Consider the following 115,343-nt stretch of genomic DNA (forward strand, 5'->3'; position numbering starts at 1 on the left):
GCCGGTGCACCCGGCCAGCACGACCGCACCGGCCAGTACGCATCCGGCGACCGATCCCGTGCCCGGCAGTCTTCGCACCACCCGGCGTACCCACGCAACCACTGCACTCGTCACGCCGGGGTCAACGACTTCCGGGACTACGGGTTCCGTGAGTACGGCGCCTTAACCGGGAATGACACCATGAAGCCACAACGGAGAACGGAACCGCGCGCGGTACGGGACGCCGCCGCACGGTCCCGTAGAGCCGCGGGAGGCCGCCACGTGTCGAGCGCACCCGAACCAGACCAGGCCTCCGCCGCGCCCGGCGGGGCCACCGACGGCGACGGCCACCGTTCCGCGACCACCACGCTGGCCGACCCGCCACCCACCACCCGGACGGCGCAACCGGCCGCCGAGGACGCGGCGGCCGTCCAGCGGCTTCCTGACGCCCCGCCACGCCCGGTGTGGCCCGGTGCCCCGGAACCCCTCGGCGCGCGCTTCCACACCGGGCCCGACGGCGCGCAGGGCACCAACTTCGCACTGTGGGCGGGCGGCGCGGAGGCCGTGGAGCTGTGCCTGTTCGACGCCGAAGGGACCGAGACCCGGTTGCCGCTGACCGAGCTGACGCACGAGGTGTGGCACGGCTTCGTCCCAGGGGTGCGCCCCGGCCAGGCGTACGGCTACCGGGTGCACGGCCGCTGGGACCCGTGGACCGGCGCGCGCTGGAACCCGGCGAAGCTGCTGCTGGACCCGTACGCCCGGGCCGTGGACGGCGAGTTCGCGCTGCCGCCGGAGGTCTACGGGCACGTACGGGACTGGCCGGACCGCGCGGTCGCCGACACCGTGCGGGACAACCGCGACTCGGCCCCGTTCGTGCCCAAGGGCGTCGTGGTGGACGACGGCGACGACTGGGAGGACGACCGCCGCCCCAAGACGCCGTGGTCCGACACGGTCATCTACGAGCTGCACGTCCGCGGCTTCACCATGCGCCATCCAGGGATACCGCCGGAACTGCGCGGCACCTACGCCGGGTTGGCGCACCCGGCGGCCATCGAGCACCTGACGGAGCTGGGCGTGACCGCGGTCGAGCTGCTGCCGGTCCACCAGTTCGCGCACGAGGACCATCTGCTGCGGCGGAACCTGCGCAACTACTGGGGCTACAACTCCATCGGCTACTTCGCGCCGCACGCCGCATACAGTTCCTCGGGCACCCGCGGCCAGCAGGTGGGCGAGTTCAAGCGGATGGTGCGCGCGCTGCACGCCGCGGGCATCGAGGTCATCCTCGACGTGGTCTACAACCACACCGCCGAAGGCGGCGAGTTGGGGCCGACGCTGTCGTTGCGCGGCATCGACAACCGCGGCTACTACCGGCTGGGCGGCGACCCGCGCGGCTACGCGGACTACACCGGCTGCGGCAACACCCTGCACGTGGTGCAGCCGCAGGTGCTGCGGCTGATCACCGACTCGCTGCGGTACTGGGTGACGGAGATGGGGGTCGACGGCTTCCGCTTCGACCTGGCGGCGGCGCTGGCCCGCAGCATGCACGACGTCGACATGCTCTCGCCGTTCCTCGCGGTGATCGCGCAGGACCCGGTGCTGCGCCGGGTCAAGCTGATCGCCGAGCCCTGGGACATCGGCTCCGGCGGCTACCAGGTGGGCGCCTTCCCACCGCTGTGGACCGAGTGGAACGACCGCTACCGGGACGCGGTGCGCGACTTCTGGCGGGGCGCGAGCGGCGACCTGGCCGATCTCGGGTACCGGCTGTCCGGCTCCAGCGACCTGTACGCGTGGAGCGGCCGCCACCCGTACGCCTCGGTCAACTTCGTCACGGCGCACGACGGTTTCACCCTGCGCGACCTGGTCTCCTACGACCGCAAGCACAACGAGGCCAACGGCGAGGACAACCGGGACGGTTCGAACGACAACCGCTCCTGGAACTGCGGCGCGGAAGGCGAGAGCGACTCCGAGCCGGTACTGGCGCTGCGGCAGCGGCAGTTGCGCAACCTGCTGGGCACCCTGCTGCTGTCCACCGGGGTGCCGATGCTGGTCGCGGGCGACGAGATGGGCCGCACGCAGGGCGGTAACAACAACGCGTACTGCCAGGACAACGAGGTCGGCTGGGTGGACTGGTCGCTGCTCGAAGAACCGCGGTGGCGCGACCTGTTCGAGCTGGCCGCGCGGTTGGTCAGGCTGCGCCGGAACCACCCGGTGCTGCGCCGCCGGGCGTTCTTCTCCGGGCTGCCGCAGGACTCCGGCGGGCTGCGGGACCTGGCATGGTTCACTCCGCGCGGCGCGGAGATGACCGAGGCGGACTGGTTCGCCCCGGCCGCCACGCTTGGCATGTATCTGTCGGGCAGGGACATTCCCCAGCGGGACCCCACCGGTCGCCGCGTCGACGACGACAGCTTCCTCACCGTGCTGCACGCCGCGGACACCCCGATCGGCTTCACGCTGCCCGGGCCGCCGTGGGCGCGGCATTACGAGGTACTGGTCGACACCTCGCGGACGGCGGACGTCCCGGGGCCGCGACGGCACCGCGCGGGCGCCGCGATCACCGTTGCGGAGCGCTCCCTGATGCTGCTGCGGGCCGAACACCGCTGAAACCCGATGGGCGTTGTCGGTGGTCGCCTCTAGTCTCTGAACCGTGGCAGAGACGGAGGGGACGGCCATGGGGGACGAAAAGGGCGGGGCGGGGCATGCCCGCCAGAGCGCCGGGGGGCGGCGGTCCGCGGTGCGCTCGCTGCTGCGGCTGTGGCCGTACGCACGGCCGGTCGCGCCGCGGCTGTTCGGGTCCATGGCGGTGGCGGTCACCGCGTCGTGCATGGCACTGCTGATCCCGCTGGTGCTCAAGTGGACGGTGGACGGGCCGGTCGCGCACAGGGATCCGCGCGGGGTCTGGCTGGGCGGCGGCCTGGTGCTGCTGCTCGGACTGCTGGAGGCGGGCCTGTTCGGGGTGCGCCGCTGGCTGATCGCGCGGCCGATGGCGGGACTTGAGGCACGGATGCGCGCCGACCTCTACCGACATCTGCAACGGCTGCCGGTGGCCTTCCACGACCGTTGGGGATCGGGCCAGTTGCTCTCCCGCGGCACCAACGACCTGCAGGTCCTGCGGATGTTCCTGTCCTTCCCGCTGGTCTTCCTGGTCGTCAACTCCAGCACGATCGTGGTGGGGTTCGCGATCCTGTTCGCCCAGCAGTGGACACTGGGGCTGATACCGCTGGTGCCCGCGGTGCCGCTGATGGTGCTGTGCACGTACTTCATGGGCCGTTACTCGCTGGCGTCGCGCCGTGCCCAGGACCAGATCGGCGATCTGACCACGCTGGTCGAGGAGTCGGTGCTGGGCATCCGGATCATCAAGGCGTTCGGTCGGCATCGCAGCCAGGCCGAGACGTTTCGCCGCGCCGCGCACGCGCTGCGCGGCACCGAACTGCGCAAGGCCCGGCTGCTGGCCGATGTGTGGATGCTGGTGACAGCGGTGCCGGACGTGGCGCTCGGGGTGGCCCTGGTGGTCGGCGCCGTGCAGGTGTCCGACGACAAGCTGTCGGCGGGCACGCTGGTGGCCTTCCTGTCCACGGCGCTGGCGCTGCGGTGGCCCATCGAGTCACTGGGCTGGCTGCTGTCCATGAGCAACGAGTCGGCCACCGCGGCCGACCGGTACTTCGAGGTGATGGACACCGAACTGCCGCCGGACCACACGTCCGCGCCGGAGACCGGCGGCCGCGTCGCCGACGACGGGATCCGCTTCACCGGGGTGCGGTTCCGCTACCCGGACGCCCCGGACGGCACCCCGGACCTGCTGACCGGGGTCGACCTGCACATACCCACCGGCCAGACCATGGCACTGGTCGGCGCCACGGGCTCCGGCAAGACCTCGCTCACCGCGCTCATTCCCCGGCTGTACGAGGCGACCGGCGGCCGCATCACGCTGGACGGCGTGGACGCCGCGCGGCTGCCCAAGGAGCGGTTGCGCGCCATGGTCTCCACGGCCTTCGAGGAGCCGACGCTGTTCTCCGCGAGCGTCCGGGAGAACGTGCTGATGGGCGCGCCGCAGGCCGGAGAGGCCGAGTTGCGGCGGGCGTTGGAGACCGCGCAGTGCGGATTCGTGGACGAGTTGCCGCAGGGCGTGGACACCCAGGTCGGCGAACAGGGGCTGAGCCTGTCCGGCGGCCAGCGGCAGCGGTTGGCACTGGCCCGCGCCGTGGTGGGCCGCCCGCGCTTCCTGGTGCTGGACGATCCGCTGTCCGCGCTGGACGTGCACACCGAGGCGCTGGTGGAGGGCGCGCTGAGAGAGGTGCTGGCCACCACCACCGCGCTGGTGGTCGCCCACCGGCCGTCCACCGTGCTGCTCGCCGACCGGGTCGCGCTGCTGTCCGGCGGACGCATCACGGCCGTCGGCACCCATCACCAACTTCTGGCCGAATGCCTGGAGTACCGCCAGCTGATGTCCGGCGACACAGACGAGAGGAGCGCAGCCTGATGACCACCCTCGCCGACTCGTCAGTGGACCAAAGCCCCGGCCAGGAGCCGGACCGGCCCACGCCCGCGCCTCCGGAGCGCGACAGCTACGACCGCGATGTACTGCCCGCGCCCAAGGGCGCGTCCCGCGCGCTGCTAAGGGAGTTGGTGCGCCCCTACCGGGCGCGGGTCTGGCTGGCCGCCGTGGTGCTGGTCGTACAGCAGGCGGCGGTGCAGGCCGGTCCGCTGATCGTGGCGTACGCCATCGACCGGGCGATCCCCGCGCTGCGCGGCCACGACCGGGGGCCGCTCATCGCCACGGCCGTGGGATACGTCGGCTGCGCACTGCTGGGAGGAACGCTGCAGCGGGCGTTCATCCGGCTGTCGGGGGTACTCAGCCAGGACGTGCTGCTGGACCTGCGCGGCCGGATCTTCCGGCATGCCCAGGCGCTCGGCCTGGACTTCCACGAGCGCTACACCTCCGGACGGATCATCGCCCGGGCCACCTCCGACGTGGAGGCGTTCCGCGAACTGCTCACCGACGGCCTGCAGGAACTGCTCGACGTGGGCCTGGCGGTGCTCTACATCGGCCTGGTGCTGCTCTGGCTCGACTGGGGCCTCGGCCTGTTCGCGCTGGCCACCGCGCTGCCGCTGGTGTGGACGACCAGATCCTTCAACCGCCGCTCGCAGCAGGCGTACTCCCGGCGTTCGGCCGCGACCGCCAGCGTGATCGTGCGGTTCACCGAGACCATGAACGGGATCCGGCCGGTGCAGGCGTTCCGCCGGGAGCGGGCCAACGAGGCCCGGTTCGCGGAGCTGAACCGCGTCCATGAGAGGGCCAACGGCGACGCGATCCTGGAGATGGGCCGGTTCAACGTCTCGTCCTGGCTGATCGCCAACACCTCGGTGGCTCTGGTGGTGCTCTGGGGCGCCTATCGAGTGGCGTCCGGCTCACTGGAGTTGGGGGTGCTCGCCGCCTTCGTGCTGTATCTGCGGCGGCTGTACGCGCCCATCGACCCACTGGGCATGTTCCTCAACTCCTGGCAGGCCGCGGCGGCTTCACTGGAGAAGATCGCCGGACTGCTGGCGCAGCGGCCGTCGGTGGCGGAGCCCGCGCGGCCCAGGGAGCTTCCGGCGAAGCACGGCGCCCGTCCCGGCCGGGCGGTGGCGTTCGAGGGGGTGCGGTTCGCCTACCGGTCCGGAGGCGAGGTGCTGCCGCGCTTCGATCTGGCGATACCCGCGGGCCAGACGGTGGCACTGGTCGGCGCGACCGGGGCGGGCAAGTCCACGCTGGCGAAGCTGTTGTGCCGGTTCTACGACCCGACGGAGGGCCGGGTCACCCTCGACGGGGTGGCCCTCCGGGAGCTGTCCACAGCGCAGTTGCGGCGCGGGGTGGTGATGGTCACCCAGGAGTCGTTCCTGTTCTCCGGCACGGTCGCGGAGAACATCGCGCTGGGCGACCCGGACGCGACCCCGGCGCGGATCGAAGCCGCGGCCAAGGCGATCGGCGCGCATGACTTCATCGCCGCGCTGCCCGACGGCTACGACACGGATGTCCGCAAGCGTGGTGGCCGAATATCCGCCGGACAGCGCCAGTTGGTGGCGTTCGCCCGTGCGCTGCTCGCCGATCCGGCGGTGCTGATACTGGACGAGGCGACCTCGTCACTGGACGTCCCCGGTGAACGCGCGGTGCAACAGGCCATGGCGACGGTGCTGCACGGCCGCACGGCGCTGATCATCGCGCACCGCCTGTCCACGGTGGAGATCGCCGACCGCGTCCTGGTCCTGGAGGACGGCCGCGTCATCGAGGACGGCACGCCGTCCCAACTCATCGCCGCCAGCGGCAACTTCGCACACCTGCACCAGGCCTGGCGGGACAGCCTGGTGAGCTGAACCCGCCCACCCACGACAGAACCAGAAAGGGTGGGTGGGCGGGGAACAACCGCCAGGCCGCAGCCGGGCAGCGGGCTACCGCAGAACTCCCGCGGTCATCCCCTCGGCCTCCGCCGGGACGGCGATCAGCCCGAGCTCGGCGGCGGACGCCAACAGCGGATGCGCCGGGAGGACCCGCACGGTGTACCCGAAGGGCCCACTGCGGTCCAGCGCCAGCGGCCCCTCGAACAGCCAGCGGCCCTCCAGGTCGGGGCGGCCCGCCGGTTTGAGGGAGACCACCGACGCGTCGGCGATCCGGTCGGAGTCATCCACCCGGCCGGAGACCACCTGGACATCCACGTCCGTCGGGTCGAGATCGCCGAGCGCCACCCGTACCCGCAGTGCCAGCGCGGAACCCAGCTCGACGGTGCCGCCCGCGAAGCCGGCCTCCACGTGGTCGATGGCCACCCGGGCCCACTGCTCGCGCACCCGGGCCTTCCAGACGCTGAGGTCCCGCGCCGCCTGAGCGCTCACCGTACGGTGAGCGGCGGCGGCGGGCGCGTACAGCTTCTCCACGTACTCCCGCACCATGCGCCCGGCGAGCACCTTGGGGCCCAGGGTCACCAGGGTGTGCCGGACCATCTCGATCCAGCGGCGCGGCAGTCCGGCGCCGTCGGTGTCGTAGAAGCGCGGTGCGACCTGTGTCTCGATCAGGTCGTACAGTGCCGCCGCCTCGATGTCGTCCCGGCGGTCGGGATCCTCACCGGACGCGTCGTCCGCGGTCGGGATGGCCCAGCCGTTGTTGCCGTCGAACCACTCGTCCCACCAGCCGTCCAGCACCGACAGGTTGAGGCAGCCGTTGAGCGCGGCCTTCATTCCCGACGTCCCGCACGCCTCAAGTGGCCGCAGCGGGTTGTTCAGCCAGACGTCGCACCCCGGGTAGAGGCGCTGGGCCATCGCCATGCCGTAGTCGGGCAGGAAGACGATGCGGTGCCGTACCTTCGCGTCGTCGGCGAACCGGACGAGTTCCTGCACCAGGCGCTTGCCGCTGTCATCTGCCGGGTGCGCCTTGCCCGCGACCACGATCTGCACCGGCCGCTCCGGATGCAGCAGCAGTTCGGTGAGCCGCTCCTTGTCGCGCAGCATCAGGGTGAGCCGCTTGTAGGAGGGCACCCGGCGGGCGAACCCGATGGTGAGCACATCGGGGTCCAACACCTCGTCGGTCCAGCCGAGTTCGAGGTCCCCTGCGCCGCGCTGGCGCCAGGAGGCCCGCAGCCTGGCCCGTACCTCCTCGACCAACTGCTCGCGCAGGCCGCGCCGCACCTCCCAGATCGCCGCGTCGGGGATGTCGGCCACCGAGTCCCAGCTCTGCGAACCGCCGACCGCCAGGGCGTCCTCGGTACGCTGTACGCCGACCTGGTGGGCGCCGAGCCGGAAGACCTCGGGAGCGACCCAGGTGGGCGCGTGCACCCCGTTGGTGATGGACCGGATCGGCACCTCCTCGGGGTCGAATCCCGGCCACAACCCGGCGAACATCTGGCGGCTCACCGCACCGTGCAGGGTGCTCACCCCGTTGGCGCGCTGGGCGAGCCGCAGGCCCATCACGGCCATGTTGAACACGCCGGGGTCACCGCCCGGGTAGTTCTCCCGGCCCAGGTCGAGCACCCGGTCCAGGTCGACGCCGGGCAGTTCGCCGCCGTCGCCGAAGTGGCGGCCGATCAGGTCGAGGGCGAACCGGTCGATCCCGGCGGGCACCGGGGTGTGGGTGGTGAAGACGGTTCCGGCGCGCACCGCCTCCAGCGCCGCGTCGAACTCCAACGCTTCCGGCCCGTCGTGGAGTTCACGGATCCGCTCCAGGCCGAGGAATCCGGCATGTCCCTCGTTGGTGTGGAACACCTCCGGCTCCGGATGGCCGGTGAGCCGGCAGTAGGTCCGCACCGCGCGCACCCCGCCGATGCCCAGCAGCATCTCCTGGAGCAGCCGGTGTTCGCTGCCACCTCCGTAGAGCCGGTCGGTGACCTCGCGTTCGCTCTGGTTGTTCTCCTCCACGTCGGAGTCGAGCAGCAGCAGCGGCACCCGGCCGACCCGCGCCTTCCAGATGCGGGCGCGCAGTGACCGCCCGCCGGGCAGCGCCAGGGTGATCAGGGCGGGGCTGCCGTTCGCCTCGCACAGCGCGGTCAGCGGGAGTTCGTGCGGATCGAGTACCGGGTAGTGCTCCTGCTGCCATCCCTCGCGGGACAGCGACTGCCGGAAGTACCCGTGCCGGTACAGCAGCCCGACGCCGATCAGCGGCACGCCGAGGTCGCTGGCGGCCTTGAGGTGGTCACCGGCCAGGATGCCCAGTCCTCCAGAGTACTGCGGCAGTGCTGCGGTGATACCGAACTCGGGTGAGAAGTAGGCAATGGCGGATGGGAGTTCAATGCCTTGCGCGCTCTGGTACCAGCGCGGATTGGTCAGGTAGTCGGAGAGGTCCTCGGCGGCGGCGGTCAGCCGCCGCAGGAAGCGGCGGTCCTCGGCGAGCGCCTCCAGCCGCTGCGCCGGTACCGCGCCCAGCAGCCGCACCGGGTCGCCGCCCGCGGCCCGCCATCCGCCGGGGTCGACGGACTGCAGCAGCTCACGGGTCTCCTGGTGCCAGGACCAGCGGAGGTTCTGGGCCAGCTCGCCGAGCGGGCGCAGGGGTTCGGGGAGGACCGTACGGACGGTGAATCGACGGATAGCCTTCACGGTACGACGGTAGCGGCGCGGCGGCCGGTTTCACCCGAAGTCCGCTTTCCTTGGCGAGGATCCCCGGGATCCTTTGCGTTACCGGCGTGTCAGGGGTTTGGCCGATTCCCTTCCCCCAGGGTCCCTTGTACAGGACGATTTCCTACGTAAGGCTTCCCTGTGGCACCCGCGGTGCTCCCCGGGGGTGTACGGCACCACCGTTTCAGCCTAACGGCCCTGACACGTCATCTGCCCGCTCCCCCCAGGTCAACGACTCGTCACCGCTTCACCCCTTCGTACGAGCGTCCTCGGTCCGAAAGATGGTGTTCATCAGGAGCCTCCGGGAAGGCTTCCAGGACGCCCCGCACCCTGTTACCCCGTCATGTCTCGTCATTCCAACCGAGTGAACGCGCACAGGAGCGGCCATGCGCACGAGTGCACAGTCCAGGGAGCAGATAGAAAAGGCAATGGGGGCACCAAGAAAACGTAACGAGGCAAGTCCAGGTGAGTACATGATCGGCCGTATCCCCGTACTGGATCTCCGCCCGCTCGTGGACTGCGGCAGGCGTCCCGCGAAGGCCGTGGTGGGCGAGCCCTTCCAGGTCAGCGCCACGGTCTTCCGCGAAGGCCATGACGCGGTAGCCGCCAACGTGGTGCTGCGGGACGCGGCCGGGCGCTCCGGCCCCTGGACCCCGATGCGTGAACTCGCCCCGGGCACCGACCGCTGGGGCGCCGAGGTCACCCCGACGGCCGAGGGCCGCTGGACGTACACCGTGGAGGCCTGGTCCGATCCGGTGAGCACCTGGCGGCACAACGCGCGGATCAAGGTTCCGGCCGGGATCGACACCGAGCTCGTGCTCGCCGAGGGCGCCGCGCTGCACGAGCGCGCGGCGGCCGGGGTGCCGAAGAAGGACGGCCGCTCGGTGGTGCTGGAGGCGGTGGACGCGCTGCGGGACGGCAAGCACACCGCCGAGCAGCGGCTGGCCGCCGCCCTGGCCGCGGAGGTCGTGGCGGTGCTGGACCGGTTCCCGCTGCGCGAGCTGGTCAGCGCGTCGCGGCCGATGCCGCTTCAGGTGGAGCGCGCCCGGGCGCTGTTCGGCTCCTGGTACGAGTTCTTCCCGCGCTCGGAGGGAGCGGTGCTGCGCGAGGGCATGCCGCCGCGGTCGGGGACGCTGCGCTCCGCGGCCGAGCGGCTGCCGGCGATCGCCGCGATGGGGTTCGACGTGGTGTACCTGCCGCCGATCCATCCGATCGGCACCGCGTTCCGCAAGGGCCCCAACAACGCGCTGACCGCGGGGCCGTATGACGTCGGCTCGCCCTGGGCGATCGGCTCACCCGACGGCGGGCATGACGCCGTCCATCCGGATCTGGGCACCCTCGACGATTTCGACGCCTTCGTGGCCAGGGCCAGGCAACTGCGACTTGAGGTGGCTCTCGACTTCGCGTTGCAGTGCTCTCCCGATCATCCCTGGGTCGACAAGCACCCCGAATGGTTCACACACCGTATCGACGGCTCGATCGCCTATGCGGAGAACCCTCCCAAGAAGTACCAGGACATCTATCCGCTGGCATTTGACACGGATATGCGCGGTCTCACCAGGGAGACCCTGCGGGTGCTGCGGCACTGGATGGACCACGGCGTGCGGATCTTCCGGGTGGACAATCCGCACACCAAGCCGGTGGAGTTCTGGGAAAGGGTGATCACGGAGATCAACCGCACGGATCCGGACGTGATCTTCCTGGCCGAGGCGTTCACCCGCCCCGCCATGATGCACACCCTGGCCGCGATCGGCTTCCAGCAGTCGTACACATATTTCACCTGGCGCAACACCAAGGAGGAAATCACCGAGTACCTGACCGAGTTGAGCGGGGACGCAGCCGCCTACATGCGCCCCAATCTGTTCGTCAACACACCCGACATCCTCAACGCCTACCTCCAGCACGGTGGGCGCCCGGCCTTCGAGGTCCGGGCGGTGCTGGCCGCCACGCTCTCGCCGTCCTGGGGCGTCTACTCCGGCTACGAACTGTGCGAGAGCACCCCGGTACGCGAGGGCAGCGAGGAGTACCTGGACTCGGAGAAGTACCAACTGCGCCCGCGCGACTGGGCGCGCGCCGAGAGCGAGGGCCGCTCCATCGCCCCGCTGATCACCCACCTCAACCGGCTGCGGCGGCGCCACCCCGCACTGCAGTACTTGCGGAACCTTCGGTTCCATGCTTCCGACAACGACGCGATCATCGTGTACTCCAAGCGGGCGCGAACGCCGGAGGGCACACACGACACCGTTGTGGTGGTCGTCAACCTCGACCCGTACCACACCCGTGAGGCGACCGTTTCGTTGAACATGCCGGATCTCGGCCTCGACTGGCACGAGACCGTCCCGGTGCGCGATGAGCTCACCGGTGAGAACTACCAATGGGGCAGGGACAACTATGTGCGCCTGGAACCGGGCTCCCGCCCCGCGCACGTGCTGTCCCTGCGACCGTCCTCAACGATCGGAGGGTCACCCAATTGACAGTCAACGAACCCGTCCAGGACACCTTCGAGGACACGCCCGCCAAGGACCGTGACCCCGACTGGTTCAAGCGCGCGGTCTTCTACGAGGTGCTGGTCCGCTCCTTCCAGGACAGCAACGGCGACGGCATCGGCGATCTGAAGGGCCTCACGGCCAAACTGGACTACCTCCAGTGGCTCGGGGTCGACTGCCTGTGGTTGCCGCCGTTCTTCGCCTCGCCGCTGCGTGACGGGGGGTACGACGTCTCCGACTACACCGCCGTGCTGCCCGAGTTCGGTGACCTCGCCGACTTCGTGGAGTTCGTCGACGCCGCACACCAGCGCGGCATGCGCGTCATCATCGACTTCGTCATGAACCACACCAGCGACCAGCACCCGTGGTTCCAGGCCTCCCGTACCGACCCGGACGGTCCGTACGGCGACTACTACGTCTGGGCCGACGACGACAAGGAGTACCAGGACGCGCGGATCATCTTCGTCGACACCGAGACCTCCAACTGGACCTTCGACCCGGTGCGCAAGCAGTACTTCTGGCACCGCTTCTTCTCCCACCAGCCGGACCTCAACTACGAGAACCCGCGGGTGCAGGAGGAGATGATCGCGGGACTCCGGTTCTGGCTGGATCTGGGCATCGACGGCTTCCGCCTCGACGCGGTCCCGTACCTGTACGCCGAGGAGGGCACCAACTGCGAGAACCTCCCGGCCACCCACCAGTTCCTCAAGCGGGTGCGGGCCGAGATCGACGCCCAGTACCCGGACACCGTGCTGCTGGCCGAGGCCAACCAGTGGCCGGAGGACGTGGTCGACTACTTCGGCGACTTCCCCAGCGGCGGGGACGAGTGCCACATGGCGTTCCACTTCCCCGTCATGCCGCGGATCTTCATGGCGGTGCGCCGTGAGTCCCGCTACCCGGTCTCGGAAATCCTGGCCAAGACGCCGGAGATCCCGGCGAACTGCCAGTGGGGCATCTTCCTGCGCAACCACGACGAGTTGACGCTGGAGATGGTCACCGACGAGGAACGCGACTACATGTACGCGGAGTACGCCAAGGACCCGCGGATGCGCGCGAACATCGGCATCCGGCGGCGGCTGGCGACCCTGCTGGACAACGACCGCAACCAGATCGAGCTGTTCACCGCCCTGCTGCTGTCGCTGCCCGGCTCGCCGATCCTCTACTACGGCGACGAGATCGGGATGGGCGACAACATCTGGCTGGGCGACCGCGACGCGGTGCGCACCCCGATGCAGTGGACCCCGGACCGCAACGCGGGCTTCTCGTCCTGCGACCCAGGACGCCTCTACCTTCCGACGATCATGGACCCGGTCTACGGTTACCAGGTCACCAACGTCGAAGCCCAGATGAGCAGCCCGAGTTCGCTGCTGCACTGGACCCGCCGGATGATCGAGATCCGAAAGCAGAACCCCGCCTTCGGACTCGGCTCCTACACCGAACTGGCTTCGAGCAACCCGGCGGTACTGGCCTTCCTGCGCGAGGCGCCCTCCAAGGAGGGGCAGCGCGACGACATCGTGCTGTGTGTGAACAACTTCTCGCGGTTCCCGCAACCCACTGAACTGGACCTGAAGACGTGGGAAGGACGCCACCCGGTCGAGCTGATCGGCGGCGTCCGCTTCCCGGCCATCGGCGAACTCCCCTACCTGCTCACCCTTGCGGGGCACGGCTTCTACTGGTTCCGGCTACGCCGCGACGTGTAGTGCGGGTGGAGTTCGCGGTGGGTTCGATGCGGGGTCGAGTCCCCGGTCCCCCAAGGGATTCGGGGGCGCGCCCCCGAGGAAAGGACGCCATGTCGGATACCTCGCGGCTCCGCCCTCCGGTCACCACCGACACCGCCGTAAGGGCGCGGGACCCGCTCGCGCCCACCGAGCTGCTGCGGTCGCTGACGCCGCTGTTGCGCGAATGGCTGCCGCGTCAGCGGTGGTTCGCCGGCAAGGGACGGCCGATCTCCGGGTTCGCCCTGGTCAGCGCGGTGGAGTTGCTGCCGCTTGACGGGCGGCTCGGCGGCACGGGCCTGCTGCATCTGCTGCTCGACGTCCAGCAGCCCGGCGTGCCGCCGGACTGCTACCAACTGGTGCTCGGCACCCGGCGGTTGCTGCCGCCCGCGCTGGCCCCGGCCCTGGTCGGCCATGCCGGCGTCGGCCCGCTGACCGGGCTGACGGTGTACGAGGCGCTGTACGACGCCCGGCTGGCCACCCTGCTGCTGGAGCGGCTGCGTACCCCCGGCCGTACCGGACCGCTGCGGTTCTCCGCGGAGTCCGGCGTCTCGATCCCCTCCGGGCTGCCGCCGAGGCTGTCCGGCATCGAGCAGTCCAACTCCTCGGTGGTCTACGGAGATACGTTTATCCTCAAGCTATTTCGCCGGGTCTCCCCCGGCACCAACCCCGACCTGGAACTATCCCTCGCACTGGCCCGCGGCGGGTCGGCCAGGGTCGCCGCGCCGGTGGCCTGGGTGGAGGCACTGGGGCTGCACGAGGAGCCCGCCACGCTGGGGGTGCTGCAACGCTATCTGCCCGGCTGCGCCGACGGCTGGCAGTTGGCGCTGGCCGCGGTGGCCGCCGGTGAGGACTTCACCGGGCCCGCCCATGCGCTGGGCGCGGCCACCGCCGAGGTGCACACCGCGCTGGCCGGCGCGCTGCCCGGGGCGGTCCTGCGCCGCCCGCAGATCCGGTTGCTGGCCGGTGCGATGACCGACCGGCTGGACGCGACGGCGGCCGCCGTGCCCGCGCTGGCCCGCTATGCCGAGGGACTGCGCGGCGCCTTCCGCGATCTGGACCGGCTCTCCTCCTCCGGGGTGGAGTTGCCCGCCCAGCGGATCCACGGCGATCTGCACCTCGGCCAGGCGCTGTACACCGCCGAGCAGGGCTGGGTGCTGATCGACTTCGAGGGCGAGCCGGCCCGCCCGCTCGCCGAACGGCGCCGTCCGCAGCCCTTCGTCCAGGACATCGCGGGCATGCTGCGGTCCTTCGACTACGCGGCCCGGCACCGCGATCCGGCCGCGCCGGACGCCGCCGACTGGGCCGAGCGGCACCGCGCCGCCTACTGCGCCGGCTACGCGGAGCGCTCGGGGCACGATCCACGGGACGCCCAGGTGCTGCTGCGCGCGTACGAGACCGACAAGGCCGTGTACGAGGTGCTGTACGAGGCCCGGCACCGCCCCGAGTGGCTGCCCATCCCGATGGCCGCGATCCAGCGACTCAGCCAGCCCGCCGCACGCTGACCCCAACCCATCGCCGATCAGGAGGACTCGACCGTGATTCCCCGCGACCCCTCGCGCCCGTCCCCCGGGGAGACAGCATCCGTTGTACCGGCCACCTTCCTCGCGTACGCCCCGGGCAACCAACCCGAGGCCGCCGCCCGCGGCTACACCCCCGGCAACCGCCCACCCGCCTCCGGCACCGCCCCCCGCCGCAGGCCGCCCACGCCCGTACCCCCGGCCGCCCCGGCGCCCGTCCGCACCCCCGCCGCACGCCCCGCGCCTTCGGCGACGACGGACAGCCCACCTGACCCCGGTGAGGTGGACCGACTGCTCGCCGGTGCGCACCACGACCCGCACTCGCTGCTGGGCGCGCACCGCACCGAGGGCGGGATCGTGGTGCGGGTGCTGCGACCGTACGCGCGGGCGGTGGCGGTGCTGTTCCAGGAGTCGCGGATCGAGCTGCGGTCGGAGGGCCGGGGGCTGTTCAGCGCGCTGCTGCCGCTGCCGGAGATCCCGCACTACCGGCTGCTGGTGACGTACGACGACGGCGCGCACGAGGTCGAGGACGGCTACCGGCTGCTGCCGTCGCTGGGCGAGCTGGATCTGCACCTGATCGGCGAGGGACGGCACGAGGAGTTGTGGCGGGCGCTGGGCTCACGGGTGATGACCCACCAGGGCGTGACCGGAACCCGGTTCGCGGTGTGGGCGCCGAACGCGCGCGGCGTGCAGGTGGTCGGCGACTTCAACTACTGGGACGGCACCGGCCATCCGATGCGCTCGCTGGGCGCCACCGGGGTGTGGGAGCTGTTCGTGCCCGGGATCGGCGAGGGCACGCTCTACAAGTTCCGGATCGCCACCCCGGACGGCGGGCGGGTGGTCAAGGCCGACCCGATGGCCCGGCGCACCGAGGCGCCGCCCGCCACCGCGTCGGTGGTGGAGGTCTCCCGCCACACCTGGCACGACCAGGAGTGGCTGGCCCACCGTGCCGCCCGCCCGGTGCACCAAGCGCCGTTCTCGGTCTACGAGGTCCACCTGCCCTCCTGGCGGCCGGGCCTGTCCTACCGCGAACTGGCCGAGCAACTCCCGGCGTATGTGAAGGACTTGGGCTTCACGCATGTGGAGCTGATGCCGATCGCCGAGCATCCGTTCGGCGGCTCGTGGGGCTACCAGGTCACCTCGTACTACGCCCCCACCGCCCGGCTCGGTACGCCGGACGACTTCCGGTACCTGGTGGACGCGTTGCACCAGGCCGGGATCGGCGTGCTGGTGGACTGGGTGCCCGCGCACTTCCCGAAGGACGACTGGGCGCTGGCCCGGTTCGACGGCACCCCGCTGTACGAGCCTGACGACCCGCGCCGCGCCGAGCACCCGGACTGGGGCACGCTGGAGTTCGACTTCGGCCGGACCGAGGTGCGCAACTTCCTGGTGGCCAACGCGGTGTACTGGCTTGAGGAGTTCCACATCGACGGGCTGCGGGTGGACGCGGTGGCCTCGATGCTCTACCTCGACTACTCGCGCGAGGACGGGCAGTGGTCGCCCAACGCCTTCGGCGGCCGGGAGAACCTGGACGCGGTGGCGTTCCTCCAGGAGATGAACGCCACCGTCTACCGTCGCTGCCCGGGCATCGTCACCGTCGCCGAGGAGTCCACCGCCTGGGACGGGGTGACCCGGCCGACCGATGCGGGCGGACTGGGCTTCGGCCTGAAGTGGAACATGGGGTGGATGCACGACACGCTGCGCTACCTCTCCCATGAGCCGGTGCACCGCAGGTACCACCACGGCGACATGACGTTCGCCATGGTCTACGCGTACTCCGAGAACTACGTGCTGCCGATCTCGCACGACGAGGTGGTGCACGGCAAGCGCGCGCTGGTCGCCAAGTCGCCCGGTGACTGGTGGCAGCAGCGCGCCACCCACCGGGCCTACCTGGGCTTCATGTGGGCGCATCCGGGCAAGCAACTGCTCTTCATGGGGCAGGAGTTCGCGCAGGGCGCGGAGTGGTCGCACGACTCCGGCCCCGACTGGTGGCTCACGGACCCCGGGTACAGCGCGGCCGGCGACCACATCGGGGTACGGGATCTGGTGCGCGACCTGAACAGGTGCTATCGGGCCACTCCGGCGCTGTGGCAGTTGGACACCGATCCCGCGGGATTCGCCTGGATCGACGGAAACGCCGCGGACGACAACGTGCTGTCGTTCGTGCGCTACGACGCCGACGGGCGCCCGCTGGTCTGCGTCAGCAACTTCTCGCCGGTCGTACGCCATGACTACAAGATCGACTTCCCGTCCGGGCACGACGGCTGGCGCGAGGTGCTGAACACGGACGGCATGGTGTACGGAGGCAGCGGGGTCGGCAACGCCGCCGCGGTCTCCGGGGCGTTGACGCTGCCGCCACTGGCCACGGTGTGGTTGCGGCCCGTGTGAACCTCTGAGGACTGTGGTCGTTTTTCGGCCATGATTCGGCAGAACATACGGTGCGTCACGGGCGGTAGTCGGTCGTACGCTGACCGAGTGCCGCCTCCCTTCGATCCTGCCTCCGCAAGGCGTCTTCGTCAGCAACTTGGAATGTCGCACGCCCATGTCTCCCATGGAATGTGGGCGTCATACGGTCTGCGCGTGCTGCCCGACATGGTGTTGGCCTGGGAACGGGGCCAGCTTCTCCCCAGCGAACAGGAACTGACCGCGCTGGCCGCCGCGTTGTGGTGCGCGCCCGCGGACCTGCTCGGGGCGCCCACCACCTTGCGCGAGTACCGCTGGTCGCGCGGGCTGGCGTTGGAGGACGTCGCGTTCGCGGTGGGCCTGCGGCCCAAGGAGTACGCGCGACTGGAGGACCGCAACCGCTGGACCGGCGACGCCCGCCGGACGGCGGCCCTGGCCGAGGTGCTGGGTCTCAGCCAGGCCCAACTGGTGGCCGTGACCGGCCGCGCCGAGAAGCTGGCCGAATACCTGCGTTCAGCGGCCTCGGTCCGCTGGCAGCCCTATGTGAAACCGGTGAGCGCGATGGTCGCGCTACCGCGCGAACGCATAGAGCACGCGCTCAGCCAACTCCACGAGCAGTACCAGTCGTTGATGACCTCCACCCTGAGCTGGAGCGAGACCGCCTCCCCGGAGGACAAGGGTGCGCCGTTCCTGGCGCAGATCCTGGACCACTTCTGGCAACTGGTCGAGTAGCCCCTTCGGGGGGCAAGCCCCCCGAAGCCGCTACCCCCGTACCTCTTCCAGCTCCCGCTCCGCAGGGGCGTCAGCCGCCACCGCCGCCCGGCGGCGAAGCGGCAGCAGAACCGCTACGAGGACCGTGCCGACGCCCAGCACGACAGCCCCCACCAGGCTGGTGTGCGCGACCGCGTCGGAGAACGCTCCCCGCACCGCGTGCGCCATGGCCGCGGCCTGCTGCGGCCCGGCCTGGGCCGCCACCTTCTGCGCGACGGCGAGCCCGGCGCCCACCGAGTCCTGCGCCGCGGACAGCGCCGCCGACGGCAGCTTGCCGCGCACCGCGTCGGCCAGATGCGAGGAGTACGAACCGGACAGCACCGACCCCAGGATGGCGATTCCCAGCGACCCGCCGAGCTCCAGCGAGGTGTCGTTCACCGCGCCGCCCACACCCAGCTCGGACTCCGGGAACGCCCCCATGATCGCGTCGGTGCACGGCGAGAGGCTGAGCCCGATCGCCAACCCGAGCACCATCAGCGGCACCACCAGGTCCGAGTACGAGGATCCGGCGTCCACCCGGGTCAGCAGCGCCAGCGCCACCGTGCCACCGATCATGCCCGCGGTGACGGTCACCTTCATGCCGAGCCGCGGCGTCAGCACACCGGTCAGCGCCGCACCCACGAACACCGCACCGGCCAGCGGCAGCATCCGTACGCCGGTGTCCAACGGGCTGTAGCCGAGCACGAACTGCAGATGCTGGGTGAGGTAGTAGAAGGCCCCGAAGACGGCCAGGAAGAACAGCGCCACGGCGAGGTTGGAACCCGCGAAGCCGCGGTCGCGGTAGCGCCGCACGTCCAGCACCGGACGCGGGTGCCGCAACTCCCAGAGCACGAAGGCGATCAGGCCGACCGCGGCGATGACGGCGGCGGTGATCGCCGCGGCACCCCAACCGAAGTGCGGCCCCTCGATGATCATGTAGACCAGCGCGCCGAGCGAGACGACCGACAGCAGTCCGCCGACCACGTCGATCCGCCCCTGGTGCGCCGCCCGGGACGGCGGCACCAGCACCAGCGCGCCGACCATCGCGACGACCACGACCGGAACGTTGATCAGGAACGTCGAGGACCAGCTGTGGTTCTGCAGCAGCACTCCCGCGACCAGTGGACCGACCGCGATGGCCAGTCCGGCGGTCGCCGTCCACATGGTGATGGCCTTGGCCCGCTCGGCCTTGGGGAAGGTCGCGGCCAGCAGCGACAGCGTGGCGGGCATGATCATGGCCGCCCCGACGCCCATCACGGCGCGCGCCGTGATCACTCCGGAGGCGCTGTGCACCAGCGACCCGGCGACGGACGCCGCGCCGAAGACCGCGAGCCCGAGCAGCAGCGCGCCCCGGCGGCTGTACTTGTCGCCGATGGCGCCCAGCAGCAGCATCAGCGCCGCGTACGGCACGGTGTAGGCGTCGATCACCCACTGCAGGTCCGAGCTGGTCAGGCCGAGGTCCGCCGTCATGTCGGGGGCCGCGACGGTGAGCGAGGTGTTCGCCATCACGATGATCAGCAGGCTCAGGCACAGCACCAGCAGTGCCCACCACCGGCGGGCGTACGGCCGGCCCGCGGAGTCAACCGGTTCGGTCAGGACAAGGCGCACAGCACTCCCCCTTCAGGATCTTGCACAGCACTGTGCAATTACACAGCCATGTGCAAGTTACGTCATTGCACAGCGATGTGCAAAATGAACGGAGGACCGACACCCGTAGGATTCGCGGACACCGCTCGCAGGGGGCGTTCGCAGGGACGTTCGTGCGGCATCCCAGGAAGGAACCAGGCATGACCGGCCGAGCCGACGCCAACCGCCGCCGTCTGATGGACGTCGCGCTCGCCGAGCTGCTGCGCGACCCGGACGCCAGCATGGACCAGATCGCCCGCGCCGCGGGCGTGGTCCGCCGCACCGTCTACGGACACTTCCCCAGTCGCGACGCGCTGATCAGCGCGCTGACCGACGACGCCGCCGAGGCGGTGGCCGCCGCGCACGCCGCCGCACAGGAGGGTGTCGAGGACCCCGCCGAGGCGCTGACCCGCAGCATCCTCGCCGTGTGGAGGATCGCCGACCGCTACCGCCTGCTGGTCGCGCTCGCGCAGCGCAGCGTGACCATGGAAGGCATCCGGCGGCGGTTGGCACCGGTCCGCCGCTCCTGCGCGGAGGTGCTGCAACGCGGCCTGGACCAAGGGGTGTTCAGCTCACCACTGCCCGCGGAGGCGCTCGCCTACGTCCACGAGCAGGTGCTGTTCGGGCTGATGGAGGCGGTCAACGACGGCGCCCTGCCGCCGCGGCGGGCGGGCAGCGCGGCCGCCGTCACCGCCCTGACGGCCGCGGGCGTGCCCGCCGAGCGCGCCGCGCGGCTGGCGGACACCGTCACCGTTCCGTAGCCCGGCCGGATCACACCGCCACGGGCCGCTTCGCGCCCTCGGAGCCCAACGGCTCGCCGTCACCCAACACCTGCTCGTCGAAGGGCAGTCGGCCGTCGAGCACCGCCCGCGCGCGTTCCCGGTCGAACTCCTTGGTCAACGTGCCGATGACCACCGTCGCGACGGCGTTGCCCGCGAAGTTCGTCAACGCCCGTGCCTCGCTCATGAACCGGTCGATGCCGACGATCAGTCCGACGCCGTCCACCAGGTCAGGACGGTGCGACTGGAGTCCGCCGGCCAGGGTGGCCAGGCCCGCGCCGGTGACACCGGCCGCGCCCTTGGAGGCGATCACCATGAACACCAGCAGCGAGATCTGCTGCCCCAGCGCCAGCGGCTTGCCGAGCGCGTCCGCGACGAACAGCGAGGACATCGTCAGATAGATCGCGGTGCCGTCGAGGTTGAACGAGTAGCCGGTCGGGACGGTGATGCCGACCACCGGGCGGCTGACGCCCAGGTGCTCCATCTTCGCGATCAGCCTCGGCAGCGCCGACTCCGACGAGGAGGTCGACAGGATCAGCAGCAACTCCCTGGCCAGATACCGCAGCAGGGAGAACACGCTCACCCCGCAGACCAGCCGCAGCACCGTACCGAGCACGACGAGCACGAACAGCAGACACGTCGTGTAGAAGCCGACCATGATCACGGCCAGCGCCTTGAGCGCCCCGGCACCGGTGGCGCCGACCACCGCCGCCATCGCACCGAACGCCCCGACCGGCGCCGCCCACATGATCATCGACAGCACGCGGAAGACCAGCTTCTGAAGCTGCCCGACGCCGCGCAGCAGCGGCTCCCCCGCGGTGCCCATCGCCTGTAGGGCGAAGCCGACCAGCAGCGCCACCAGCAGCGTCTGGAGCACCTGCCCGGTGGTGAACGCGGACAGCAGCGTCTTGGGGATGATCCCGAGGAGGAAGTCCGTACCGCCCTCCACGGACCCCGCGGCCTGACCGTGCCCGGCGGCCTTCGCCGCGGCGGTCAGATGCAGACCGCTGCCCGGGTGCAGGAAGTTGCCGACCACCAGCCCGATGGCCAGCGCCACGCAGGACATCACCACGAAGTAGCCGAGTGCCAGGCCGCCCACCGCGCCGACCTTCGCCGCCTTACGTACCGAGCCGATGCCCAGCACGATGGTGCAGAAGATGACCGGCGAGATCATCATCGTGATCAGGCTGACGAAGCCGGTGCCGAGCGGCTTCAGTTCCCTGGCCGCGCCCGGGGCGGCCAGCCCCAGCGCGATCCCGGCCAGCACCGCCACGATGACGGCGAGGTACAGGTAGTGGGTCCGGTCCCGGCGCGGGCGCGCGGGCGTCGGCTCTGCCATCGTTTCCTCCTGAGGTACCACCGGCGTCCCGACCGGTCGGTTCCGGCGACTATGCGTGGCCGACGTGACGGCGGTCACGTTTACGTTCATAGAGTTCACGCGACCTGTGCACACTGGCCCCATGCCGATAGCCCGCCGCCCCGGAATGCCCTCCACCGGGCGAGGGTGTCCAGGGGCGAAGCCCCCGGAAAGGGGGGACCTGGGAGCGAAGCCCCCGGAGGGGAACTCCCGGACCCCGCGCGGGAGGCGCGCCCGCAGTCTGGCCGGTCAGCTCTTCGCCATGCAGGTCGTCGTGGTCGCCGTGGTCCTGGTCTGCTGCGCGGCACTCGCGTACACGTACGCGCAGCGGCAGGCCGAGGACGACGCGCGGGACAAGGTGACCGCCACCGCCCGCGCCATCGCCGACTCTCCGTCGCTGCGCACCGCCGCGCACACCGCGAACCCCACCGCCGTGCTCCAGCCGTACGCCGAGCGGGTCCGCGAGGACACCGGCGTCACCTTCATCACGATCATGAACCCGGCCGGTGTCCGCTGGACCCATCCCGACCCCCGCCGGATCGGCGGGCACTTCCTCGGCGACACCGCGCCCGCGCTGCGCGGCCACACGTTCACCGAGACACACACCGGCACCCTCGGCCGCTCGGTCCGGGTGGTGACCCCGGTCGAGGACGGCGGCCGGGTGACCGCCCTGGTCAGCGTGGGCATAACGGTCTCCACCATCAGCAGCGAGGTGCGCGGCCACCTCGCCGCGCTGATCGGCGTGGCGCTGGCCGCGCTCGCGGTGGGCGGCGCGGGCACGTACGTCGTCAACCGGCGGCTGCGACGGCACACCCACGGCCTGGGCGCCGAGGGCCTGAGCCGGATGTACGACTACCACCAGGCGACACTGCACGCGGTGCGCGAGGGGCTGGTGCTGCTGGACGCCGAGCGGCGCGTCGCCCTGTGCAACGACGCCGCCCGGGAGTTGCTGGGCCTGCCGCACGAGGTGGTCGGACGGTACGTGTCCGAGCTGGGCCTGCCCCCGTCCCTGACCGGGGCGCTGCTGGCCGCGAAGCCCCGGGTGGACGAACTGCACCTCACCGCCGACCGGGTGGTGGTGGTCAACACCCAGCCGGTGAGCGGCGGGGAGCAGCGCGGCACCGTGGTCACCCTGCGCGACCACACCGACCTTCAGGCGCTCGCCGGAGAGCTGGACAACCAGCGGGGCTTCACCGAGGCGCTGCGTTCCCAGGCCCACGAGGCGGCGAACCGCCTGCACACCGTCGTCTCGCTGATCGAACTGGGCCGGGTGGACGAAGCGGTCGAATTCGCCACCGCCGAACTGGAGTTGGCCCAGGCGCTCACCGACCGGGTGGTCGCGGCGGTCGCCGAGCCGGTGCTGGCCGCGCTGCTGCTCGGCAAGGCGGCGGAGGCCAGCGAACGGGGTGTGGAGTTCCGCGTCACCGACGACACCCACATCACGGAGGACCTTCCGCTGAGCCCCCGCGATCTGGTCACCATCCTCGGCAACCTGATCGACAACGCGTTGGACGCGGCCGTCGACGGTGCGGCGGCCCGCCGCCCCTACGTCGAGGTCGCCGCCCGGCTGGACGGCGGCGAGTTGCTGCTGCGGGTCGCGGACTCCGGCAGCGGAGTGGACCCCGGGGCGCTGCCCGCGGTGTTCCGGCGCGGATGGAGCACCAAGGGCGAGCCCGGCCACGGAATCGGCCTCGCCCTGGTCGAGCAGGCCGCCCGCCGTTGCGGCGGTACGGTCCGGGTCGACCGCGGGGTGGGCGCGGTGTTCACGGTACGGCTGCCGGTACGGGAGGCTGCCCGATCATGATCCGGGTACTGGTGGTGGAGGACGACCCGGTGGCGGCGAGCGCACACCGGATGTACGTGGAGCGGCTGCCGGGCTTCGAGGTGGCAGCCGTCGCGCACTCCGGCGCGCAGGCGATGCGGTTCCTCGACCGGGACGCCGTTGACCTGATCCTTCTCGACCTGCACCTGCCGGACGGCCACGGACTGCAACTCATACGCTCGCTGCGCGCCGCGGGACACACGGCCGACGTGATCGCGGTGACCTCGGCGCGCGACCTGGACGTCGTCCGGCAGGCGGTCTCGGTGGGCGTGGTCCAGTACCTGCTCAAGCCCTTCACGTTCCCCGCGCTGCGCGACCGGATGGAGCGCTGGTCCCGCTTCCGCGACGGGCTGTCAGGCGGTGGCAAGGCGACCGGCCAGGACGAAGTGGACCGCGCCCTGTCCGTACTGCGCGGCAGCTCGGAGGCGGCCACGCTGCCGAAGGGGCTGAGCGCCCCGACCTTGGACGCGGTGACCCGTGCACTGCGCGACGCCGGGAGCCTGTCAGCGGGCCAGGCCGCCGCGGCGGTCGGCGTCTCCCGCATCACGGCCCGCCGCTACCTGGAACATCTGGTGGGCACGGGACAGGCGGTACGCAGCCCGCAGTACGGTCAGGTCGGTCGCCCGGAACTGAGCTACCGGCTGTCGCCGTGAGATGTGCGGCCCGACGGTGCCGTCGGGCCAGCACCCGGCAGTCCGTCGCCCGGCTGAGGTCCCCGGTGCGGCGGGCATCCTCCTCGGCGGCGCGCAGCCGCTCGCACTCCGCGCAGTCACTCACCGTCCCCACGCGTTGACCTCCGCCACGCGCGCCCGCAGTTCCTCCATCGGCTCGGCCGCACGCACATCCATGTGCCGCGCGCTCCAGGGCACCCCACCCCCCGCCGGCCGCAGACTCACCCGCCCGGCATTCATCCCGAGCACCACGCCGACCCGGCCTGTCCTCAAATCCCGCACCACGGCCCCTACTTCGAGCACCTGTGATTCGCCTTCCCGCTCGTTCGTGTTCCGAGCATCGCGGCGTAGCGCTACGCTCACCAGGGGTAACCGCTTCAAGCACCCCTCGCCATCTGGAGCTTGAAATCCCCTGAAACGAAGGACGACGACGGATGGCCGCACCAAAGGAACTCGACCCAACGGTCTCCTTGGCCGCCCTGCTGGGCAAGAAGCTCCGCAAGCACCGGGAGCGGCTGGGTTGGACCCAGCGCGAGGTGGGCACCCGGCTCAACTACTCCCACAACCGCATCGCGCAAGTGGAGTTGGGGACGGATCCGCCGACCTGGGACATGTGCGTGGCGCTGGACGCTGCGCTGGGCGCGGGCGGTGAACTCACGGAACTGTGGGAACACATGGTCCGCGAGCGGGCACGGGAGAATTTCCCGGACTACGTCCAGAAGTTCATGCTTCTGGAAGCGAAGGCCACCAAGATCTTCTGGTACTCGCCGCAGATCGTTCCTGGAGTGATGCAGACCGAGGCGTACGCACGCGCGGCACTGCGCAAGGGGCTGCCCCGCGCCTCGCAGGAGGAGATCGAAGAGAAGGTGGCGGCTCGAATGAGCCGTCAGCAACTGTTGCGGAAGACACCTCCCCCATTTCTGTGGACCGTTCTCGACGAGGCCGTCATCCGGCGACAGGTCGGCGGCCCACACGCCATGTACGACCAACTGGCTCGCATCGCCGAGTTGGCGGAATCCCCCGATGCCACAGTCCAGGTCATGCCGTTCACCCACGGCGAGTACGCGATCATGGGCGGCTCACTCGCCCTACTGTCCTTCGCTGACAGCCCAGATGTGGCCTATCTGGAGGGCGTCGGCCCAGGAGTCCTCGAAGAGGAACCGGATCAAGTGACCGCGCGCTCGCTGACTTACGATCACGCTCGGATCCAAGCGTTGCCGCCGGATGCTTCGCTGACTCTGATCAAGACTGCGATGGAGGAGTGCTACGCATGCCCACGCCACGACCCGATCTGAGCGGCGCCATATGGCGCAAGTCCACCTACACCAATAACGAAGGCGGCGCGTGCGTCGAAATAGCCGAAGGCTTCCCAGGCGCCGCCTCGTGGCGCAAGTCCACATACAGCAACGGTCAAGACGGTTCCTGCGTGGAGGTTGCCGACAGCGCAACCGGTCTCGTACCCGTCCGGGATTCGAAAGACCCCCAGGGCCCTGTCCTGGTCTTCACCGCAGAGGCATGGACGGCCTTCATATCGGCCGTCAGAGAAGGGGGCTTCCCCGCTGTCTAGCCGGTGGTCGTCCGGTCTCCGCCAGTGGTGGTCGGTGCCGATGACGCAGATGCCTCACGCGGGACGTAGCCGAGTGCCTCCCTCCAGAACTCACCGCACGCGCTACGTCCGAGACGCCCAGGGCAACTGCTCCGACTCTCAACATGCGCCGGTTCTGACGGATAGCGCCGCACCGTCGCACTGCTCCCAAGGAGGTAGGACATGGACCCATCCCGCCGCAGCGTCCTCGGCGCGGGTCTGTTCTCTGTCGCCCTCACCGTGCCGGGCTGGCAGGACGTGGTCGGCCGCATGGAAGCCATCCAAACCGGCCATACGCAACGCATCGGAATGCCCGAAGTCGAGATGGTCATAGCAATGACCGAGCGGGTGTCCGAACTGGACGACCAGTTCGGTGGACGGCACGCGCGCCCCATGGCCGCCGCGTTCCTCGTGAATACCGTCGCGCCCTACCTACGGGCAGACGCTCCCGACCACGTTCGCAAAGCGATGATGTCCGCCGCCTCCGATCTGTGCTACCTCACCGGATACATGGCGGTGGACGAAGGCGTTCACGGCCTCGCGCAGCAGTATTACCTGAAGGCGCTGGAACTCGCCGGGGCGTCGGAAGACCATCTGACCTACTGCACCACGCTGCGCGGAATGAGCGTCCAAGCAGTCGACTTGGGGCACGGGCGAGAGGCGATGCGACTGGCGGACGCGGCTGCCGCCGCGTCCCCGCAGGCCGGCCCCAGGATGCGCGCCTTCCTCGCGGGTCAGCAGGCCCACTCCGCCGCACAGATCGGTGACCGCCGCAGCGCCCTCATGTACCTCCGGGAGGCGGAAGTGGCCATGGAAAAGGCTGAATCCAGGGAAAAGGCCTTCGGCTCGTACGACCCCGCTGCTCTGAACTACCACACAAGTCAAGTCCGATACGAATTGGGCGACATGCACGGCGCCGTCGAAGCGATGCGGCAATCCGACAGGTTGCGGTATGACGTCTACCGCCGCACCCGAGTGAAGGAACGCGCCCTCCTCGCCGAACGTCAATTCGCGATCGGTCATTTGGAAGCCGCTTGCGCCACATGGTATCTGGTCCTTGACGACTACCCCCTGGTCCAGTCCGGACGAGCGGACCAGCGAATCCGAGCGATGCACCAACTGATCCGCCCCCACCTGAAAAACCCCGTCGCTCGCGAACTCCACGACCGCGCCCGGCTCATCACCCCAACCTCACTGCTGGCTTGACGGACGCCGTCACCCCGTGGATCAAAGCAACGAGCGGTCCGCGCCTGATCACTCACATGAGGGCCACCACGTGTCCCAAACCCTCACATCTGTAAGCTGGTTGGTCCGCGTACACGCCCATTGACCCGCCCCCGACCGGCATTTACCGTCACGGGCAACCCGCAGCATCCCCTTCCGTCCGCGTGCCGAAGGAGGACTTGCCCATGCGCCGTGCCCGTTACGTCGCCGCGGCGGCAGCCGCAGCCCTGGCCGCCACCGCCCTTAGCTCTTGCGGCAGTTCCACCGAGCCCAAGAACACCATCAAGGTCGCCTACCAGCGTGTGCCCGATGACAACGTTCGCATCATGGACAACTATCTCGGGCTGGTGAAGGACCAGTTCGAGAAGGCGAACCCCGGCAAGCACGTCCAGCTGATCCCGATCACCGCGGCAGAGAACGACTACTACGCCAAGTTGCAGCAGATGATGCGGTCGCCCAAGACCGCTCCCGACCTGGTCTACGAGGACACGTTCCTGATCAACTCGGACATCAAGGCGGGATATCTGCGGCCACTGGACGGATATCTCTCCAGCTGGCCCGCGTGGAACCAGTTCGTGGACACCGCGAAGGCCGCCGCCAGAGCCCAGGACGGCAGGACGTACGGGGTCCCGGACGGCACCGACACCCGTGGGCTGTGGTTCAACAAGGACATCTTCACCAAGGCGGGGCTGCCCACCGACTGGCAGCCGAAGGACTGGAACGACATCCTCACCGCCGCCCGTACGGTCAAGGCCAAGGTCCCCGGGGTCATCCCGCTCAACCTCTACACCGGGAAGGCTCCGGGTGAGGCGGCCGTGATGCAGGGGTTCGAGATGCTCGCCTACGGGACGGGCGCGGATCCGCTGTACGACCCGCAGACCCAGAAGTGGGTCCGGTCGAGCAAGGGCTTCTCCGACGCGCTGGACTTCGTACGGACCGTGTACACGGAGAAGCTCGGGCCGGACATCTCCGATGCCCTTGATCCCAACATCCAGCCGGTGGTCGGTACGGAGTGGATCCCGTCCGGCAAGCTCGCCATCGACCTCGACGGTTCATGGCTGGGGAACAACTGGATCAAGACCGGCGGCAAGCCCTGGCCGCAGTGGTCGCAGGTGATGGGCACCGCCGCCATGCCGACGCAGAACGGGCAGGCGCCCGGCGAGGTCAGCATGTCCGGCGGGTGGACCTGGGCCATCCCGGCCAGGGCCCAACACCCGGACATCGCCTGGGACTTCATCAGGACGCTGCAGAGCGAGCCGAACGCGGCCGAGTACGACATCCGCAGCGCGAACATCGCGGTCCGCAAGGATGTGGCCGCCGACCACGGCTATCTGAGCTCGATGCCGGGTATCGGCTTCTTCACCAAGCTGGTGCGGTACACCCACTACCGCCCGGCCCTGCCCGCGTATCCGCAGGTGTCCACCGCCATCGGCGCGGCGATGGAGGCGGTCTCCACCGGCCAGTCCTCGACGGCCGCCGCCGCCAGGGCGTACGACCAGCAGTTGTCGTCGATCACGGCCGGGGCCGTGGAGACCGCGCGGTGAGCCGAGCCCGACGCACCGTGGTGCGGGGGCTGCCCGTGCTGCCGTCCGTGATCCTGCTGGTGCTGTTCCTGGCCGGGCCCATCGCGTACTGCGCGTACATAGCCTTCACCGACATGCGGTTGACCGGTGCGTCGGGCACGCACTTCGTCGGGCTGGCCAACTTCCGGCAGGCCTTCTCCGACGCGGGTTTCCGCAACGCGGTGCTGCTGACCCTGCTGTTCACCGTGCTGTCCTCGATCGTCGGGCAGAACACGCTGGGGCTCGGCCTGGCGGCCGTGATGCGCCGCGCCTCCCGGCCGGTGCGCACCGTCACCGGGGGCGTGGTGATCGCCGCGTGGGTGCTGCCGGAGATCGTGGCGGCGTTCCTGCTGTACGCGTTCTTCCGGCGCGAGGGCACGCTGAACGCGATCCTCGGCTGGCTCCATCTGCCCAGCCAGAACTGGCTGTTCACGCTGCCGATCCTGGCCGTCTCGCTGGCCAACGTCTGGCGCGGCACCGCGTTCTCGATGCTGGTGTACTCCGCCGCGCTGGCCGAGATCCCCCAGGACGTCACCGAGCAGGCGCAGGTGGACGGGGCGAGCGCGGCGCAGCGCATGTGGCATGTGACGCTGCCGATGATCCGCCGGTCGATCGGCACCAATCTGATGCTCAACACCCTGCAGACCCTGTCCGTCTTCGGCCTGGTGTGGGCGATGACGCGCGGCGGCCCCGGGGACCGCAGCCAGACGCTGCCGCTGTTCATGTACGAGAAGGCGTTCCAGGACAGCCTGATCGGCTACGGCACGGCGGTGGCGCTGCTGCTCCTGGTGGTGGGGGCGCTGTTCTCGGTGGTGTATCTGCGGCTGCTCAGGACGGAGGTCTGATGGAAGCTTCCCGGCATGCGCCCGTGGGGGCCGCGAGTGACCATGGAGTGGGAGAGGAGGATCGCCATGGCGGACAAGGCCCTCACCATCGAGATCAGCATCAACGAGGTCCAGCCGATCACCCAGGCCGAGGCACACCTGAGCGGTTTCGGCAGTTCGGAGCTGGTCGGCCGGGGGACGGCGCGCTGCAACCCGGGCGACGAGAACATCCCGGACATCGGCGACGAGCTGGCCACCGCTCGCGCGCTGAACGACCTGACCCACCAACTGATGCACAGCGCGACCATGGACATCGAGGCCCATACGAACCGGCGGGTGGACCACCTGAGGATCTGACCGCTGGGGTACCGGCACGGCACACCGCCCGAGCGGGGGCATCGCGATGACCGCCGGGCGGCGCGGGAGAGGGCCGCGCCGTGTCCGTCACCGGCTGGCCGCCGACGCGGCACTGGTGTTGGTGGCCGTCGCGTTCGCCGTTCCGCTGGTCTGGCTGGCGCTCGCCTCGGTGGACCCGCAGGCGGGGCTGCGGGTGCATGTGCCGTCGTCGCCGACGACCGGCAACTTCTCGGCGGTGCTCACCGACGAGATCACCTTCACCCCGATGCTGAACAGCCTGATCCTCTGCGGCGGCGCCACCGCGCTCACCGTGGCGTGCGCGATCCTGGCCGCATATCCGCTGTCCCGGTACCGGTCCCGGCTGAACCGTCCGTTCATGCTCACGGTCCTCTTCTCGACCTGCCTGCCGATCACCGCGATCATGATTCCGGTCTACGGGCTGTTCGTTCAGGTCAACCTGATCGACACCATGTACGGGACGATCCTGTTCCTGGCCACCACCCAACTGCCGTTCTGCATCTGGCTGATGAAGAACTTCATGGACGGTGTGCCGAGCGCCCTCGAGGAGGCGGCATGGACTGACGGGGCGTCATTCTCGCAGACACTGCTGCGCGTTGTGCTGCCGCTGATGGGGCCGGGGGTCACGGTGGTGACGGTCTTCAGCTTCGTCGCCATGTGGGGGAACTTCTTCGTCCCGTTCATGCTGCTGCTCTCGCCGGACAAGATGCCCGCATCGGTGACGATCTTCTCCTTCTTCGGCAGCTACGGAACGGTGGAGTACGGCCAGCTCGCCGCCTTCTCGATCCTGTACTCGCTTCCCGTGGTGCTGCTGTACGCGCTGATCTCGCGTCGGCTCGGTGGCGGCTTCGCGCTCGGCGGGGCGGTCAAGGGGTAGCCCGGCGCGGGTCAGAAGACCGACTCGGCCTCGCGGATGCGGTCGTCGGGTACCCGCTTGAGTTCGGTGATGGCGTCCTTGAGCGGCACCATCTCGATGCTGGTGCCGCGCAGCGCGGTCATGTGGCCGAACGCGCCCTCGTGCGCCGCCTGCACGGCGTGCCAGCCGAACCGGGTGGCCAGCACCCTGTCGTACGCGGTGGGCACGCCGCCGCGCTGGACGTGGCCGAGGATGACCGGCCGGGCCTCCTTGCCGAGCCGGAAGGCGAGTTCCTCGGCGAGCCGGGTGCCGATGCCCATGAAACGCTCGTGCCCGTACGCGTCGATCTCGCCGTAGCCGTAGGCCATGGTGCCCTGGATCGGATGGGCGCCCTCGGCGACGCAGATGACGGCGAACTTCTTGCCGCGTGCGAACCGCTCCTCGACCATGGCGACCAGGTCGGCGGGGTCGAACGGGCGCTCCGGAACGCAGATGCCGTGCGCACCGCCCGCCATGCCGGACTCCAGGGCGATCCAGCCCGCGTGGCGGCCCATCACCTCGACCACCATCACCCGCTGATGGGACTCGGCGGTGGTCTTGAGCCGGTCGATGGCCTCGGTGGCGACCATGACGGCGGTGTCGAAGCCGAAGGTCCGGTCGGTGGCCGAGATGTCGTTGTCGATGGTCTTGGGCACACCGACCACCGGCATCCCGGCGTCGGCGAGCATCCGGGCCGCGGTCAGGGTGCCCTCGCCGCCGATCGGGATGAGCACGTCGATGCCGTACTTGCGGCACAGCGCGTCGGCGTTGTCGGCGGCCTCGTGCAGCCGGGCCCGCTCCAGCCGGGCGGAGCCGAGGATGGTGCCGCCGCGGGCCAGGATGCCGCTGACCGCGTTGAGGTCCAGTGGGCGGTAGCGGCCCTCCAGCAGTCCATTGAAGCCGTCCTCGAAGCCGATCACCTCGTCGCCGTGCCCGGTGAGTCCGCGGTGCACGACCGACCGGATCACGGCGTTCAGCCCCGGGCAGTCACCGCCGGCGGTGAGGACTCCGATGCGCATCGCGGTCAATCTCCTGTTTCGGGGGCGGCCGTTCGGAACTGTGAGCCAGGGGTCACGGTGGGTAATCGTGATCGGATTACCACATCCTTCATACCTTATGAGAACTTTGCGATGACGGGGTCCGGTGCGCATCCCCGGCCCGGCGCGCGCCGCAAAGGGGGGCGGGTTAGCTTCGAAGGGCAGAACAGGCGCGATACAGCGATCGCGATGAAGGATGGAGAACGCGTGACGCGCAGCGTGTACGTGACCGGGATCGGACGCGGCGACGGCCGCCAGGTCGTGGAACTGGGGGTCATGGAACTGCTGACCCGCCAGGTCGACCGGGTGGGGGTCTTCCGGCCGCTGATGCACGAGGGTCCCGACCGGCTGTTCGAGCTGCTGCGCGCCCGCTACCGGCTCAGCCAGGACCCGAAGACCGTCTACGGGCTCGGCTACGACGAGGCCGCCCGGCTCGCCGCCGAGCAGGGCACCGAGGAGCTGGTCTCCCGACTGGTCGACCGCTTCCACGCGGTGGCAAGGGAGTACGAGTTCGTGCTCGTCCTTGGCTCGGACTACGCCGACACCCAGCTGCCCGCCGAGCTGAACCTCAACGCCCGGCTGGCCAACGAGTTCGGTGCCTCCGTGCTCCCGATCGTCGGCGGCCTGGACCAGAGCGCCGACTCCGTCGTCGCCGAGGTGCACAACGCCCACCGCGCCTACGCCGACGAGGGCTGCTACATCCTGGCCATGATCGCCAACCGGGTCGCCCCGGACGCCGCCAAGATCGCCGCCGACCGGCTGGCCGACCGCCTTCCGGTGCCGGTCTACGTACTGCCCGAGGAGCCGTCGCTGTCCGCGCCGACCGTGGCGCAGGTCGTGCAGAAGCTCGGGGCCGAGGTGCTGCTCGGCGATGACGCCGGGCTGGCCCGCAACGTCATGAACTTCGTCTTCGGCGGCGCCATGCTGCCGACGTTCCTGCCCGCGCTGACCCCCGGCTGCCTGGTGGTCACCCCCGGCGACCGGGCGGACCTGATCATCGGCTCGCTGGCGGCGCACTCGGCTGGCGCGCCGCCCATCGCGGGCGTGCTGCTCACCCTGGACGAGCGCCCCGGCCGGGACATCATCGCGCTGGCCGAGCGGCTGGCACCGGGCACCCCGGTGATCTCGGTGCCGGGCGGCTCGTTCCCCACCGCCGCCGAGCTGTTCGAGCTGGAGGGCAGGCTGACCGCGGCCACGCCGCGCAAGGCGGAGACCGCGCTCGGCCTGTTCGAACTCCACGTGAACACCGGCGAGTTGACCGACCGGCTGTCGGTGGCCCGAAGCGGCCGGGTGACGCCGATGATGTTCGAGCACGAGTTGCTGGAGCGGGCCCGCTCCGGTCGCCGCCACGTGGTGCTGCCCGAGGGCACCGAGGAACGCATCCTGCGCGCCGCCGAGGTGCTGCTGCGCCGCAACGTCTGCGACCTGACGCTGCTGGGCGACCCGGACGCGGTCCGCAAGCGCGCCGGTGAGCTGGGCGTCAACCTCGGCCTGGACGTCGAAAACCACGGCTCCGCCGCCATCGCCCGGGTGGTGGACCCGCAGACCTCGCCGCTGCGGGAGAACTTCGCCGAGCTGTACGCCAAGCTGCGCGCCCACAAGGGCATGACGGTGGAGCTGGCGCACGACGTGGTCGCCGACGTGTCGTACTTCGGCACCCTGATGGTGCAGGAGGGGCTGGCCGACGGCATGGTCTCCGGCGCGGTGCACTCCACGGCGGCCACCATCCGGCCCGCGTTCGAGATCATCAAGACCTCACCGGGCGCCTCGATCGTCTCGTCGGTGTTCTTCATGTGCCTGGCCGACAAGGTGCTGGTGTACGGCGACTGCGCGGTCAACCCCGACCCGAACGCCGAGCAGTTGGCGGACATCGCGATCCAGTCGGCCACCACCGCCGCCCAGTTCGGGGTGGAGCCGCGGGTGGCGATGCTGTCGTACTCCACCGGCACCTCGGGTTCCGGCGCGGACGTGGACAAGGTGCGCCGGGCCACCGAGATCGTCCGGGAGCTCCGCCCCGACCTGGCGGTCGAGGGCCCGATCCAGTACGACGCGGCGGTCGACCCGGCGGTCGCGGCGACCAAGCTGCCGGGCTCGGAGGTGGCGGGCCGGGCGACGGTGCTGATCTTCCCGGACCTGAACACCGGCAACAACACCTACAAGGCGGTGCAGCGCTCGGCGGGCGCGATCGCCGTCGGCCCGGTGCTCCAGGGTCTGCGCAAGCCCGTCAACGACCTGTCGCGCGGCGCGCTGGTCCAGGACATCGTCAACACCGTTGCCATCACGGCCATCCAGGCCCAGGGCGACGCCGACAGCCAGTGAAATCAGTGCCGTTCACCAAGGAAGAACCCGATCCCGTGACCGCGACCCGCGTCCTCGTCCTCAACTCCGGCTCCTCGTCGCTGAAGTACCAGCTGCTCGACATGGCCCGCCCGTCGCCCACCACCCTCACCGGAGCGGCTACTCCGCGCAGCGACACGGACAGCTCCCGCCTCGCCTCCGGCATCGTGGAGCGGATCGGCGAGGCGGGCGGGGTCGCCGACCACTCCGCCGCGCTCAAGCAGGTCGCCGACGAGCTGTCCTCCCAGAGCCTCGGCCTGGACTCCCCCGAACTGGCCGCCGTCGGGCACCGGGTGGTGCACGGCGGCACCCGGTTCACCGAGCCGACGCTGATCACCGACGAGGTGGTCAGCGAGATCGAGAAGCTGGTACCGCTCGCCCCGCTGCACAACCCGGCCAACGTCACCGGCATCAAGGTGGCCCGCGAACTGCGGCCCGACCTGCCGCAGGTCGCGGTGTTCGACACGGCCTTCCACTCGGGCATGCCGGAGGCGGCGGCCCGGTACGCCATCGACCGGGCCACCGCCGACCGGTACGGGGTGCGCCGGTACGGATTCCACGGCACCTCGCACGCGTACGTCTCCCGGGCCACCGCCGCGCTGCTGGGCAAGGAGCCGTCCGAGGTCAACGTGATCGTGCTGCACCTGGGCAACGGCGCCTCCGCCTCGGCGGTGCGCGGCGGGGTGTGCGTGGACACGTCCATGGGGCTCACCCCGCTGGAGGGCCTGGTGATGGGCACCCGGTCGGGCGACATCGATCCGGCGGTGGTCTTCCATCTGGCGCGGGTCGCCGGACTGGGCGTGGACGACATCGACGACCTGCTCAACAAGCGCAGCGGGCTGGTCGGGCTGTGCGGTGACAACGACATGCGCGAGATCGGCCGCCGGATCGCGGAGGACGACGCCGACGCGCAACTCGCCTTCGATGTCTACGTCCACCGGCTGCGCAAGTACGTCGGCGCCTATTCGGCGGTACTCGGACGGGTGGACGCGATCGCTTTCACGGCCGGAGTGGGCGAGAATTCGGCCGCGGTGCGCGAGGCCGCGCTCATCGGCCTCGAACCCCTCGGCATCGAGATCGACGCGGTACGCAACGCTGTGCGCGGCAGCGCGGCACGGCTGGTCTCCACCAGGACCAGCCGGGTCGCGGTCGCCGTCGTCCCCACCGACGAGGAACTGGAGATCGCACAGCAGGCCTACTCGCTGGTCCGCCCGTAAACCGGGCCGGAACGGGAGGCCTCCGCACGGGGGCCACCGGGTAAATTCCGGGCCGGAACAAAACATCGATAGGATCGTCCACATGCGCCGAGCGAAAATCGTCTGCACCCTGGGTCCCGCCGTCGACTCCTACGACCAGCTCAAGACGCTGGTCGAGGCCGGAATGAACGTGGCCCGGTTCAACTTCAGCCACGGCACCCACGCCGAGCACGAGGAGCGCTACCACCGGGTGCGCAAGGTCTCCGAGGAGACCGGCCGCGCGGTGGGCGTCCTCGCCGACCTTCAGGGCCCCAAGATCCGCCTGGAGACCTTCGCCGACGGTCCGGTGGAGCTGGTGGCCGGTGACGAGTTCGTCATCACCACCGAGGACGTTCCCGGTAACCGGCACATCTGCGGCACGACGTACAAGGGCCTGCCCGCTGACGTCAGCCAGGGCGACCCGGTGCTCATCAACGACGGCAACGTCGCGCTGCGGGTCATCGAGGTCGAGGGTCCGCGGGTGCGCTGCCTGGTGGTCGAGGGCGGCATCATCTCCGACCACAAGGGCATCAACCTGCCCGGCGCCGCCGTCAACGTCCCGGCGCTGTCCGAGAAGGACATCGACGACCTGCGGTTCGCGCTGCGCATGGGCGTGGACATGGTCGCGCTGTCCTTCGTCCGGGACGCCAAGGACGTCCGGGACGTGCACCGGGTGATGGACGAGGTCGGCCGCCGGGTCCCGGTCATCGCCAAGGTGGAGAAGCCGCAGGCGGTGGCCAACATGGAGGACGTCGTCGCCGCCTTCGACGGTGTGATGGTGGCCCGCGGCGACCTGGCGGTGGAGTACCCGCTGGAGAGGGTGCCGGTCGTCCAGAAGCGGCTGATCGAGCTGTGCCGCCGCAACGCCAAGCCGGTGATCGTCGCGACCCAGATGATGGAGTCGATGATCACCAACTCCCGGCCCACCCGCGCCGAGGCGTCCGACGTGGCCAACGCGGTGCTGGACGGCGCGGACGCGGTGATGCTGTCGGCGGAGTCCTCGGTCGGCAAGTACCCGATCGAGACCGTCAAGACGATGTCCCGGATCGTGGAGGCGGCCGAGGAGGAACTGCTCAAGCGGGGCCTGCAGCCGCTGGCGCCGGGCAAGAAGCCGCGCACCCAGGGCGGTGCGGTGGCCCGCGCCGCCGCCGAGCTGGCGGACTTCCTGGACGCCAAGACGCTGGTGGCCTTCACCAAGTCCGGTGACACCGCGCGCCGGCTCGCCCGCTACCGGGTGCCGGTACCGGTGCTGGCGTTCACCACCGACGCCGCCACCCGCAACCAGCTCACGCTGACCTGGGGCGTGCAGACGCACCTGGTCAAGCACGTCGACCACACCGACGCGATGGTCGACCTGGTCGACCAGGAGATGCTCAAGCTCAACGAGTACGACAAGGGCGACACCGTGATCATCACGGCGGGCTCCCCGCCCGGTGTCCCCGGCACCACCAACCTGGTCCGCGTCCACCACCTGGGCGGCGGCCACCAGGACTAGCCCTCCGGCCCGGGCGGGCCTGCCCCCTGACAGGGACAGGCCCGCCCGTGGCTTTTGTAGCGCGACACGCCCGACCTTAAGGTGAACCGGTCGCCCGTTCGCCGACCGGCGGACGGGTCATCGCACCGGTGATGTCCGTTCCCCCAGCCTCCGGAGAAGCCCCATGGTCGACGTAGCCCCGCCGCCCGACAGCTCCGCCACCGTGAGCGGGTCGCGGGACTCCGGGGCGGGCGGGACGGCCGCCGACTGGCGGGGACGGCTCGCCGAGCTGCTGCGCCGGGAACCGGTGACGATACGCTTCGCGCGCCGCGAGGCGCTGAACGCCGCGGGCATCTACCTGGCGGTCTCGGCGCTCGCCTTCGCCGTGCTGCTGCTGATCTGCCACCACCTCGGCTACGGCGTCGTGCAGGTGCTCAGCAAGTGGGACAGCAAGAACTACCTCAGCGTCGCCGAGCACGGCTATCCCCACCACCTCAGCTATCAGCCCGACGGCGTGCCGAAGTGGTCCACACTCGCCTTCTTCCCGCTGGTCCCCGCGCTGATAAGAGCCGTCCACCTGGTGACCGGCCTCGGCTACCCGTACGCGGGCGTGGCGGTCTCCTGGCTGGCCGCCACCGCCGCGGCGGTCGCGGTGCACACCCTCGCCCGCTCGGTGCTGGGGCGGCGCGTCGGCTACGCGTGCGTCGGACTGTGGGCGTGCTCCCCGTACGCGTTCGCGCTGTGGGTGCCGTACTCCGAGGCGTGCTTCAGCGCGGCGCTGATGTGGGCGCTGATCGCGGTCATCGCCCGCCGCTGGGTGGCGGCCGGCGTGCTCACCGCGCTCGCCGGGACCATCAGGCCGACCGCGTCGGTACTGGTCGGCGTGCTGGTGCTGAGCGCGGGCTGGGCGCTCCTACGGCGCCGGGACGGCTGGCGGCCGTGGCTGGCGCTGGCCCTGGCGCCGCTCGGGCTGGTCTTCAGCTGGCTGTACCTGGGCAGCCGGGTGGGCCGCTGGGACGGCTGGTTCGAGGCGGAGAAGGCCTGGGGGCAGTCCTTCGACTTCGGCCGCGGCTCGCTGCACTTCCTCAAGCAGGTGGCGACCTACCAGCACATCGACATCCGCTACCCGGTGGTGCTGGCGCTGATCCTGCTGGTCGCGGTGGCCGTGGTGGCGCTGGCCATGGACCGCAAGGTGCCGTGGCCGCTGGTGCTGGCGCTGGCCGGGGCGTGGGAGCTGATGTTCGGCACGCCCGGCTCCCCGCTGTCCAAGCCGCGCTTCATGCTGCCGTTCCTGCCGATACTGCTCCTGCTGGTGGCCCGCCCGGTCGCCCGGCTGCCCCGGCTGGTGCAAGGGTGCCTGTACGGCTGCGGGGCGGTGTTCGCCGGGTGGTACGCGGTCGGGTTGCTCATGTTGTTCAAGTGGTCACCGTGAGCGGATCCGGTGAAAAGTCACTGAGATCCGGTGAGAACTCCCTGAGAGCGGCCGACGTGACCCGACCGGCCATAGCGGCGTTCACTACCATGCCGGGCACGTTGTTCCACGCGGCGTCACGGACACCCCGCCGTCCCTCGTGGACAACCCGCAGCAAAAGCGTAGGTAGTATCCCTACCCGTCCGTCGACCCGTAAGTGATTGAGGTACTTGTCAGTGGAAGCGATCCTCCTGGTCGGCGGGAAGGGCTCCCGTCTCCGCCCCGTCACGGAACACACGCCGAAGCCGATGGTTCCGACCGCCGGTGTGCCGTTCCTCGCCCACCAGCTCGCCAAGGCCCGGGCCGCCGGCGTCACCCATGTGGTGCTCGCCACCTCCTACCTGGCCGAGGTCTTCGAGCCGTACTTCGGTGACGGCTCCGACCTGGGCCTGCGCATCACGTACATCCACGAGACCGAGCCGCTGGGCACCGGTGGCGCGATCCGCAACGCGGCCGACGCGCTGACCTGCGGGCCCGACGAGCCGGTACTGATCTTCAACGGCGACATCCTCACCGGCCTGGACATCGTGGGCCTGGTCGACAGCCACCGCGCGGCCGGGGCCGACGTCTCGCTGCACCTGACCCGGGTCGAGGACCCCAGCGCCTTCGGCCTGGTCCCCACCGACGGGACCGGTCGGGTACTGGCCTTCACCGAGAAGCCGCAGCGCCCCGAGGAGATCGTCACCGACCAGGTCAACGCCGGCTGCTACGTCTTCCGCCGCTCGGTGATCGACACCATCCCGGCCGGCCGGGTGGTCTCCGTCGAGCGCGAGACCTTCCCCGGGCTGCTGGAGTCCGGTGCGCACCTGCACGGCGTGGTGGACCAGACGTACTGGTTGGACCTCGGCCGCCCGGCGGCCCTGATCCAGGCCTCCGCGGACCTGGTCCGCGGTGTGGTGCGCTCTCCCGCGCTGCCCGGACCCACCGGTGAGTACCTGGTGCTGCCCGGCGCCACCGTGGAGGACGGCGCGAAGCTGGCCGGTGGAACCGTGGTGGGCGCCGGTTCGTTCATCGCGGCGGACGCGGTGGTCGAGGGCTCCATCGTGCTGGACGGCGCACGCGTCGAGTCCGGTGCGCAGGTGCGGGCCTCGCTCGTGGGCGCTGGAGCCCGCGTCGGCTCGCGTACCGTACTGGAGAACGCCGTGATCGGAGACCGGGCCGAGGTCGGCGAGGACAACGAACTGCAGGGCGGGGCGCGAGTGTGGTGCGACTCGACGCTCCCCGACGCCGCGATCCGCTTCTCTCCGAAGCCCTGAGTCCGCGGCCCGACAGAGAAGACCACTTGATGACGACGACGACCCCCCAGGCAGTACCGACGGCCGCCACGCTGCGTCGGCCGGTACAGCTCCCTCCGGAGTGGAGCGGCATCCCGCTGACCGTGGTGATGCCCACCTACAACGAGGCCGAGAACCTGCCAGGGATGGCCGAGAAGCTGATGGCGCTCGACCTGCCGGGGCTGCGGCTGCTGGTGGTGGACGACAACAGCCCCGACGGCACCGGTGAGGTCGCCGAGCGGCTGGCCGAGCGCTACAACGAGCCGGACCGCACCCGGATCTCCGTGCTGCACCGCACCGCCAAGGACGGCCTCGGCCGCGCCTACGCGGCGGGCATGGACCAGGCGGTCGCGGACGGCGCGCAGTACGTGCTCCAGATGGACGCCGACGGCAGCCACCCGGTCGAGTACGTGCCGCAGATGCTGGGCGCCGCGCTGGCCACCGGCGCCGGGTTCGTCGTCGGCAGCCGCTACGTCTCCGGCGGTCGGCTCGCCGAGGAGTGGGGCCTGCACCGCAGGCTGCTCTCCCGCTGGGCCAACGCCTATGTGAGCACGGTGCTGCGCACCGGGCTGCGGGACGTCACCGCGGGCTTTTGCATGTGGCGGGCCGACACGGTCACCGAGATGAAGCTGTCCGAGGTGCGCAGCAACGGCTACAGCTTCCAGGTCGAGCTCAAGTACCAGGCGGTGCGCGCCGGTTACACGGGCGTCGAGGTGCCGATCCACTTCGAGGAACGGCAGATCGGCGCGTCCAAGATGAACCTGGCCGTGCAGGTCGAGTCGGCCGTCCTGCCCTGGCGACTGCGACTGGACTCCGCTCGTGCCCGCCGCGGCTGAGCGGGCCACGTCGGGAACCGGCGGACCGGAGGGGCGTATAGCACGCCTGGGCCGGTCCGCCCAGACCCGTTGGCAGGCCGCCGGTCTGCTGGAGAAGGCGGTGTCCGCCGCCGCACTGCTGGTCGTCGTACTGCTCGCGCTGATGGTGGTGAAGCTGCCGTGGGCGGGCGACCTGGGAATCCACGCCGCCACCCTCGACCGGCTGCGGCACGACCTCGGCAACCCGGGCGATCCGCTGGTCAAGGCGGATGTCGACAGCCCGTACTACTCGCCGTGGATGCTCTTCCTGGCGCTGATCGGCAAGGTCACCGGGGCGACCACGTTCCAGGTGCTGCACCTCGCCGCCGCGATCAACCTGGTGCTGCTGGTCACCGGCATCCGGCAGTTCGTGCGTACGCTCACCTCCCGCCGGGCGGCGGTGCCGCTGGCGATCCTGTGCGTCACGCTGCTGTACGGCTGGGAGCTGTTCACCTGGAGCGGCTTTCCCGGGGCGACCTCGCTGGCCCTGTGCATCGCCTACCCCAGCACCTTCGCCATGGGCGTGGCGTTCCACCTGTGGGCGATGCTGCGCACCGCCCTGGCCAGGGACTGGGGCATGGCCCGGTACCTCATGCTCGGCGCGCTGCTGGCGGTGGTCGCGCTCAGCCACCAGTTCACCGGTGTGGTGACCGTCTTCGGGCTGCTGGCGATACTGCTGGGGGCGCGTCCGTGGCCGGGCAGGGCGGCCTGGCTGCGGATCGGCGCGGCGATAGCGCTGTCGCTGGCGATCCTGCTCGTCTGGCCGTACTACTCGTTCTTCTCACTGCTGAACGTCGGCGGCCTGGAGGAGATCCACCGGCCGCTCTACGACCACCTGGTCTCCCGGTTCGGTCTGCTGTCGCTGGGCATCGTGGCGCTGGCGCTGCGGTTCCGGAGGGACCGGCGCGATCCGCTGGTGCTGTTCTTCGCCTTCGGCGCGCTGGTGTACGCGCTGGGCGGACTGACCCAGCACTGGTCCTACGGGCGGGTGCTGCCCGCGGTCTTCATCTCCGCGCAGGTCGCGCTGGCGGTGGAGCTGGCGGGCGAGGCCGGACGGCGGGCGCGCCGGGTCCTGGTGCCGCTCACCGCGCTGGCGCTGCTGGTCGGTTGCTGGTCGCAGGTGGGGGCGCTCAACTATGTGGCGTCCACGAAGTCGGTTCCGGTACTGGGCAGTGCGCCGGCCCAGCATGAGTGGGGCGGCTACCAGTGGATCACCAAGCACGTGAAGTACGGCCAGGTGATCATGACGAAGGACTACTTCGCCCTTCGCCAGGCGCCCGCGTACGGGCCGTACACCGTCGCGTCCGGTTACCCGGACTTCTTCCTCAAGGACGAGGCGCAGCGGTCGAAGGACACCAAGAAGTTCTTCGAGAAGAGCACTTCGCGTGCGCAGCGGTTGGCGCTGCTGCACAAGTACCACGTGCGCTGGGTCATCCAGTTCCGCAGCGACGGGGGCTTCGCCCCCGGCGACCCCGCCCTCAAGAAGGTGGCCAAGGGACCGAACGGCGAGCTGCTGCTGAAGGTGGTCTGAGATTTTTTTGGGGCTCCGCCCCAAACCCCCGACACAATGGGGGGTTTGGGGCGGAGCCCCTTGTCTTTCGAGGCCGGGGGACGAGCCCCCCGGCCAACAGCCCTACTTCGCCAGGCCTCGGACGAGGCCGCTCACCTTCCGCAGGCCGGGGCCTGCCACCCGGGCCAGCGTCGGGAGGTGGGGCTCCGCCTTCGCCAGCAGGCCCGCCCGCTCCCAGCGCACCTGGATGCGGCCGGCGCCGTGGCCCTCCGGCTCCACCGTGACGGTGTGCTCGGCCACGCCGCGGTGGTACGCGATCCGCTTGCTCAGCGCCGGGAAGTCCAGCGGCGCCAGCAGCAGACCGGTGTTGTGCTGCCGGTGCTGGGTGATCGCCAGCACCGGATGCCGTACCCCGGCGAACCCGTGCGGCGGCAGCGGCACCGAGGACAGGTCAAGGGTGACCGTCCCCTCGAACAGCCCCGGCCGCACCGGGTCCAGCCGGAACGACACGCTCAACCGCTTGGTGGCGGGCGCCAGATGGATCGTCGCCACCACCGGGGCCATCGGCAACTGGTTGCCCGGGTCGTAGGTGCGCACGTCCAGCGTGATCCGCGAGCCCGACTCCGGCTCGATCCGGGTGATCTCGTGCCGCAGCAGCGCGTTCTTGAACGGCCGGGTGCGCAGGTCGAGGTCGCTGACCTCCAGCTCGCGCGCCGACTCGGGGTCGGCGGGAACCACCGAGCCCCAGTAGACACGGCCCGTGCCGTCCTCGGTCACCTCACGCGGCGCCACCTCGCGGCTCATGCCGCGGGAGGCCGACTGCGCCTCCTCGTAACGGCCGTCGCGCACCAGCTGGATCACCACGCGCTGGTCGCGCGGCAGTCGGCGGAACGCCTCGGGGGCGAGCGTCTCCAGGTACGGGCCGATCTCGTCGGCGAACTGCTTGATCCAGTCGTGGCTGCGGTACGGCAGGTCACCGGTGTACATCCGCAGGTCGTGCTTGAGGAACTTGAAGTCCTTGTCCGCCTTGATCGCCTGGTGACCGCTCTCCACCAGGAAGTCGTCGATCAGCCGGGCGACGTTGATCCGGTCCCGGACGTTCTCGATCCGGTGCCGCTGGTTGGAGATGGACAGCGCGCCCACCGCCTCGTACGGCGAGATGTACCAGCGGTACACCGGGTCCGGCACGATGGTGAACGCCCGCGCCAGGCAGTACGCCTGGGCGGAGAACAGCTGGTCCTCGTAGTGGATGCCCTCGGGGAAGCGCAGCGCGTGCCGGTCGATGAACTCCCGGCGGTACATCTTGTTGGTCGACAGGTGCTCGAACAGCACCCCGGGGTGGTACTCGATGCCGCGTACCGTCTGCTTCTTGGTGAACAGGTGCGGATGCCAGGCCGACACGGACCCGGTGTCGGTGCGCACCCGCTCGACCCCGCCCATCGCGAAGTCGACGGTGTCGTCCGAGCGCAGCTCGTCCAGCAGCAACTCCAGTGCCCGCTCGGGCAGTTCGTCGTCGCTGTCGAGGAACATCAGGTACGGCGCCTTGGCGATCTCGATCGCCGAGTTGCGCGGGCGGCTGCAACCACCGCTGTTCTGCGGCAGGCGGTTGTAGACGATGCGCTCGTCCCGCGCCGCCAACGCACGGGCCACCTCGGGGGTGTCGTCCGTCGAGTGGTCGTCGCTGATGATGATCTCGATGTTGCGCAGCGTCTGACGGCGCAACGACTCCACCGCACGCGGCAGTCGCTCCGCGTCGTTGTAGACGATCACCGTGACGGTGACGTCGGGGGCCGTCGGGGCCATGGGTCCTCCGGGAACTTCCTCGGCTGGCGGTCCGGGGGTCGCCCCCCGGGAAAATCCACTACAAGAGCTGTCCGGCGCGGCAGCGCTCACCGTGCGTTGTCGGCCACTAGTCGGGCGGCCACCTCCGGCGCCGGCGCCGGGGTGCGCTCCTCCAGTGGTATCACCGGCGGCACGTTCGCCTGCCCGAGGAAGACGTGGCGCACCACCCGCTCGGCGGCGTGCCCGTCGTCGAAGTCGCAGAACTTCCGGCGGAACTCGGCCCGCTTGGCGGTGGCGTGCTCATCCCGCCAGCCGCCGTCCAGGAACAGCCGCTCCACCTCCTCCTGGCTGCGGCCGACCGCGCCCGGGGACAGCTCGGTCAGGTCGAAGTAGACGCCACGGGTGACCGAGTAGGTCTCCCAGTCGTCCGCGAAGACCACTATCGGCCGGTCCAGGTTGGCGTAGTCGAACATCACCGAGGAGTAGTCGGTGATCAACGCGTCGGAGGCCAGGCCGAGTTCCTCCACCGAGTCATAGCGCGAGACGTCGATGATCAGGCCGCGCCGGTGCAGCTCCTCCAGCGGGGACAGGCCCCGGTCGTAGAAGTAGTGGCCGCGCACCAGCAGCACGAAGTCCTCGCCGAGGTTGCGGGCCATCCGCTCCAGGTCCAGGCGCGGCGTCCAGTGGGCCTCGTAGTCGCGGTGCGTCGGCGCGTACAGCAGCGCCTTGCGGCCCGGCGCGATGCCCAGCCGCTCCCGGATGCGCAGCACGTCCTCGGCGGTGGCCGTGTAGTAGACGTCGTTGCGCGGGTAGCCGTAGTCGAGCGAGGTGAACGGCACCGGGTAGGCGCGCTCCCAGGTCTCGGTGGAGTGCGAGTTGGCCGAAACGCTGTAGTCCCAGCGGGCGCAACGCTCCAGCAGCGCCTCGTAGTCGACACCGCGCGAGGTGGCCGGGAACGGGATCTGGTCGGTGCCCATCCGCTTCAGCGGCGTGCCGTGGTGGGTCTGCACATGGATCTGGCCGGGCCGCTTGGTCACCGAGTCGGGGAAGTTGACGTTGTTGACCAGGTACTTGGCGCGCGCCATCACGCTCCAGTAGCGGCGGCTGCCCGGCACCACGTAGTCCACACCGGCGGGCACCAGCGGCACGTCGGCGCGGCGCACCACCCACACCTGGCGGATGTTCGGGGCGAGTTCGGCGAGCTTGGCGGAGATCGCCGCCGGGCTGCAGGCGACACCGCGGTCCCAGTAGGCGGAGAAGACCGCCAGGTCCTCCTCCAGGGGGTGCCGCAGCTGCTCGCGGTAGGCGCTCTCCTTGGCCAGGTCCGCCGCCTTGCGCTTGGCCTTCACGGCCAGCGTGCGCACGGTACGGCGCTTGCGGTTGGCGGACTGCAGGGCGCGGTAGCCGGAGTACGAGTCGCGCTCCAGCATGGCGTGCCGCACACCGTTGAGGTTCGACGGGCGCTGGTAGTCGTTCGGCTTGTAGCGCAGGAAGTGCTCGGAGGCGCGGTGGAAGAACGCGGCCTGCTCCCGCTCGTCCAGGCCGGGCACGGTGAGCACCTTCAGATAGCGGCGGATCATGCCGCTGAAGACGATCGCCCGGTGCTCGGGGAGCACCGAACGGCTGCCCAGCAGCTCCCACAGCGCGTCGTACTGGTCGAACAGGTTGAACTGCCCGCGCTCGCGCACCGGCGTCTCCGGCTCGCGGCGGCGCAGGCAGACCTTGTCGAGTATGGCGATCCGGTCGGCGGCCAGCAGGCTGCCGATGGCGGGCAGCACCTCGGCGTACTCGTCCTTGTCGAACAGCTCGCAGTGCGCCTCGTAGAAGTCGGCGCGCAGCACGCGGTTGCTGAGCGTGGGCGTCAGGTGCAGCGTCTCCGGCTGCTGGTACACCGAGAAGACCTCGCGCCCGGGGGCGATGAACAGGCGGCCGTCGCCGCTGGCGATCGCGTCGTTCCACCAGTGCGAGCGGACGTGGTCGAAGACCACCGCGTCCGGCTCACCGGTCTCGGCGATCCGCCGGCCCAGTGCGGCCAGCGCGCCGTCGGTCAGGCAGTCCCGGCCGTCGATGAACAGCAGGTAGTCGCCCTTGGCCTGCTTCGCCGCGACGGCGCGGGCGGCACCGTTGGTCAGCGGCTTGGGGAGGTGGACGGCGTGCACCCGCTCGTCCCGCTCCGCGTACTCGTCGACGATGGCTCTCGTGGCGTCGGTCGAGCCGTTGTCCACGGCGATGACCTCCACCCCTTCGGCGGGCAGGCCGAGTGCGCTGTCGAGGCACTCCCGGAGGTAGCCCTGGGCGTCGAGGGCGGTGACGATGACGCTGAACGTTGTCATGGAGTGACGGTTCCTGGGGTGGGCGCGACGGGTATGGGGCGACGAGAGACGATGAGATCTGAGTGAATTTTTAGTTCTGAAATCCTACGGTAGGCAGTCCACGCCCCGCACATGTGTGTGCCCGGGCGTAGCACGGACCGGCCACACCCTACGGGAGCGGCCCCTTAGGGTGTCTGGCATGACGTGGTTGATTACAGGCGGTGCGGGGTACATCGGCGCGCATGTGGCGCGAGCCATGGCGGAGGCCGGGGAGCGGGTCGTGGTCTTGGACGACCTGTCGACCGGCATCCCGGAGCGGCTGCCCCAGGACGTCCCGCTGGTGACCGGCTCCACGCTGGACCGCCAGGTGCTGGACCGCACCCTGGCGGAGCACGGGGTGACCGGGGTCGTCCACCTCGCCGCGAAGAAGCAGGTGGCGGAGTCGGTCGAGCAGCCGCTGATGTACTACCGGGAGAACATCCACGGTCTTGAGGTGCTGCTGGGCGCCTGCGCGGCGGCCGGTGTGAAGCACTTCGTGTTCTCCTCCTCCGCTGCCGTCTACGGGATGCCGGATGTGGACCTCGTCACGGAGGACACCCCCTGCCTGCCGATCAACCCGTACGGCGAGACCAAGCTGGCCGGTGAGTGGCTGGTCCGGGCGGCCGGCAAGGCGTACGGCATGGGCACCACGTGCCTGCGGTACTTCAACGTGGCCGGGGCGGCCCGGCCGGAGCTGGCGGACGTGGGCGTGTTCAACCTGGTGCCCATGGTCTTCGAGAAGCTGGACGCGGGCGAGCCGCCGATGGTCTTCGGCGCGGACTATCCGACGCCGGACGGCACCTGCATCCGTGACTACATCCATGTGCGCGACATCGCCTCCGCCCATCTGGCGGCGGCTCGTCGACTGGCCGGCGGGGCCACCGGCGACCTGACGGTGAACATCGGGCGCGGCGAGGGGGTGTCGGTCACCGAGATGGTCCAGCGCATCTGCGCCGTGACCGGGCATGAGGACGTCCAGCCCAAGGTCCTGGACCGCCGCCCCGGCGACCCCGCCCGGGTGGTGGCCTCCGCGGCCCGCATCCGCGAGGAGCTGGGCTGGTCGGCTCAGTACGACGTCGACGAGATGATCGACTCGGCGTGGGCCGGTTGGCGGGCACGGCACGACGCCTGAGACGCCCGGCCGCGGCCGCTCCGGCACGGGTGCTCCGACGTCGTGGTCGCCTGCCGCCGCGCCCATCAGCGGCCCACGGCCGCGGGCGCCGCGGCCTGGCCTACCCCCGCCGCAGGCGCCGCCGCAGGACGGAGACCGCGCCGCGCAGGCCGGGCGCCACGCGGAGGGCCAGCGCGCCGTCCACCGTGGCGTAGGGCTGGACCAGCAGGGCGCCGCCGCGCCTGCTCAGCACGGCGGCGCGGCGCAGGGCGCCGCTGGCCGCCTGGGCGGCGGTCACCGTGCGACTGCCGTCCGCGAAGTGGACGGTTAGCCGTAGGTCCCGTACCGCCAGATCGCCCTCGGCCAGCGCGGTCAGGTGGACCGGCGCCTCGGCCGTCCAGGCCGAGGCCTGCGGGGTGAGGCCGGTGGTGTGCGAGGTGATCGTGCGACCGGTGTGGCGGTCGGTCCACTCGACGTCGACCGCGACCGGCCGTGCCGCGGCCAGCCGCCCGTACAGCTCGTGCACCCGCAGCATCAGCGTCCCCCGCACCGGGCTGAGGGCCAGCGACGCCTCGGCGGCAAGCGCCAGTTCGCCGATCGGGCAGGACACCAGCCCGCCGAGAGCGACCTTCGGCAGGTCCTCGCTCCACACCTGCCCCTCGGCGTAGGGGGGCAGCAGCCGGGCCGGGCGGGCGGCGAGCGCCACGAGCCGGGTCAGGTCACGCGGCTCCGGGGCGGCCAGCACGACCTGGGCGATGGTCCGCGCGGGCGGCGGTGCGGCGGCCAGGTCGCGTTCCTCGAATCCGGCGAGGTACTCCCGGGCCAGTCGCCACCACTCCCGGCGGTACTCGGCGCCACGCCCGCCCAGCTCACGTACGTACATCCGCACCGAGCGGTCGAGGAAGCTGGCCCTGGCGGCGCTGGCCAGAGTCTTCTCCCCCGCCGCGGTGTGGATCGCGACCACCTGGCGGTGGGCCTCGATCCGGGAGCGCCAGTTGTCGATGCCCGCGCGGTCGAGGGAGATCGACAACCGCTTGGCGGCCCGCCGTACGTGCCACACGTACACGGTGTCGGGAACCAGGGCGACCCGCGGGGCGGCGGCGAGCACTCGGGCGGTGAAGACGAAGTCCTCGTAGACGAACCGGCCTTCGGGGAAGACGATGCCGTGCTCGCGCAGGAAGTCGGTGCGGTAGAGCTTGTTGACGCACAACGTGTCGTCCACCAGCCGCGGTTCGTCCTCCGGCCGCTCGACGAGCGCGGGCGCCGCGTACAGCTCGGAGCGCCACAACGTGTCACGTCCCTCGGGCAGTTCACGCCGTACGCACTGGCCCGCGGCGACGTCCGCGTCGTGGGCGCGGGCGGCGGTCAGCAGGGCGTCGACCGCACCGGTGGGCAGTACGTCGTCGCTGTCGAGGAACATCACGTACGGGGTGGCGGCGGCGCGGATGCCGTCGTTGCGCGGGGTGCCGCAGCCCCCGCTGTTCTCGGTCCGCCGCAGCACGCGCAGCCGGTCCTCTCCGGCGGCCAGCCGCTCCAGGACGTCGCCGGTGCCGTCCGTGGAGCAGTCGTCCACGGCGATCACCTCGGCGACGGCCGGGCCCTGGGCGAGCGCGGAGCGCACCGCGTCGGTGATGTGCGCGGCGTCGTTGTAGCCGATCACCACGACCGTCACCGCACGCTGTTCGCTCGTCGTCATGGCCCAGACATTACAGGTGGGCGCCGGTCCCCCCGAGGGGACCGGCGCCCACCGTGCGGCTCCCGGAATGGTCTGCGGATCAGCCGGGGTACACGTGCATGCCGGGGATGGTCAGCGTGCCGCCGAACTGCCCGGCCTGGACGACCGTGCAGTTACTGAAGATCGCCAGCGGGATGTTGAGCGGTGGCGGGGTCTGCGGGCTGAAGGTGACCGGGATCAGCCCGAAGAGGTTGCCACTGATCTTCTCGGTGTACATCGTCACCGTGCCGTCGCGGACCGTGGACGTACTGCCGTCGCGCCCCTGCACGTTCCAGTGCGTACCCAGCGCCCCCTCCGTGATCTGGTGGAGGTTCTTGATGTCCACCGCGCTCGCGGTGAACTTCAGTACGTCCTTGACGGTGCCGTTCTCCGTCTTGACCTTCACGATGCCGTGGTAGTCCAGGCCCATCAGGGTCAGCAGGTCCGTCTTGAGGATCCACGGGTCGTTCGGCAGCAGCGACGACGTCGGTTCCAGTCCGGCGTCCGCCAGCGCCTTGGCGTTGTACGTCGGGCACGGGAACGGCTGCGGCCCGGTGGACGAGGGCGACGGAGCCGCGGACGGGCTGTCCGACGGGGACGTGGTGGGGGCCGCGGACTTCGCCGCCTTGGTGGCATTCGCCAGGGCGTTCCTGACGGCCTGCGTCGCGCCCTGCGCCGCCGAACCGGCCGCGCTCGCCGGGGCGTTGGCCGTGGGGCTGGCGCTCGGCGTGGGCGTGGCGCTGGGGGTCGGCGAGGCACTGGGCGTCGGACTGGCCGCGGAGCCGCCGCCGAGCAGGCCCTTGAGCGTGTTGCCGAGGCCCAGCGGGTCCCAGGGGTTGTTCGACTGGCTGGGCGACGGCGTCGCACTGGCCGTGGAGCGCGGTGCGCTGCTGTCCGGCGTCGAAGCGTGCGGTGCGCTGCTCGGCGCCGAACCGCCCTTGTCCTGACCGCTCTTGGGCGTGTCCGTCTGCGCCGAGGGCGACGCGCTCGCGGACGGCGAGGGCGACTCGGACGGCGTGGCGGACGGAGACGCGGAGGGCGAGCCGGACGGCGACGGGCTGTCGGACTGGCTGACGCAGTGGTCACCGCTGAACGGGTTCTTCGGCAGTTCGTCGGCCTGCGCGAGCCGGGGTGTCAGTCCCATGCCCATCAGTACGGCGGTGGGCATCGCGGCCAGCGCGATCGCCTTGCCCACGGGGGCGCGGGTGAGCAGCGACCTGCGCGGGGCCGCGTGCCTCGGCCCGGTTCTGGCACGAGGGGCGCTGCCCTCGTTCTCGGGTTGAGCCTCATCACCCCGCACGGTGCCTCCCGTTCATCGACTCGTCGTCCAACCCGTTGCCCGAGAGCACCGGCCCGGCGATGACCGGTTCGGGGTCCCCGTTGGTCGCGGGCTGGGTCGGCGGAGCACCGGGCGCCCACGAGACGGACAGGCCGCCGCCGATCAGGGCGAGCAGGAAGCCCACCATGAAGCCGCCGAAGTTGGAGACCACCAGCGACACCAGGGCCAGCAGGATGGCGGCCACCCCGGCGAAGACCCGGGCGGTCGACTGGAACCACATGGTGAAGCCGAGCACCACCAGCAGCACGCCGATGATCAGCGAGCCGGAACCGGCGGTGGTGGCCATCCGAACGGTCAACTGACCGAGGGTGAGGTTGGCATAGGGGAAGTACATGATCGGCAGTCCGCCCAGCAGCGTCAGCAGGCCCGCCCAGAAGGGGCGTTGGCCACGCCACGTACGGAAGGACCGGCGCCAACTGCCGATTCGGTCACGCGGTCCTAGCGACTCGGCGCTCATTGAAAACAGCTCCCTGCGACCGGCGATCGGTGGTTCGTTGGGGTGGCCGAGCGAGGGACAGCGAACCGTCCCCCACTCGCCCTACTCAATGGGAGTGCGTCAGTAGCACTCTTGCTTGCCCGTGAGCAGACGCAGGGACAACCCGTTGAGCTTGAAGGTGCCCGCGCTGGTGGCCCATGCGGTCTGCTTGACACCGGTCAGCGTGGCCGAGTCGGCTTCCTGGGCGAAACCGCCCGGGTCCGCGTGCTCGGGGAGGCCCTTCATACCGGGTCCCTTGGACTGGTCCCCGGCGGCGACGCCGATGTTGATGTTGTTGAACTGGGCGTCGGCGTTCAGCTGGTCCAGGTCGATGTAGAGGTTCTTGGCCTCGACCGCGGTTCCGTTGCCGCCCGCCTGTAGCCTCATGGTCACGTTGCCGACCAGCGGCACGGGCATGACCACGGACTGGCACATGTTGGTGATCTTGGCGCTCTTGAACGCCGAGACCGCCACCGGGATGTTCTTTCCGCCGTGCTGGACGTCATAGGCGCCGTACTGCAGGAAGCCCGTGCCGTCGAGCTTGTCGGCGGTGACCTTGAAATCCTGGCCGGAGACGCTGAACGACGCGGCGAGCGCACCCTGTGCCAGGGCGACGCCGATCGCGGCCGTGGCCGCGACACTCGGCACCATGACGACGGCGAACCGCTTCCATCTGGTCCCGCCACGAGTCGGCTCTGACTCCATGACTTTCCTCCTTCTCGGACGTACATCTCCGGTCCGGACTCGGGATCCGAACCTGGGATGGGAGAAGTGCTACGTCCTCGGGAAGGAGAGCGCCGTCATCGGCGGCCGTCGCGTGCAGGCGGACGGCGGGTCCGAAGTACCGGCGATCACCCCCGAGCGACAACCACTGGCCACGCTCTCGCGCAACCTGCTGGACAGGCCCTGCCCATGAGGCAGGGACCCCCCTGTCCTAGGGCGGCGGCGGTCACCGCGCGCCCTGCTCGGTGGGGAATCCTTCACCCTCGCGCCGACCGGCTTGCCGGGCTTGGGGGAACGGACCGAGCGTGGGGCCGATCGTGGTCCATTCGGGGCCGGTACACAAGGCCTTTCATTACTAGCGAGTAACGCCGAGATAACCGCTGTGCGACCGGGCAGCCTACTGTGAACACGCAGGGTGTTCGGAGCGCGGTCGGCAGAGCCCGACATGCGGGGGCATAGCGGGACAGAAAAAGTCGCTTGACTTACTAGAGGTAACGGCAGTCGCCTTTCATCAAGATTTGATAAAGGCGACTGCCGTGCGCGACTTTCCGCCGCGCCGGGTGGCGCGGGGTACCCGGGCGTTGACGCCCGGTCATCGGCCTCCGAGGTCCGGTCAGAAGAGCACGCGGGCAAGCGCGGTGCGCGCCGAGGTCACCCTCGGATCCTCCGCGCCGACGACCTCGAACAGTTCGAGCAGATGGATCCGGGCGCGCTCACGGTCCTCGCCCGCGGTGCGCCTGACGGTGTCGACCAACCGCCCGAAGGCGTCCTCGACATGGCCGCCCACCAGATCGAGGTCGGCCGCGGCGATCTGGGCGTCCACATCGGTGGGGTTGTCGGCCGCCGCCTTGCGGACCGCCTGCGGGTCGGCGCCCTCCACCCGCTGGAGCAGCTCGGCCTGAGCCAGCGCCAGCTTGGCCTCGATGTTGCCCGGGTCGCCGGACAGCACGTTCTTGTACGCCTGGATCGCGCCGCCGAGGTCACCTCGGTCCAGCGCCTCGTGCCCGGCGGCCAGCGCCGGGTCCATCGGCGGCTCCTGCGCGGCGGCGGGGGCGGCGCCCTCGACCGGGATGCCGGTGATGCCGAAGCGCTGCTCGGCCACCGCGATCAACTGGTCGAACACCTCGCGGACCTGCGCTTCCGGGGCCGCGCCCTGGAACAGCGGCATCATCTGGCCGCCGATCACCGCGAAGACCGCGGGGATGCCCTGGACACCGAACTGCTGGAAGAGGAGTTGGTTGGCGTCGACGTCGATCTTGGCGAGCAGGATCCGACCCGCGTAGGACTCGGTGAGCCGTTCGAGCAGGGGGCCGAGCTGCTTGCAGGGCTCGCACCACTCGGCCCAGAAGTCGATGACCACCGGGACCTCGGCGGAGCGCTGGAGCACCTCGCGCTCGAAGGTCGCCTCGGTGACGTCGATCACCAACTGGGAGGGGGCGGCGCCCTGGTCACCGCGGGCGGCCTGCTGTCGGCGGGCCTGCTCCGCCTTCTGCTTGGCCTCACCGGCCGCCTTCACCGCGGCGAGGTCGACCACGCCGCTCATGGACATGTTCCGTGGCTGCATGAGGCCAATCCTCCCCCCTCGCCGGGACAAGCGTGAACAGCCCCCGGATACCCCACCGGAATGCGGGATATCCGTAAAGCGCGCACGCCGCTCACTGTGCCGCGGTACGTGCCGGTACGCACCGCGCGGTGCGCGGATCCCCATCCGCGCGTTGTGGTTGTCGCTCTTTCGCTACGGGTCGTAGCGTAACTGGGCGGCACCCCAGGGCCGCAAGTGCTGGCCGTGACTTTCACGTGATCTCCCTCACTGACTACTTGGCGGTAGGGTCCGATGGGTGACCAGAACCGGACGCCCGCGCAGCGCGGAGGCGGATCTGGCGATCCTGGACGCGACCCGTTCCGCGCTGGTGGAGCTGGGTTGGGGCAAGCTCACGATGGGCGACGTCGCGACGCGCGCCGGGGTCGCCAAGACCACGCTGTACCGACGCTGGGCCAACAAGAACGAGCTGGTGGTCGACGCCGTCGCCGCTCTCTTCGACGAACTCCAACTGCCGGACAGGGGAAGCCTGCTGGCGGATGTCGAGGGCGTCGTGATGGAGTTCGCGGAGCTGCTGGAGCGGCCGGAGACCAAGACGGCGCTGATGGCGGTGATCGCCGAGTCCACGCATGACGACGCGCTGCGGGTGCGGATCCGTGAGGCGATCGTGGACCGGCAGAAGCGCCTGGTCGTACTGGGCCGCCAGCGGGCCCAGGCCCGCGGTGAACTGCCGCCGGACGTGCCGCCCGACGGCTGCGCGGACGACCCGCTCGCCGAACAGGCCGCCGCGCGCAACGCGGACCTGATCTTCGACGTGATCGCGGGGGCGGTCGTGCACCGCATCCTGGTCAGCGGTGAGCGCATCGACTTCGCCTGGGCGCGGATGTTCTCCGCCCTGCTCGTGGGCGGCCTCCCGGCCGCGATGGCGGTCGCGGCGCGGTGACGCCCGCGACGGGCCGACCTGCCGGACATTTGAGGTGGAGCCCCAAATCCCCGGCAGGCGCCGCCTTGACGGCCGTACCGCCTAGAACCGAGCGGGCTCGGTGTAGTTGCCCCACAGGTCGCGCAACGCGCCGCAGATCTCGCCGAGTGTGGCCTCGGCGCGGACCGCGTCCAGCATGGGCGCGATCATGTTGCCGTCCCCGCGCGCCGCGTCCACCATGGCCGCCAGCGTGCTTCGCACCGCCGTCTCGTCCCGTTCCGCCTTGCGGGCCGCCAGCACGCGGACCTGCTCGCGCTCCACCTCGTGGCTGACCCGCAGGATCTCCAGGTCCCCGGTGACCGAACCGGTGTGGCAGTTGACGCCCACCACCCGCTTGTCGCCCTTCTCCAGGGCCTGCTGGTACTGGAAGGCGGAATCGGCGATCTCGCCGGTGAAGTAGCCGTCCTCGATACCGCGCAGGATGCCGGAGGTGATCGGTCCCACCGGGTGCTCCCCGGTCGGCACGGCGCGGGCGCCGAGTTCCCTGATCTTGTCGAAGATCCGTTCCGCGTCGGCCTCGATGCGGTCGGTCAGCGCCTCGACGTACCACGAACCGCCCAGCGGATCCGCCACGTTGGCGACGCCGGTCTCCTCCATCAGCACCTGCTGGGTGCGCAGCGCGATCTCCGCGGCCTGCTCGCTGGGCAGCGCCAGCGTCTCGTCCAGGGCGTTGGTGTGCAGCGAGTTGGTGCCGCCGAGCACGGCGGCGAGCGCCTCCACCGCGGTGCGCACCACGTTGTTGTACGGCTGCTGCGCGGTCAGCGAGACCCCGGCCGTCTGGGTGTGGAACCGCAGCCACTGCGCCTTGTCGGACGTGGCCCCGTACACCTCCCGCATCCAGCGGGCCCAGATCCGGCGCGCGGCGCGGAACTTGGCGATCTCCTCGAAGAAGTCCACGTGCGCGTCGAAGAAGAACGACAGGCCGGGCGCGAACGTGTTCACGTCCAGGCCCCGGGAGAGGCCGAGTTCGACGTAGCCGAAACCGTCGGCCAGGGTGTACGCCAACTCCTGCGCCGCCGTCGCCCCGGCCTCGCGGATGTGGTAGCCGGAGACCGACAGCGGCTTGTACGCGGGGATTCCGGCCGCGCAGTGCTCCATCAGGTCGCCGATCAGCCGCAGGTGCGGCTCGGGCGCGAACAGCCACTCCTTCTGGGCGATGTACTCCTTGAAGATGTCCGTCTGGAGCGTGCCGTTGAGGGTCGCCGGGTCGACCCCCTGGCGCTCGGCGGCCACCAGGTACATGCAGAAGACCGGCACGGCGGGGCCGCTGATGGTCATGGAGGTGGTGACGTCGCCGAGCGGGATGTCCCGGAAGAGGACCTCCATGTCGGCGGCGGAGTCGATGGCCACCCCGCAGTGCCCGACCTCGCCCAGCGAGCGCGGGTCGTCGGAGTCGCGGCCCATCAGGGTCGGCATGTCGAACGCCACGGACAGGCCGCCGCCACCGGCGGCCAGGATCATCTTGTAGCGCTCGTTGGTCTGCTCGGCGTTGCCGAAGCCCGCGAACTGGCGGATGGTCCAGGTGCGGCCTCGGTAGCCGGTGGGATGCAGGCCCCGGGTGAACGGGTACTCACCGGGCCAGCCGATGCGTTCGAACCCGGGCACCACGGCGCCCGGCGGCGGGCCGTACACCGGGTCCACCTGGTCCCCGGACAGCGTGCTGAAGTCGGCCTCGCGCTTCTTGGCCTGGTCGTAGCGGGCCTGCCAGCGACGGCGGCCTTCCGCAATGGCTTCGGCGTCCATGGGTCAAATTTACTTGGACGTCCTACTAATTGTCGATGGTTAAACGCTCCCCGACTCGCAGGGAGCGTCGCTCAGGCCTTGGCCAGCTCCGGAGCCTCCGCGAAAAGCGGCTCCAGCTCACGGGTGATCCGCCGCTCGACGAAGAACGCGGCGGTCGGGATGGTGCCGGCCAGCAGCATCCACAGCAGCTTGCCGAACGGCATCTTCGCCTTGCTGCCCAGGTCGAAGGCGAGCACCAGGTAGAGCACGTAGAGCCAGCCGTGCGCGATGCCGACGACGGTGACGAACGCGGTCGCCCCGTTGACGTCCAGCAGGTACTTGGCGACGCAGCCGATCGTCAGCAGGATCAGAAGGACACCGGTCACATACGCCATCACGCGGTACCGGTTCAGGACACTCCGCTTCATGACAGTCGAGCGTACGCGGCCCCCTGGGCGATCTTTCCGCCAGCCCCGCCGAGCGGCCGCCCGGGCTCAGTCCTCGGTGAAGTCGCCCGAGGCTATCCGCAGCGGCCGCAGCAGCGTGAAGATCTCCGCGCACTGCTGGGCGTCGTACGTGCCGAGCCCGAAGTCCATCGCCATCAGATCGCGGGTGGCCGCCTCCACGACCTCGCGGCCCTTCTCGGTGATGGAGGCGAGCGTGCCGCGTCCGTCGTTGGGGTTGGGCCGCTTGTCGACCAGACCGGATCTGACCAGCCGGTCGACGGTGTTGGTCACCGAGGTGGGGTGCACCATCAACCGCTCGCCGATCTTGGACATGGGCAGTTCCCCGGCCCTGCTGAAGGTCAGTAGTACCAGGGCCTCGTAACGGGCGAAGGTCAGCCCGTAGGGCTTGACGACCGCGTCGACCTGGCCGAGCAGGATCTGCTGGGCGCGCATGATCGAGGTGATGGCGGCCATGGAGGGCACGTCGCCCCAGCGGTGCCGCCACAGTTCGTCGGCGCGCGCGATGGGGTCGAAGGGCAGGCTCAATGGCTTTGACACGCCCAGGAGCCTACCCGGCGGTCACATGCCGGGCGGGCCCGTTCCGCGATCCGGACGGGCGGCTAGCCACCCGCCAGATGCCGCTCGACGGCCGCCACCTTGCCGGTGAGGGCGTCGGTCACGCCCGGCCGGATGTCGGCCTTGAGCACCAGGGAGACACGCGGTGCACGGGCCTCCACGGCGGCGACGGCGCGCCTGACCACGTCCATCACCTCGTCCCACTCGCCCGAACGTGACAAGGCTTGAGTACATGAGAAGCCAGCGGACGCCACGGTTATCACAACTGTCCTATTTGCCCGAACGTGACAAGGCTTGAGTACATGAGAAGCCAGCGGACGCCACGGTTATCACAACTGTCCTATTTGCCCTCGACCGAGGTGAACATCGCGTCGGTACGGTTCGGCAGCCCGGACTCCCGGACCACCCGCACCGCGTCCGCGACGTACTCGCCGACGTCCTCACCGACGCCCAGCGGGGTGACGGAGAAGGCGACGATCACGCGTTGACCACGCCTTCCTTACGCGCCCTGGCGGCGATCACACCGGCCGCCTCCTCCTTCTTGATCATGCGGTCACCGAAGAAGCCGCCGGTCGGGAGGATGGAGAGCAGGAAGAACAGGCCGACCCTGCCGCGCGTCCACTTGGCCTTGCTCCACACATCGGCGAGGAGCACCAGGTAGAGGATGAACAGCACGCCGTGGATCATGCCCAGCGGCATCACCAGGTTGATGCTGGAAACCCGGCTGAGCACGGAGCCGAGGAGCAGCAGCGCGAGGAAGGAGATGGCCTCGGCGATCGAGATGATGCGCAGTCGGCGCAGGGCGGCGGCGGTCTTCACGTCCACGAGGTACCTCGTCTGGAAGCTGGGGCGTTGTCCGGTCGATCTTGTGAACAGTTGCACAAGCTCAGCCATTGTCGCAGTCCGGCACCAGAACTCCCGCAGGGGGTCGACTCTCGGCGGCCCGGGGGACGCTCCCCTCCCGGGAAGAAACGCTCCACCTCCGCCCGGGCCCCGTCGGGCAGGCCCTAGCATCGTGGCGTCAAGCGATCTACGGACCACGGGGGACGACCCGGATGAAGCTCGACTGGAACCGCCGCACCTGCGCCCGGCGCGGACACATCACCTACGCACCGGACGAGGGCGCGCTGCGCGAGCGGCTGCGGGCGGCCACGGGGGCCGGTGAGGCCTGGCGCTGCCTGCGCTGCGGCGACTTCGCGCTGGGCGCGCCGCACGGCTCGGGCCCGGCGGACCGGGCGCCGCAGGTGCCGCGCGGGCGGGCGCTGCGGGACCTGTTCATCCTGCGGCTGCTGGCGTTCGAGCGGGTGGTGCGCGGGGTGTTCATCGTGCTGGCCGCGGCGGCGGTGTGGAAGTTCAGCAACTCCCAGACGGCGGTACGCCAGTTCTTCGAGCAGAACCTGACCGTCTTCCGGCCGGTCGCCCAGCACTTCGGCTACGACGTCGACCACTCCCCCGTGGTCGACACGATCCGCAGGACCTTCGACTACAAGCACTCCACGCTGGTCGTCGTGGCGGCGGCGCTGCTGACCTACGCGCTGATCGAGCTGGTCGAGGGCGTGGGGCTGTGGTTCGCCAAGCGCTGGGCGGAGTACCTGACGGTGGTGGCCACCGCGGCGTTCCTGCCGCTGGAGATCTACGAGTTGAGCGAGAAGGTCAGCGGGCTGAAGATCGCCACTTTGCTGATCAACGTCCTCGCGGTGGTCTACATCGCCGTGGCCAAGCGGTTGTTCGGGCTGCGCGGTGGCGCCAGGGCGTTCGAGGCGGAGCGGCGCGGCGCCTCGCTGCTGGAGGTCGAGCACGCCGCCGGCGCGGAGGCCGGGCCGGGTGCGGCGGGCACGCAGGGCGCGGCGATGGCTTGATCGCAGTGGTCCGGGCCCGCCAGGACGGCTTCGGATTGTGAGGAGTAGCCTGCGGACTGTAATCTCGAACAATTGTCGAAGATCACCTGCCATTACGGTATTTATTCAAATTTCAACTTAATTGGGTAGACTGGACGTTATGGAGACCGAGAACGGCGCCCGCTGGCTCAGCGACGAGGAGCAGCGCACGTGGCGCACCCACCTTGAGGTGTCGCGGCTGCTCACGTACCAGCTCGAACGGGATCTGCAGCCATTCGGCCTGACCTACAACGACTACGAGATCCTGGTGAACCTCTCGGAGGCCGAGGACCACCAGATGCGGATGAGCGATCTGGCCCGCGCCACGCTCCAGTCCAAGAGCCGCCTGTCCCACCAGATCACCCGGATGGAGAACGCGGGGCTGGTGCGGCGGGAGAACTGCGAGTCCGACCGGCGCGGGCTGTTCGCGGTGCTCACCGACTACGGGTGGGAGACGATGAAGCAGGTCGCACCGCATCATGTCGCCGCGGTGCGGGAGCACTTCATCGACCTGCTGTCGCCGCGGGAACTGGAGTCCCTGCAGGCGGCGTTGGAGCCGGTCGCCAAGCATCTGCGCGCCACGCGCGGGCGGGCGTAGGTCCTTTCCCGACTCCCGCCCGCCTGCCGTTGCGCGCGGGCGCGCCGCACAACCGACCGCGCGCAACGGCAGGCACGGGGCCCACGGCGGGCGGGAGAAGGCCTAACCGCCGTTGGTCAGGCCCTCGATCAGTTCGTCAGCCGCCGTGTAGGGGTCCGTCCTCCCGGAGACGATCCGCTCCGCCAGCGCGTCCAGCCGGCGATCTCCGTGGAGATCGCCGATCCGCTGGCGCAGGGCCGTCACCGCGATGTGTTCGACCTCCAGGGCCGCCCGGTGGCGCCGGCGGTCGGCCAGGACGCCCCGCTCCTCCATCCAGGCACGGTGCTTCTCCAGGGCCTCGACCACCTCGTCGATACCCTCTCCCCGGGCCGCGACCGTCTTGACGATGGGCGGGCGCCAGTCGCCCGGGCCGCGGGCCTCGCCCAGGCCCAGCATGTGGTTCAGCTCGCGGGCCGTCGCGTCCGCGCCGTCCCGGTCGGCCTTGTTGACCACGTAGACGTCGCCGATCTCCAGGATCCCGGCCTTGGCCGCCTGGATCCCGTCGCCCATCCCCGGCGCAAGCAGCACCACCGAGGTGTCCGCCTGAGCGGCGATCTCCACCTCGGACTGGCCCACGCCGACCGTCTCCACGAGGATCACCTCGCAGCCCGCCGCGTCCAGCACCCGGATGGCCTGCGGCGCCGCCCAGGCCAGACCGCCGAGGTGGCCGCGGGTCGCCATGGACCGGATGTAGACGCCCGGGTCCGAGGCGTGCTCCGACATCCGCACCCGGTCGCCCAGCAGCGCACCGCCGGAGAACGGCGAGGACGGGTCGACCGCCAGCACGCCGACCCGCTTGCCGCGCTTGCGGTACGCGGTCACCAGTGCCGACGTCGAGGTGGACTTGCCGACGCCCGGCGATCCGGTGAGCCCCACCACGTACGCGCCGCCGGTCAGCGGTGCGAGCGCCGCCATCACCTCGCGCAGTTGCGGTGACGCCCCCTCCACCAGTGAGATCAGCCGCGCCACAGCGCGCGGCCTGCCGGCGCGCGCCTGCTCGACCAGCGTGGGGACGTCCGCCATCGGTGCTCCGTTCCTGGAAGGGACTGGCCGCTTACTTGGCCGGTACGTGGATGATCAGCGCGTCGCCCTGACCACCGCCGCCGCACAGCGCCGCGGCGCCGGTCCCGCCGCCGCGCCGCTTGAGCTCCAGCGCGAGGTGCAGCACCAGCCGGGCACCGGACATCCCGATCGGGTGACCCAGCGCGATGGCGCCGCCGTTGACATTCACCTTTTCGACGGAAACGCCCAGGTCCTTCATTGACTGCACGGCGACCGCCGCGAACGCCTCGTTGATCTCGATCAGATCGAGGTCGTCGACCGTCAGACCGGCCTTGGTCAGCGCCTGGTTGATCGCGTTGGACGGCTGCGACTGCAGCGAGTTGTCCGGGCCCGCCACGTTGCCGTGCGCGCCGATCTCGGCGATCCACTCCAGGCCCAGTTCCTCCGCCTTGGCCTTGCTCATCACCACCACGGCGGCGGCGCCGTCGGAGATCTGCGAGGCAGAACCGGCGGTGATGGTGCCGTCCTTGCGGAACGCCGGGCGCAGCTTGCCCAGTGACTCGGTGGTGGTCTCCGCGCGGATGCCCTCGTCCTGGCTGAAGACCACCGGCTCGCCCTTGCGCTGCGGGATCTCCACCGGAGTTATCTCCGCCTCGAACAGGCCGTTCTTCTGCGCGGCGGCGGCCCGCTGGTGGGACAGCGCGGCGATCTCGTCCTGCTCGGCGCGGCCGATACCCAGCCGGGCGTTGTGCTTCTCGGTGGACTCGCCCATCGGGATGTTCTCCCACGGGTCGGTCAGACCGTCGTACGCCATCGCGTCCAGCATCTCGACGGCGCCGTACTTGTAGCCCTCACGGGACTTGGGCAGCAGGTGCGGCGCGTTGGTCATCGACTCCTGCCCGCCGGCGACCACCACGTCGAACTCGCCGGCGCGGATGAGCTGGTCGGCGAGCGCGATGGCGTCCAGGCCGGAGAGGCAGACCTTGTTGATGGTGAGCGCGGGGACGCTCATCGGGATCCCGGCCTGCACCGCGGCCTGCCGGGCCGGGATCTGGCCCGCGCCGGCCTGCAGCACCTGCCCCATGATCACGTACTCGACCTGGTCGCCGCCGATGCCCGCCCGGTCCAGCGCGGCCTTGATCGCCAGGCCGCCGAGGTCCGATGCGGAGAAGCTGCGAAGGGATCCGAGGAGACGGCCCATGGGCGTCCGCGCACCGGCGACGATCACGGACGTACCTGACTGGCTGGTCATGGCGCTGACCCCTTTGCGGATGGGGAGTTAACGAGGGTTAAGGCCAATGTACTTACGGGTAGCACGCCGGTCACCGGCGATGCGGTGTGATCGCGCGCACGTTGCGTGATCGCGCGTGCGAGCGGTGCACTGGTGGCATGCTGACGCGCATCGACCACATCGGTATCGCCTGCTTCGACCTGGACAAGACCGTCGAGTTCTACCGTGCCACGTACGGCTTCGAGGTGTTCCACACCGAGGTCAACGAGGAGCAGGGCGTCCGCGAGGCCATGTTGAAGATCAACGAGACCTCGGACGGCGGCGCCTCCTACCTCCAGTTGCTGGAGCCGACCCGCGAGGACTCCGCGGTCGGCAAGTGGCTGGCCAAGAACGGTGAGGGCGTCCACCACATCGCCTTCGGCACCGCGGACGTGGACGGCGACGCCGATGACATCCGCCAGAAGGGCGTCCGCGTCCTCTATGATCAGCCGCGCACCGGATCCATGGGCTCCAGGATCACGTTCCTGCACCCCAAGGACTGCCACGGGGTGCTCACCGAGCTGGTGACGGCCGCCGAGGCCACCGCCGACGATCACTGACCGGCCGGGCACCGACCTGGTTCGCTGACCGGGAGGGTCCCGCCCCGGTACTGTGTCCCCCGGGGCTGGGCGCCGGGGGACGGGCCCGGACTGCGGTGAAGATCTGACACCATTCTCCTGAATGGCTATGTTCACCGGAGAGCTCACCCGGTTGGCGGGTGGGCAGTCCAGGAGACGGATGGGACCGCGGAGTGCGGGGCTACGACCGCTACGAGGCTGACGACCACCTCTCGCAGTTCGAGGCCGAGATGGAGCGGCTGAGGACGGAGCGGGACAAGGCCGTCGACCACGCAGACGATCTCGGCTACCAGGTCGAGGTGCTGCGCGCCAAGCTGCACGAGGCGCGGCGTCAGCTTGCCCAGCCGCGGGCCTACGAGAACATCAGCCACCAGGCCGAGCAGCTGCTGCGCAACGCGCAGATCCAGGCCGACCAGCTGCGCGCGGACGCCGAGCGCGAGCTGCGCGAGGCGCGCGCCAACACCCAGCGGATGCTCCAGGAGCAGGCCGAGCGCCAGTCCCAGCTGGAGGCGGAGTGGCACGCCGAGGCGGTCGCCCGGCGCCGCCGCCTGGACGAGGAACTCGCCGAGCGCCGCAGCACCGTAGAGACGCACGTCAACGAAAACGTGGCGTGGGCCGAGCAGTTGCGGGCCCGCACCGAGGCGCAGGCGCGGCGGCTGATGGACGAGTCGCGCGCCGAGGCCGAGGCGGCGCTGTCCACCGCCCGCGCGGAGGCGGCCCGGCTGGCCCAACAGGCCCGTGAACGGCTGGAGTCGGCGGCCACCGAGGCCCGTACGGAGGCCGAGGCGATCCTGCGCCGGGCCCGTACCGACGCCGAGCGGCTGCTGACCGCCGCGGGAACGCAGGCCCAGGAAGCCACCGACCACGCCGAGCAGTTGCGCACCGGGGCCCGTACCGAGGCCGAGGAGGCGCGCCGCGAGGCCGCCCAGCTGAACCAGCGGGCCGAGCAGGCGCTTGCCGAGGCGGATCGGGCGCTGCGCGAGGCACGCACCGAGGCCGAACGGCTGCGCGCCGAGGCCGAGGAGGCGGCGGCCAAGCGGCTGGCCGACGCCGAGTCGGACAACGAGCAGCGCACCCGTACCGCGCGCGCCGAGATCGCCCGACTGGTCGCCGAGGCCACCAAGGAGGCCGAGGCCCTCAAGGCCGAGGCCGAGCAACTCCGCGACGACGCACGGGCGCAGGCCGAGCGCGCGGTCGCCGAGGCGCAGGAGGCGGCCCGTTCCGCGGCGGCCGAGGAGGCCGCCGAACGGCTGGCCAAGGCCGCACGTAGCGCCGAGGAGATCCTGGCCAAGGCGTCCCAGGACGCCGAGACCACCACCAGGTCGGCGGCCGAGGAGGCCGAACGGATCCGGCACGAGGCGAGCACCGAGGCCGAACGGCTGCGCGCCGAGGCCGAGGAGGCCGCCGAGCAGCTCAAGGGCGCGGCCAAGGACGACACCAAGGAATACCGCGCCAAGACCGTCGAGTTGCAGGAGGAGGCCCGCCGACTGCGCGGCGAGGCCGAGCAGTTGCGCGCCGAGGCGGTCGCCGAGGGCGAGCGGATCCGCGGCGAGGCGCGGCGCGAGGCGCTCCAGCAGATCGAGGAGGCGGCCGGTACCGCCGAGGAGCTGCTCACCAAGGCACGTACCGACGCTGACGAGTTGCGTCAGGGCGCGGCCGCCGAATCCGACCGGGTACGCACCGAGGCCACCGAGCGCGCCGCGACGCTGCGCCGCCAGGCCGAGGAGTTGCTGGAGCGGGCCCGCGGCGAGGCCGAGGAGCTGCGCGCCGAGGCCGAGCAGGCGGCCGGTCAGGTCAGGGACGACGCCGAGCAGGCCGCCGCGCGGATGCGCGAGGACGCCGAGGAGGCCGCTCGCCGCCTGCACGAGGAGGCCGCAGAGGAACTCGACCGGCAGCGCGACGAGTTGCGCCGGCGGCTGGCGGCTGCCGAGGAGGCGGTGCGCGCCGCGGCCGACGATGCGGACACGCTGCGCCGCGAGGCAGCAGAGGAGGCCGAGCGGCTGCGGTCCGAGGCCGCCGAACGGGCCAGGGCGTTGACCGCCGAGGCCGAGGAGGAGGCCGAGCGGCTGCGCAACGAGGCGGCGGCGGACGCCTCCCAGGCTCGCGCCGAGGGCGAGGCGGTCGCGGTACGGCTGCGCGGTGAAGCCACCGCGGAGGCCGAGGAGCTTCGGGTCCAGGCGCGCGAGGCGGCCGACCGGCTGCGCGCCGAGGCGGCGGCGGCCGCGGAGCGTGCCGAGGCCGAGGCGGCCGAGGCGCTGGCGGCGGCCCGCGAGGAGGCGGCCAGGCGCCGCCGGGAGGCCGAGGAGCTGCTGGCCGACGCGCGCGCCGAGGCCGAGCAGGAGCGCGGCCAAGCCCGCGAGCAGAGCGAGGAGTTGCTGGCCGCCGCGCGCAAGCGGGTGGAGGACGCGGACGCGGAGGCCGAACGGCTGGTCGCCGAGGCCGAGCAGCGCGCCACGGAGCTGGTGGGGGCGGCCGAGCAGACCGCCCAGCAGGTGCGGGACTCGGTGGCCGGGCTGCACGAGCAGGCCGAGGAGGAGATCGCCGGGCTGCGTTCGGCGGCCGAGCACGCGGCGGAGCGGCTGCGCGAAGAGGCCCGCGAGGACGCCGACCGGATGCACGCGGAGGCCAACGCCGAGCGGGAGCGCGCCGGTTCCGACGCGGTGCGCATCCGACGGGAGGCGAACGAGGAGGCCGAGCACGCCAAGGCGCTGGCCGAGCGGACGGTGGCCGAGGCGCTCGCCGACGCGGAGCGGATCCGCGACGAGGCCCGGGAGGACGCCAACCGCAAGCGCAGCGAAGCCGCCCAGCAGGCCGACGAGTTGGTCTCCGGCGCCGCCACCGAGGCGGAGCGGCTGCACGCCGAGGCCGAGGAGCGGGTGGCACGCGCGGAGCGGGACGCCGAGCGGATCACCATCGAGGCGGAGAAACTGCGTCAGGCGGCCGAGGAGCACGCCGAGCAGACCCGCGCCGAGACCGAGCGGCTGGCGGCCTCGGCGGCCGCCGAGGCCGAGCGCGTCGTCGACGAGGCCCGGGACGACGCCAACCGCAAGCGCAGCGAAGCCGCCCAGCAGGCCGACGAGTTGATCGGCGAGGCGACCACCGAGGCCGAGCGGGTCACCAGCGAGGCGCTGGAGGCGGCGGTACGCACCGCCGCCACCGCGGAGGAGCAGGCGGACGCGATGGTCGGCGCCGCCCGCGCCGAGGCGGAGCGCCTCGTCGCCGAGGCGCGGAGCGAGGCCAACGGCATCGTGGAGCAGTCCCGTGCCGACGCCGACACACTGCTGGCCGAGGCGCGCCGGGACGCCACCTCGATCCGGGAGCGGGCCGACGAGCTGCGCACCCGGGTGGAGGCCGAGGTCGAGGAGCTGCACGAGCGGGCCCGCAAGGAGTCCGCCGAGGCGATGAAGTCGGCGGGCGAGCGGGTCGACAAGCTGGTGGCCGCGGCCACCGAGCAGTTGTCCGAGGCCGAGGAGAAGGCCCGCAAGCTGGTGGCGGACGCCAAGCAGGCGGCCGAGGAGCTGTCGGCGGAGGCGAACTCCGAGGCGAGCAAGGTCCGCATCGCGGCGGTGAAGAAGGCCGAGGGACTGATCAAGGAAGCCGGCCAGAAGAAGACCGAGGCGGAGCGCAACGCCGAACGCACGATCGCCGAGGCGCGGGCCGAGGCGGAGCGTATCGTCGACGAGGGTCGTCGTGAACTCGATGTCCTCAAGCGCCGCCGCGAGGACATCAACGCGGAAATCTCCCGAGTTCAGGATGTGTTGGAGGCGCTGGAGTCGTTCGAGGGAACGTCGTCCTCAGGAGGCAAGAAGTCGGGTGACCGCAGGGACGGACCCAGCGTGGTGAAGGCAGGCGCTGGCGCCGGAGTCACTCGTTCGAGTGGCAAGCGCTCCGATGACCCGCCACTCGATTGAGCGCACATTTTCCAGATCCCTAGCGCAATGACTCGATGACACGCCGTTTCCACCCCTAGGATTCCCTCCATCACCTCACCCGGCCTGAATTGACAGGAACCCCATGAGCGACACTTCCTCCCCCTTCGGCTTCGAGCTCGTGCGGCGTGGTTACGACCGCGGACAGGTGGACGACCGCATCACGAAGCTCGTCGCCGACCGAGACAGTGCACTGGCCCGGATCAGCGCGCTGGAGAAGCGCATCGAGGAGTTGCACCTCGAAACCCAGAACGCGCAGGCCCAGATCAATGACGCGGAACCGTCGTACGCCGGTCTCGGCGCTCGCGTAGAGAAGATCCTCCGGCTCGCCGAGGAGGAGGCCAAGGACCTGCGCGAGGAGGCCCGCCGCGCCGCCGAGCAGCACCGGGAGTTGGCGGAGGGGGCCGCCAACCAGGTGCGTTCGGATGCCGAGGCGTACGCGGCCGAGCGCAAGCAGAAGGCCGAGGACGAGGGGTCGCGGATCGTCGACAAGGCCAAGTCGGACGCGAACCAGCTGCGAGCCGAGGCGAACAAGGACGCGCAGAACAAGCGCGAGGAGGCGGACGCCCTCTTCGAGGAGACCCGCGCCAAGGCGGCGCAGGCCGCCGCGGACTTCGAGACGAACCTCGCCAAGCGGCGTGAGCAGTCGGAGCGGGACCTGGCCTCGCGTCAGGCGAAGGCGGAGAAGCGTCTCGCCGAGATCGAGCACCGTGCGGAGCAGCTGCGTCTGGAGGCGGAGAAGCTGCGCACCGACGCCGAGCGCCGGGCCCGGCAGACGGTGGAGACCGCCCAGCGGCAGGCGGAGGACATCGTGGCCGACGCCAATGCCAAGGCGGACCGTATCCGCAGCGAATCCGAGCGCGAGCTGGCGGCGCTGACGAACCGTCGCGACAGCATCAACGCCCAGCTGACCAACGTCCGCGAGATGCTCGCCACCCTGACGGGCGCGGCGGTGGCCGCCGCCGCCACCCCCGACGACGAGCCCATCTCCCGCGGCGTCCCCGCCCAGCAGTCCCGCTAGGCGCTAGGCCCGGCCCAAGAAACCCCCGCCTACGGCGGGGGTTTCTTCATGTGGCTGAGGTTTCTTCCTTCTCTTCCCGGGGGCTGCGCCCCCGGACCCCCTCTTCCGGGGCTACGCCCCTGGCCCCCGCTGGGGCGCGGCCCCGGCGAGCTTGCGAGACCCAGGGCGGAGCCCCGAGGGCTGGGGCCGGGGGCGCAGTCCCGAGGGGTGGGCGGGTGGGAAGGTAGAGGGACAGGCCGGGCGGAAAAGGGTGCGTGGTGGGCACAGCGCCCGTAGCGTGTTGGCATGATCGAGCTCCGGGCCCTCACTAAACACTTCGGTGAGAAGGTGGCCGTGGACCACCTGACCTTCACCGTGCGGCCGGGCATCGTCACCGGCTTCCTGGGCCCCAACGGCGCGGGCAAGTCCACCACCATGCGGATGATGCTGGGCCTGGACCGCCCCACTGCGGGCGACGTACGCATCGACGGCAAGCACTACGCCGACCTGCACGACCCCCTGACGAACATCGGCGCCCTGCTGGAGGCCAAGGCCTGGCACCCGGGCCGCAGCGCGTACCACCACCTGCTCTGCCTGGCGCAGTCCAACCGCATCCCGGCCCAGCGGGTCCACGAGGTGCTGGACACCGTCGGCCTGACCTCGGTCGCGAAGAAGCGCACCAAGGGCTTCTCGCTCGGCATGGGCCAGCGCCTCGGCATCGCCGCCGCCCTGCTCGGCGACCCGCGGGTGCTGCTGTTCGACGAACCGGTCAACGGCCTGGACCCCGAGGGCATCCACTGGATCCGCAACCTGATGAAGGGTCTGGCGGCCCAGGGCCGCACCGTCTTCGTCTCCAGCCATCTGATGAGCGAGATGGCACTCACCGCCGACCACCTGGTGGTCATCGGACAGGGCCGCCTGCTCGCCGACACCTCGATGGCGGAGTTCATCGCGCGCAACTCGCGTGCGTTCGTACGCATCCGCACCCCGCAGCCGGAGGCGCTGCGGGACGCGCTGCACACCGCTGGAATCAACGCGGTGGCCTCCGCCGACGGGACGTTCGAGGTCTGCGACGCGCAGGCGGCGCAACTCGGCGAGCTGGCCGCCGAGCACCGGATCGTGCTGCACGAACTGTCACCGCAGCGGGCCTCGCTGGAGGAGGCGTTCATGCGGCTGACCGCGGAAACGGTGGAATACCACGCACACGACGGCGAGCCGCCGCCGGAGCAGGACCGGCCCGCCTGGGGCGAGGGCTGGCGACAGGGCAGGGGAGCGTGACCATGGCGGCGACGGCGGCGGTCCTGAGGTCGGAGTGGACCAAGATCCGGTCAGTACGGTCCACGGTGTGGACGCTCTCGCTGGCGGCGGTCATCACGGTGGGGCTCGGCCTGCTGATCTCGCTGCTGGTCAACAACGAGTTCGGCAAGATGCCCCTCACCGAGCGACTGACCTTCGATCCCACCTACACCAGCTTCGCGGGCATGGGCATCGGGCAGCTGCTGATGATCGTCTTCGGGGTGCTGGTGGTCTCCAACGAGTACTCCACGGGCATGATCCGCAGCTCGCTGGCGGCGGTACCGCAACGGGGCAGGTTCCTGTTCGGCAAGATCACCGTCGCCACGGCGCTGGCCCTGGTGGTCGGCGAGGTGACCTCGTTCGTCTCCTTCTTCGTCGGCCAGTCGGTACTGGGCGGCCACCGCACCCAGATCGGCAGCCCCGGTGTGCTGCGCGCGGTGGTCGGCGGCGGGCTGTACATGACGCTGATGGCGGTGTTCGCGATGGGCTGTGCGGCGATGCTGCGCAGCCCGCTGCTGTCGCTGTCGATCCTGATGCCGTTCTTCTTCCTGATCTCCAACATCCTCGGCGGGGTCAGCGCCACCAAGAAGATCGCCCGCTATCTGCCCGACCAGGCGGGCCAGAAGATCATGATGGTGGTCACCCGCAACGACGGCCGCCCGTACGGTCCTTGGTTGGGCCTGCTGATCATGGCGGCCTGGGTGGCCGCCGCGCTGGTCGGCGGGTACGCGCTGCTGAAGAAGCGGGACGCCTGAGCGCGACGCCCGCGCGGTACCCTCGCGGTGTGGTGACACGACCGCGGCCGCGCAGCCTGGAGGCGCTGGGGCTGGACGCCATCGCCGCCCAACAGCCGCTCGGCTACCCGGGCGGCCAGGTGTCGGAACCCGGACTGCTGCACCGCGACGAACTGCTGCCGCTGCGCCCGCTGCCCGGGCCCCTCGGCAGGTGGCACGTCGACACCCCGGGGCGCCGACTGGACGACCTGCTCGCCGAGTTGGAGCTGGCACCGGTCGCCGAGCGCGTCCCGGTCATGGCGGTCGGCTCCAACGGCTCCCCCGGCCAGGTGCGGCACAAGCTCACCTCGGTCGGGCTCACCGCGACCGTCCCCATGGTCCCGGTCCGCGTCACCGGTATCGCGGTCGGCGTCTCCGCGCACGTCAGCGTGCACGGGTACGTGAGCGCCTCGCCGTACCCGGACATCTCGCGGGAGTCGACACTGGTCACCTCCTGGCTCGACACCGATCAACTGAGCGCGATCGACGCCTCGGAAGCCCTCAACTTCCGCCGTATCAAGGTCACTTGTGACCGCTTCCCCCTGCGGCTGCCGAACGGCGCCAAGCTGCCGGTCGCCTACCTGTACGCCAACGTCCACGGTGTGCTGTCCCTGGACGGCCGCAGCCCCCGCCCCACCGCGGACCAGCACACCCTCCTGAGCGAACTGCTCGCCGCCTCACCCCGGTTGCGCGAGCTCCTCGGCCCCGACCCGCGCAGCTGGGTGGAACGGGTGTCCGCCGACCCCACCACCCCCGCCGAGGCCACCCGCCTCTTCAAGGCCCACGGCTGGGCCCTCCCCCAGCCCGAGCTCCTCTCCCACCAGGTCCCCTTCGCGAGACCAGCCGACCCCCGGTAGCCGCCGGTCAGTGGCGCGGCGCGTTCCGTGATCGAAGGAGCTTCGCACCGCGCCGGTCCCGAGCGTCCCAGCAGCCCCGATGCCAGTGCCGCCGGTCGTCCACTCCCCCGTACTCCGGCCAGGCCACGACATGGCCGACGCCGGGCGGGATCTCCTGGTCGCAGCCGGGGCAGCGGTACGTCTTGCCGCCGCTGCCCGCCACCGGCCGCATCACCCACTCCTCGCCGCGCCAGGTCTCCACGCGCTCAAGGCCGTGCCGGTCCCCCTCGGGCCGCGGTTCGAACTTGTCGGCCCGGTACGGGCGGTTGCGGCGCGGCGACACGGGACACCTCACGGACGGGCGGCTTGCCAAGGGTCACCTCCAGCGTACGCGGCGCCGTCGCCCTCGGGTAACCGCCGCATTCCCGGGTAGACGCCTGTCCGACAATCACGCAGTCACGAAATAGCGGCGCCAGCCCGTGCCTTCGGCACGTGTCGCGCGTTATTGCCATTGGGGAGCCTCGCCGGGCGAGGAGAGGTGAATCAACAATGCGCGTAGGGGTATTCGCGCTCTCGGCCCAGTTCCCGGGTCAGGGCCACACCGAGGCGCTGCACCGTACGCTGCGCACCGCGGATGCCGCCGAGTCCGCCGGGCTCGACGCCGTATGGCTGGCCGAGCACCATTTCATGCCGTACGGGGTGTGCCCGCAGGGCGCCACGCTGGCCGCGATGCTGCTCGGCCGCACCCGGCGGATCGGCATCGGCACCGCGGTCAGCGTGCTGCCCACCGCCCATCCGGTCACCCTCGGCGAGCAGGCCGCGCTGCTGCATCTGACCTCCGGCGGGCGCTTCACGCTGGGCGTCGGCCGCGGCGGCCCCTGGCAGGACCTGGAGGTCTTCGGCACCGGCCTGGCCGCCTACGAGGAGGGCTTCCCCGAGGCGCTCGACCTGCTGCTGCGCTGGCTGCGCGAACCACGGGTCAGCGCGGACGGGCCGCGCTACCGGTTCCGCGAGGTCCCGGTCGTACCCCGCGCCGACGAGCTGGAGGAGTCGTCAGGGCCGCCGGTGGTGCTCGCCTGCACCTCAGCCGCGAGCGTACGGCTCGCGGCGCAACGCGGTCTGCCGATGCTGCTCGGCATGCACTGCGGGGACGAGGAGAAGGCGGAGATGACCGCGCTGTGGCGCAACACCGCGCTGGCACTGGGACGTTCACCCGAAGAGGTGGCCCGGGTAGCGCATGTCTCCGCCGGGCTGGTGCAGTTGGCGGACACCGAGCGGGACGCCGTGGAGATCCTGACCAAGGCGATGCCGGAGTGGCTACGCCAGGGGCTCGCCGCGCATGTGACGGTGGACGGCCGGGCACGGCGGATGCGGGACGTGGAGGAGTACACGGAGTTGCTGTGCCGACTGCACCCGGTGGGCACCCCCCGGCTGTGCGCCGACCGGCTCGCCGCGACCGCGGAGCGCACCGGGATCAGCCGCTTCGCGCTGCTCGCCGAGGGCTCCGGCGATCTGACCGGTACTGAACTGAACGTGGCGCGACTGGGCAGCGAAGTACTCCCGCTGCTGACGTAGCAGCGGGAGACTCAAGGCGGCGCTGTACGGGCTCAGCAGTCCCTCAACTCGGGGGACTGGTTGAGCAGTTGGGCCCGCACCGAGGTGAAGCGGGCGTACGTGGGGTCGGCGGAGGAGTCGAGCGGGAAGACGGCGACCCGATGGCAGTTCTGGAATGCGAGACGGACCCCGAAGTGCCGCTGCAAAGCGCCGCGCATGGCGTCACTGGCAAGCGCGCGCAACAGCTGGCCGCGCGCCTGCTCGTCCGGCGGCGGAACCACGTTGTCGGCGAAGTCGCCGCCGTCAACCTTCAGTTGGGCCACCAGTGAGCTGATCAGCTCCCATGCGTACGGCAGGGAGGTCCGGACGCAGTCGACGAATTCCGCTTCGTCGACCTCGCCTCGCTCGGCCTGTTCGAGGAGGGCCGGTGAGACGTCGAGCGACATGGGTTCTCCTCTCGCGACCCCGCGCGGCGCACGGGGCCTAACGGATGTCGGAGGGAAGCCACCGAAATATCTCCCGCACGGCGGACTCCCGCTACCCACGGTAGGTGGATCGGTACTGCCGCACCAGAAGCTTGCGCCCACAACCAGCCAACGTCGGGTGCCCGCCCTGTCCCCGAATGCGCATCCTGTCGCCGGCCCGTTCCAGGTCCCGGACGACCAAGATCAGAATGCGCGGCGGGGGCAGGTTCGAGTAGCGTTGCGGACCGTGCGTCTCGTCATTGCTCGTTGCTCCGTGGACTACGCGGGTCGGCTCACCGCCCACCTGCCGTCGGCGCCGCGACTTCTGCTGATAAAAGCCGATGGCAGTGTGTCGATCCATGCGGACGACCGCGCCTACAAACCCCTCAACTGGATGTCGCCGCCGTGCACCCTCAAGGAGGGGGACGGCGTGTGGACCGTGGTCAACAAGGCGGGGGAGAAGCTCATCATCACCTTGGAGGAGGTGCTGCACGACTCCTCCCACGAGCTGGGTGTGGACCCGGGTCTGATCAAGGACGGTGTGGAGGCGCACCTCCAGGAACTCCTCGCCGACCGCATCGAGACCCTCGGTGAGGGCTGGACGCTCATTCGACGCGAATACCCCACGGCCATCGGCCCGGTAGACATCCTGTGCCGGGACGCCGACGGCGGTACGGTCGCGGTGGAGATCAAGCGGCGTGGCGAGATCGATGGTGTGGAACAGCTCACGCGCTATCTGGAACTGCTCAACCGCGACCCGCACCTGGCCCCGGTGAAGGGCGTCTTCGCCGCCCAGGAGATCAAGCCGCAGGCCCGCGTACTGGCCACGGATCGTGGCATTTCCTGCGCGGTCCTGGACTACGACGGCCTGCGCGGCATCGAAGACGACAAGCTGCGGCTTTTCTAGGGCTTCGGGGGCGTGGCCCCCTTGCCCTGGTTTTTGGGGCTCCGCCCCAAGCCCCCGGTGGCGAAGGAACGCCCCGGGGGCTTCGCTTTCCGCCCCCGCCGGGGGTAATGGGGCCCCAAGCCCGCCGCAAAAGACCACCGCGGCGGCGCCCCCGTCTCGAACTCCCCCTGCCCTGAGGGCGTTACGCGGTGCTGCCGCTGGGGGCCGCGCTGGGCTTCGCTGGACCGCCGCTGGAAGCGGGCCCGCTCATCGACTCGCTGGGCGCCGCCCCGCTGGCCGTCGTGGACGTGCCGGTGCTCGGGGCGACCGGGGATTTGGACGGCGGCGTCGAGGGCGGTGACGAACTCGGTGGCGGCGTGGGCGACTTGGACGGCGGCGGTGGCGATGACGGCGGCGTCGAGGGCGGTGGCGTCTTCGAGGGCGGAGGGGTCGACCCGGTACCGGTCGGTGAGGTCGGCCCACTGGACGGCGCCCCGCTGGACGACACCGTGGGGCTCGTCGACGCACCGTGTGCCGGGGAGCCGGACGGCGGCGCGTGCCGCGGCGTACCGCCTCCGGTCGACGGCTGCCCGGCCGGCAGATCACCGTCGCCGTTGGTGTCCTGGGTGGCCGATTCCGAGGTGTTGACATTCATCGGCGCGTTCTGCTCGGACTGGTGCCCGGACGTGGCGCCGAGCGTCACGACCGTCCCGAGCACGGCGACCAGCACCGCCCCCGCCCCCGCGGCGATGAGGTTGCGGCGCGATCCGGCGAGCGCGCCGAGCCGCCGCCGGGACGGCGCCTCGGCGGCGAGCTGTGGGGTGACCACGGTCGGCGCCGTCCGTTCCACCGCGAGCGGCGGCCGCACCGTCAGCGGCGACTGCGAGGCCTCGCTGCGGGAGACCGGGATCTCCTCCGCGGACTGGGTGCGCACCGGCGACGGCCCGGCCGCCCGGTCGGTGACCAGCGCGAGCGTGCGCCGCCCGACGATGGTGCCCTGCCGGTCGGCCAGCACCCCGCGCATGCCGATGGACGCCTCCAACTCGGTGCGCGCCCGCTCCAGATTGCCGGTGCACAGCGCGAGTACGCCCAACTCATGGTGGAAGTAGGCCTCTTCACCCACCTCGCCGGCGAGCCGCGCGGCCTCCTGTCCGATCCGCAGCGCACGCTCCCACGCGCTCCAGTTCAACGCGGCGGCGAACGCCGGTGCGGCGGTGTGCGCCAGCAGCACCGCGGCGCTGGGGTGGCCGCCGTCGCGGCTGGCGGACATCGCGGCGAGGATCGCGTCCGCCTCGGCGGCGACCCGTTCCGCGTCCACCGACGGATGCCCCGCCCACCACGCGTAGTGCTGTGCGGGTGCCTGGGCACGTTCCCGCTGCCCGGCGTCGCCTCCGGCGGTGAGCTGCTGGAGCACCCCGGCGGCCAGCCGGAAGTGCGAGCCCACGGGGGTGGCGAGCCCGCAGTCGACGAGTTCGGCGAGCGCCGTGTCGGCGTGCGTGTCCCCGACCAGCGCGGGCAGATGCGACTGGTGCGGGCACTCGCCGCCGAGCGCGATGGCGAAGGCGAGCGCCTCGGCGGCGTTCTCGCTCAGCCGGGAGGCGAGCAGTTGGGCCGGTGCGGCGCTCTCCGCCAGCGAGGGCAGCGCGGCACGGCCGCGTACCGCCTCGGGGTCGAACGGGTTGTCGTCGACCCGTTCCGCGGACCGCTCGGCGTCCTCCGCCGCGGCCTTTCGGGCCGCCTCGCGGTGCCGCAGCAGCGCGGCGGCCTGGACGAAGCGCAGCGGCAGCCCCTCGGACTCGAACCACAGGTCCGATGCCCAGGCGCGCTCCTCTTCGGTGAGCGAGCGCTCGACGGCCCGCTCCAGCAGTTCCGTGCAGGCGGCCTTGGACAGGCCGGGCAGGAAGACCTCTTCGAGGTGCGAGTCGGGCGAGGGGGCGGCCACCTCGGGGGTGGCGGAGATCAGGAAGGCGCATTCCGGGGCGGCGGCGAGGAGCTCCTCCAGGGCCGCGCCGCCGAACTCGATGTCGTCGAGTACGACGACGGCGCCGATGTCGGCCGCCAGCTCACGCAGCCGCGGCCGGTCCGGACGGTGGCCGTCCGCCCGGTAGACCGTTGTGTAGAGGTCGTACAGCAGGTCAGCGGGGGTGCGCCGGTAGCCGGACAGACGGATCACGCCATCGGGCGCGAGGCCCGCGCAACGGTCTGCTGTCACGGCCAGCAGCGCGGTACGGCCGGAGCCCGAGGGTCCGGTGACCCGTACCGAGCGGCCCCGGCCGAGCAGCCGTACCAGCCGCTCGATCTCCTCCGACCGCTCCAGCAGCGGCGGCCCCGGCGTCGGCGTACCGGCGGAGGCCACCGGCCGGGCGGAGGGGACACTGCCCACACCCCGAAGACCATGGGAGAGATCGCGGGCCGCCCGCTGCTCGGGGGTTCGGCGAGCGGCCGGGGATATCCGGCCGGGTGGGCACAGCACGACCTCGCTGCCGTCTATCGGGTTGACGGTCAGGAGGTACTCCCCCGCCACCACCTGGGCGACCCGCGCGGTCCCCTGCGCACCGGTCCCGTCGGCGAGCGGTGGGCGCGGCGGCCGCCGGGTCGACAGGGTTTCCTCACCACCGGTCACCGGTCGCTCCCCTGGCACCGGCGTACCGGGGGCTTCGTGGTCCTCGGGGCCACGGCTGTGTGATTCCATCGTCTCCGCCCCCCATAGCGACTCGCGTACGGGATGTCGTACCGGAAGCCCGTACGTCCGAACTTGGGACCGGCCCGGTTGCCTTTGCGACGGCGTGCCGGACGGCACGCCGGGAACCGAACCCTACTGTGTTCTCCCCCGGACTGTGACACCACCGGTCGGCATCGCCGGAACCGGCCCCCGGCGCTAGGGGCGAGCCGACGGATCCACCGTGACACCCCGCTCGATGGTGAGGATCCGGTGCAGCCGCGTGGCCACCAGCAGCCGTTCCATCTGCGGGGGCACACCGCGCAGCACGAGGCGGCGGTTGGCACGTCCGGCGCGCCGGTGCGCGCCCATGATCACGCCGAGGCCCGTGGCGTCCCACGAGTCCAGTTCGGTCAGATCCAGCACCAGGTCCCCGTGGCCGGAGTCGACAGCGGAATGCAGGACGGTACGGGCGTCCGCCGCGCTCCGGACGTCGAGGCGGCCCCCGACGCTGAGCTGGGCATGGTCGCCCCTGATGTGCATGCGCGCTCCCAAGGTGTGTGGATCCCCGTGGTCCGTACCGATCGTCTCTCCAGTCTCACCGCAACTGACGATTCGTCGCATCCAAGGGTTGCCGTCCGTGAGCGAACCGATACCGAATTCACTCGTCGGGGTGAAGGCGCGCGTGCCAACGCGGTTGTCCGCACTGGCACGGACGCACCGTCCGCCGCTTCAGTAGCGGTAGAAGCCCTGGCCGCTCTTGCGGCCGATGTCACCGGCGTCAACCATGCGCCGCATCAACTCCGGCGGGGCGAACTTCTCGTCCTGGGACTCGGTGTAGATGTTGCCGGTGGCGTGCAGCAGGATGTCGACACCGGTCAGGTCGGTGGTGGCCAGCGGTCCCATGGCGTGGCCGAAGCCGAGCTTGCAGGCGATGTCGATGTCCTCGGCGGAGGCCACACCGGACTCGTAGAGCTTGACGGCCTCCACCACGAGGGCGGAGATCAGCCGGGTGGTGACGAAGCCCGCGACATCGCGGTTGACGACGATGCAGGTCTTGCCGATCTCCTCGGCGAAGGCCCGGGCGGCGGCGAGCGTCTCGTCGCTGGTCTTGTAGCCGCGGACCAGCTCGCACAGCTGCATCATCGGCACCGGCGAGAAGAAGTGCGTACCGACGACGCGCTCCGGCCGCTCGGTCACCGCGGCGATCTTGGTGATCGGAATGGCGGAGGTGTTGGAGGCGAGGATCGCCTCCTCGCGCACCAGCTTGTCGAGGGCGCGGAAGATCTCCTGCTTGACCTCGATCTTCTCGAAGACCGCCTCGACGACGATGTCGGCGTCGGCGACCGCGTCGAGGTCGGTGGTCGTGGTGATGCGGCCGAGCGCGGCTTGCGCGGCGTCGGCGTCCAGCTTGCCCTTGGCGACGAACTTCTCGTACGACGCCTGGATCCCGCCCTTGCCCCGGGCCAGCGCCTCGTCGGTGACATCGCGCAGCACGACCTCGTAGCCCGCCTGGGCGGATACCTGTGCGATGCCGGAGCCCATGAGACCGGCTCCGATGACGGCGAGCTTCTTCGCCACGACACACCCCTCCATTTGACGTCTTTGGGCGGACCTTAACGTCCGTTCACCACTGCGCGCAGTATGAAGAGGCTCGCGTCACTATGTGTTCTTCACCGCATAGTTGAGGACGCGCTCGCCCAACAGGTCCTCCATCTCGTCCAGCAGGGCGAGCGCCTCGCGGGAGACCTCGGCGGGAGCGCGTCCGGCGACCATCTGCGCGCCGATGTACTCCATGAGCGTCCGCTGCAGCCAGGCGAGTTGGGAGCCGACCAGCAGCGGCAGCGGATCGCCGGGGGCGGCGCCGGTCTCCTCGCGCAGCGTGCGCTCGACGGCCCGCATGACCTCCTGCTGCAGATGGGCGAGCCGGGCCTTGAGGGCGGACGAGCCGTCCACGACGCGCATGAAGCGGTCGTAGCCGTCCATCAGCCCTATGGCGGGCGAGACCTCCTCCACCTGAGCGCGCAGTTCACGCAGTACGGCCACGGCGGCCGACTCCCCCTTGTCCCGGCCGCGTACGTACCGGGGCAGCCGGTCGATCAGGCCCGCGCTCCGGTCGAAGAACAGGTCCTCCTTGGCGGGGAAGTAGTTGTACACGGTGTTGACGGAGACCTCGGCGGCCTCGGCGATCTCCGCGATCGTCACCGCGTCGAACCCGCGCTCCAGGAACAGCCCGGTGGCGATGTCCGAGATGTTCTGCCGCGTCCGCCGCTTCTTGCGCTCCCTGAGCCCCTCTGCCGCCATGCTCCCATCCTAGCTTCGCTGGGGTCCAGTAAATTTTGGTGGCATTGCAAAATTTAAGTGGGCCTGGTTTTCTTGCGCCATGGCAGTCATCAGCACGGCCGGGCTCGCCCGGACCTTCGAGACCAGACACGGACCGGTACACGCGGTCCACGGCATCGACCTCACCGTGCCGGCGGGCGAGATCCTCGGCTTCCTCGGCCCCAACGGCGCCGGGAAGACCACCACCCTGCGGATGCTCACCACCCTGCTGGCACCGACCGGCGGCGCCGCCACCGTGGCGGGCCACGACCTGGTCCGCGACCCCCGCGGAGTACGGAGGGCGACCGGCTACGTGGCACAGTCGGGCGGCGTCGACCCGACCGTCTCGGTACGGGAGGAACTCACCACCCAGGGACGCCTCTACGGCCTGACCCGCAGCCAATCCACCGCACGCGCCGAGGAGTTGGCGGACCGGCTCGACCTGACCGGGCTGCTGGACCGCAGGTGCGCCGCGCTGTCCGGCGGCCAGCGGCGACGGCTGGACATCGCCATGGGACTCACCCATCGGCCCGCGGTGCTGTTCCTGGACGAGCCGACCACCGGACTCGACCCGGGCAGCCGCGCCGACCTGTGGGACACGGTCCGGCGCGTCCGCGCGCAGTGGGGCACCACCGTCTTCCTCACCACGCACTACCTGGACGAGGCCGACGCGCTCTGCGACCGCCTGGTCGTCGTCGACCAGGGCCGGATCGTCGCGGAGGGCACCCCCGCCGCGCTGAAGACGCGGTACGCGGGCTCGCCCGACGCGAGCCTGCACGACGCCTTCCTCGCCATCACCGGGCGTGCCGCCACGCCACCGGATGCCGCCCCCGTAGCCGTCTAGGAGCCCTCGTTGACCACCTTCGTCTCCGACACCGCGCTCGTCTTCGGGCGGTACGCCCGGCAGACCCTGCGCTCCCGCACGCAGATCCTCTTCGGCGCGCTGATGCCGCTGCTGTACCTGCTGTTCTACGGGCCGCTGCTGACCGGCGTGCCACTGGCACCGCACGGCGGCTCCTGGCAGGTGCTGGTGCCCGGGCTGCTGCTGCAACTCGGGCTGTTCGGCGCCGCGTTCAGCGGTTTCGGCCTCCTCATCGAGAAGCAGCACGGCGTCGTGGAGCGGATGCGCGTCACGCCGGTCAGCCGACTGGCGCTACTGCTCGGCCGGGTGCTGCGGGACGCGGCACTGCTGGTCTTCCAGGCCGCGCTGGTGGTCCTGGTCGCACTGGCGATGGGGCTGCGGGCGCCACTGCCCGGCATCCTGATCGGTTTCGGCTTCGTCGCCGCGATGACGGTGTCGCTCGCCTCGCTGTCCTACGCGCTGGCGATGCGGGTCGCCACCCCGCAGACGTTCGCCCCGCTGGTCAACGCCGTCAACCTGCCCGCGATGCTGCTGTCGGGCCTGCTGCTCCCGATGTCCCTCGCGCCCGGCTGGCTCAACGTCCTCTCCCACCTGATGCCGCTGCGCTACCTGGTCGACGCGGTACGGGCCGCCTTCGTCGGCGACTACGGCGGCACGGCCATGCGGTACGGGGTACTGGTGACGTCGGCCCTGCTCGTGGCCTCCGTCACCACCGGCACACACCTCTTCCGCAAGGCGGGGGCGTAGAGAGTCCTTTGGGGGCTTGCCCCGAGAGAAGACCGCCGCGGCGGCGAGCAACCCGGCGGCGCGGCCCGGCAGCGCAAACAGCGTCCATCAGCGGCCTACGGCCGCGGGCGCACCGCGACCCCACCGCCGGAAACCGCCGGAGGCATACTCGTGCCATGGTCAATCTGACACGTATCTACACCCGGACCGGCGACGACGGCACCACCGCCCTCGGCGACATGAGCCGGGCGCCCAAGACCGACCCGCGGATCGCGGCGTACGCCGACGCCAACGAGGCGAACGCCGCGATCGGCGTGGCGATCGCGCTCGGCGCACTGCCGGAGGAGGTCACCACGGTCCTGGCCAGGGTGCAGAACGACCTGTTCGACGTCGGCGCCGACCTCGCCACACCGGTGGTGGAAGACCCCAAGTACCCGCCGCTGCGGGTCGGGCAGAGCTACATCGACAAGCTGGAGGCGGACTGCGACCGCTTCCTCGCGGACCTGGAGAAGCTGCGCAGCTTCATCCTCCCCGGCGGCACCCCCGGCGCCGCACTGCTCCACCAGGCCTGCACCGTGGTGCGCCGCGCCGAGCGCACCACCTGGGCGGCACTGGAGTCACACGGCGACACGATGAACCCGCTGACCGCGAAGTACCTCAACCGCCTGTCCGACCTGCTGTTCATCCTGGCCCGCACGGCCAACAGGGAGCAGGGGGACGTGCTGTGGGTGCCGGGAGAGAACCGCTAGCCCGACACGGGGGCCGGGGCGTGCCGTCTGATCCGGCTCGCCCCGAGCGCCAGAAGGCCGCTAGGCCACGTTCACGCGCTGGCCTGGAGGCGCCGCCTCCAGCCAGGCCAGAAAGCCCGTGAGGGCATCGTCGCTCATGGCGAGTTCGAGGCGCGCGCCTCGATGGGTGCAGACCAGCACGACCGCGTCGGAGAGCAGCGCCAGCTCCTCCTCGCCCTGCGGGGTGCGGCGCTGGATGACCTCGATCGCGGAGCGCTCCAGCACCCGGCGCGGGCGCGGGGCGTAGGAGAAGACCCGGAACCACTCGACGCGGTCGCCGCTGTACCGGGCCACGCCGTACACCCAGCCCTTGCCGGTGGGCTCGGCGGCCGTCTCCCCGACGGACCGCAGACTGCAGTCGAAGGTGCCGCCCGGGCGCTGGATCAGCCTGCGGCGCAGTCCGAAGACGAAAAGGCCGATCGCGGCCACCGCGACGGCCAGTCCGAACAGCTGCAAAGCGAGGACCACGCCCACTGACCTCCTCGCCTTCAGGTCCGGGGTGACCGGACACCTCTACAGACTGCTCCTGCTGCGGCCGGGCCGCGGACCCCCTGTTCGGCGGTCCGCGGCCTCAGCTCGCGTTTCAGTACGTGCCGGTGGCGACACGCAGTCGCGCGGCGGCTTTGAGCTCCGCAGCCGCGTCCGCCTCCGCCTTGGCGACCTCGAGCTCGCGCTCGGCGCGCTCGACGTCGATCTCGTCCGCCAGCTCGGCGATCTCCGCGAGAATCGAGAGCTTGTTGTCCGAGAACGAGATGAACCCACCGTGCACCAGCGCGACGACCGGGCCGTCGGCGGTGCGGATGGTCACCGGACCGAACTCCAACACACTGAGCAGCGGCTGGTGGCCCGGCATGATGCCTACGTCGCCCGACACCGTGCGCGCGACGACGATGTTGGCTTCACCGGTCCAGACCTTGCGGTCGGCGGCGACCAGCTCGACGTGCAGCTCGGCCAAGATGGCTCCTCGGGTCTCCACCCACCGCTGCCGGCAGGTGTTGGGTCACAGGATAACGGGGTGCGAGACGGGGGGCGGGACCAGCCCGCCCCCCATCACACGTGCGAAGCGTCAGGCGTCAGGAGACGCCCAGCTCCTTCGCGTTCTTCTTCAGGTCCTCAAGACCACCGCACATGAAGAACGCCTGCTCCGGGAAGTGGTCGTACTCACCGTCGGCGATCGCGGTGAACGCCGCGATCGACTCGTCGAGCGAGACGTCCGAACCGTCCACGCCGGTGAACTGCTTCGCCGCGTGGGTGTTCTGGGACAGGAACCGCTCGATGCGGCGGGCGCGGTGGACGGTGAGCTTGTCCTCCTCGCTCAGCTCGTCGATACCGAGGATCGCGATGATGTCCTGGAGGTCCTTGTACTTCTGCAGGATGCTCTTGACGCGCATCGCGCAGTCGTAGTGGTCCTGCGCGATGTAGCGCGGGTCCAGGATGCGGGACGTGGAGTCCAGCGGGTCCACCGCCGGGTAGATGCCCTTCTCCGAGATCGGCCGGGAGAGCACCGTGGTCGCGTCGAGGTGCGCGAAGGTGGTCGCCGGGGCCGGGTCGGTCAGGTCGTCCGCCGGAACGTAGATCGCCTGCATCGAGGTGATCGAGTGGCCGCGGGTCGAGGTGATGCGCTCCTGCAGGATGCCCATCTCGTCCGCGAGGTTCGGCTGGTAACCCACCGCGGACGGCATGCGGCCGAGCAGGGTGGACACCTCGGAACCGGCCTGGGTGAAGCGGAAGATGTTGTCGATGAAGAACAGCACGTCCTGCTTCTGCACATCGCGGAAGTACTCCGCCATGGTCAGACCGGCCAGCGCGACCCGCAGACGGGTGCCCGGGGGCTCGTCCATCTGACCGAAGACCAGCGCGGTCTTGTCCAGAACGCCCGACTCTTCCATTTCCTGGATGAGGTCGTTGCCCTCACGGGTGCGCTCACCGACACCGGCGAACACCGACACACCCTCGTGCAGCTTCGCCACACGCATGATCATTTCCTGGATGAGGACCGTCTTGCCGACGCCCGCACCACCGAACAGACCGATCTTGCCGCCCTTGACGTACGGGGTCAGCAGGTCGACGACCTTCAGGCCGGTCTCGAACATCTCGGTCTTCGACTCAAGCTGGTCGAAGGCCGGGGCCTTGCGGTGGATCGGCCAGCGCTCGGTGACCTCGGAGGCCGCCTCCGGCTCGTTCAGGATCTCACCGAGGGTGTTGAACACCCGGCCCTTGGTGACATCGCCGACCGGCACCGAGATGCCCGCGCCGGTGTCGATCACCTCGGCCTGGCGGACCAGACCGTCGGTGGGCTGCATCGAGATCGCGCGGACCATGCCGTCGCCCAGGTGCTGGGCGACCTCAAGGGTCAGCGTGCGCTTCTCCCCGGCGTTGGCCGGGTCGGCGACCTCGACGTGGAGCGCGTTGTAGATCTCGGGCATCGCGTCGACGGGGAACTCCACGTCGACGACGGGGCCGATGACCCGCGCGACGCGGCCCGTCGCCGTAGTCGTCTCAACTGTGGTGGTCATGATTAGCGGTCACTCCCCGCGGTCGCGTCGGCCAGGGCACTCGCGCCACCGACGATCTCGCTGATTTCCTGGGTGATATCGGCCTGGCGGGCCGCGTTGGCAAGCCGCGTGAGCGACTTGATGAGTTCCTCGGCGTTGTCGGTCGCCGACTTCATCGCCCGACGGCGGGCGGCGTGCTCGGAGGCCGCCGCCTGCAGCAGGGCGTTGTAGACCCGGCACTCGACGTACCGCGGCAGCAGCGCGTCCAGCACGCCCTCCGCGGACGGCTCGAACTCGTACAGCGGCATGGGCTTGCCGCTGTGCGCCTCAGCCTCCTCGACCGCCTCCGCGGTCTTCTCCAGGCTGAGCGGCAGCAGCCGGTCGCCGACCGGTGACTGCGTCATCATCGACACGAACTCCGTGTAGACGATGTGCAGTTCATCGACGCCGCCCTCCTCCGAGCCCGCGACGACGGCCTCGATCAGCGGGTCGGCGACCCGCTTGGCGTCCGCGTACGTCGGGCTGTCGGTGAAGCCGGTCCACGAGTCCGCGATGTCCGTACCGCGGAAGTTGTAGTACGCCACACCCTTGCGGCCCACGACGTACGACACGACCTCCTTGCCCTCGGAGCGCAGCCGCTCCGTGAGCCGCTCGGCCGCCTTGATGGCGTTCGCGGAGTATCCGCCGGCCAGACCGCGGTCGCTGGTGATCAGCAGCACCGCGGCGCGCGCCGGGTTCTCCTTCTCGGTGGTCAGCGGGTGCTTGTCGGTGGAGCCGGTGGCCACCGCCGCCACCGCGCGGGTCAGCGCGGTGGCATACGGAGTGGAGGCCGCCACCGCGCGCTGCGCCTTGACGATGCGGGCAGCGGCGATCATCTCCATCGCCTTGGTGATCTTCTTGGTGGCGGTGACGGAGCGGATGCGGCGCTTGTAGACCCGAAGTTGGGCGCCCATGCTCAGCCCTCACCCAGCAGCTTGCCGTCCGAGGTCTCGAACTGCTTCTTGAAGGTGTCGACCGCCTCGGAGATGGCCTCGATGGTCGCGTCGGACATCTTGGCGCCCTCACGGATGCTGGTGAGCAGCTCCTTCTTCTCGCGCTCCATCCAGTCCAGCAGCTCGCGCTCGAAGCGGCGGATGTCCTCCACCGGGACGTCGTCCAGCTTGCCGTTGGTGCCGGCCCAGATGGAGACGACCTGCTCCTCGACCGAGTACGGCGCGTACTGGCCCTGCTTGAGCAGCTCGACCATGCGCTTGCCGCGCTCCAGCGACGCCTTGGAGGCCGCGTCCAGGTCGGAACCGAAGGCGGCGAACGCCTCCAGCTCGCGGTACTGGGCGAGGTCCACCCGCAGGCGGCCGGAGACCTGGCGCATCGCCTTGTGCTGCGCGGAGCCACCGACACGGGAGACCGAGATACCCACGTTCAGCGCCGGGCGCTGGCCCGCGTTGAACAGGTCGGACTCCAGGAAGCACTGGCCGTCGGTGATGGAGATGACGTTGGTCGGGATGAACGCCGACACGTCGTTGGCCTTGGTCTCCACGATCGGCAGACCGGTCATCGAACCGGCGCCCATGTCGTCGGAGAGCTTGGCGCAGCGCTCCAGCAGCCGGGAGTGCAGGTAGAAGACGTCACCCGGGTAGGCCTCACGGCCCGGCGGGCGGCGCAGCAGCAGGGAGACCGCGCGGTAGGCGTCGGCCTGCTTGGACAGGTCGTCGAAGACGATCAGGACGTGCTTGCCCTGGTACATCCAGTGCTGGCCGATGGCCGAACCGGTGTACGGCGCGAGGTACTTGAAGCCCGCCGGGTCGGACGCCGGGGCGGCGACGATGGTGGTGAACTCCAGGCAGCCCGCCTCCTCCAGCGCGCCGCGCACGGACGCGATGGTGGAGCCCTTCTGGCCGACGGCGACGTAGATGCAGCGGACCTGCTTCTTCGGGTCGCCGGAACGCCAGTTGTCGCGCTGGTTGATGATCGTGTCGACGGCGAGCGCGGTCTTGCCGGTCTGCCGGTCGCCGATGATCAGCTGACGCTGACCGCGGCCGATCGGGGTCATCGCGTCGACGGCCTTCAGGCCGGTCTGCATCGGCTCGTGCACCGACTTGCGCTGCATGACCGTGGGGGCCTGCAGTTCGAGGGCGCGACGGCCTTCGGTCTCGATCTCACCGAGGCCGTCGATCGGATTGCCCAGGGGGTCGACAACGCGGCCGAGGTAGCCCTCGCCCACCGGTACGGACAGCACCTCGCCGGTGCGACGAACGGTCTGCCCCTGCTCGATGCCGCTGAACTCACCGAGGATGACGGTACCGACCTCCCGCTCCTCAAGGTTGAGGGCGAGGCCGAGGGTGCCGTCCTCGAACTTCAGCAGCTCGTTCGCCATGGCCGAGGGCAGGCCCTCGACGTGCGCGATACCGTCACCGGCATCGCTGACCGTACCGACCTCCTCGCGCGAGGCCGCGTCCGGCTTGTACGACTGGACGAATTCCTCCAGCGCGCTCCGGATCTCCTCCGGCCGGATCGTGAGCTCCGCCATCTGGGTTCCCTGCTCTCCTTGTTGGGCCCTAAGTATCTTTACGGCCCAACTCGGGCCGCTTCAGTGCTACGCGTGTTCTTCGGGGGCTGTCGCCAGCCCCCCATCGGTGGCTGGTCAGCCGGTCAGCCGCCGGGTCGCCTCTTCGAGGCGGCTGGCGACCGTGCCGTCGATGACCTCGTCGCCGACCCGCACGCTGATCCCGCCGAGGACCTCGGGGTCCACGTCCAGGTTCAGGTGCACTTGGCGGCCGTACAGCTTGGCCAGCGCCGCACCGAGACGCTGCTTTTGCCGGTCGGACAGTGGAATCGCCGACGTGACCACCGCGACCAGCCGACCGCGACGCTCCGCGGCCAGCTTGGAGAGGGCGTCGAGCCCTGCTTCCAGGCTACGGCCCCGCGGATGTGCCACAAGACGCGCGACGAGGCGGACGGTGACGGGGTGCGCCCTGCCGCCCAGCAGCTTCTTGATCAGCTCGGCCTTGGCCGCTCCGCTGGTTCCGCCGTCCGTCAGCACGGCACGCAGCTCGGGGGACGAGCCGATGATCCGCGCGGTGCGGAACAGCTCGTCCTCCACGTCGTCGAGCGCACCGGAGCGCTCGGCGGCGATGAGCTCCGCGGTGTCCGAAAGGTTCTCGACCGCGTCGACCAGGTCGCGCGACGCCGACCAGCGCGACCGGACCATGCCGGTGACCAGGTCGAGGGTCTCGCCGCTGACCTGGCCGGTCAGCAGTCGCCGGACCAGCTCCGCCTTCTCCTCGCCGCCCTGTGCGGGGTCGGTGAGAAGTCGGCGCAGCGACACCTCCCGGTCGAGCAGCGCCGTTACGGCAGCCAGTTCCTCGGCGAGCTGCGCCGCGTCGACGGACGTGTTGTCGGTCAGCGCGTCGAGCCGCTCGCGTGCGTCGGCCAGTGCCTCGCGGCTCGCTCCGCTCATCGCGTTGCCTCGGCCTTCTCCTCAAGCTCGTCGAGGAAACGGTCGATGACACCGCTCTGCCGGGCGTGCTCCTCAAGCGCCTCGCCGACCAGCTTGCTGGCCAGTTCGACGGCGAGCCTGCCCACGTCCTGACGCAGCGCGAGGGCGGCCTGCTTGCGGTCGGCCTCGATCTGGGCGTGGCCCGCGGCGATGATCTCCTCGCGCTGGCGCTGGCCTTCGCTGCGCATCTCGGCGATGAGCGCGGCACCCTGCTCCTGCGCCTCCTGGCGCAGGCGGTTGGCCTCGTGGCGAGCCTCGGCGAGCTGCTGGCGGTACTGCTCCAGCGTCGCCTGTGCCTCGGCCTGGGCGGCCTCGGCCTTCTCCATGCCGCCTTCGATGGCCTCGTGCCGCTGCTCCAGCACCTTGTTGATGCGAGGGAGCAGCACCTTGGCCAGGAAGCCGAAGACGATAAGGAAGGCGATCAGGCCGATGACCAGCTCCGGGATCGGCGGGATGAGCGGATTCTCCGCCTCGCTCGCCGCAGTCTGCAGGAGAGTCACATCGGGACCTTTCGTCTGTTAAGGGCTGTCGGTCGGCTCGGTCAGTTCTGACCGAACACGAACGGCATGACGATGCCGATGAGGGCGAGCGCCTCACAGAGCGCGAAGCCCAGGATCATGTTCTGACGGATCAGACCGGTGGCCTCAGGCTGGCGGGCCATGGCCTGGACACCGTTACCGAAGATGATGCCGATACCCACGCCCGGGCCGATGGCGGCGAGGCCATAGCCGATGGAGGCGACGGAGCCGTAGACGTGCTCCTTGCTGGCGGCGAGGGTGACGAGCTGGTCCATCATGTCGTTTTCTTCCTTAGTGTTTTTTCACAGCCGGTGGGCGGGCCACCGAGGGCGGGTCGGAGGTCTGGGGTGGACGCGGGCGTCCGTCAGTGACCGGCGATCGCGCCGCGGACGTAGTCCGAGGCGAGGACGACGAACACATAGGCCTGCAGAGCCTGGATGAACAGCTCGAAGAGGGTCAGCACGACGACCATCACGAAGGCGACGGCCGAGTACGCGATACCGATGCCGTTCAGCGTGTACCAGGCGCCGACCGTGAAGATCAGCAGGAGCAGGTGACCCGCGAACATGTTCGCGAAGAGTCGCACCGTGTGCGTGAAGGGCCGGATGATCGTGTTGGAGAGGAACTCCAGCGGGAACACCAGGAAGGCGACGGCACCGAGGCCCTTCTGGTAACCGCAGAGGCTCTTGATCCCTCCCACGAAACCGTGGCGCTTGAAGGTCAGCGTCATCCACGTCAGGTAGACGATCGCCGCGAGACCGGCCGGGAAGGCGATGATCGACGTGACCGGGAACTGGGCGACCGGGATGATCGCCCACAGGTTCATGATCCAGATGAAGAAGAAGAGCGAGACCATGAGGGGAACGAACTTCTCCCCCTCCTTGCGGCCCATCGTCTCGTGGACCACACCACGCCGTACGAAGTCGTAACCGGCCTCGCCGATCATCTGGAGCTTGCCCGGCAGCAGCTTCGGCTTGGCGAACGCCGCCCAGAAGAAGCCGACCACGATGATCGTGGTGAGCACGGCGAGCAGCATCGGCTTGTTGAAGTGGAAGCCGCCGACCGTGAACAGGGGCTTGAAGACGAAGGAGTTCAGGCCGGGAGACGGGAAGCCGCAACCGCTGAAGATGTGGCAGTTGGTCTCGAAGGCGAGCATCTGGGGGTCAGCACTCACCACGGGCTCCTTCGGCGGCTTGACGCATGGTTACGGCAACCTCGGTGTGTCGGCGTGACGCGTGGCCACGGTGCGGCACTGGACTGGTCTCACTGATCAGGGGGTGGGACCGCAGCGGGCCAAGAGGACCGGCGGTCAGCGGCAGCGGGGGCTGTCGCACCGAGTGATGGCGCGACGCGGCCCGGATCCGCACGTCCGCGTGCTGGCACGGACCATAGCAGGACGTGAGGAACACATAAGAACGGGGGATAGCCGTCCGGAAGCGGTTCGCCAAGATCACGGCTTGCGCTCCGCTACGGGCTGTACGTAGAAGGTCTTCGCCTTCAGGTGGCCTCGGGTCTGCCCGATGAGCCAGACCACGGTCGCGGCGATCACGGTGAAGGCGAACGCCCGGGGGCTGAGGAAGCTGACGCGCTGGAAGACGGCGATCAGGATGGCCATGGCCAGCAGCTGGGTCATGTACATCACCAGCCCGGCGGCCATGAACATCTCCGGGAACTTCTCCGCCGCCTTGTTCAGGCCGATCACGGCCAGACCGAAGAACAGCCCGGCCACGGCTACTCCGATCACGGAGCCGATCGCACCTTTGCCTCCGGCGAGGACGGTGCTGAGAACCACCGCGACCACCCCCACGGCGAACGTGGGAATCGCGGCGCTCCGCAGGATCCGGGCGTCGTTGGACTGCATGGGGGCGGCTCCGAAGTTGGAGTCGGGGGCGGGAATTGGGGCGATCGTACAACCGGGCGGAAGGCATTCTTCCGGCCGGAAGACCATCTCGGTGGGGTCTTTCGGCCGTCGTCCCTGTTTCGTGAACCGTATCACAAACTATTTGATGAGGTCTTTACCTACATCGTGTGCTCACAATCACACCTACGGGTGACAGATGAGCGCCTACGGCTGACAGCGGCTTTCGCGCCTGCTATGTGGCGAAAACAGGTAGTTCTGTCGGGTGGATTTCAGCGCGCGCTGCTGACCCGGCGGCGATCCGGCAGCCGCGAACGGTCGCCGATCGCGGTCGAGCCGTGCAGTCCGGGCACGGGCTGCCCGGTCGCGGCCGGCTCGGCGAGCGCCAGCTCGGCCTCCGCCTCGGCGGCCAGCGCCGCGGCCTTCGCGGCCCGCGCCGCCTGCCGCCGGCTGCTGCGGTAGCGCGGCGGGACGAAGGACTCCGCCCAACGCGGGGCCCGCGGCTTGAACCGCGGCAGCAGCAGCACGACCAGGCCGACCGCGCTCAGCGCGACGACCACCAGCACGATCCACAGGCTGGACGAACGCGCCGAGAACGCCACCGTGCCGAACGCGATCAGCGCCGACCAGAAGTACATGATCAGCACCGCCCGGCTGTGCGAGTGCCCGATCTCCAGCAGCCGGTGGTGCAGATGCCCGCGGTCGGCGGCGAACGGCGACTGGCCGTTCCAGGTGCGCCGCACGATCGCCAGCACCAGGTCGGCGGCCGGGATGGCGATCAGCGTCAGCGGCAGCAGCAGCGGGATGTACACCGGCACCATCGCGTGCACCGCCTCGCGCACCGAACCCGCGTTGCTGGTGATCACGTCCGGGTCCACCTGGCCGGTGATCGAGATCGCGGAGGCGGCCATCACCAGGCCGATCAGCATGGAGCCCGAGTCCCCCATGAAGATCCGCGCCGGATGGATGTTGTGCGGCAGGAAGCCCATGCAGATGCCGATGAGGATGGCACTGAACAGGGTCGCCGGAGCGGCGTTCTCCACCCCGTACCCGAACCACAGCCGGTAGGCGTACATGAAGAACGCGATCGCCGCGATGCCCACCATGCCCGCGGCCAAACCATCAAGCCCGTCAACGAAGTTGACGGCGTTGATGGTGATGACGACCAGCGCCACCGTCAGCAGCGTGGACTGCATCGGGCTGAGCGACACCGGGCCGATGCCGGGCACCGGCAGGTAGAGGATCGTCAGCCCCTGCATCACCATCACGCCCGCGGCGATCATCTGGCCGCCGAGCTTGATCAGCGCGTCCACGCCCCACTTGTCGTCCAGCACACCGAGCAGCCAGATCAGCCCGGCGCCCGACAGCAGTGCGCGCGGCTCGTTGGAGAGGTTGAACACATCGCCGAGATTGGGCAGCGACGACGCCACCAGCAGCCCCGCGCACAACCCGCCGAACAGCGCGATGCCCCCGAGCCGCGGCGTCGGCTCCCGGTGCACGTCACGTGCCCGGATCTCCGGCATCGCGCCCGCGGCAATGGCGAACTTCCGCACCGGCCCGGTCAGCAGATACGTGACCGCCGCTGCGACGCAGAGTGTCAGGAGGTATTCGCGCACAGCGTCACACCTTATTCGCCTCCGAGCCGGGAGCGTGAACAAAGATGAGGACACACAGGAACCCCGAACGGTTCCACAGCGTCTTCACATTGATCACAGTGGTGATCGGCTGTCGCATCACAACCGGGTGTACGGCGGGAACGCGGCAGCCAGTTCGGCGGCCTCCCCCGCCACTCCCTCCTCTCCGCGCAGCGCCCGCCCCAGCAGTTTCGCGATCCGTTCCATCTCGGACTCGCGCATGCCCTGGGTGGTCACCGCCGCTGTGCCCAGCCGTATCCCGGAGACCGAACCGGCCGGGGCCGGGTCGGACGGCAGGGCACACTTGTCCAGCGAGATCCGGGCCGCCGCGCACCGCCCACGGGCTACCAGGCCGGTCAGCCCGAGCGCGGAGACGTCGACGGTGATCAGGTGGGTGTCGGTGCCGCCGGTCTGCGGGATCAGCTCCTGCGCGCCGAGCGCCGCCGCGAGCACCTGGGCGTTGGCGACCACCTGGTGCGCGTAGCCCGCGAAGGCGGGCGTGGCGGCCTCGCCGAGGGCGACCGCGGTGGCCGCCACGGTGTGCATCTGCGGGCCGCCCTGGGTGAACGGGAAGACCGCGCGGTCGACGCGGTCGGCCAGCTCCGAGCCGCACAGGATGATGCCGCCGCGCGGGCCGCGCAGCGTCTTGTGCGTGGTGGCGCACACCACGTCGGCGTACGGAACCGGGCTGGGCGCGGCGCCGCCCGCCACCAGGCCCAGGGTGTGCGCGGCGTCCACGATCAGGTAGGCGCCCACCTCGTCGGCGATCTCCCGGAACGCCGCGTAGTCGATGTGCCGGGGGTACGAGGTGGAGCCCGCCACGATCGCCTTGGGACGGCGGGCGTGCGCCAGGTCGCGCAGCTGCCGGTAGTCGATCAGCCCGGTTCCGGGGTCCACCCCGTACCCGGTGAAGTCGAACCACCGGCCGGAGAAGTTCGCCGGGCTGCCGTGCGTGAGGTGGCCGCCGTGCGGCAGCGACATCGCCAGTACGGCGTCACCGGGCACCAGAAGGGCCGCGTACGCCGCCAGTACGGCCGAGGAGCCGGAGTAGGGCTGGACATTGGCGTGCGCGCAGCCGAACAGCGCACAGGCCCGTTCGATGGCCATCCGCTCGGCGAGGTCCACCAGTTCGCAGCCGCCGTGGTGGCGGTGGCCCGGGTAGCCCTCGGCGTACTTGTTGGCGAGCGGGGAGCCGAGTACCGCGAGCACCGCGGGTGAGGCGAAGTTCTCGGCGGCGATCAGCTGGAGTCCGGCGGTCTGGCGCTCGTACTCGGCGAGCAGGACGCCCGCCAGCTCCGGGTCCTGGCGGCGCAGTACGTCGAAGTCCGCTGCGTGCGCGGCGGCGTACGGCGCCGTGTGGGCGTCCGTCTCGGGGCTGGTGCCGGCAACCGCCATGGATCCACGATAGGCGCGCCACCGCGGTGGCGCGCCTTGACCGTTAGGTCCGGGCTGCGGGGATTTTCCGCGGAGCGGGCCCCGATCCCCGACGGCCCTCAGCTCACCCGTGACGGGACGCCGGTGAGGGCCGTCACGACCGGGTCCAGGGCGGAGTGGATCTCCGCGCCGATGTGGCGGAAGACGGTGACCGGCGCGCCGTACGGGTCGTAGACCTCGTCGTCCTCCGCGTTGGGCGCCTGGAGCCAGCCGCGCAGCGCCGCCGCCGCGCGGACCAGCGCGCGGGCGCGGTCGATCACGCAGCCGTCCGGCAGCGTCGCCGGGTCTATCGCCCGGACCAGCCGGGTGAACTCCTTGAGCGTGAAGGTGCGCAGGCCCGCCGCGTGGCCCATGGACACCACCTGGGCGCGGTGGTCGCGGGTGGCGGTGAGCACCAGGTCGGCCTCGATGACGTGGTCGTCGACGAGTTCCCGGCCGCGGAAGCCGTCCGGGTCCGCGCCGTACTCGCTCAGCACGGTGGCCGCGTGCGTCTCCATGGGCGCGCCGACATGGCCCCAGGTGCCCGCGCTGCGCAGCGCGATCTGGGACGCGCCGTCGCCCAGCCTGCGGTCGAGCTCCAGCCGGGTCAGCCGCTCGGCCATCGGCGACCGGCAGACGCTTCCGGTGCACACGTACAGCACGCGGAAACGGTCCTCCGCGTCAGTGCCGCCCGTTATGCCCCGCTCGTCAGGGCGGGTCAGCACCATGGGTCCGCCCCGCCGCGGTAACAGCTGCTGGTGCCGCTCACGCCGACTCCTCCAGCTCGGGTACGACCTCGCGCAGCTGCGCGGCGCTGAGCGCACCGGCCCGCAGCAGCACCGGTACCTTGCCGGTGACGTCCACGATCGAGGACGGCACGGCGTCCGGGGTCGGGCCGCCGTCGAGGTAGACGGAGACCGAGTCGCCGAGCATGTTCTGGGCGGCATCGCAGGTCTGCGGGGACGGCTGTCCGGTCAGGTTGGCGCTGGAGACGGCCATCGGCCCGGTCTCGGTGAGCAGTTCGATGGCGACCGGGTGCAGCGGCATCCGGATCGCGACCGTGCCACGGGTGTCACCGAGGTCCCACTGGAGCGACGGCTGGTGGCGGGCGACCAGGGTCAGCGCACCCGGCCAGAACGCGTCCACCAGCTCCCACGCCAGCTCGGAGAAGTCGGTGACCAGGCCGTGCAGCGTGTTCGGGGAGCCGACCAGCACCGGCGAGGGCATGTTGCGGCCCCGGCCCTTGGCCTGCAGCAGGTCGCCGACCGCCTCGCCGTTGAAGGCGTCCGCGCCGATGCCGTACACGGTGTCGGTGGGCAGCACCACGAGCTCACCGCGGCGCACCGCCGAGGCGGCCTCACGCAGCCCGGTGGCGCGGTCGGACGCGTCGGAGCAGTCGTAACGCCGAGCCATTAGCTGTCCTCCATCTGATGGACCTGGGGGTTGTACGGGGGTTCCGGGTTCACGACGTCGCCCTGCGGGCGGTGGTACTGCGATCTTCCGGAGGACAACCCCCGGAACCCCGGCCTTCGAGGGCGGGGTGATCCAGCGTGGTCATGGCGTCGCCTTACGGGCGGTCGTGAATCTCGGGCGGTTGTTCAGGTCGCGGTGGTCGGCCGCGTCGGCCCAGCCGGTCTCCTCGTTGAAGATCCAGGGGACCTGGTGGCCCTGGGTGTCGGCGTGTTCCACCACCACGACACCGCCGGGCCGCAGCAGCCGGTGCGCGGTGCGCTCCAGGCCGCGGATGGTGTCCAGACCGTCCTCGCCGGAGAAGAGGGCGAGCTGCGGATCATGGTCCCTGGCCTCGGGCGCCACGTACTCCCACTCGGTCAGCGGGATGTACGGCGGGTTGCTGATCACCAGGTCGAACTGGCCGTTCAACTCGGGCAGCGCGGACAGCGCGTCCCCCTGGTGCAGCGTCACCCGGGAGCCCTCGACGTTCTTGCGCGTCCAGTGCAGCGCGCCCTCGTCCAGCTCCACCGCGTGCACCCGGGACCGCGGCACCTCCTGCGCCAGCGCCAGCGCGATCGCGCCGGAGCCGGTGCACAGGTCGACGATGAGCGGCTCGGCGACGTCCATCGCCCGTACCGCGTCTATCGCCCAGCCGACCACCGACTCGGTCTCCGGCCGGGGCACGAACACCCCTGGCCCGACCTGGAGTTCCAGGTACCGGAAGAAGGCGCGGCCGGTGATGTGCTGGAGCGGCTCGCGGTTCTCCCGCCGGGCGACCGCCTCCCAGTACCGGGCGTCGAAGTCGGCGTCGGCGACGTTGTGCAGCTCACCGCGCTTGACCCCGTGCACGTACGCGGCCAGTTCCTCCGCGTCGAAACGGGGTGAGGGCACACCGGCATCGGCCAACCGCTGGGTGGCCTGGGCCACCTCCGCGAGCAGCAGGTTCACGCGCGATCCGTCCTTCTCGGTGAGCCGTTTTGGGCGGCCTTACTGTGCCGCGGCCAGCTTCGCCGCGGCGTCGGCGTCGACGCACGCCTGGATGACGGCGTCGAGGTCCCCGTCGAGTACCTGGTCCAAGTTGTACGCCTTGAAGCCCACCCGGTGGTCCGAGATCCGGTTCTCGGGGAAGTTGTACGTCCGGATCCGCTCCGAGCGGTCCACGGTGCGGACCTGGCTGCGGCGCGCGTCCGACGCCTCCCGCTCGGCCTCCTCCTGGGCGGCGGCCAGCAGCCGGGAACGCAGGATGCGCATCGCCTGCTCCTTGTTCTGGAGCTGGCTCTTCTCGTTCTGGCAGGAGACCACGATGCCGGTGGGCAGGTGGGTGATGCGCACCGCGGAGTCGGTGGTGTTCACCGACTGGCCGCCGGGGCCCGACGAGCGGTAGACGTCGATACGCAGGTCGTTGGTGCTGATCTCCACCTCGACCTCCTCGGCCTCCGGGGTGACCAGCACGCCCGCGGCCGAGGTGTGGATCCGGCCCTGGGACTCGGTGGCGGGCACCCGCTGTACCCGGTGCACCCCGCCCTCGTACTTCAGCCGGGCCCAGACGCCCTGGCCGGGCTCGCTGTTGCCCCTGGCCTTGACCGCGACCTGTACGTCCTTGTAGCCGCCGAGGTCGGACTCGTTGGAGTCCAGGATCTCGGTCTTCCAGCCGACCCGCTCGGCGTACCGCAGGTACATCCGCAGCAGGTCTCCGGCGAACAGCGCGGACTCCTCGCCGCCCTCGCCCGCCTTGACCTCAAGGATCACGTCCTTGTCGTCGCTGGGGTCACGCGGCACCAGCAGCAGTCGCAGCCGGTCGGTGAGCCCCTCGCGGTGCTGCTCCAACTGCTTGACCTCAGCGGCGAACTCCGGGTCGGCCTGGCCGAGTTCACGGGCGGTCTCGATGTCGTCGCCCGCCTGCTTCCACTCCCGGTACGTGCCGACTATGGGGGTCAGCTCGGCGTAACGCTTGTTGAGCCTGCGCGCCTCGGCCTGGTCGGCGTGGACCGCCGGGTCGGCAAGCCGCTTCTCGAGGTCGGCGTGCTCGCCGATCAGTTCCTCGACCGCCTCGAACATCTTCGGTTCCCTTGTTACGTACGGGATTGGGGACGAACGCCAAAAAGCCGGTCCGGCCGCCCCCGAGCAGGGGCGACCGAGGACCGGCGTACGGACCCGCTACTTCTTGGCGGAACCGGCGTTCTTGCCGAAGCGGGCCTCGAAGCGGGCGACGCGACCGCCGGTGTCGAGGATCTTCTGCTTGCCGGTGTAGAAGGGGTGGCACTCGGAGCACACGTCGGCACGGATGGTGCCGTCGGCGACGGTGCTACGGGTGGTGAACGACGCGCCACAGGTGCAGCTGACCTGGGTCTCGACGTACTCCGGGTGAATCTCGCGCTTCAAGGGATCTCCTAGGTTCGGGAGGGCACCGGGTCGCACCGCGGGATTGCGGGACGTGAACCGGGGCCGACGTACCAGTCTGCCAGCACTGGCCCGTACTCCCAAAACCGGGAGCCCGGACCACCTATTCCCGGCCGGGATCCGGGAGCGGGGCACCGGACGAAACGCCTACTTCACCCAGCCGCGCGCCAGTGCCTCGTCCCCGGCGGAGCCCTGCTTGGCCTGCGCCGGGACCGGGCGGTCCGCCCGGAGCGCCGACCAGACGAGTTCGGACTTGCCGTCCATGGGGACGACCCGGTTCGGGTCGGTCTGGTCGTACTGGACCGGCATGGTCACCATGTCCAGATCGCCGGACCCGATGTCCTTCAGGCTCGACGCGAAGCCCACCAGCGCGTTGACCGACGCCAGCTCGGAGTCGGTGGTGAGCGCCTTGGTCGCGGTGTCCGCGGTGTCGTACAGCTTGGCCGGGTTGGTCAGCAGCCCCACGCTGTGCGCCTGGCCCAGCAGCGCCTTGACGAACGCCTGCTGCAGCTGGATGCGGCCCAGGTCGCTGCCGTCCCCCACACCGTGCCGGGTGCGGACCAGGCCCAGCGCCTGCTCGCCGTCGAGGTTGTGGGTGCCGGCCGGCAGGTCGAGGTGGCTGTCCTTGTCGTTGATCGGCTTGGTGGTGGTGACCGGCACCCCGCCCATCGCGTTGATCAGGTTCTTGAAGCCGGTGAAGTCCACCTCGATGTAGTGGTCCATGCGGATCCCGGTCATCGACTCGACCGTCTTGACCGCGCAGGCCGGACCGCCGACCGAGTACGCGTCGTTGAACATGTCGCTGGGCGAGGCGGGCACCGTGGTCCCGTCGGACTTGGTGCAGGCCGGGCGGTGGACGAGGGTGTCCCGCGGAATGCTCACCACCGTGGCCTTGCGGTGGCCGTTGTACAGGTGGACGATCATCGCGGTGTCGGACCGGGCACCGCCCTCGTCCCGGCCGTACTGGCCGTTCTTGCCGGCCCGTGAGTCGGAGCCGAGCACGAGGATGTCCATCGAGCCGTTGTCGATGTTCTTCGGGCGGTCCTTGCCCAGCTGGGCGTTGATGTCGACGCCGGTGATGTTGCCGTTCAGCCTGAGGTAGGCGTACCCGAGGCCCACGCCGCCGAGGACCACGGCCCCGGCGAGCGCCCAGGCGGTGATCCGCAGCGCCCTGCGGCGCGGCTTGCGGCGACGGCCCGGGCCGCGCAGTATGCGGCCGGTCGTCGGCTTGTCGTTCATCTGTCCTCGCTTCTTCCTCCGGCTACCCCCAATCGCCACGCGAATGCCGTCGTAACGGACCATTCCGGGGTGTCAGACGTCTGCTCGCTCCGCGCCAGTTCCAGTCCCTGAAGTGGCGAACGTCTCGTATGCCTGCCTTGCACCGGCACACAGCGAGGGCAGAAGGAGGGCAGAGGAAAAGGGGCCGCCCCCGTCACCGAAGTGAGGGGGGCGGCCCCGGCGGCACAACTCGCCTGTCAGTCGCCGCCGTTGCCCGGCGTCGTCTTGGCGATCTGCATCAGGAACTCGGCGTTGGACTTGGTCTGCTTCATCTTGTCCAGCAGCAGCTCGATCGCCTGCTGCGAGTCCAGCGCGTGCAGCACCCGGCGCAGCTTCCACACGATGCTGAGCTCCTCCGGCGCCAGCAGGATCTCCTCCTTGCGGGTGCCGGACGGGTCGACGTCCACCGCGGGGAAGATCCGCTTGTCGGCGAGCTTGCGGTCCAGCCGCAGCTCCATGTTTCCGGTGCCCTTGAACTCCTCGAAGATCACCTCGTCCATCCGCGAACCGGTCTCGACCAGCGCGGTGGCCAGGATGGTCAGCGAACCGCCGTCCTCGATGTTGCGCGCGGCACCGAAGAACTTCTTCGGCGGGTACAGCGCGGTGGAGTCCACACCACCGGACAGGATGCGGCCGGAGGCGGGCGCGGCCAGGTTGTACGCCCGGCCCAGACGGGTGATGGAGTCCAGCAGCACGACCACGTCGTGGCCCAGCTCCACCAGGCGCTTGGCACGCTCGATGGCCAGCTCCGCGACCGTGGTGTGGTCCTCGGCCGGGCGGTCGAAGGTCGAGGAGATGACCTCGCCCTTGACCGACCGCTGCATGTCGGTGACCTCTTCCGGACGCTCGTCGACCAGGACGACCATCAGGTGGCACTCGGGGTTGTTGTGGGTGATCGCGTTGGCGATCGCCTGCATGATCATGGTCTTGCCGGTCTTCGGCGGGGCCACGATCAGACCGCGCTGGCCCTTGCCGATCGGCGCGACCAGGTCGATGATCCGCGGGGTCAGCTGGTTCGGCTCGTTCTCCAGCCGCAGCCGCTCCTGCGGGTACAGCGGGGTGAGCTTGCCGAACTCCGGCCGCCCCCGGCCGGTTTCGGGCGCCATGCCGTTCACGGAGTCGAGCCGGACGAGGGCGTTGAACTTCTCCCGCCGCTCGCCGTCCTTCGGCTGCCGCACCGCACCGGTGACGTGGTCGCCCTTGCGCAGGCCGTTCTTGCGGACCTGGGCCAGCGAGACGTACACGTCGTTCGGGCCCGGCAGGTAGCCGGAGGTGCGGATGAACGCGTAGTTGTCCAGGATGTCGAGGATGCCGGCGACCGGGATCAGCACGTCGTCCTCGGCCAGCTGCGGCTCGCCCGCGAATTCGTCCCGGCCCCGGCGGCCGCGACGGTCGCGGTACCGGCCCCGGCGACCACGGCGGCCGCCCTCGAAGTCGTCGTCGCCCTGACCCTGGCGGTCCTGGCGGTCCTGGCGCTCCTGGCGGTCGCCCTGACCGGCGGCGCCCTCCTCGCCCCGGCGGCGGTCCCGCTGGCGGTCCCGGCGGCCCTCGCGGTCACCGCGCTCGCCGCGCTCCTGGCGGTCGCCCTTCTGGCGGTCCCGGCGGCCCTCGCGGTCGCCCTGGCCCTGTTCGGCGGCCTCGCCCTTGCCCTGCTCGGCGGGCGCGGCCTTGGGCTCGACGGTGGCGGTGGCCGTGGCGGCGGACTGCTCGGCGGCCTTCGGCTCGGCCTTCTCGGCGACGGCCTTGTCGGCGGCGGTACGGCGGCCGCGGCGCTCGGCGGCGGGCTTCTCACCGGCGGGCTGGCCCGGAATGTCGATCTGCTGCTGGCCCTCGGCGGGCGCGGCCTTGGGCTCGGCGGCGGCCTCACCGGTGCGCGTCCGCGAGGTGGTGCGGCGCTTGGGCTTCTCGGCGGCGGGCGCGGCGGCGGTCGAGCCGCCGCCCGCCTGCCGCTCCTTGATGACCTCGATCAACTGGCCCTTGCGCATCCGCGCGGTGCCCTTGATTCCGAGTGCCGAGGCCACCTGCTGGAGCTCAGCGAGGACCATGCCCTCAAGGCCGGTGCCAGACCGGCGACGCCTGGTGGCGGTACCGCTGGCAGGCGCGGCGGCATCGGATGCGGCGGCAGCGCTGTCTGCGCGCATCAGATCGGTGGTGTCGCTCACGAAGGGTCCTTCCCTGGAGCGGGCGTCGGCCTGATCGGCTCGGCGACCGGTTGTGCTGTCCGGATTCCGGGCTTTCGTTGCGGTGCCCGGATCCGGGGCGGTGGTCCGCCTGATGGCGGGAGAAATAACTGCGTGGTGGTTTCGGTGCGACGAGGTCACACGAAGATGGCCGATCCTTCGCACCTAACTCCGGAGCGTGCTCGGCACTGCAAAGGCAGGCTGCTCAGGCAGTGTGGGAGGCTCCCGGAAGAATGGCGATCCCGCGACGGAACACCCCGATACGGGACACACAGCACCGCGGCACCATACACATGCATGGTCCGTCGAGTGCAGACTTGAGGTTAACACTACCTGATCCAACAAATATTCCCCCTCTCCGCGCCCGGCAATCGTGCTTCGGGACTGTGCCGGTCGTACCGCCGGTGCGGCGGGTACGGGGCGCGGTGCTGCCGCGCGCAGTTCTTCCCTTGTCGCCCATTGGCTCAAACCCCCGCCTCGTCCCCCGGGTCATTGGACGGCCGCTCCCGAGGCGTCCGTACCCGCACTGGCCAACGGGAGCACACAGGCCCCCGAAGCATCCATCGTCAGCCGGTTGGCCGCCCAGCCCGCTCCGGCCACCGCGGCCACCTTGTCCGCCGTAGCGTCCTCCGCCAGTGCCAGTACGGTGGGCCCGGCACCGGAGATGACGGCCGGTACGCCATCCGCGCGCAACCGGTTGACCAGCGCGACGCTCTCCGGCATCGCCGGTTCCCGGTACTCCTGGTGCAGCCGGTCCTCGGTGGCCGCCAGCAGCAGTTCCGGGCGCCGGGTCAGCGCCTCCACCAGCAGCGCGGCGCGCCCGGCGTTGACCGCCGCGTCCACGTGCGGAACGGTGCGCGGCAGCAGTCCCCGCGCGGTCTCGGTGAGCACCGGCTTGGCCGGTACGAAGACCACCGGGACGACGGACGGCGCCGGGTCCATCCGGATCGCTCTGGCCGCCCCGGACTCGGTCCAGGCCAGAGTGAATCCGCCGAGCAGACAGGCCGCCACGTTGTCCGGGTGGCCCTCGATCTCCGTGGCCAGTTCCAGCATCGCCGTGTCGTCCAGCCGCTCGGGCCCGCCTATCGTCACCGCGCGGGCGGCCATGATGCCCGCGCAGATGGCGGCGGACGACGAGCCCAGGCCGCGGCCGTGCGGAATGCGGTTGGCGCACACCACCTCAAGGCCCCGCGGCTGTCCGCCGAGCAGGTCGAAGGTGGTACGCAGGGACCGTACGACCAGGTGCCGCTCGTCGCGGCTGAGGGTGTCGGCGCCTTCCCCCGCGATGTCGACGTGCAGCCCGCAGTCGGCGACCCGGACCACGACGTCGTCGTACAGTCCCAGGGCCAGACCGAGGGCGTCGAAGCCCGGTCCGAGGTTGGCGCTGGTCGCGGGGGTGCGCACTCGGACGGCGGCTGCGCGGAAGGCTGGACCGGCCATCGGTCGAAGAGTCTCCTTGTGTGGCAAGTGCAGTGCTGCCTCGGGGCCTTGGCGTCATCGGCCGATGGCAACGCGAGGGCTTGTCCGTCGCCCGGAGGCGAACGGTGGCGACACGGGCCAATGCCAATGGCATGGGCCGGAGCGGCACACGACGGCGCCGATAGGTGCCAGCCTATCGAAGGAAGGTTCTGCTGCGACATAGGGCGCACACACGGCGCGCGATGCGTGTCGCACGCCGTGCCATGCGCTCCCCGCAGGTCGGGCGGTCCTTCAACGGGCCGCGGTGATCGCGGCCGCTGTCAGATGCCGCGACACCGCCGGTCCACACCATCGTGGTCGCTCACCGTCGCGGCGGCCTTCCTCCGGGGCAAGCCCCCACGGTCCTGGGAGGAGGCTTACGCCAACCCCAGCCGCTCGGCCGCCGCGTCGGCGTCCACCGGAACGGTGATCGGCTGCGGTGCGCCGGCGACCGCCCAGTCCGGGTCCTTCAGGCCGTTTCCGGTCACCGTGCAGACGATCCGCTGGCCCGGGTCGACCCTGCCCTCCTCCGCGGCCTTGAGCAGACCGGCCACCGAGGCGGCCGAGGCAGGTTCCACGAAGACGCCCTCACGCGAGGCCAACAGCCGGTAGGCCGACAGGATTTGGCGGTCCGTCACAGCTTCGATCAGGCCGCCGGACTCGTCCCTGGCCGCCTCCGCGAACTTCCAGGAGGCGGGGTTGCCGATCCGGATCGCGGTGGCGATGGTCTGCGGGTTGCGCACCGGGGCACCGGTGACGATCGGCGCGGAACCGGCCGCCTGGAATCCCCACATCCGGGGCGTACGGGTGGCCATGCCGTCGGCCGCGTACTCCCGGTAGCCCTTCCAGTAGGCGGTGATGTTGCCCGCGTTGCCCACCGGGAGCACATGGATGTCGGGCGCGTCGCCGAGGGCGTCCACGATCTCGAACGCGGCGGTCTTCTGCCCCTCGATGCGCACCGGGTTGACCGAATTCACCAGCGCCACCGGGTACTTCTCGGACAGTCCGCGGGCGAGATCCAGACAGTCGTCGAAGTTACCGTCGACCTGGAGGATCCGCGAGCCGTGCACCAGCGCCTGGCCCATCTTGCCGAGCGCGATCTTCCCCTGCGGGACCAGCACCGCGCAGACCATCCCAGCCCGTACCGCGTAAGCCGCCGCGGACGCCGAGGTGTTGCCGGTGGACGCGCAGATCACCGCCTGGGCACCGGCCTCCTTGGCCTTGGAGATGGCCATGGTCATGCCGCGGTCCTTGAACGAACCGGTGGGGTTGGCCCCCTCGACCTTCAAGTAGACGTCACAGCCGGTGCGGTCGGAGAGCAGCTGCGCGGGAACGAGCGGGGTGCCACCCTCCAGCAGCGTGACCACGGGAGTCTCGGCGGTCACCGGGAGCCGGTCCCGGTACTCCTCGATGATGCCGCGCCACTGGTGGGTGCCGGACATTCGTGGCCGATCGACAACTGCGTTCATCTCGGATTACTCCCCTTCCACACGCATGATGCTCGCGACGCCCCGTACGGTGTCGAGTTTCCGCAGGGCCTCGACGGTCGCCGACAGGGCGGCGTCGGGCGCGCGGTGGGTGACGACGACGAGCGACGCCTCGCCGCCCGCCCCTCGCCCGCCGCCCTCGAACGAGGCGCCTTCGGCGCCGCTGTGACGTTCCTTGGCCTGCTGGCGGACCGTGTCGATGGACACGTCGTGCTCCGCGAAGACCGTGGCGACCTGGGCGAGTACGCCGGGTTTGTCGGCCACGTCCAGGCTGATGTGGTAGCGCGTGACCACCTCGCCCATCGGGCTCACCGGCAGCTGGGTGTACGCGGACTCGCCCACGCCGGTGGTGGTCGCCAGCTTGTTGCGGCAGGCCGCCACCAGGTCGCCGAGGACCGCGGAGGCGGTCGGCGCGCCGCCCGCGCCGGGCCCGTAGAACATCAACTGCCCGGCCGCGTCGGCCTCCACGAAGACCGCGTTGTACGCCTCGCGGACGCTGGCCAGCGGGTGGCTGAGCGGGATCATCGCCGGGTGGACGCGCGCCGTCACCGACCTGCCGTCCGCGCTGCGCTCGCAGATCGCCAGCAGCTTGACCGTGCAGCCCATCCGCTTGGCCGATGCGATGTCGGCGGCGGTGACCTCGGTGAGGCCCTCGCGGTGCACGTCGTCGATGGTGACGCGGGTGTGGAAGGCGATCCCGGCCAGGATCGCGGCCTTGGCGGCGGCGTCGAACCCCTCGACGTCGGCGGTCGGGTCGGCCTCCGCGTAACCCAGCGCGGTGGCCTCGTCCAGCGCCTCGGAGTACCCGGCGCCGGTGCTGTCCATCCGGTCGAGGATGAAGTTGGTGGTGCCGTTGACGATGCCCAGCACCCGGTTGACCTTGTCACCGGCGAGCGACTCGCGCAGCGGCCGGATCAGCGGGATGGCACCGGCCACCGCGGCCTCGTAGTACAGGTCCACGCCGTGCTCCACGGCGGCGGCGTGCAGCGTGGCGCCGTCGGCGGCGAGCAGCGCCTTGTTGGCGGAGACCACGCTGGCTCCGTGCTCGAACGCGGTGGTGATCAGGGTGCGCACCGGCTCGATGCCGCCGATGACCTCCACCACCACGTCGATGTCGCCGCGTTTGACCAGGGCGGTGGCGTCGGTGGTGATCAGCTCGGCGGGTACGCCCTTGCGTACCCGGTCCGGTCGGCGCACCGCGATTCCGGCCAGCTCCACCGGGGCGCCGATCCGGGCCGTGAGGTCGTCCGCGTGCGTCGTCATGATGCGCGCCACCTCTGAGCCGACCACTCCACAGCCCAGCAGCGCCACCTTCAGCGGACGCGTACGCATCATCCGACCTCGTCTCTCAGCAATTCCTTGAACAACTTTTTGAGTTTAAGCTGCAACCAGTCCTGTCAGTCTCGCCGACCGGACGGAGGATTCCCTCCCCCGTCCAGCATCCGAGACCAAGATCTTGCTAGCCGATATCGAGCCGCAGAAGATCCTCCTCCGTCTCCCGCCGCACGATCACCCGCGCCTGCCCGTCCTTGACCACCACGACCGGGGGGCGCAGCGCGTGGTTGTAGTTGCTGGCCATGGAACGGCAGTACGCGCCCGTGGCGGGCACCGCCAGCAGATCGCCCGGCGCCAGGTCCGAGGGCAAGAACGCGTCCCGCACCACGATGTCACCGGACTCACAGTGCTTTCCGACCACCCGGGTGAGCATCGGCGCCGCGTCGGAGGAACGGGAGACCAACGCCACGCTGTACTCGGCGTCGTAGAGCGCGGTGCGGATGTTGTCCGACATACCGCCGTCAACGCTGACGTAGGTACGCAGACCCTCCAGCGGCTTGATGGTGCCGACCTCGTACAGCGTGAACGCCGTCGGGCCGACGATCGCCCGGCCGGGCTCAACCGACAGCCGCGGCACGGAAAGCCCGGCCGCCGCGCACTCCCGGGTGACGATCTCGGCCAGCGCCTTGGCGATCTCGTGCGGCTCGCGCGGGTCGTCCTCCGAGGTGTAGGCGATGCCCAGACCGCCGCCGAGGTCGATCTCCGGCAGCTCCACACCGTGCTCGTCCCGCACCTGCTTCAGCAGCCCGACCACGCGGTGCGCGGCCACCTCGAACCCCGAGGTGTCGAAGATCTGCGATCCGATGTGCGAGTGGATGCCGATGAGTTCGAGGCTGTCCAGCATCAGCGTCCGGCGCACCGCCTCGGCAGCCTGGCCGTCGGCCAGCGCCACGCCGAACTTCTGGTCCTCGTGGGCGGTGGCGATGAACTCGTGGGTGTGCGCCTCGACGCCGACGGTCACCCGGATCTGCACCCGCTGCCGCTTGCCGAGCCGCTCGGCGATCCCGGCGACCCGGACGATCTCCTGGAACGAGTCGAGCACTATCCGCCCGACGCCCGCCTCGACCGCCCGCTCGATCTCCCGGACGCTCTTGTTGTTGCCGTGCAGCGCGATCCGCTCGGCGGGCATACCGGCCGACAGCGCGGTGGCCAACTCCCCCTCGGAGCAGACGTCGAGGTTGAGCCCCTCCTCGTGCAGCCAGCGCACCACCGCGCGGGAGAGGAAGGCCTTGCCCGCGTAGAAGACGTCGGCGTCCGGGCCGAACGCCTCCCGCCAGGCGCGGCAGCGGCCCCGGAAGTCGTCCTCGTCGAGAACGTACGCCGGAGTGCCGAACTCCGCGGCCAGCGACCGGACATCGATCCCGCCCACCTCGACCGCGCCGTCGGCGTTGCGGGTGACGGTACGGGACCAGACCTTCGGGTCGAGCGCGTTGAGGTCGGTGGGCGGCGCGGTGTAGTGGCCCTCGGGCAGAACGTCGGCGTAGCGGGGCCCAGCGGGGTGTGCGGAACGAGACATGGTGCTCTGAAACTCCTCAGAGGTGTTCGGGCGCGGAGATGCCGAGCAGGGTCAGGCCGCCCGCGAGCACCGTCCCGGCCGCTTCGGCGAGCGACAGCCGGGCCCGGTGGGCGGCCGAGGGTTTCTCGTCACCGCGGGGCAGATGCGGACACATGTCATGGCAGACGAAGAAGGCGTCGGCCGTCAGCTCCAGGTGCCGGGCGACCCGGTCCGGGGAGCGGTGCCGGGCGGCGGCCTCCACGATGCGCGGGAAGTCGGCGATCACACCGAGCAGCCGGTGCTCCGCCGGATGGCCGTAGCGGCCGTCGGGATCCGGCGCGATGCCCAGGTCCCGGGCGTTGCGCAGCAGGGCACGGGTACGGGCATGGGCGTACTGGACGCGGAAGAGGGGGTTCGACTCCCGCTGGGCGAGGAGTTCGGCGGGGTCGAGCCGGGGGGTGTCGCCGGGGGGCGGGCGCAGCAGGGCCCAGCGGGCGGCGTCGGGAGTCAGGGCCGAGAGGCGTTCGGCGCGGGCACCGGGGTCGGCGGCGGGGTGCTCATGCCCCGAGCGTGCTGGCCGTACCCGTACCGTCTCCGGTGGCCCCTCCTGCGCCCCGCACGCCCGCAGCAGCCGGTTGCCCGCCTCGGCGACGGCTGCGGCACGCGGTTCGCCGTCGTGTGTGAGGGTGACGCGGGTACCGGCCAACGAGCTGTTGTGGCCGTAGGCCGCGCCCCGCGCCAGCACCTCCCGTACCAGTCCGGCGTGCGCGGCGGCTTCGAGCGTGATGTTCAGGAACCCCGGATCGGCGATCTCCACCCGGGCGATCCCGGGGCAGCGGGCGAGCCGCCCGGCCAGGATCTCCGCGACCTGCCGCGGCTGCCGCCCCGCCGCCCTGGCGAGCCGCAGCGCGACGTTGGTCGCGTAGTCCCCCTGCCGCGGTCCGCGCGGGCGCTCCACGACGACCCGCTCGGGCACGGCCACCCGCAGCTCATCAGCCTCCACGGCATGGCGGACCGTACTCAGCACGGTCCGGGAGAGCTCGGCGGGGGTCACAAGGAAAGCGTAGGCGAGAAGGGGGGTGGTCCCGCGAATGGGTTTCACGTACTGGGCGGTCGCCTACGAGCACCGCGGGCTGGACGCCGGAAGCCCCTCCGACTGCTCGGGATCGGCCGCGGGACCGGCGTGCATCAGCCGCCGTACCATCCGCACCAGCTCCGCGGGCTCGAACGGCTTGGCGAGGAAAGCATCCACCGCGGCCCGCTCCCCGTCCTCGACCTCCGGCCGACTGCACGCGCTGACGATCGCGATCCGCAGATGCCGGGTACGCGGGTCGGCCCGCAACCGGGCGGCGGCCCGCAGCCCGTCCATCCGCGGCATGACGACGTCCAGGGTGACCACGTCGGGCCGCACCTGGTGCACGATGTCCAGGCACTCCGCACCATCAGCCGCGGTCACGACCTCGAAACCCTCCAGTTCGAGGTTGACCCTGATCAGCTGTCGGATGACCTTGTTGTCGTCGACGACAAGAACCCGCCCGGACGCGCCCTGCACATCTGAAGCCTAGGCGCGCACCACCGGTTGCGTCCGCGTTTTACCCACTTCTTCCCCGTGCGAGGGAGCTTTCCGCAACGCACGGACGCACCCCCGAACCATGCGGTACCCCCCACAAAAACCCTGTACACACCCACCCTCCAGAAGCTGGTAGGGTTCTACCCGTCGCCGCCACAAGGCCGACAAGCCCCCGTAGCTCAGGGGATAGAGCAACGGCCTCCGGAGCCGTGTGCGCAGGTTCGAATCCTGCCGGGGGCACCTTGATCCAGGTGCCGAAAGACCCCGCGCCCAGCGAGAACGCTGGTGGCGGGGTCTTTGTGCTTGCGGTGCCATGACGGTGATCACGTACGCGGGTCAGCGTGGCGTTTCGAGGAGGGGAAGCGTGGTGGCCGAGCGGCGCGTGGCATGCGGGTTGTCCCTCGTCGCCGCCGCGGGGATGTTGGCCGGGTGTGGCCACGCGCCGGGCGCGCCTCGGGTGGCGCCGTCGGTGTACTCCACGCCGAACGGGGCCGAGCCGGTCGTTCCGCCGGTGCGGGTTGATCCGTCGGGGCGCGTGCTGCGTCTGCGGATTGCCGGTGGTGGCTGTTCGGTCGTTTCGGCCGCGGCTGAGGAGACGGCCACCGTGGTGCGGGTGACGGCTCGCAGGGTTGAGCACGACCCGCCACCAGGTGGCGCCTGCGCCGCAGACGTGCGCATCGACGGCGTCACGGTGCGTCTCCAACGACGGCTGGGACACAGGGCGTTGGTGGATGGGGCGACAGGGGAGACGATTCGGCCGCTTCGCGATTCGGGGTAGGGCGGCTTCGCTATCGTCGCCCCATGCTGCTCTGGATCAACGGCCCGTTCGGGGGCGGGAAGACGCAGACCGCGTACGAGCTTCGGCGGCGGTTGGCGGGAAGCGTGGTGTGTGATCCGGAGCATGTGGGGTTCGGGCTGCACCGGATGTTGCCGAAGGGGATGCGGGGGGACTTCCAGGACCTGGTGAGTTGGCGGCATGGAGTGCGGGAGGTGCTGGACCTCGTGCTGCGGCGGCACGGCGGGACGGTCATCGCGCCGATGACGCTGGTCGAGCCGCGCTACTTCGCGGAGATCGTCGGGGAGTTGCGGGCCGCGGGGCACGATGTGCGGCACTTCGCGCTGCTCGCCGAACGGGAGACCGTGTTGCGGCGGCTCAGGGAGCGCGGATGGGGCCGCGGGGTCAAGTGGGAGAGCTTCGCCGTACGGCGGCTCGACGAGTGTCTGGAGCGGCTGGGCGGTAAGGAGTTCGCCGAGCACATCCAGACGGACGCACTGACGGTTCCGCAGGTAGCCGACCGCATCGCCGGGTCAGCCGGGCTGCCCATCGCCCCCGCCACCGGTGGCCCGCTGCGCGGTCGGCTGCGCCGGTACGCGGTCGGCGTTCGGCACATTCGGTTCGACTGAGGCGACCGGGTGGGCCAGTTTGGACGTGTCAACGAACAGGCCCGCGAACGCCAGCACCGCGGCCGTCAGCGCGGGCACGCTGTTGGGATGGTTGCCGTGCACCGTGACCGCGACGCCGGTGATGACCACACCGGTCAGGCCCACGGCGGTCAGGGTGATCCACACCCAGGACTCGAAGTCCCGCCAACGCCCCTCCCGGGGCTTGCCGTTGGGGTTGATCACCGCCCCGAACAGTGCCGTGGCCACGATGGACAGGTCCCTGGTCAGCGTCGACAGATCGGTGTTCGCCGTCTTCCACGCGGTCACGCTGAGGAACGACATCAGCGCGAGGAACCCCAGCGCCAGCACGATCGCCGTGACAGCGCGCTGCACGGCGTTGAGCGACGGCCTCACTTGCGCACCGCCTCCGCCGCCTCCTCCGCGCAGCCCCAGGAGACCGTGATGCCCGCGCCCCCGTGGCCGTAGTTGTGGACGCACACCGCGCCCTTCAGGTCCGCCGACTCCTCGCGTTCCAGGCGCACTTCGTCGCGGACCGGGCGCAGGCCGGTGCGGTGCTCCAGGACGCGGGCGGTGGCGATCCGGGGGTCGATCGCGGCGCAGCGGTCGATGATGGCGGCGGCCACCGCCGGATCAGGGGTGGTGTCCCACACGTCCTCGCGGGCGGTGCCGCCCAGCAGCAGGCCGTACGGCTGGGGGAAGAGGTAGACCGTTTCCGCGCCCTCGTCGCCCGCGCGCACGAACCACTCGGTCAGGCCCGGGTTCTCCACGATCACCAGCTGGCCCTGGACCGGGCGCACCCGGGGGTCGGGGACGAGGTCGCGGGCGGCCAGGCCGGTGCAGTTGACGATGCGCGGGCAGTGGCGGGCCGCCTCGGCGAGACTGCCGACCGTGCGCTGCTCCAGCGTGCCGCCCGCCGCGACCAGGCGCCTGCAGAGGTAGTCCAGATGCGTGGGCATGTCGACCAGCGGGAGGCTGGCGCGGAAGCCCGAGGTGTATCCGGGCGGGAGCTCGTGCGGCTCGGCCCGCCGCAGATCGCGGACGGTGTCCGTCCAGTACGGCAGTGGAAGATCGCCTTCCAGCGCCTGGACGCCCGGCACCAGGCGGACGCCGGTCTCCTCCGGGCGCCGCGCGAGTTCGCCGAGCACCTCGAAGGTGCGGCGCGACCATGCGGCGACGCGGTCCCGTGGCTCGATGCGGTACGGCTCCCACAGCGCCCCGGCGACCGCGGACGTGGTGCGGTCCACCGGGTCGCGGCTCCACACCCGTACCCCCACGCCGGACTCGGCCAGCCGGATGGCCGTGGTCAGTCCGATGACCCCGCCGCCGATCACGATCGCGTCACATGAGTCGGGTGACATGCCTTGGGCGCTGCCTCTCAGTCGGTCCGGTCTGACACGTTGACGGTGACCCGCTCCCCCGGGCGGCCGTGCACCGGCAACACCCTTACCACTCCCGGTCGTTGGCGGGTGGGCTGGTCGATGAGTATCCCCGATCTCATGGAGACGGAGACTCGGACGCCGTTCGGGAAGGCGGTGGACGGAAGGATGATCTGCGTTTCCGCTCGGCCGATGGTGCGGCGCAGGGTCGCCGTGAGGCGGTACGTGTGATGTGCCGGGTCGTACGACTCGGCGTCCGGGGTTCCGGACACCGCCGTCGCGTACGGCCAGAACGCGGGCTGCTTGCCGGGAGCGGGCCGGCCGTCGGCGTCGTACCCGCAGTAGCCCGCGCCGCCCGCGGCGCGGCAGTCGTACCACATGGTCCAGCCGGTCGCGAACCGCCGCATGGACGCGACCTGTCGGGTCACCAGCCGGGCGTTGCCGGGGGTGGTGGCGGACGGCGGACCCCACTCGCCGACCAGCACGGGGAGCCGGTGGGCGGCCGGGTAGCGGGTGATGGCCTCCTGGTACGCGGCGATGAAGCCGTCGCCGGGGTTCCAGTCGGCGCCGGACTCGACCGCGGTGTCGTAGTAGTGCGGGGCGTAGCCGAGGCGAGGCGGTCCGACCCGCGGGTCGGTGAAGCCGGGCAGCCGGGTCGGTACGCCCTCCCCGACCAGGACGGTCGGCTCCACGAACAGCCAGGCGCGCTGGTCCACCGCGCGGACCGCGGCGATCGCCCTGCGGTACATCGCGGCGAGCCGTCCGCGCTCCAGCGCGGCGGAGGCGGCGATCTGGACCCTGGGGTCGGTGGGGTCGCCGGGGAACGGCCCGCTCGGCTCGTTGAACAGGTCGTACCCGAGCAGCGAGGGGTGGCCGCGCAGCGCCAGGGCCACCGTCCGGTACCCGGCCGACTGGGCGGCGCGCAGGTCCGGGTCGTCGTACAGGTGCCGGAAGGCGGCCTGAACGGCCGGCTGGAAGTAGTCGGCGAACCAGTCGCCGGGATCGTGGTGAAACGGCAGACCGTCGGTACGGGTGGCCCAGCGCGGCAGTCCGTCGCCGCCGAACCGGGGGCCGTACACGTCCTGGTGCCAGTCGACCAGTACCAGTAGGTGGTAGCGGTCGGCCCAGCTCAGGACGTTGTCGAGGTAGTGGAGGTACGCGGTGTCGTAACGGCCCCTGCGGGGTTCCACGCGGCTCCACTGGATGTCCAGCCGCATGAGGTCGAAGCCGCTGGCGGCGAGTTGGGCCACGGCGGGCTCGGTGACGGCTTCCGTCTTGCCCAGGTTGAGGCCGTGCAGTTGCAGGGCTCGTCCCCGCGCGTCGGCCAGGTAGGTGCGGCCATGAGTGGTGACGGTCCCCGCGGGCGTCTCCAATGGGCGCGCCACGGGCGCCCCCGCTGCCCCGCCGGCCGCCCCGGCGGGTGCGGCCGCCCCCAGCACACTCACCGCCGCCGCGCATGCCACGACGGTTCGACCCAGTCTCAGACGCAGCCCCAGACCCCGGCACATGGCCCATGAGCATGGCGGCCAATCATGCTCGCGACAAGATGGTGAACACAAGGACTTTGCCCTGCCTTCACTTCGCCCCCCTCCTATCGTCTACAACCGTGTAGTAGGTTGAGGGCACTCGGTCCGGGCGTGGCAGCACCCCCCGGATGCGCCCGGGCCGAGTGTCACCCGGCCCCGGACGTGTGCCCGGCAAGGCTCCGGCGTTCAGCCGTCCGCCACCTCGATGCCCAGCGCGCCCGCCAACGCCGGTGCCAACTCGACGAGTTGAGCACTGTTGATCAGCGCACCGCTCAGCGCGTCGTAGCCGTCGGCGAGGTCGAGTCGGCCGGCCCCTGTCAGGTCGACCCGCTTCAGCGTGGCCCGTGCCAGCCGCAGCCGCTCCAGCGCCGTGCCGGGGAACGACACGTCGGTCAGGCGGGCGCCGCCCAGGTCGACGTCGCGCAGCACGCAGTCCTCGAAGCGGACCTCGCGCAGGGTGGCCGCCCGCAGGTTGACCGAGTCGAACTTGCACTGGCGGAAGGTCACCCGGCGCAGCTGGGCACCGTGGGCCTCGGTGCCCGCCAGTACGCAGGAGTCGGCCGTGGAGTCGAGCCAGTTGGTCTGCGCGCAGTCGGTGCCGACCAGGCGGGTGCCCTGTATCCACACCTCGTTGAAGCGGGCGGCGCGCAGCGAGCCACCGGTTATCGCGCACTGTGTGATGGCGCATTCGAGGAACAGCGTGTCCTCGGCCCGCTCGTCCTGGAGGGTGAGGTCGTCGAGCCGCACCGTGTCGTACCGCCGGCCAGCGGCCAGCCCGCCGCGGTGCGGCTGGAGCAGCTCGGCGTACGGCAGGTCGGCGAGTTCCCGTGGCGCGTTCATGGGGACACGCTAGCGAGGGGCTCTGACAGTCGCCCTTCCGGCGGATCTTCTGGTTCGGGGTGCGGCCGGTTCGGCACCGCCGGGCTCCGCCGTCGTGGTTGCTCGCCGATGCGACGGGACAGGACGTGGGGGCGAGCCCCCACGCCCCCGGTTGTGGATATCAGTCGGATACCGGCACCCGCTTGCTAGGTTGCCGCCATGAGCCACCACCGCCCGCCCGGCGCCGCCTCTGGCGCGGGGGCCGGTGCGCCGCGCCCGGTGCTTGTGCCCGCCGTGCGGGTGCCGGAGCGGCGTGGCACGGAGGCCGCGCTGCTGGCCGCCGCCGTGCTGATCAGCGTCTACGGCTACGTCAACGTGGGTCTCGCCCGGCACAGCTCGGTGCCGCGCGGCGCGGCGGAGTACGGGGCCGCGCTCGCCGTGCTGGCCGCCGTCGCGCATCTGGCGGTGCGCTGGCGGGCGGGGTACGCCGATCCGTTGCTGCTGCCGATCGCGTTGCTGCTCAACGGGCTGGGGCTGGTACTGATCTACCGGCTGGACCTGGAGACGCCGGGGAACGCGGCGGCGCCCACCCAGATGGTGTGGTCGACGCTCGGGATCGGCCTGTTCGTCGCGGTGGTGGTGCTGCTGCGGGACCACCGGGTGCTGGCCCGCTACGCGTACGTGTCGATGGCCGTCGCACTGGTGCTGATGGTGGTGCCGATCTTCTTTCCGGCGATCAACGGCGCCAGGATCTGGATCCGGTTGGGCGCGCTGTCGTTCCAGCCGGGCGAGTTCGCCAAGATCCTGCTCGCGGTGTTCTTCGCCGCGTACCTGGCGGCCAACCGGCACGCCCTGGCATACACCGGGCGCACCCTGTTCGGCCGGCTGCGGTTGCCCACCGGCCGGGCGCTCGGGCCGATCCTGGTGGTCTGGGCGGTGAGCATCGGGGTGCTGGTCCTGGAGACCGACCTGGGCACCTCGCTGCTGTTCTTCGGGGTCTTCGTCTTCCTGCTCTACGTGGCCACCGGCCGCACCGGCTGGATCGTCATCGGCCTGCTGCTGGCCGCCGCGGGCGCCTACGCGGTCAGCACCGTGGAGCCGCATGTGCACAGCCGCGTCGACAACTGGCTGCATCCGTTCGCCAGCATCGCCGCCGGACAGGGCGCCGGGCAGCTCGCGCAGTCGCTGTTCGCCTTCGGCGGGGGCGGACTGCTGGGCACCGGACTGGGAAGGGGCCACTCGATCCTGATCGGCTTCGCGGTGAAGTCCGACTTCGTCCTGGCCACCCCGGGCGAGGAGTTGGGGCTCACCGGCCTGGCCGCGATCTTCCTCCTCTACACGCTGCTGGTGGCCCGCGGCTACCGGGCGGGGGTCGCGGTGCGCGACCCGTTCGGGCGGCTGCTGGCGGTCGGGCTGGCGTCGATCGTGGTCCTCCAGGTCTTCGTGATCGCGGGCGGGGTGATGGGCCTGATCCCGCTCACCGGCATGGCGATGCCGTTCCTGGCGCAGGGCGGCTCGTCCGTGGTCACCAACTGGATCATCGTCGCGCTGCTGGTCCGGCTCAGCGACTCGGCCCGCGCGCCCCGCCCGCTGACCGCCGATACCGGTGAGATCGCCGCGGTACGGCCGGTGGAGGACGACGAGAGGTGATCCGCCACATCCGGCACGCCGCCGTCCTGTGCCTGCTGCTGCTGGTCGCGCTGCTGGTGAACGCCACCCGGGTGCAGGTGGTCAACTCCGGCTCGTACAACGGCAATCCGGCCAATCGGCGCACCGTCCTGCTGCGCTACGGGCAGCCGCGCGGCGACATCCTGGTGGGCGGCGCCACTGTCACCGGCTCCAGGGACACCGGCGGGCAGCTGCGGTACCGGCGCACCTACCGCGACGGCTCGCTGTACGCGCCCGTCACCGGCTACGCCTCGCAGACCTACGGCACCACGCTGCTGGAGAACGCGGCGGACGCGGTGCTGTCCGGCACCGATCCGCGGCTCGCCGCGTTCCCGCTGTGGAACGCGATCGCCCGCGAGCGGAATCCGGGCGGGCGGGTGCGCAGCACCGTCCTCCCTTCCGCACAGCAGGCCGCGTTCACCGGGCTGGGCGGCCGGAAGGGCGCGGTGGCCGCGGTGGAACCGACCACCGGCAGGATCCTGGCGCTGGTCTCCTCGCCGACGTACGACCCGGGGAGCTTCGCCGGCACCGGCGCCTCGGACGTGGTCGCCTGGCAGCGGCTGACCGCCTCCCCTGACCAGCCGCTGCTCAACCGGGCGATCCGGCAGACCTACCCGCCCGGTTCGGCGTTCAAGGTGGTCACCGCAGCCGCGGCGCTGGACAGCGGACGGATCACCGACATCGACGCGGCCACCGACTCCCCCGACCCGTACCCGCTGCCGAACACCGCGACCCGGCTGACCAACGAGTCCGGCGGCTGCTCCAACGCCACCTTGCGCTATGCCTTCCAGGTCTCCTGCAACACCGTCTTCGGCAAGCTCGGCGACGACGTGGGGCTGCCGACAATGGTGCGCACCGCACGGTCGTTCGGTTTCGACGACCCGAACCTGGGCATTCCGTCGGGAGTCAGCGAGAGCGTCTTCGACACCGGCATGAACGCGGCCCAGCTCGCCCTGTCGTCCATCGGCCAGTACGACACCCGGGCGACGCCCCTGCAGATGGCGATGGTCGCCGCCGCCGTGGCCGACGGCGGCACGGTGATGCGGCCGTATCTCATCGACCGGGAGACCAGGGCCGACGGCTCGGTCATCGCCGTCACGCGCCCCAACGCCCTGGGCCGCGCGATGAGTTCGCGCACGGCGTCGCTGCTCCAGCGGATGATGCTGGACGTGGTGAACCAGGGCACCGGCACCAGCGCGCGGATTCCCGGGGTGGACGTGGGCGGCAAGACGGGCACCGCGCAGCACGGGGTGGGCAACGTGGGGACGCCCTACGCCTGGTTCATCTCCTGGGCGAGGCCGACGGGTTCGGGCACGGCGCCGGTCGCGGTGGCCGTCGTGGTGGAGGACGCGGCGGCCAACCGCGCCGACATCTCCGGCGGCGGCAACGCGGCACCGATCGCCCAGGCGGTGATGCGGGCCGTGCTGGGCCGCTGAGCGCTCGGCTGGGAGTGCGGCGATGTGCGGTCGCCCGTCCGCGGCACCACTGTGGCTGGCCGCGCGGTTTCCCGCGCCCCTTCAGGGCGCTGCCGGCGCGGCGCCCCTCACAGCGTCCCGGCCGGGGTCTGGGCCAGCAGGAAGTCCACCACGTCGGTCAGCCGCCCCCGGCGCTCGTACGCGGCGCGCTGCCGTACCGCGCCCGGCCCGACCGCGCTCAGCCGCCGCAGGCCCTCGGTCACCGTCTGCTCGTCGCCGAGTTCCTCAAGTGCCGGACGGATGTGCCGCAGCAGGGCGTCCGCCAGACTGCCCGGCGCGGTGGCCCGCCCGGTGCGCGGATCAAGACCGACGGCCGCCAGTTGGTCGCGCGCCGCCCGCCAGCAGGCGGCGCGCAGCAGGGTGGTGGGCAGGTCGGGGCCGGGGTCGCCGCGTTCCACGGCTCGTACCGCGGTGACCACCAGTGCCCTGACCACCGCGGCGAGCAGTGCGCTCTCCTCGGCGGTCACCGGCATGTCGCAGGCCCTCACCTCCAGGGTCGGGTAGCGGCTGGAGAGCCTGATGTCCCAGAAGACCGTCCGCCGGTCCACCAGCGCCCCGCCCTCCTCCAACGCGTCGACCAACTCGTCGTGCTCACGCAGCGAGTGGAAGTACGGCGGCGGCCCGGACACCGGCCAGCGCTGCCAGTGCAGCCAGCGCCAGCTCGCGTACCGGGTGTCCCGGCCCTCGTAGAAGGGCGAGTTGGCGGACAGCGCGATCAGTGCGGGGAGCCAGGGACGCAGATGGTTGCTGACCAGCACGGCCCGTTCCCGGTCGGGTACGCAGATGTGGACCTGGCTGGCGCAGATGGCCTGCTCGTCCATCAGCTCCCGATAGGTCTCCAACTGGGCCAGATACCGCGGCTTCTGGGTGATCTGCAGGGGAAGCGCCCCACCGAGCGTGGTCGCACCGGTGGCGACCGCGCCGAGCCCTTCCGCGGCTGCCGCAGCGGCGA

At 70.7% G+C, this 115,343-nt stretch carries 97 protein-coding genes, 1 tRNA gene and 1 pseudogene (2 of these 99 only partly in view); 44 read left to right on the forward strand and 55 right to left on the reverse strand.

The features are described 5' to 3' along the window. Positions 1-78 carry the start of a L,D-transpeptidase gene (locus P3G67_RS08720; RefSeq protein ID WP_269853130.1) on the reverse strand. It extends 1,161 nt beyond the left edge of the window, so 78 of the gene's 1,239 nt are visible here — the first part of the coding sequence; its start codon is at positions 76-78; the stop codon falls past the left edge of the window. Between the two features lie 363 nt (positions 79-441). On the opposite strand from P3G67_RS08720, the gene glgX reads away from it, so the two are divergent. The 3 genes from glgX (at position 442) to P3G67_RS08735 (ending at position 6,327) form a co-directional block, all read left to right on the forward strand. Further along, the gene (glgX, locus tag P3G67_RS08725) at positions 442-2,580 is read left to right on the forward strand and encodes a glycogen debranching protein GlgX (RefSeq protein WP_391858227.1); all 2,139 of its coding nucleotides are present in this window, start codon (positions 442-444) and stop codon (positions 2,578-2,580) included. Positions 2,581-2,710: 130 nt separating this feature from the next. Further along, entirely contained in the window at positions 2,711-4,456 is a 1,746-nt protein-coding gene (locus tag P3G67_RS08730; RefSeq protein WP_276093070.1) for an ABC transporter ATP-binding protein, read from the forward strand. After that, positions 4,456-6,327: an ABC transporter ATP-binding protein gene (locus P3G67_RS08735; protein WP_276092920.1), complete on the forward strand. Its 1,872-nt coding sequence runs from the start codon at positions 4,456-4,458 to the stop codon at positions 6,325-6,327. Before P3G67_RS08730 ends, P3G67_RS08735 begins: the two co-directional genes overlap by 1 nt. 75 nt (positions 6,328-6,402) lie before the next feature. Here the strand turns inward: P3G67_RS08735 and glgP are convergent, their stop codons facing one another. Continuing rightward, positions 6,403-9,030, reverse strand: a complete 2,628-nt coding sequence (gene glgP / locus P3G67_RS08740) for an alpha-glucan family phosphorylase (RefSeq protein WP_276092921.1) — start codon at positions 9,028-9,030, stop codon at positions 6,403-6,405. A gap of 491 nt (positions 9,031-9,521) precedes the next feature. On the opposite strand from glgP, the gene P3G67_RS08745 reads away from it, so the two are divergent. From P3G67_RS08745 to P3G67_RS08765, 5 genes are all read left to right on the forward strand, one after another. After that, on the forward strand, positions 9,522-11,522 hold the full coding sequence (locus P3G67_RS08745; RefSeq protein ID WP_276092922.1) for an alpha-1,4-glucan--maltose-1-phosphate maltosyltransferase: 2,001 nt from the start codon (positions 9,522-9,524) through the stop codon (positions 11,520-11,522). Further along, entirely contained in the window at positions 11,519-13,234 is a 1,716-nt protein-coding gene (gene treS, locus P3G67_RS08750) for a maltose alpha-D-glucosyltransferase (RefSeq protein ID WP_276092923.1), read from the forward strand. Before P3G67_RS08745 ends, treS begins: the two co-directional genes overlap by 4 nt. Positions 13,235-13,323: 89 nt before the next feature. Further along, positions 13,324-14,754 carry a maltokinase N-terminal cap-like domain-containing protein gene (locus P3G67_RS08755; RefSeq protein WP_269853135.1) on the forward strand — a complete coding sequence of 477 codons (1,431 nt, stop codon included), beginning with the start codon at positions 13,324-13,326 and terminating at the stop codon, positions 14,752-14,754. Between the two features lie 33 nt (positions 14,755-14,787). After that, positions 14,788-17,157, forward strand: coding sequence for a 1,4-alpha-glucan branching enzyme (glgB, locus tag P3G67_RS08760; RefSeq protein WP_276092924.1), 2,370 nt, complete (start codon positions 14,788-14,790; stop codon positions 17,155-17,157). 192 nt (positions 17,158-17,349) lie between these two features. Continuing rightward, on the forward strand, positions 17,350-17,904 hold the full coding sequence (locus tag P3G67_RS08765) for a helix-turn-helix domain-containing protein (protein ID WP_276092925.1): 555 nt from the start codon (positions 17,350-17,352) through the stop codon (positions 17,902-17,904). 30 nt (positions 17,905-17,934) lie between these two features. Here P3G67_RS08765 and P3G67_RS08770 read toward each other — a convergent pair whose 3' ends face one another. Then, the gene (locus P3G67_RS08770; RefSeq protein WP_276092926.1) at positions 17,935-19,530 is read right to left on the reverse strand and encodes an MFS transporter; all 1,596 of its coding nucleotides are present in this window, start codon (positions 19,528-19,530) and stop codon (positions 17,935-17,937) included. A 179-nt stretch (positions 19,531-19,709) separates the two neighbouring features. Between P3G67_RS08770 and P3G67_RS08775 the strand changes: the two genes are divergently transcribed. Continuing rightward, complete coding sequence (locus tag P3G67_RS08775) at positions 19,710-20,309, forward strand: TetR/AcrR family transcriptional regulator (RefSeq protein ID WP_276092927.1); 600 nt, start codon at positions 19,710-19,712, stop codon at positions 20,307-20,309. A gap of 10 nt (positions 20,310-20,319) precedes the next feature. Here the strand turns inward: P3G67_RS08775 and P3G67_RS08780 are convergent, their stop codons facing one another. After that, the gene (locus P3G67_RS08780; protein ID WP_276092928.1) at positions 20,320-21,666 is read right to left on the reverse strand and encodes a cation:dicarboxylate symporter family transporter; all 1,347 of its coding nucleotides are present in this window, start codon (positions 21,664-21,666) and stop codon (positions 20,320-20,322) included. Between the two features lie 280 nt (positions 21,667-21,946). Between P3G67_RS08780 and P3G67_RS08785 the strand changes: the two genes are divergently transcribed. The 9 genes from P3G67_RS08785 (at position 21,947) to P3G67_RS08825 (ending at position 30,624) form a co-directional block, all read left to right on the forward strand. Beyond that, the gene (locus P3G67_RS08785) at positions 21,947-23,488 is read left to right on the forward strand and encodes a sensor histidine kinase (RefSeq protein WP_276092929.1); all 1,542 of its coding nucleotides are present in this window, start codon (positions 21,947-21,949) and stop codon (positions 23,486-23,488) included. Next, complete coding sequence (locus P3G67_RS08790; RefSeq protein ID WP_276092930.1) at positions 23,485-24,159, forward strand: response regulator; 675 nt, start codon at positions 23,485-23,487, stop codon at positions 24,157-24,159. The genes P3G67_RS08785 and P3G67_RS08790 overlap by 4 nt, the downstream gene beginning before the upstream one ends. A 452-nt stretch (positions 24,160-24,611) precedes the next feature. Next, positions 24,612-25,472 (forward strand): helix-turn-helix domain-containing protein, encoded by an 861-nt coding sequence (locus P3G67_RS08795; protein ID WP_276092931.1) that lies wholly within the window; start codon positions 24,612-24,614, stop codon positions 25,470-25,472. Further along, positions 25,448-25,744, forward strand: a complete 297-nt coding sequence (locus tag P3G67_RS08800; RefSeq protein ID WP_276092932.1) for a DUF397 domain-containing protein — start codon at positions 25,448-25,450, stop codon at positions 25,742-25,744. Before P3G67_RS08795 ends, P3G67_RS08800 begins: the two co-directional genes overlap by 25 nt. Before the next feature lie 201 nt (positions 25,745-25,945). Continuing rightward, entirely contained in the window at positions 25,946-26,968 is a 1,023-nt protein-coding gene (locus P3G67_RS08805; protein WP_276092933.1) for a transcriptional regulator, read from the forward strand. A 203-nt stretch (positions 26,969-27,171) separates the two neighbouring features. Continuing rightward, positions 27,172-28,530: an extracellular solute-binding protein gene (locus P3G67_RS08810; protein WP_276092934.1), complete on the forward strand. Its 1,359-nt coding sequence runs from the start codon at positions 27,172-27,174 to the stop codon at positions 28,528-28,530. Further along, positions 28,527-29,393: a carbohydrate ABC transporter permease gene (locus P3G67_RS08815; RefSeq protein ID WP_276092935.1), complete on the forward strand. Its 867-nt coding sequence runs from the start codon at positions 28,527-28,529 to the stop codon at positions 29,391-29,393. The genes P3G67_RS08810 and P3G67_RS08815 overlap by 4 nt, the downstream gene beginning before the upstream one ends. A 66-nt stretch (positions 29,394-29,459) precedes the next feature. Further along, complete coding sequence (locus P3G67_RS08820) at positions 29,460-29,729, forward strand: DUF1876 domain-containing protein (RefSeq protein WP_276092936.1); 270 nt, start codon at positions 29,460-29,462, stop codon at positions 29,727-29,729. A gap of 46 nt (positions 29,730-29,775) precedes the next feature. Continuing rightward, entirely contained in the window at positions 29,776-30,624 is an 849-nt protein-coding gene (locus P3G67_RS08825; protein WP_276092937.1) for a carbohydrate ABC transporter permease, read from the forward strand. An 11-nt stretch (positions 30,625-30,635) separates the two neighbouring features. On the opposite strand, the gene P3G67_RS08830 is transcribed toward P3G67_RS08825, so the two are convergent. Beyond that, positions 30,636-31,661 (reverse strand): ATP-dependent 6-phosphofructokinase, encoded by a 1,026-nt coding sequence (locus P3G67_RS08830; RefSeq protein WP_276092938.1) that lies wholly within the window; start codon positions 31,659-31,661, stop codon positions 30,636-30,638. Positions 31,662-31,886: 225 nt separating this feature from the next. Between P3G67_RS08830 and pta the strand changes: the two genes are divergently transcribed. From pta to P3G67_RS08865, 7 genes are all read left to right on the forward strand, one after another. Continuing rightward, complete coding sequence (gene pta, locus P3G67_RS08835; RefSeq protein ID WP_276092939.1) at positions 31,887-33,998, forward strand: phosphate acetyltransferase; 2,112 nt, start codon at positions 31,887-31,889, stop codon at positions 33,996-33,998. A gap of 35 nt (positions 33,999-34,033) precedes the next feature. After that, positions 34,034-35,233: an acetate kinase gene (locus tag P3G67_RS08840; protein WP_276092940.1), complete on the forward strand. Its 1,200-nt coding sequence runs from the start codon at positions 34,034-34,036 to the stop codon at positions 35,231-35,233. 82 nt (positions 35,234-35,315) lie between these two features. After that, positions 35,316-36,746 carry a pyruvate kinase gene (pyk, locus tag P3G67_RS08845; RefSeq protein WP_276092941.1) on the forward strand — a complete coding sequence of 477 codons (1,431 nt, stop codon included), beginning with the start codon at positions 35,316-35,318 and terminating at the stop codon, positions 36,744-36,746. Between the two features lie 163 nt (positions 36,747-36,909). Then, the gene (locus P3G67_RS08850) at positions 36,910-38,157 is read left to right on the forward strand and encodes a hypothetical protein (protein ID WP_276092942.1); all 1,248 of its coding nucleotides are present in this window, start codon (positions 36,910-36,912) and stop codon (positions 38,155-38,157) included. Positions 38,158-38,372: 215 nt separating this feature from the next. After that, entirely contained in the window at positions 38,373-39,452 is a 1,080-nt protein-coding gene (locus tag P3G67_RS08855) for a nucleotidyltransferase family protein (protein WP_269853155.1), read from the forward strand. A gap of 29 nt (positions 39,453-39,481) precedes the next feature. Then, on the forward strand, positions 39,482-40,306 hold the full coding sequence (locus tag P3G67_RS08860; protein WP_276092943.1) for a polyprenol monophosphomannose synthase: 825 nt from the start codon (positions 39,482-39,484) through the stop codon (positions 40,304-40,306). Then, positions 40,290-41,855, forward strand: a complete 1,566-nt coding sequence (locus P3G67_RS08865) for a hypothetical protein (RefSeq protein ID WP_313879817.1) — start codon at positions 40,290-40,292, stop codon at positions 41,853-41,855. The genes P3G67_RS08860 and P3G67_RS08865 overlap by 17 nt, the downstream gene beginning before the upstream one ends. A 102-nt stretch (positions 41,856-41,957) precedes the next feature. Here the strand turns inward: P3G67_RS08865 and P3G67_RS08870 are convergent, their stop codons facing one another. Together P3G67_RS08870 and P3G67_RS08875 are read right to left on the reverse strand one after the other, a co-directional pair. After that, positions 41,958-43,637, reverse strand: coding sequence for a glycosyltransferase family 2 protein (locus P3G67_RS08870; RefSeq protein WP_276092944.1), 1,680 nt, complete (start codon positions 43,635-43,637; stop codon positions 41,958-41,960). An 86-nt stretch (positions 43,638-43,723) separates the two neighbouring features. Then, positions 43,724-45,949 carry a bifunctional glycosyltransferase/CDP-glycerol:glycerophosphate glycerophosphotransferase gene (locus tag P3G67_RS08875; RefSeq protein WP_276092945.1) on the reverse strand — a complete coding sequence of 742 codons (2,226 nt, stop codon included), beginning with the start codon at positions 45,947-45,949 and terminating at the stop codon, positions 43,724-43,726. Between the two features lie 178 nt (positions 45,950-46,127). Here P3G67_RS08875 and galE point away from each other — a divergent pair, with 178 nt between their 5' ends. After that, complete coding sequence (gene galE / locus P3G67_RS08880) at positions 46,128-47,099, forward strand: UDP-glucose 4-epimerase GalE (RefSeq protein ID WP_269853159.1); 972 nt, start codon at positions 46,128-46,130, stop codon at positions 47,097-47,099. A gap of 100 nt (positions 47,100-47,199) precedes the next feature. On the opposite strand, the gene P3G67_RS08885 is transcribed toward galE, so the two are convergent. From P3G67_RS08885 to P3G67_RS08905, 5 genes are all read right to left on the reverse strand, one after another. Next, positions 47,200-48,774 (reverse strand): glycosyltransferase family 2 protein, encoded by a 1,575-nt coding sequence (locus P3G67_RS08885; RefSeq protein WP_276092946.1) that lies wholly within the window; start codon positions 48,772-48,774, stop codon positions 47,200-47,202. A gap of 79 nt (positions 48,775-48,853) precedes the next feature. After that, positions 48,854-50,092 (reverse strand): hydrogenase expression protein HypF, encoded by a 1,239-nt coding sequence (locus tag P3G67_RS08890; protein ID WP_276092947.1) that lies wholly within the window; start codon positions 50,090-50,092, stop codon positions 48,854-48,856. After that, positions 50,082-50,588 carry a DUF6114 domain-containing protein gene (locus P3G67_RS08895; RefSeq protein ID WP_269853162.1) on the reverse strand — a complete coding sequence of 169 codons (507 nt, stop codon included), beginning with the start codon at positions 50,586-50,588 and terminating at the stop codon, positions 50,082-50,084. Before P3G67_RS08895 ends, P3G67_RS08890 begins: the two co-directional genes overlap by 11 nt. Before the next feature lie 99 nt (positions 50,589-50,687). Beyond that, positions 50,688-51,311 carry a DUF6230 family protein gene (locus P3G67_RS08900; protein WP_276092948.1) on the reverse strand — a complete coding sequence of 208 codons (624 nt, stop codon included), beginning with the start codon at positions 51,309-51,311 and terminating at the stop codon, positions 50,688-50,690. Positions 51,312-51,942: 631 nt separating this feature from the next. Beyond that, on the reverse strand, positions 51,943-52,893 hold the full coding sequence (locus tag P3G67_RS08905; protein ID WP_276092949.1) for a tetratricopeptide repeat protein: 951 nt from the start codon (positions 52,891-52,893) through the stop codon (positions 51,943-51,945). Positions 52,894-53,167: 274 nt separating this feature from the next. On the opposite strand from P3G67_RS08905, the gene P3G67_RS08910 reads away from it, so the two are divergent. After that, positions 53,168-53,812: a TetR/AcrR family transcriptional regulator gene (locus tag P3G67_RS08910; protein ID WP_276092950.1), complete on the forward strand. Its 645-nt coding sequence runs from the start codon at positions 53,168-53,170 to the stop codon at positions 53,810-53,812. Between the two features lie 81 nt (positions 53,813-53,893). Here P3G67_RS08910 and P3G67_RS08915 read toward each other — a convergent pair whose 3' ends face one another. The 5 genes and pseudogenes from P3G67_RS08915 to P3G67_RS08940 form a co-directional block, all read right to left on the reverse strand. After that, positions 53,894-55,594 (reverse strand): acyl-CoA mutase large subunit family protein, encoded by a 1,701-nt coding sequence (locus P3G67_RS08915; RefSeq protein ID WP_276092951.1) that lies wholly within the window; start codon positions 55,592-55,594, stop codon positions 53,894-53,896. 71 nt (positions 55,595-55,665) lie between these two features. Further along, positions 55,666-56,001 (reverse strand): DUF3817 domain-containing protein, encoded by a 336-nt coding sequence (locus P3G67_RS08920; RefSeq protein WP_276092952.1) that lies wholly within the window; start codon positions 55,999-56,001, stop codon positions 55,666-55,668. 66 nt (positions 56,002-56,067) lie between these two features. Continuing rightward, positions 56,068-56,577: a MarR family winged helix-turn-helix transcriptional regulator gene (locus P3G67_RS08925; RefSeq protein WP_269853168.1), complete on the reverse strand. Its 510-nt coding sequence runs from the start codon at positions 56,575-56,577 to the stop codon at positions 56,068-56,070. A 62-nt stretch (positions 56,578-56,639) separates the two neighbouring features. After that, positions 56,640-57,076: pseudogene (locus P3G67_RS36000) on the reverse strand (thiamine-binding protein). Continuing rightward, complete coding sequence (locus P3G67_RS08940; RefSeq protein WP_269853170.1) at positions 57,073-57,420, reverse strand: DUF3817 domain-containing protein; 348 nt, start codon at positions 57,418-57,420, stop codon at positions 57,073-57,075. Before P3G67_RS08940 ends, P3G67_RS36000 begins: the two are co-directional and overlap by 4 nt. 230 nt (positions 57,421-57,650) lie before the next feature. Here P3G67_RS08940 and P3G67_RS08945 point away from each other — a divergent pair, with 230 nt between their 5' ends. Next, positions 57,651-58,454 carry a DUF2127 domain-containing protein gene (locus P3G67_RS08945; RefSeq protein ID WP_276092953.1) on the forward strand — a complete coding sequence of 268 codons (804 nt, stop codon included), beginning with the start codon at positions 57,651-57,653 and terminating at the stop codon, positions 58,452-58,454. 139 nt (positions 58,455-58,593) lie between these two features. Beyond that, complete coding sequence (locus P3G67_RS08950; protein ID WP_276092954.1) at positions 58,594-59,070, forward strand: MarR family winged helix-turn-helix transcriptional regulator; 477 nt, start codon at positions 58,594-58,596, stop codon at positions 59,068-59,070. 102 nt (positions 59,071-59,172) lie between these two features. Here the strand turns inward: P3G67_RS08950 and meaB are convergent, their stop codons facing one another. Further along, on the reverse strand, positions 59,173-60,132 hold the full coding sequence (meaB, locus tag P3G67_RS08955) for a methylmalonyl Co-A mutase-associated GTPase MeaB (protein WP_276092955.1): 960 nt from the start codon (positions 60,130-60,132) through the stop codon (positions 59,173-59,175). Positions 60,133-60,163: 31 nt separating this feature from the next. Continuing rightward, entirely contained in the window at positions 60,164-61,339 is a 1,176-nt protein-coding gene (locus tag P3G67_RS08960; protein ID WP_269853873.1) for an acetyl-CoA C-acetyltransferase, read from the reverse strand. A 161-nt stretch (positions 61,340-61,500) separates the two neighbouring features. On the opposite strand from P3G67_RS08960, the gene mce reads away from it, so the two are divergent. The 6 genes from mce (at position 61,501) to P3G67_RS08990 (ending at position 69,814) form a co-directional block, all read left to right on the forward strand. Continuing rightward, positions 61,501-61,941, forward strand: coding sequence for a methylmalonyl-CoA epimerase (mce, locus tag P3G67_RS08965; RefSeq protein ID WP_276092956.1), 441 nt, complete (start codon positions 61,501-61,503; stop codon positions 61,939-61,941). Positions 61,942-62,132: 191 nt separating this feature from the next. Then, the gene (gene scy, locus P3G67_RS08970) at positions 62,133-65,870 is read left to right on the forward strand and encodes a polarized growth protein Scy (protein WP_276093072.1); all 3,738 of its coding nucleotides are present in this window, start codon (positions 62,133-62,135) and stop codon (positions 65,868-65,870) included. Positions 65,871-65,973: 103 nt separating this feature from the next. After that, the gene (locus tag P3G67_RS08975) at positions 65,974-66,909 is read left to right on the forward strand and encodes a cellulose-binding protein (protein ID WP_269853175.1); all 936 of its coding nucleotides are present in this window, start codon (positions 65,974-65,976) and stop codon (positions 66,907-66,909) included. A gap of 285 nt (positions 66,910-67,194) precedes the next feature. Beyond that, positions 67,195-68,166 carry an ABC transporter ATP-binding protein gene (locus P3G67_RS08980; protein WP_276092957.1) on the forward strand — a complete coding sequence of 324 codons (972 nt, stop codon included), beginning with the start codon at positions 67,195-67,197 and terminating at the stop codon, positions 68,164-68,166. Positions 68,167-68,168: 2 nt separating this feature from the next. Beyond that, on the forward strand, positions 68,169-68,939 hold the full coding sequence (locus P3G67_RS08985; protein ID WP_276092958.1) for an ABC transporter permease: 771 nt from the start codon (positions 68,169-68,171) through the stop codon (positions 68,937-68,939). Between the two features lie 29 nt (positions 68,940-68,968). Further along, positions 68,969-69,814 carry a hypothetical protein gene (locus tag P3G67_RS08990; protein WP_276092959.1) on the forward strand — a complete coding sequence of 282 codons (846 nt, stop codon included), beginning with the start codon at positions 68,969-68,971 and terminating at the stop codon, positions 69,812-69,814. Positions 69,815-69,821: 7 nt separating this feature from the next. Here the strand turns inward: P3G67_RS08990 and P3G67_RS08995 are convergent, their stop codons facing one another. Further along, positions 69,822-70,136 carry an ATP/GTP-binding protein gene (locus P3G67_RS08995; RefSeq protein WP_269853179.1) on the reverse strand — a complete coding sequence of 105 codons (315 nt, stop codon included), beginning with the start codon at positions 70,134-70,136 and terminating at the stop codon, positions 69,822-69,824. 206 nt (positions 70,137-70,342) lie between these two features. Here P3G67_RS08995 and P3G67_RS09000 point away from each other — a divergent pair, with 206 nt between their 5' ends. Beyond that, positions 70,343-71,368 carry an LLM class flavin-dependent oxidoreductase gene (locus P3G67_RS09000; RefSeq protein WP_276092960.1) on the forward strand — a complete coding sequence of 342 codons (1,026 nt, stop codon included), beginning with the start codon at positions 70,343-70,345 and terminating at the stop codon, positions 71,366-71,368. Between the two features lie 32 nt (positions 71,369-71,400). Here the strand turns inward: P3G67_RS09000 and P3G67_RS09005 are convergent, their stop codons facing one another. Next, on the reverse strand, positions 71,401-71,793 hold the full coding sequence (locus P3G67_RS09005) for an SCO5389 family protein (RefSeq protein ID WP_276092961.1): 393 nt from the start codon (positions 71,791-71,793) through the stop codon (positions 71,401-71,403). Positions 71,794-72,058: 265 nt separating this feature from the next. On the opposite strand from P3G67_RS09005, the gene nucS reads away from it, so the two are divergent. Then, on the forward strand, positions 72,059-72,718 hold the full coding sequence (nucS, locus tag P3G67_RS09010; protein WP_269853182.1) for an endonuclease NucS: 660 nt from the start codon (positions 72,059-72,061) through the stop codon (positions 72,716-72,718). A 181-nt stretch (positions 72,719-72,899) separates the two neighbouring features. Here the strand turns inward: nucS and P3G67_RS09015 are convergent, their stop codons facing one another. The 4 genes from P3G67_RS09015 to P3G67_RS09030 form a co-directional block, all read right to left on the reverse strand. After that, positions 72,900-75,389 (reverse strand): ATP-binding protein, encoded by a 2,490-nt coding sequence (locus tag P3G67_RS09015; protein WP_276092962.1) that lies wholly within the window; start codon positions 75,387-75,389, stop codon positions 72,900-72,902. 186 nt (positions 75,390-75,575) lie between these two features. Continuing rightward, positions 75,576-75,899, reverse strand: a complete 324-nt coding sequence (locus P3G67_RS09020; RefSeq protein WP_269853184.1) for an STAS domain-containing protein — start codon at positions 75,897-75,899, stop codon at positions 75,576-75,578. A 189-nt stretch (positions 75,900-76,088) separates the two neighbouring features. After that, on the reverse strand, positions 76,089-76,937 hold the full coding sequence (locus P3G67_RS09025) for a 3-hydroxyacyl-CoA dehydrogenase family protein (RefSeq protein WP_276092963.1): 849 nt from the start codon (positions 76,935-76,937) through the stop codon (positions 76,089-76,091). Between the two features lie 81 nt (positions 76,938-77,018). Continuing rightward, entirely contained in the window at positions 77,019-77,660 is a 642-nt protein-coding gene (locus tag P3G67_RS09030) for a TetR/AcrR family transcriptional regulator (protein ID WP_276092964.1), read from the reverse strand. A gap of 79 nt (positions 77,661-77,739) precedes the next feature. Between P3G67_RS09030 and P3G67_RS09035 the strand changes: the two genes are divergently transcribed. From P3G67_RS09035 to P3G67_RS09045, 3 genes are all read left to right on the forward strand, one after another. Then, positions 77,740-78,522, forward strand: coding sequence for an ABC transporter ATP-binding protein (locus P3G67_RS09035; RefSeq protein WP_276092965.1), 783 nt, complete (start codon positions 77,740-77,742; stop codon positions 78,520-78,522). A 9-nt stretch (positions 78,523-78,531) separates the two neighbouring features. Continuing rightward, entirely contained in the window at positions 78,532-79,287 is a 756-nt protein-coding gene (locus P3G67_RS09040) for an ABC transporter permease (RefSeq protein ID WP_276092966.1), read from the forward strand. A 155-nt stretch (positions 79,288-79,442) separates the two neighbouring features. Then, a complete protein-coding gene (locus tag P3G67_RS09045) occupies positions 79,443-80,015 on the forward strand; it encodes a cob(I)yrinic acid a,c-diamide adenosyltransferase (RefSeq protein ID WP_276092967.1) in 573 nt (190 codons plus the stop codon). Between the two features lie 60 nt (positions 80,016-80,075). Here P3G67_RS09045 and P3G67_RS09050 read toward each other — a convergent pair whose 3' ends face one another. From P3G67_RS09050 to P3G67_RS09170, 25 genes are all read right to left on the reverse strand, one after another. Further along, positions 80,076-80,522, reverse strand: a complete 447-nt coding sequence (locus tag P3G67_RS09050; RefSeq protein WP_269853190.1) for a DUF2550 domain-containing protein — start codon at positions 80,520-80,522, stop codon at positions 80,076-80,078. Between the two features lie 115 nt (positions 80,523-80,637). Continuing rightward, a complete protein-coding gene (locus P3G67_RS09055; protein ID WP_276093073.1) occupies positions 80,638-81,012 on the reverse strand; it encodes a F0F1 ATP synthase subunit epsilon in 375 nt (124 codons plus the stop codon). Positions 81,013-81,127: 115 nt separating this feature from the next. Continuing rightward, a complete protein-coding gene (gene atpD, locus P3G67_RS09060) occupies positions 81,128-82,570 on the reverse strand; it encodes a F0F1 ATP synthase subunit beta (protein WP_269853191.1) in 1,443 nt (480 codons plus the stop codon). 2 nt (positions 82,571-82,572) lie between these two features. Then, entirely contained in the window at positions 82,573-83,502 is a 930-nt protein-coding gene (locus tag P3G67_RS09065; RefSeq protein WP_269853192.1) for a F0F1 ATP synthase subunit gamma, read from the reverse strand. Between the two features lie 2 nt (positions 83,503-83,504). After that, positions 83,505-85,076 carry a F0F1 ATP synthase subunit alpha gene (atpA, locus tag P3G67_RS09070; protein ID WP_269853193.1) on the reverse strand — a complete coding sequence of 524 codons (1,572 nt, stop codon included), beginning with the start codon at positions 85,074-85,076 and terminating at the stop codon, positions 83,505-83,507. Between the two features lie 114 nt (positions 85,077-85,190). Continuing rightward, positions 85,191-86,006 carry a F0F1 ATP synthase subunit delta gene (locus P3G67_RS09075; RefSeq protein WP_276092968.1) on the reverse strand — a complete coding sequence of 272 codons (816 nt, stop codon included), beginning with the start codon at positions 86,004-86,006 and terminating at the stop codon, positions 85,191-85,193. Beyond that, positions 86,003-86,545 carry a F0F1 ATP synthase subunit B gene (locus P3G67_RS09080; protein ID WP_276092969.1) on the reverse strand — a complete coding sequence of 181 codons (543 nt, stop codon included), beginning with the start codon at positions 86,543-86,545 and terminating at the stop codon, positions 86,003-86,005. Before P3G67_RS09080 ends, P3G67_RS09075 begins: the two co-directional genes overlap by 4 nt. 41 nt (positions 86,546-86,586) lie before the next feature. Further along, positions 86,587-86,838, reverse strand: coding sequence for an ATP synthase F0 subunit C (gene atpE / locus P3G67_RS09085; RefSeq protein WP_269853876.1), 252 nt, complete (start codon positions 86,836-86,838; stop codon positions 86,587-86,589). A gap of 89 nt (positions 86,839-86,927) precedes the next feature. Next, entirely contained in the window at positions 86,928-87,719 is a 792-nt protein-coding gene (gene atpB, locus P3G67_RS09090; RefSeq protein WP_269853877.1) for a F0F1 ATP synthase subunit A, read from the reverse strand. Between the two features lie 294 nt (positions 87,720-88,013). Next, entirely contained in the window at positions 88,014-88,424 is a 411-nt protein-coding gene (locus P3G67_RS09095; RefSeq protein WP_269853196.1) for a hypothetical protein, read from the reverse strand. Positions 88,425-88,693: 269 nt separating this feature from the next. After that, positions 88,694-90,037 carry an MraY family glycosyltransferase gene (locus P3G67_RS09100; RefSeq protein WP_269853197.1) on the reverse strand — a complete coding sequence of 448 codons (1,344 nt, stop codon included), beginning with the start codon at positions 90,035-90,037 and terminating at the stop codon, positions 88,694-88,696. A gap of 117 nt (positions 90,038-90,154) precedes the next feature. Next, on the reverse strand, positions 90,155-91,450 hold the full coding sequence (locus P3G67_RS09105; protein ID WP_276092970.1) for a serine hydroxymethyltransferase: 1,296 nt from the start codon (positions 91,448-91,450) through the stop codon (positions 90,155-90,157). Positions 91,451-91,548: 98 nt separating this feature from the next. Then, a complete protein-coding gene (locus tag P3G67_RS09110; protein WP_391858228.1) occupies positions 91,549-92,190 on the reverse strand; it encodes an arsenate reductase/protein-tyrosine-phosphatase family protein in 642 nt (213 codons plus the stop codon). A 43-nt stretch (positions 92,191-92,233) separates the two neighbouring features. Then, positions 92,234-92,881 (reverse strand): L-threonylcarbamoyladenylate synthase, encoded by a 648-nt coding sequence (locus tag P3G67_RS09115; RefSeq protein WP_269853200.1) that lies wholly within the window; start codon positions 92,879-92,881, stop codon positions 92,234-92,236. Between the two features lie 141 nt (positions 92,882-93,022). Then, complete coding sequence (gene prmC / locus P3G67_RS09120) at positions 93,023-93,868, reverse strand: peptide chain release factor N(5)-glutamine methyltransferase (protein WP_269853201.1); 846 nt, start codon at positions 93,866-93,868, stop codon at positions 93,023-93,025. Between the two features lie 39 nt (positions 93,869-93,907). Beyond that, the gene (gene prfA / locus P3G67_RS09125) at positions 93,908-94,978 is read right to left on the reverse strand and encodes a peptide chain release factor 1 (RefSeq protein ID WP_276092971.1); all 1,071 of its coding nucleotides are present in this window, start codon (positions 94,976-94,978) and stop codon (positions 93,908-93,910) included. A 99-nt stretch (positions 94,979-95,077) separates the two neighbouring features. Then, the gene (gene rpmE / locus P3G67_RS09130) at positions 95,078-95,302 is read right to left on the reverse strand and encodes a 50S ribosomal protein L31 (protein WP_269853203.1); all 225 of its coding nucleotides are present in this window, start codon (positions 95,300-95,302) and stop codon (positions 95,078-95,080) included. Between the two features lie 165 nt (positions 95,303-95,467). Next, positions 95,468-96,559, reverse strand: coding sequence for an LCP family protein (locus P3G67_RS09135; RefSeq protein WP_276092972.1), 1,092 nt, complete (start codon positions 96,557-96,559; stop codon positions 95,468-95,470). A gap of 236 nt (positions 96,560-96,795) precedes the next feature. Beyond that, a complete protein-coding gene (gene rho, locus P3G67_RS09140; RefSeq protein WP_276092973.1) occupies positions 96,796-98,760 on the reverse strand; it encodes a transcription termination factor Rho in 1,965 nt (654 codons plus the stop codon). 507 nt (positions 98,761-99,267) lie between these two features. Next, on the reverse strand, positions 99,268-100,218 hold the full coding sequence (thrB, locus tag P3G67_RS09145) for a homoserine kinase (protein ID WP_269853206.1): 951 nt from the start codon (positions 100,216-100,218) through the stop codon (positions 99,268-99,270). A 395-nt stretch (positions 100,219-100,613) separates the two neighbouring features. After that, entirely contained in the window at positions 100,614-101,705 is a 1,092-nt protein-coding gene (gene thrC / locus P3G67_RS09150; RefSeq protein ID WP_276092974.1) for a threonine synthase, read from the reverse strand. A 6-nt stretch (positions 101,706-101,711) separates the two neighbouring features. Then, entirely contained in the window at positions 101,712-103,058 is a 1,347-nt protein-coding gene (locus P3G67_RS09155; protein WP_269853208.1) for a homoserine dehydrogenase, read from the reverse strand. Positions 103,059-103,182: 124 nt separating this feature from the next. Continuing rightward, a complete protein-coding gene (gene lysA, locus P3G67_RS09160; RefSeq protein ID WP_276092975.1) occupies positions 103,183-104,574 on the reverse strand; it encodes a diaminopimelate decarboxylase in 1,392 nt (463 codons plus the stop codon). A 16-nt stretch (positions 104,575-104,590) separates the two neighbouring features. Continuing rightward, positions 104,591-105,607 (reverse strand): ArgS-related anticodon-binding protein NrtL, encoded by a 1,017-nt coding sequence (nrtL, locus tag P3G67_RS09165; RefSeq protein ID WP_276092976.1) that lies wholly within the window; start codon positions 105,605-105,607, stop codon positions 104,591-104,593. A gap of 63 nt (positions 105,608-105,670) precedes the next feature. Next, entirely contained in the window at positions 105,671-106,105 is a 435-nt protein-coding gene (locus P3G67_RS09170; protein ID WP_276092977.1) for a response regulator, read from the reverse strand. A gap of 186 nt (positions 106,106-106,291) precedes the next feature. Here P3G67_RS09170 and P3G67_RS09175 point away from each other — a divergent pair. After that, positions 106,292-106,363 (forward strand) — tRNA-Arg (locus P3G67_RS09175). A 561-nt stretch (positions 106,364-106,924) separates the two neighbouring features. Continuing rightward, entirely contained in the window at positions 106,925-107,527 is a 603-nt protein-coding gene (locus tag P3G67_RS09180; protein WP_276092978.1) for an AAA family ATPase, read from the forward strand. Here the strand turns inward: P3G67_RS09180 and P3G67_RS09185 are convergent. The 4 genes from P3G67_RS09185 to P3G67_RS09200 form a co-directional block, all read right to left on the reverse strand. After that, positions 107,432-107,920: a hypothetical protein gene (locus P3G67_RS09185; RefSeq protein ID WP_276092979.1), complete on the reverse strand. Its 489-nt coding sequence runs from the start codon at positions 107,918-107,920 to the stop codon at positions 107,432-107,434. The genes P3G67_RS09180 and P3G67_RS09185 overlap by 96 nt on opposite strands. Continuing rightward, on the reverse strand, positions 107,917-108,885 hold the full coding sequence (locus tag P3G67_RS09190; RefSeq protein WP_276092980.1) for an FAD-dependent oxidoreductase: 969 nt from the start codon (positions 108,883-108,885) through the stop codon (positions 107,917-107,919). The genes P3G67_RS09185 and P3G67_RS09190 overlap by 4 nt, the downstream gene beginning before the upstream one ends. Positions 108,886-108,902: 17 nt before the next feature. Beyond that, positions 108,903-110,288: a cellulase family glycosylhydrolase gene (locus P3G67_RS09195; protein ID WP_276092981.1), complete on the reverse strand. Its 1,386-nt coding sequence runs from the start codon at positions 110,286-110,288 to the stop codon at positions 108,903-108,905. 327 nt (positions 110,289-110,615) lie between these two features. Next, positions 110,616-111,269, reverse strand: a complete 654-nt coding sequence (locus tag P3G67_RS09200; protein WP_276092982.1) for a pentapeptide repeat-containing protein — start codon at positions 111,267-111,269, stop codon at positions 110,616-110,618. A gap of 198 nt (positions 111,270-111,467) precedes the next feature. Here P3G67_RS09200 and P3G67_RS09205 point away from each other — a divergent pair, with 198 nt between their 5' ends. Next, positions 111,468-112,898, forward strand: a complete 1,431-nt coding sequence (locus P3G67_RS09205; RefSeq protein WP_276092983.1) for an FtsW/RodA/SpoVE family cell cycle protein — start codon at positions 111,468-111,470, stop codon at positions 112,896-112,898. After that, positions 112,895-114,352: a penicillin-binding transpeptidase domain-containing protein gene (locus tag P3G67_RS09210; RefSeq protein ID WP_276092984.1), complete on the forward strand. Its 1,458-nt coding sequence runs from the start codon at positions 112,895-112,897 to the stop codon at positions 114,350-114,352. Before P3G67_RS09205 ends, P3G67_RS09210 begins: the two co-directional genes overlap by 4 nt. 107 nt (positions 114,353-114,459) lie before the next feature. On the opposite strand, the gene P3G67_RS09215 is transcribed toward P3G67_RS09210, so the two are convergent. Further along, a protein-coding gene (locus P3G67_RS09215) for a carboxylate-amine ligase (protein WP_276092985.1) crosses the window boundary here: on the reverse strand, positions 114,460-115,343 show its 3' portion. Its footprint extends 286 nt past the window's final position; the window shows 884 of its 1,170 coding nt (coding positions 287-1,170); the start codon falls outside the window, past its right edge; the stop codon is at positions 114,460-114,462.

It is taken from the genome of Streptomyces silvisoli (assembly GCF_029269905.1).
In the GTDB taxonomy this organism is placed as follows: Bacteria; Actinomycetota; Actinomycetes; order Streptomycetales; family Streptomycetaceae; genus Streptantibioticus_A; species Streptantibioticus_A silvisoli_A.

What these genes read in the sequence shown, in the direction of transcription:
- P3G67_RS08735 (WP_276092920.1), top strand. Translation starts at nt 4,456, where the DNA reads ATGACCACCCTCGCCGACTCGTCAGTGGACCAAAGCCCCGGCCAGGAG.
- P3G67_RS08745 (WP_276092922.1), top strand. Translation starts at nt 9,522, where the DNA reads ATGATCGGCCGTATCCCCGTACTGGATCTCCGCCCGCTCGTGGACTGC.
- P3G67_RS08755 (WP_269853135.1), top strand. Translation starts at nt 13,324, where the DNA reads ATGTCGGATACCTCGCGGCTCCGCCCTCCGGTCACCACCGACACCGCC.
- P3G67_RS08775 (WP_276092927.1), top strand. Translation starts at nt 19,710, where the DNA reads ATGACCGGCCGAGCCGACGCCAACCGCCGCCGTCTGATGGACGTCGCG.
- P3G67_RS08780 (WP_276092928.1), bottom strand. Translation starts at nt 21,666, where the DNA reads ATGGCAGAGCCGACGCCCGCGCGCCCGCGCCGGGACCGGACCCACTAC.
- P3G67_RS08785 (WP_276092929.1), top strand. Translation starts at nt 21,947, where the DNA reads ATGCAGGTCGTCGTGGTCGCCGTGGTCCTGGTCTGCTGCGCGGCACTC.
- P3G67_RS08790 (WP_276092930.1), top strand. Translation starts at nt 23,485, where the DNA reads ATGATCCGGGTACTGGTGGTGGAGGACGACCCGGTGGCGGCGAGCGCA.
- P3G67_RS08795 (WP_276092931.1), top strand. Translation starts at nt 24,612, where the DNA reads ATGGCCGCACCAAAGGAACTCGACCCAACGGTCTCCTTGGCCGCCCTG.
- P3G67_RS08800 (WP_276092932.1), top strand. Translation starts at nt 25,448, where the DNA reads ATGCCCACGCCACGACCCGATCTGAGCGGCGCCATATGGCGCAAGTCC.
- P3G67_RS08805 (WP_276092933.1), top strand. Translation starts at nt 25,946, where the DNA reads ATGGACCCATCCCGCCGCAGCGTCCTCGGCGCGGGTCTGTTCTCTGTC.
- P3G67_RS08810 (WP_276092934.1), top strand. Translation starts at nt 27,172, where the DNA reads ATGCGCCGTGCCCGTTACGTCGCCGCGGCGGCAGCCGCAGCCCTGGCC.
- P3G67_RS08820 (WP_276092936.1), top strand. Translation starts at nt 29,460, where the DNA reads ATGGCGGACAAGGCCCTCACCATCGAGATCAGCATCAACGAGGTCCAG.
- P3G67_RS08825 (WP_276092937.1), top strand. Translation starts at nt 29,776, where the DNA reads ATGACCGCCGGGCGGCGCGGGAGAGGGCCGCGCCGTGTCCGTCACCGG.
- P3G67_RS08830 (WP_276092938.1), bottom strand. Translation starts at nt 31,661, where the DNA reads ATGCGCATCGGAGTCCTCACCGCCGGCGGTGACTGCCCGGGGCTGAAC.
- pyk (WP_276092941.1), top strand. Translation starts at nt 35,316, where the DNA reads ATGCGCCGAGCGAAAATCGTCTGCACCCTGGGTCCCGCCGTCGACTCC.
- P3G67_RS08850 (WP_276092942.1), top strand. Translation starts at nt 36,910, where the DNA reads ATGGTCGACGTAGCCCCGCCGCCCGACAGCTCCGCCACCGTGAGCGGG.
- P3G67_RS08860 (WP_276092943.1), top strand. Translation starts at nt 39,482, where the DNA reads ATGACGACGACGACCCCCCAGGCAGTACCGACGGCCGCCACGCTGCGT.
- P3G67_RS08870 (WP_276092944.1), bottom strand. Translation starts at nt 43,637, where the DNA reads ATGGCCCCGACGGCCCCCGACGTCACCGTCACGGTGATCGTCTACAAC.
- P3G67_RS08875 (WP_276092945.1), bottom strand. Translation starts at nt 45,949, where the DNA reads ATGACAACGTTCAGCGTCATCGTCACCGCCCTCGACGCCCAGGGCTAC.
- galE (WP_269853159.1), top strand. Translation starts at nt 46,128, where the DNA reads ATGACGTGGTTGATTACAGGCGGTGCGGGGTACATCGGCGCGCATGTG.
- P3G67_RS08885 (WP_276092946.1), bottom strand. Translation starts at nt 48,774, where the DNA reads ATGACGACGAGCGAACAGCGTGCGGTGACGGTCGTGGTGATCGGCTAC.
- P3G67_RS08895 (WP_269853162.1), bottom strand. Translation starts at nt 50,588, where the DNA reads ATGAGCGCCGAGTCGCTAGGACCGCGTGACCGAATCGGCAGTTGGCGC.
- P3G67_RS08900 (WP_276092948.1), bottom strand. Translation starts at nt 51,311, where the DNA reads ATGGAGTCAGAGCCGACTCGTGGCGGGACCAGATGGAAGCGGTTCGCC.
- P3G67_RS08905 (WP_276092949.1), bottom strand. Translation starts at nt 52,893, where the DNA reads ATGCAGCCACGGAACATGTCCATGAGCGGCGTGGTCGACCTCGCCGCG.
- P3G67_RS08915 (WP_276092951.1), bottom strand. Translation starts at nt 55,594, where the DNA reads ATGGACGCCGAAGCCATTGCGGAAGGCCGCCGTCGCTGGCAGGCCCGC.
- P3G67_RS08920 (WP_276092952.1), bottom strand. Translation starts at nt 56,001, where the DNA reads ATGAAGCGGAGTGTCCTGAACCGGTACCGCGTGATGGCGTATGTGACC.
- P3G67_RS08945 (WP_276092953.1), top strand. Translation starts at nt 57,651, where the DNA reads ATGAAGCTCGACTGGAACCGCCGCACCTGCGCCCGGCGCGGACACATC.
- P3G67_RS08950 (WP_276092954.1), top strand. Translation starts at nt 58,594, where the DNA reads ATGGAGACCGAGAACGGCGCCCGCTGGCTCAGCGACGAGGAGCAGCGC.
- meaB (WP_276092955.1), bottom strand. Translation starts at nt 60,132, where the DNA reads ATGGCGGACGTCCCCACGCTGGTCGAGCAGGCGCGCGCCGGCAGGCCG.
- mce (WP_276092956.1), top strand. Translation starts at nt 61,501, where the DNA reads ATGCTGACGCGCATCGACCACATCGGTATCGCCTGCTTCGACCTGGAC.
- P3G67_RS08975 (WP_269853175.1), top strand. Translation starts at nt 65,974, where the DNA reads ATGAGCGACACTTCCTCCCCCTTCGGCTTCGAGCTCGTGCGGCGTGGT.
- P3G67_RS08980 (WP_276092957.1), top strand. Translation starts at nt 67,195, where the DNA reads ATGATCGAGCTCCGGGCCCTCACTAAACACTTCGGTGAGAAGGTGGCC.
- P3G67_RS08985 (WP_276092958.1), top strand. Translation starts at nt 68,169, where the DNA reads ATGGCGGCGACGGCGGCGGTCCTGAGGTCGGAGTGGACCAAGATCCGG.
- P3G67_RS09000 (WP_276092960.1), top strand. Translation starts at nt 70,343, where the DNA reads ATGCGCGTAGGGGTATTCGCGCTCTCGGCCCAGTTCCCGGGTCAGGGC.
- P3G67_RS09005 (WP_276092961.1), bottom strand. Translation starts at nt 71,793, where the DNA reads ATGTCGCTCGACGTCTCACCGGCCCTCCTCGAACAGGCCGAGCGAGGC.
- P3G67_RS09015 (WP_276092962.1), bottom strand. Translation starts at nt 75,389, where the DNA reads ATGGAATCACACAGCCGTGGCCCCGAGGACCACGAAGCCCCCGGTACG.
- P3G67_RS09020 (WP_269853184.1), bottom strand. Translation starts at nt 75,899, where the DNA reads ATGCACATCAGGGGCGACCATGCCCAGCTCAGCGTCGGGGGCCGCCTC.
- P3G67_RS09030 (WP_276092964.1), bottom strand. Translation starts at nt 77,660, where the DNA reads ATGGCGGCAGAGGGGCTCAGGGAGCGCAAGAAGCGGCGGACGCGGCAG.
- P3G67_RS09035 (WP_276092965.1), top strand. Translation starts at nt 77,740, where the DNA reads ATGGCAGTCATCAGCACGGCCGGGCTCGCCCGGACCTTCGAGACCAGA.
- P3G67_RS09045 (WP_276092967.1), top strand. Translation starts at nt 79,443, where the DNA reads ATGGTCAATCTGACACGTATCTACACCCGGACCGGCGACGACGGCACC.
- atpD (WP_269853191.1), bottom strand. Translation starts at nt 82,570, where the DNA reads ATGACCACCACAGTTGAGACGACTACGGCGACGGGCCGCGTCGCGCGG.
- P3G67_RS09065 (WP_269853192.1), bottom strand. Translation starts at nt 83,502, where the DNA reads ATGGGCGCCCAACTTCGGGTCTACAAGCGCCGCATCCGCTCCGTCACC.
- atpA (WP_269853193.1), bottom strand. Translation starts at nt 85,076, where the DNA reads ATGGCGGAGCTCACGATCCGGCCGGAGGAGATCCGGAGCGCGCTGGAG.
- P3G67_RS09075 (WP_276092968.1), bottom strand. Translation starts at nt 86,006, where the DNA reads ATGAGCGGAGCGAGCCGCGAGGCACTGGCCGACGCACGCGAGCGGCTC.
- atpE (WP_269853876.1), bottom strand. Translation starts at nt 86,838, where the DNA reads ATGGACCAGCTCGTCACCCTCGCCGCCAGCAAGGAGCACGTCTACGGC.
- atpB (WP_269853877.1), bottom strand. Translation starts at nt 87,719, where the DNA reads ATGCTCGCCTTCGAGACCAACTGCCACATCTTCAGCGGTTGCGGCTTC.
- P3G67_RS09095 (WP_269853196.1), bottom strand. Translation starts at nt 88,424, where the DNA reads ATGCAGTCCAACGACGCCCGGATCCTGCGGAGCGCCGCGATTCCCACG.
- P3G67_RS09105 (WP_276092970.1), bottom strand. Translation starts at nt 91,450, where the DNA reads ATGGCGGTTGCCGGCACCAGCCCCGAGACGGACGCCCACACGGCGCCG.
- P3G67_RS09115 (WP_269853200.1), bottom strand. Translation starts at nt 92,881, where the DNA reads ATGGCTCGGCGTTACGACTGCTCCGACGCGTCCGACCGCGCCACCGGG.
- prfA (WP_276092971.1), bottom strand. Translation starts at nt 94,978, where the DNA reads ATGTTCGAGGCGGTCGAGGAACTGATCGGCGAGCACGCCGACCTCGAG.
- P3G67_RS09135 (WP_276092972.1), bottom strand. Translation starts at nt 96,559, where the DNA reads ATGAACGACAAGCCGACGACCGGCCGCATACTGCGCGGCCCGGGCCGT.
- thrB (WP_269853206.1), bottom strand. Translation starts at nt 100,218, where the DNA reads ATGGCCGGTCCAGCCTTCCGCGCAGCCGCCGTCCGAGTGCGCACCCCC.
- thrC (WP_276092974.1), bottom strand. Translation starts at nt 101,705, where the DNA reads ATGAACGCAGTTGTCGATCGGCCACGAATGTCCGGCACCCACCAGTGG.
- P3G67_RS09155 (WP_269853208.1), bottom strand. Translation starts at nt 103,058, where the DNA reads ATGATGCGTACGCGTCCGCTGAAGGTGGCGCTGCTGGGCTGTGGAGTG.
- lysA (WP_276092975.1), bottom strand. Translation starts at nt 104,574, where the DNA reads ATGTCTCGTTCCGCACACCCCGCTGGGCCCCGCTACGCCGACGTTCTG.
- P3G67_RS09180 (WP_276092978.1), top strand. Translation starts at nt 106,925, where the DNA reads ATGCTGCTCTGGATCAACGGCCCGTTCGGGGGCGGGAAGACGCAGACC.
- P3G67_RS09190 (WP_276092980.1), bottom strand. Translation starts at nt 108,885, where the DNA reads ATGTCACCCGACTCATGTGACGCGATCGTGATCGGCGGCGGGGTCATC.
- P3G67_RS09200 (WP_276092982.1), bottom strand. Translation starts at nt 111,269, where the DNA reads ATGAACGCGCCACGGGAACTCGCCGACCTGCCGTACGCCGAGCTGCTC.
- P3G67_RS09205 (WP_276092983.1), top strand. Translation starts at nt 111,468, where the DNA reads ATGAGCCACCACCGCCCGCCCGGCGCCGCCTCTGGCGCGGGGGCCGGT.